The sequence below is a fragment of the Bowmanella denitrificans genome, assembly GCF_039522935.1.
Classification (GTDB): domain Bacteria; phylum Pseudomonadota; class Gammaproteobacteria; order Enterobacterales; family Alteromonadaceae; genus Bowmanella; species Bowmanella denitrificans.
The window spans coordinates 115,623-230,965 of record NZ_BAAAEI010000001.1; the positions used below are offsets into that span (position 1 = coordinate 115,623).

77 protein-coding genes and 1 pseudogene (2 of these 78 cut by a window edge) are annotated in these 115,343 nt (G+C 50.6%); 32 read left to right on the forward strand and 46 right to left on the reverse strand.

Annotated features, from left to right (window positions below; all coding sequences use genetic code 11):
- The 3 genes from ABD028_RS00485 to ABD028_RS00495 all read right to left on the reverse strand — a co-directional run.
- Positions 1-1,158, reverse strand: partial view of a discoidin domain-containing protein gene (locus ABD028_RS00485; protein ID WP_343840388.1) — the beginning only. It extends 1,731 nt beyond the left edge of the window; 1,158 of the gene's 2,889 nt are visible here — the first part of the coding sequence; the start codon lies at positions 1,156-1,158; its stop codon lies beyond the left edge, outside the window.
- A gap of 50 nt (positions 1,159-1,208) precedes the next feature.
- Positions 1,209-4,109: a TonB-dependent receptor gene (locus tag ABD028_RS00490; RefSeq protein WP_343840391.1), complete on the reverse strand. Its 2,901-nt coding sequence runs from the start codon at positions 4,107-4,109 to the stop codon at positions 1,209-1,211.
- Positions 4,110-4,450: 341 nt separating this feature from the next.
- Positions 4,451-5,458 carry a LacI family DNA-binding transcriptional regulator gene (locus ABD028_RS00495; protein WP_102796386.1) on the reverse strand — a complete coding sequence of 336 codons (1,008 nt, stop codon included), beginning with the start codon at positions 5,456-5,458 and terminating at the stop codon, positions 4,451-4,453.
- Between the two features lie 324 nt (positions 5,459-5,782).
- On the opposite strand from ABD028_RS00495, the gene ABD028_RS00500 reads away from it, so the two are divergent.
- The 7 genes from ABD028_RS00500 (at position 5,783) to ABD028_RS00530 (ending at position 17,036) form a co-directional block, all read left to right on the forward strand.
- Positions 5,783-8,116 carry a GH92 family glycosyl hydrolase gene (locus ABD028_RS00500; RefSeq protein ID WP_343840395.1) on the forward strand — a complete coding sequence of 778 codons (2,334 nt, stop codon included), beginning with the start codon at positions 5,783-5,785 and terminating at the stop codon, positions 8,114-8,116.
- Between the two features lie 39 nt (positions 8,117-8,155).
- The gene (locus ABD028_RS00505) at positions 8,156-9,400 is read left to right on the forward strand and encodes a sugar MFS transporter (RefSeq protein WP_172449329.1); all 1,245 of its coding nucleotides are present in this window, start codon (positions 8,156-8,158) and stop codon (positions 9,398-9,400) included.
- 2 nt (positions 9,401-9,402) lie between these two features.
- A complete protein-coding gene (locus ABD028_RS00510; RefSeq protein ID WP_343840398.1) occupies positions 9,403-10,416 on the forward strand; it encodes a carbohydrate kinase family protein in 1,014 nt (337 codons plus the stop codon).
- The gene (locus ABD028_RS00515) at positions 10,413-11,600 is read left to right on the forward strand and encodes an AGE family epimerase/isomerase (RefSeq protein ID WP_343840400.1); all 1,188 of its coding nucleotides are present in this window, start codon (positions 10,413-10,415) and stop codon (positions 11,598-11,600) included. Before ABD028_RS00510 ends, ABD028_RS00515 begins: the two co-directional genes overlap by 4 nt.
- Before the next feature lie 74 nt (positions 11,601-11,674).
- The gene (locus tag ABD028_RS00520) at positions 11,675-13,888 is read left to right on the forward strand and encodes a GH92 family glycosyl hydrolase (protein WP_343840402.1); all 2,214 of its coding nucleotides are present in this window, start codon (positions 11,675-11,677) and stop codon (positions 13,886-13,888) included.
- On the forward strand, positions 13,885-16,107 hold the full coding sequence (locus tag ABD028_RS00525; RefSeq protein ID WP_343840404.1) for a GH92 family glycosyl hydrolase: 2,223 nt from the start codon (positions 13,885-13,887) through the stop codon (positions 16,105-16,107). The genes ABD028_RS00520 and ABD028_RS00525 overlap by 4 nt, the downstream gene beginning before the upstream one ends.
- Before the next feature lie 98 nt (positions 16,108-16,205).
- The gene (locus ABD028_RS00530) at positions 16,206-17,036 is read left to right on the forward strand and encodes an endonuclease/exonuclease/phosphatase family protein (RefSeq protein WP_343840407.1); all 831 of its coding nucleotides are present in this window, start codon (positions 16,206-16,208) and stop codon (positions 17,034-17,036) included.
- 3 nt (positions 17,037-17,039) lie between these two features.
- On the opposite strand, the gene ABD028_RS00535 is transcribed toward ABD028_RS00530, so the two are convergent.
- The gene (locus ABD028_RS00535) at positions 17,040-17,783 is read right to left on the reverse strand and encodes a GntR family transcriptional regulator (protein WP_343840410.1); all 744 of its coding nucleotides are present in this window, start codon (positions 17,781-17,783) and stop codon (positions 17,040-17,042) included.
- 155 nt (positions 17,784-17,938) lie between these two features.
- Positions 17,939-20,662 (reverse strand): TonB-dependent receptor domain-containing protein, encoded by a 2,724-nt coding sequence (locus ABD028_RS00540; RefSeq protein ID WP_343840413.1) that lies wholly within the window; start codon positions 20,660-20,662, stop codon positions 17,939-17,941.
- A gap of 229 nt (positions 20,663-20,891) precedes the next feature.
- Between ABD028_RS00540 and ABD028_RS00545 the strand changes: the two genes are divergently transcribed.
- Positions 20,892-22,094: an anhydro-N-acetylmuramic acid kinase gene (locus tag ABD028_RS00545; protein WP_343840416.1), complete on the forward strand. Its 1,203-nt coding sequence runs from the start codon at positions 20,892-20,894 to the stop codon at positions 22,092-22,094.
- A 191-nt stretch (positions 22,095-22,285) separates the two neighbouring features.
- On the opposite strand, the gene ABD028_RS00550 is transcribed toward ABD028_RS00545, so the two are convergent.
- Complete coding sequence (locus ABD028_RS00550; RefSeq protein WP_343840419.1) at positions 22,286-24,181, reverse strand: hypothetical protein; 1,896 nt, start codon at positions 24,179-24,181, stop codon at positions 22,286-22,288.
- 438 nt (positions 24,182-24,619) lie between these two features.
- On the reverse strand, positions 24,620-24,961 hold the full coding sequence (locus ABD028_RS00555) for a hypothetical protein (RefSeq protein WP_343840421.1): 342 nt from the start codon (positions 24,959-24,961) through the stop codon (positions 24,620-24,622).
- Between the two features lie 159 nt (positions 24,962-25,120).
- Here ABD028_RS00555 and ABD028_RS00560 point away from each other — a divergent pair, with 159 nt between their 5' ends.
- The 3 genes from ABD028_RS00560 (at position 25,121) to ABD028_RS00570 (ending at position 27,704) form a co-directional block, all read left to right on the forward strand.
- Complete coding sequence (locus tag ABD028_RS00560; RefSeq protein ID WP_343840423.1) at positions 25,121-26,815, forward strand: Ig-like domain-containing protein; 1,695 nt, start codon at positions 25,121-25,123, stop codon at positions 26,813-26,815.
- A 32-nt stretch (positions 26,816-26,847) separates the two neighbouring features.
- Positions 26,848-27,186 carry a hypothetical protein gene (locus tag ABD028_RS00565; RefSeq protein ID WP_343840425.1) on the forward strand — a complete coding sequence of 113 codons (339 nt, stop codon included), beginning with the start codon at positions 26,848-26,850 and terminating at the stop codon, positions 27,184-27,186.
- 173 nt (positions 27,187-27,359) lie between these two features.
- A complete protein-coding gene (locus tag ABD028_RS00570; RefSeq protein ID WP_343840427.1) occupies positions 27,360-27,704 on the forward strand; it encodes a hypothetical protein in 345 nt (114 codons plus the stop codon).
- Between the two features lie 34 nt (positions 27,705-27,738).
- Here the strand turns inward: ABD028_RS00570 and ABD028_RS00575 are convergent.
- The 13 genes and pseudogenes from ABD028_RS00575 to ABD028_RS00635 form a co-directional block, all read right to left on the reverse strand.
- Positions 27,739-28,121: pseudogene (locus tag ABD028_RS00575) on the reverse strand (ISAs1 family transposase); the annotation flags it as partial.
- A gap of 46 nt (positions 28,122-28,167) precedes the next feature.
- Positions 28,168-28,497: a hypothetical protein gene (locus ABD028_RS00580; protein WP_343840430.1), complete on the reverse strand. Its 330-nt coding sequence runs from the start codon at positions 28,495-28,497 to the stop codon at positions 28,168-28,170.
- A gap of 27 nt (positions 28,498-28,524) precedes the next feature.
- On the reverse strand, positions 28,525-32,931 hold the full coding sequence (locus ABD028_RS00585) for an Ig-like domain-containing protein (RefSeq protein WP_343840432.1): 4,407 nt from the start codon (positions 32,929-32,931) through the stop codon (positions 28,525-28,527).
- 219 nt (positions 32,932-33,150) lie between these two features.
- Entirely contained in the window at positions 33,151-33,480 is a 330-nt protein-coding gene (locus ABD028_RS00590; protein ID WP_343840433.1) for a hypothetical protein, read from the reverse strand.
- 383 nt (positions 33,481-33,863) lie between these two features.
- A complete protein-coding gene (locus ABD028_RS00595) occupies positions 33,864-34,202 on the reverse strand; it encodes a hypothetical protein (protein WP_343840436.1) in 339 nt (112 codons plus the stop codon).
- A gap of 607 nt (positions 34,203-34,809) precedes the next feature.
- Entirely contained in the window at positions 34,810-35,157 is a 348-nt protein-coding gene (locus tag ABD028_RS00600; RefSeq protein WP_343840439.1) for a hypothetical protein, read from the reverse strand.
- A 28-nt stretch (positions 35,158-35,185) separates the two neighbouring features.
- Positions 35,186-35,647, reverse strand: a complete 462-nt coding sequence (locus tag ABD028_RS00605) for a hypothetical protein (protein WP_343840442.1) — start codon at positions 35,645-35,647, stop codon at positions 35,186-35,188.
- Positions 35,648-35,720: 73 nt separating this feature from the next.
- Positions 35,721-35,939, reverse strand: a complete 219-nt coding sequence (locus tag ABD028_RS00610; RefSeq protein WP_343840445.1) for a hypothetical protein — start codon at positions 35,937-35,939, stop codon at positions 35,721-35,723.
- Between the two features lie 4 nt (positions 35,940-35,943).
- Positions 35,944-42,747: an HYD1 signature containing ADP-ribosyltransferase family protein gene (locus tag ABD028_RS00615; RefSeq protein ID WP_343840448.1), complete on the reverse strand. Its 6,804-nt coding sequence runs from the start codon at positions 42,745-42,747 to the stop codon at positions 35,944-35,946.
- A 245-nt stretch (positions 42,748-42,992) separates the two neighbouring features.
- Complete coding sequence (locus ABD028_RS00620; protein WP_343840451.1) at positions 42,993-44,504, reverse strand: Fic family protein; 1,512 nt, start codon at positions 44,502-44,504, stop codon at positions 42,993-42,995.
- A 151-nt stretch (positions 44,505-44,655) separates the two neighbouring features.
- Complete coding sequence (locus tag ABD028_RS00625) at positions 44,656-44,997, reverse strand: hypothetical protein (RefSeq protein ID WP_343840454.1); 342 nt, start codon at positions 44,995-44,997, stop codon at positions 44,656-44,658.
- A gap of 125 nt (positions 44,998-45,122) precedes the next feature.
- Entirely contained in the window at positions 45,123-46,175 is a 1,053-nt protein-coding gene (locus tag ABD028_RS00630; protein WP_343840457.1) for a metallophosphoesterase, read from the reverse strand.
- 55 nt (positions 46,176-46,230) lie between these two features.
- Entirely contained in the window at positions 46,231-49,218 is a 2,988-nt protein-coding gene (locus ABD028_RS00635; RefSeq protein WP_343840460.1) for a TonB-dependent receptor domain-containing protein, read from the reverse strand.
- Between the two features lie 325 nt (positions 49,219-49,543).
- On the opposite strand from ABD028_RS00635, the gene ABD028_RS00640 reads away from it, so the two are divergent.
- Positions 49,544-51,637: a winged helix-turn-helix domain-containing protein gene (locus ABD028_RS00640; protein WP_343840463.1), complete on the forward strand. Its 2,094-nt coding sequence runs from the start codon at positions 49,544-49,546 to the stop codon at positions 51,635-51,637.
- A 344-nt stretch (positions 51,638-51,981) separates the two neighbouring features.
- On the opposite strand, the gene ABD028_RS00645 is transcribed toward ABD028_RS00640, so the two are convergent.
- On the reverse strand, positions 51,982-54,993 hold the full coding sequence (locus tag ABD028_RS00645; protein ID WP_343840466.1) for a TonB-dependent receptor domain-containing protein: 3,012 nt from the start codon (positions 54,991-54,993) through the stop codon (positions 51,982-51,984).
- Between the two features lie 310 nt (positions 54,994-55,303).
- Between ABD028_RS00645 and ABD028_RS00650 the strand changes: the two genes are divergently transcribed.
- Entirely contained in the window at positions 55,304-57,400 is a 2,097-nt protein-coding gene (locus ABD028_RS00650; RefSeq protein ID WP_343840469.1) for a winged helix-turn-helix domain-containing protein, read from the forward strand.
- On the opposite strand, the gene ABD028_RS00655 is transcribed toward ABD028_RS00650, so the two are convergent.
- The 11 genes from ABD028_RS00655 to ABD028_RS00705 form a co-directional block, all read right to left on the reverse strand.
- On the reverse strand, positions 57,378-60,113 hold the full coding sequence (locus ABD028_RS00655; RefSeq protein WP_343840473.1) for an insulinase family protein: 2,736 nt from the start codon (positions 60,111-60,113) through the stop codon (positions 57,378-57,380). The two genes, ABD028_RS00650 and ABD028_RS00655, sit on opposite strands and share 23 nt — an antisense overlap.
- A gap of 103 nt (positions 60,114-60,216) precedes the next feature.
- Complete coding sequence (locus ABD028_RS00660) at positions 60,217-60,549, reverse strand: DUF3325 domain-containing protein (RefSeq protein WP_343840476.1); 333 nt, start codon at positions 60,547-60,549, stop codon at positions 60,217-60,219.
- Positions 60,546-62,138: a PepSY-associated TM helix domain-containing protein gene (locus ABD028_RS00665; protein ID WP_343840479.1), complete on the reverse strand. Its 1,593-nt coding sequence runs from the start codon at positions 62,136-62,138 to the stop codon at positions 60,546-60,548. The genes ABD028_RS00660 and ABD028_RS00665 overlap by 4 nt, the downstream gene beginning before the upstream one ends.
- Complete coding sequence (locus tag ABD028_RS00670) at positions 62,135-62,434, reverse strand: hypothetical protein (RefSeq protein ID WP_343840482.1); 300 nt, start codon at positions 62,432-62,434, stop codon at positions 62,135-62,137. The genes ABD028_RS00665 and ABD028_RS00670 overlap by 4 nt, the downstream gene beginning before the upstream one ends.
- A gap of 182 nt (positions 62,435-62,616) precedes the next feature.
- Complete coding sequence (locus ABD028_RS00675) at positions 62,617-65,697, reverse strand: TonB-dependent receptor (RefSeq protein WP_343840484.1); 3,081 nt, start codon at positions 65,695-65,697, stop codon at positions 62,617-62,619.
- Between the two features lie 698 nt (positions 65,698-66,395).
- Positions 66,396-67,469 carry a collagen-binding domain-containing protein gene (locus tag ABD028_RS00680; protein ID WP_343840487.1) on the reverse strand — a complete coding sequence of 358 codons (1,074 nt, stop codon included), beginning with the start codon at positions 67,467-67,469 and terminating at the stop codon, positions 66,396-66,398.
- A gap of 76 nt (positions 67,470-67,545) precedes the next feature.
- Complete coding sequence (gene prsT / locus ABD028_RS00685) at positions 67,546-70,299, reverse strand: XrtA/PEP-CTERM system TPR-repeat protein PrsT (protein WP_343840489.1); 2,754 nt, start codon at positions 70,297-70,299, stop codon at positions 67,546-67,548.
- 84 nt (positions 70,300-70,383) lie between these two features.
- On the reverse strand, positions 70,384-71,049 hold the full coding sequence (locus tag ABD028_RS00690; protein ID WP_343840491.1) for a GntR family transcriptional regulator: 666 nt from the start codon (positions 71,047-71,049) through the stop codon (positions 70,384-70,386).
- Between the two features lie 338 nt (positions 71,050-71,387).
- Positions 71,388-72,884, reverse strand: a complete 1,497-nt coding sequence (locus ABD028_RS00695; RefSeq protein WP_343840494.1) for an aldehyde dehydrogenase (NADP(+)) — start codon at positions 72,882-72,884, stop codon at positions 71,388-71,390.
- A gap of 58 nt (positions 72,885-72,942) precedes the next feature.
- On the reverse strand, positions 72,943-73,944 hold the full coding sequence (locus ABD028_RS00700) for a 4-hydroxyproline epimerase (protein WP_102796440.1): 1,002 nt from the start codon (positions 73,942-73,944) through the stop codon (positions 72,943-72,945).
- A 3-nt stretch (positions 73,945-73,947) separates the two neighbouring features.
- Entirely contained in the window at positions 73,948-74,862 is a 915-nt protein-coding gene (locus ABD028_RS00705; RefSeq protein WP_343840498.1) for a dihydrodipicolinate synthase family protein, read from the reverse strand.
- A gap of 88 nt (positions 74,863-74,950) precedes the next feature.
- On the opposite strand from ABD028_RS00705, the gene ABD028_RS00710 reads away from it, so the two are divergent.
- The 4 genes from ABD028_RS00710 to ABD028_RS00725 all read left to right on the forward strand — a co-directional run bounded on the left by ABD028_RS00710 (position 74,951) and on the right by ABD028_RS00725 (position 78,737).
- Entirely contained in the window at positions 74,951-75,976 is a 1,026-nt protein-coding gene (locus ABD028_RS00710; protein ID WP_102796442.1) for a proline racemase family protein, read from the forward strand.
- A 4-nt stretch (positions 75,977-75,980) separates the two neighbouring features.
- Positions 75,981-77,222: an NAD(P)/FAD-dependent oxidoreductase gene (locus ABD028_RS00715; protein ID WP_343840502.1), complete on the forward strand. Its 1,242-nt coding sequence runs from the start codon at positions 75,981-75,983 to the stop codon at positions 77,220-77,222.
- A gap of 12 nt (positions 77,223-77,234) precedes the next feature.
- Entirely contained in the window at positions 77,235-78,458 is a 1,224-nt protein-coding gene (locus ABD028_RS00720) for a M24 family metallopeptidase (protein ID WP_343840505.1), read from the forward strand.
- A gap of 123 nt (positions 78,459-78,581) precedes the next feature.
- Positions 78,582-78,737 carry a hypothetical protein gene (locus ABD028_RS00725; protein WP_172449333.1) on the forward strand — a complete coding sequence of 52 codons (156 nt, stop codon included), beginning with the start codon at positions 78,582-78,584 and terminating at the stop codon, positions 78,735-78,737.
- 77 nt (positions 78,738-78,814) lie between these two features.
- On the opposite strand, the gene ABD028_RS00730 is transcribed toward ABD028_RS00725, so the two are convergent.
- From ABD028_RS00730 to ABD028_RS00740, 3 genes are read right to left on the reverse strand one after another with little or no spacing between them, the layout of a single operon-like run.
- On the reverse strand, positions 78,815-79,609 hold the full coding sequence (locus ABD028_RS00730; RefSeq protein WP_343840509.1) for a penicillin-binding transpeptidase domain-containing protein: 795 nt from the start codon (positions 79,607-79,609) through the stop codon (positions 78,815-78,817).
- Between the two features lie 38 nt (positions 79,610-79,647).
- Positions 79,648-80,484, reverse strand: coding sequence for an alpha/beta hydrolase (locus tag ABD028_RS00735; protein ID WP_343840512.1), 837 nt, complete (start codon positions 80,482-80,484; stop codon positions 79,648-79,650).
- 25 nt (positions 80,485-80,509) lie between these two features.
- Positions 80,510-81,460, reverse strand: a complete 951-nt coding sequence (locus ABD028_RS00740) for a LysR family transcriptional regulator (RefSeq protein ID WP_343840515.1) — start codon at positions 81,458-81,460, stop codon at positions 80,510-80,512.
- 104 nt (positions 81,461-81,564) lie between these two features.
- On the opposite strand from ABD028_RS00740, the gene ABD028_RS00745 reads away from it, so the two are divergent.
- Positions 81,565-82,716, forward strand: coding sequence for an FAD-dependent oxidoreductase (locus ABD028_RS00745; protein WP_343840518.1), 1,152 nt, complete (start codon positions 81,565-81,567; stop codon positions 82,714-82,716).
- Here the strand turns inward: ABD028_RS00745 and ABD028_RS00750 are convergent.
- The gene (locus tag ABD028_RS00750) at positions 82,682-84,700 is read right to left on the reverse strand and encodes a phosphocholine-specific phospholipase C (protein WP_343840520.1); all 2,019 of its coding nucleotides are present in this window, start codon (positions 84,698-84,700) and stop codon (positions 82,682-82,684) included. The two genes, ABD028_RS00745 and ABD028_RS00750, sit on opposite strands and share 35 nt — an antisense overlap.
- An 89-nt stretch (positions 84,701-84,789) precedes the next feature.
- Complete coding sequence (locus ABD028_RS00755) at positions 84,790-87,141, reverse strand: TonB-dependent receptor (RefSeq protein ID WP_343840522.1); 2,352 nt, start codon at positions 87,139-87,141, stop codon at positions 84,790-84,792.
- A 168-nt stretch (positions 87,142-87,309) separates the two neighbouring features.
- On the opposite strand from ABD028_RS00755, the gene ABD028_RS00760 reads away from it, so the two are divergent.
- The 3 genes from ABD028_RS00760 to ABD028_RS00770 all read left to right on the forward strand — a co-directional run bounded on the left by ABD028_RS00760 (position 87,310) and on the right by ABD028_RS00770 (position 93,061).
- Positions 87,310-88,071: a DeoR/GlpR family DNA-binding transcription regulator gene (locus ABD028_RS00760; RefSeq protein ID WP_343840524.1), complete on the forward strand. Its 762-nt coding sequence runs from the start codon at positions 87,310-87,312 to the stop codon at positions 88,069-88,071.
- Between the two features lie 172 nt (positions 88,072-88,243).
- Positions 88,244-89,599 (forward strand): DASH family cryptochrome, encoded by a 1,356-nt coding sequence (locus ABD028_RS00765; protein ID WP_343840527.1) that lies wholly within the window; start codon positions 88,244-88,246, stop codon positions 89,597-89,599.
- A 192-nt stretch (positions 89,600-89,791) separates the two neighbouring features.
- Positions 89,792-93,061 (forward strand): S41 family peptidase, encoded by a 3,270-nt coding sequence (locus ABD028_RS00770; protein WP_343840529.1) that lies wholly within the window; start codon positions 89,792-89,794, stop codon positions 93,059-93,061.
- Between the two features lie 428 nt (positions 93,062-93,489).
- On the opposite strand, the gene ABD028_RS00775 is transcribed toward ABD028_RS00770, so the two are convergent.
- The 4 genes from ABD028_RS00775 to ABD028_RS00790 form a co-directional block, all read right to left on the reverse strand.
- Entirely contained in the window at positions 93,490-93,903 is a 414-nt protein-coding gene (locus ABD028_RS00775; protein WP_343840532.1) for a GFA family protein, read from the reverse strand.
- A gap of 58 nt (positions 93,904-93,961) precedes the next feature.
- Positions 93,962-94,096, reverse strand: coding sequence for a hypothetical protein (locus ABD028_RS00780; protein WP_343840535.1), 135 nt, complete (start codon positions 94,094-94,096; stop codon positions 93,962-93,964).
- A 236-nt stretch (positions 94,097-94,332) separates the two neighbouring features.
- Positions 94,333-95,001 (reverse strand): DUF4386 domain-containing protein, encoded by a 669-nt coding sequence (locus tag ABD028_RS00785; RefSeq protein WP_343840538.1) that lies wholly within the window; start codon positions 94,999-95,001, stop codon positions 94,333-94,335.
- Complete coding sequence (locus ABD028_RS00790) at positions 94,998-95,702, reverse strand: DUF2306 domain-containing protein (RefSeq protein ID WP_343840541.1); 705 nt, start codon at positions 95,700-95,702, stop codon at positions 94,998-95,000. The genes ABD028_RS00785 and ABD028_RS00790 overlap by 4 nt, the downstream gene beginning before the upstream one ends.
- Positions 95,703-95,840: 138 nt before the next feature.
- Here ABD028_RS00790 and ABD028_RS00795 point away from each other — a divergent pair, with 138 nt between their 5' ends.
- From ABD028_RS00795 to ABD028_RS00810, 4 genes are all read left to right on the forward strand, one after another.
- Complete coding sequence (locus ABD028_RS00795) at positions 95,841-97,019, forward strand: helix-turn-helix domain-containing protein (protein WP_343840544.1); 1,179 nt, start codon at positions 95,841-95,843, stop codon at positions 97,017-97,019.
- 425 nt (positions 97,020-97,444) lie between these two features.
- A complete protein-coding gene (locus tag ABD028_RS00800) occupies positions 97,445-97,786 on the forward strand; it encodes a DUF4258 domain-containing protein (protein ID WP_102796465.1) in 342 nt (113 codons plus the stop codon).
- Positions 97,787-97,795: 9 nt separating this feature from the next.
- Positions 97,796-98,236 (forward strand): helix-turn-helix domain-containing protein, encoded by a 441-nt coding sequence (locus tag ABD028_RS00805; protein WP_343840550.1) that lies wholly within the window; start codon positions 97,796-97,798, stop codon positions 98,234-98,236.
- A 416-nt stretch (positions 98,237-98,652) separates the two neighbouring features.
- Complete coding sequence (locus ABD028_RS00810; protein ID WP_343840554.1) at positions 98,653-99,114, forward strand: hypothetical protein; 462 nt, start codon at positions 98,653-98,655, stop codon at positions 99,112-99,114.
- A 427-nt stretch (positions 99,115-99,541) separates the two neighbouring features.
- Here ABD028_RS00810 and ABD028_RS00820 read toward each other — a convergent pair whose 3' ends face one another.
- Together ABD028_RS00820 and ABD028_RS00825 are read right to left on the reverse strand one after the other, a co-directional pair.
- Positions 99,542-101,044: an ATP-dependent nuclease gene (locus ABD028_RS00820; RefSeq protein ID WP_343840557.1), complete on the reverse strand. Its 1,503-nt coding sequence runs from the start codon at positions 101,042-101,044 to the stop codon at positions 99,542-99,544.
- 93 nt (positions 101,045-101,137) lie between these two features.
- Complete coding sequence (locus ABD028_RS00825; RefSeq protein ID WP_343840560.1) at positions 101,138-101,692, reverse strand: hypothetical protein; 555 nt, start codon at positions 101,690-101,692, stop codon at positions 101,138-101,140.
- 1,130 nt (positions 101,693-102,822) lie between these two features.
- Between ABD028_RS00825 and ABD028_RS00830 the strand changes: the two genes are divergently transcribed.
- The 3 genes from ABD028_RS00830 (at position 102,823) to ABD028_RS00840 (ending at position 107,261) form a co-directional block, all read left to right on the forward strand.
- On the forward strand, positions 102,823-105,201 hold the full coding sequence (locus ABD028_RS00830; protein WP_343840563.1) for a TonB-dependent receptor: 2,379 nt from the start codon (positions 102,823-102,825) through the stop codon (positions 105,199-105,201).
- 25 nt (positions 105,202-105,226) lie between these two features.
- Positions 105,227-105,928, forward strand: coding sequence for a response regulator transcription factor (locus ABD028_RS00835; protein ID WP_343840566.1), 702 nt, complete (start codon positions 105,227-105,229; stop codon positions 105,926-105,928).
- Positions 105,929-106,004: 76 nt separating this feature from the next.
- Positions 106,005-107,261 (forward strand): sensor histidine kinase, encoded by a 1,257-nt coding sequence (locus ABD028_RS00840; RefSeq protein WP_343840568.1) that lies wholly within the window; start codon positions 106,005-106,007, stop codon positions 107,259-107,261.
- Positions 107,262-108,095: 834 nt separating this feature from the next.
- Here the strand turns inward: ABD028_RS00840 and ABD028_RS00845 are convergent.
- Positions 108,096-109,025: a response regulator gene (locus ABD028_RS00845; RefSeq protein WP_343840570.1), complete on the reverse strand. Its 930-nt coding sequence runs from the start codon at positions 109,023-109,025 to the stop codon at positions 108,096-108,098.
- A 122-nt stretch (positions 109,026-109,147) separates the two neighbouring features.
- On the opposite strand from ABD028_RS00845, the gene ABD028_RS00850 reads away from it, so the two are divergent.
- Positions 109,148-109,978 carry a hypothetical protein gene (locus tag ABD028_RS00850; protein ID WP_343840573.1) on the forward strand — a complete coding sequence of 277 codons (831 nt, stop codon included), beginning with the start codon at positions 109,148-109,150 and terminating at the stop codon, positions 109,976-109,978.
- 23 nt (positions 109,979-110,001) lie between these two features.
- Here the strand turns inward: ABD028_RS00850 and ABD028_RS00855 are convergent, their stop codons facing one another.
- Together ABD028_RS00855 and ABD028_RS00860 are read right to left on the reverse strand one after the other, a co-directional pair.
- Positions 110,002-110,208, reverse strand: coding sequence for a helix-turn-helix transcriptional regulator (locus ABD028_RS00855; protein ID WP_102796475.1), 207 nt, complete (start codon positions 110,206-110,208; stop codon positions 110,002-110,004).
- Positions 110,201-110,641 carry a hypothetical protein gene (locus tag ABD028_RS00860; protein WP_343840579.1) on the reverse strand — a complete coding sequence of 147 codons (441 nt, stop codon included), beginning with the start codon at positions 110,639-110,641 and terminating at the stop codon, positions 110,201-110,203. Before ABD028_RS00860 ends, ABD028_RS00855 begins: the two co-directional genes overlap by 8 nt.
- A gap of 185 nt (positions 110,642-110,826) precedes the next feature.
- Between ABD028_RS00860 and ABD028_RS00865 the strand changes: the two genes are divergently transcribed.
- The 3 genes from ABD028_RS00865 to ABD028_RS00875 form a co-directional block, all read left to right on the forward strand.
- Positions 110,827-112,746, forward strand: a complete 1,920-nt coding sequence (locus ABD028_RS00865) for a S9 family peptidase (protein ID WP_343840582.1) — start codon at positions 110,827-110,829, stop codon at positions 112,744-112,746.
- 83 nt (positions 112,747-112,829) lie between these two features.
- Positions 112,830-114,089: a DUF2254 domain-containing protein gene (locus tag ABD028_RS00870; RefSeq protein ID WP_343840585.1), complete on the forward strand. Its 1,260-nt coding sequence runs from the start codon at positions 112,830-112,832 to the stop codon at positions 114,087-114,089.
- A 91-nt stretch (positions 114,090-114,180) separates the two neighbouring features.
- Positions 114,181-115,343, forward strand: the 5' portion of a protein-coding gene (locus tag ABD028_RS00875) for an aldehyde dehydrogenase family protein (protein WP_343840588.1). Its footprint extends 211 nt past the window's final position; only the first 1,163 of its 1,374 coding nucleotides appear in the window; the start codon lies at positions 114,181-114,183; its stop codon lies off the right edge, out of view.

Sequence of the window (115,343 nt, forward strand, 5' to 3'; positions counted from 1 at the left end):
TTCGACATTGCCGTCAAACACCATGGCTTCGGCTTCGGCATCGCTGATACGATTGCGGCCAGTGATCACAGCTGAGGCCAGATTGGCCTCCGTAGTCACTTCCTGCACTGGACCTGAGCTGGTGTCGCTGTCCAAAAATGCCAGTGACAGATCAATCACGCTATCAGCGGTAAGTGATAACTTGTCTAAATAAGGTACCGCGCTGACAGACGCCAGCAGACGTTCACGAATAGGGGTTAGCGAACTCACGTCACCTTCAAGTGCCACGGCAACGGCATCGGTCACAGCCCCCATTAAGCCGCTGAAGCTTTCACCTTCACTCAGATGTGCAAAGGCCGCATTGGCCAGTGACAGCTTGATAATATCGCCGCTGACCAGGGTATCCACACAAACTTGCTCGGTAACAGGGTTACCTTCCGCGTCGGTGACAGGATTACCTTGGTCATCTACCTGCGCCACATCCTCACAACTTTCACCAGTAACAAAGTTGTCATAGGACTCAGCGCTTACCAGCTCAGTGCTGAAAACATTGGCTTTAGCACTGACACCCAACGCTTTAAGCAAAGTTTGAGAGTTGTCAGACAATGTCAGCTCGTATAACGGACGTACCGACACGTTGCGGCCGCCAGCCACCTGGTCGGCCACCAGCTTGGCAGCCATAGTTGTCAGCGCATTGGCCTGAAAACTGGCATCTGCCACACCATCAGAACCACTGGCATAGGGTACCTGCACATAGGTCAGGGTAGTAAACTTAGTTCCTTCCAGCGGTGCGCCGCTGAGTAAGTCACCCATGTCTACGCCGGCACAGCTAATGGCATCACACACCATACTGGCATTCGCATCAGCGGTAACATCCACTTTGAACATACCGTTGATGCCAAAACCTTGTTTGGCTTCAACGCTAAAACTAACCCGTCCGTCTGCACCGGTACGGCTTTCGGAACCCATATTGATTTCAGCGCCGTTCATTTGCGACACAGTCACCAAGGCATTGCTCAGGGTACCTTTCACCGCTGAACCGCTGATATCTGCCGAGGTATAGTCAATCTCAACGGGAATGTTGGTTGGTTCTGCTTCACCAGCGCCGCCACAGCCATACAGACCACTCATGGCCAGTGCTACCACTGCATATAACTTATTGTTGTTAAACTTTTTCATTGTTATTCCTCTGAATCTTTTACCGGTTGCCCGCCAGCGCGGGCAATCCCTTAAAACCTGTAAGTGGCACCCATATAGAAACGACGGCCGCTGTAAGCATTCTGAATAAAGCGGTTGTCCGTATCGTCACCGAGGTATCGGTAGGTGTCAGACTTGGTCAGGTTGATCACTGAGGCAGACAGCACCAGATTGTCAGTCAGGTTATAGCTGGCATTGATATCCACCTGGTCATACGCTGCCGTATAGAAGTTGGTTTCCCAGGACGCTGAATAGCTGCCAACACTGGGGCCACGCTTGTTATAGGACGCACGCACACTGAATAGGTCATCTTCATAGAAAGCCGACAGGTTCCATTGATATTTGGAGCTACCAATCAGCGGAGATTCGCCTACTTTTTCACCATCCAGCTCAACATTCGCCTGGTTAGTGTTGTTGCGGGTGTAGTTGGCATACAAGCCAAAGCCATTGTCGAAGAAATGCTGCCAGAACACCTCAGTACCTGTTGAACTGGCATTGGTGCCGTTGGCTACCGTACTGAAATCACGTACCAGTAAGTTTTCACCGCCAGCATTAACCACTTTGTCTCCGGCATTTGGCAGGGTGAATTGCACTTCTGGCAGACTGCGTGTCGTATCTATAATCAATGGCACAACAAAGTTGTCTACGTCCTTCTTGAAGAACGCAATACCAAAGCCAGAGCCCTCGCCATAGTAATATTCCAGTGAAGTATCAAACTGGGTGGACTCCAGAGGTTTCAGACTGGAGTTACCACCAGAGCCTGTCCAACCCTCTGCATCGCGGATGGTATCAAAGTCATCGGCTGCCGAGCGGTCTGCCGAGTATTCGTTAGAAGTGTAAGTCAGGGTCTGGAACTGACCAATTTCATCGTATCCAGGTCTGGCCATCACTTTAGAAGCGGCGACACGCCAAACCCAGTTGTCATCGATATCCCACACCAGGTTAAAGCTGGGCAGTAACTTGTTTTCGGTATTCTCTTTTTCAATGTAGACAAAATCTTCAACCCGCTGCTCATCTTCCGGCAACATATCGCCGTTGGCATCTTTCCAATCCAGACGATAAAGAATCTTGTCGGACGAACCCGATGTAGTGGTGGTACGCACAAAACGCAGACCCAGGTTGCCGCGCAAACTCTTATAGCGATAATCTGCCTGCATATAAGCGGCCGCGATTTCCTCTTCTACGCCGTATACATAGTTTGGCTCGATACGCGTATATTTAACGAAGTTGTCCACCAGGTGCTGCTGGTATTTGTGCCAATCTACTGCTGGGAACAAATTGGTGTTAATCACATCGGACAGATTGCCAAGAGACTCGGATTTCACCACTTTGGTAATATCAGGAATACCGCCATTACGGGAGTAATCGTCATCCAGATTGATACCGCCACTGGCTTCCGCTGCTGCAATATCAAAATCCGGGGCCAGATAGAAGGTATTGCGGGTATCGCGGTGAATCTTGCCATTGCGGTATTTACCGCCAAAGCGCAAGGTGTCGACTATGCCCCAATCAACGTAATAATCCACATCCAGACTGGCGTATTTTTCTTCCTGCGTGCCGGTAACAAAGCTTGAATCTGTGGCGCCCACATCCGCCTGACCACCAATACCTGCCACCAGATTATTGATCATATTAGGATCCATATAGGTGGTCATACGATGGCCAGACAGATCGTAGCCATAGTACAAAGAGGCTTCATTGGCATAGTAAGCCGCTCGGTACTTCTCTGACGGTCCGCCTTCGGCTTCTGTTTTACCAAAGGTGAGTCTGGCCTTGTAGTTATCCCCTTCATAGGTGGCGAAGAAATCAAAGGTATCGGAAGTTGCCTCTTCGACTATGTATTCACCGTTGATCCTGGGAATAGCGGAAAGCCGTTGGGAACCCGATGTGCCAACCGAGTAATCAATGCCAGTGACATACTCTGCATCGGCATCAACCCGTACATCGGTCCAGAAGTTGTCATTATTGTTCCACTCTGGGTATTCCAACTGATTAAGAATGGCGTCCTGGCCCAGTGTAAAACGGAAGTAGTTCATACCGAATTCAAGGCTGTCGGATACGCGCCACTGAGCGGTGAACTGATAGCCTTCACGTTCACGATTTTCTTCCCAAATCTCCTGTACCATACTCTGCGGGGCGTAACCTTTAGCACCGCCTTCCACTAGTTGGTTATCTTTACGTTCCTGATACAGGAAGTTTTTGTTAATGATATTTACTCTGGCACTTTGCGAGCCATTGGTGCGATCCTGGCGGGTATAACCAAACAACATACCGAAGTCTTCGTCGTCGTTTTTCCAGGAATAAATACCACTAAACTGCGGTTCATATTTGTCGGTAATATCGGAGTTGGTGTATTCGATATTCAGAACACCGGAATTCTTGTCCATATTCAGAGGCTTGCGGCTGTGCATCAGCACCGTACCACCAATACCCCCTTCATCCAGACGTGCTTCGGAGGATTTATATACTTCCACCCGTTCAATCATAGTGGAAGGTAGCAGCGCGTAGGAGAATGAGCGGGAAGGCTCGCCAGGAGAAGAGGCGATAAAGTTGCCGTTAAGCTGGGTAAAGGTCAGATCCGATGATAAACCACGAATGCTGACGGTTGCGCCCTCACCGCCGCTACGCTGAATCACCACGCCAGGTACGCGTTGCAGCGAGTCGGCTACGTTTTTATCCGGAAACTTACCGATGTCTTCGGCGGTAATGGCATCTACCACCGAATTAGATAAACGTTTTACCGCCAGGTTTTCAGACGCAGAAGCGCGGATACCGCGTATTTCAATAACTTCGGTTTCCTCGGCCTGTTGCTGATTGTTATTTTCCTGTGCCTGGGCCGAGGCTCCCATAGCACTCATTACCGAAAGACATAGCAGGGACTTGGCGAACCCTCTTGATACTGAGGATTTTTTTGTTGTGTTCCAGGTAGCCATTGGCTTCTCCACTTGCGTTAATGTAATCGTAAACACAAAATCAACAACAAGACTTAATAAGTCTTTAATTTCAGTGCTTTACACTTTTACTTCTGGTGATTCGATTGCAAATGGTCACAAAACCAAAATGTAATCGATTACAAATTGGTTTAAATACTAGACTTCTGACAACAAACTGTCAACGTTCCAAATTGTTGGGAATAACATTTATTTAACCAAAGCAACGGAGGCGGAGACCAGACTTGAGGATAACCTATTGTTTAATAGGAAATTTAATTTTAAACAAATTTAAAAACAGGCAGATAAATGATGTTTATAAATGTTACAAGCGCCAGCATGGCTCAGCTTTTCACTGGCCCGGTGCTGCCACGCTCCAGCAATTGGAAAGGCAAAATTTCGCGCGTGCGTTGCAATGGCTGGCGGTTAATTTGCTGGATCAACACCTCTACCGCTCTGCGCCCCATTTCATAGGCAGGCTGATCAACGGTAGTCAGTGGCGGGTCCATATAAGCAGAGACTTTTACATTATCGAAACCTGTGACAGAAATATCATCTGGAATGCGCAAGCCATGGCGCTTCAGTTCATACAGGGCACCAATCGCAATATCATCGTTAAAACAAAAAATCGCGGTAGGCCGTTGCTCGCGGCGCAGCAGTTCCTGCACACCTTCAATCCCCGTCTCGATACGGTAACTGCCACCCACCAGCATGCTTTGATCAAATTCAATGCCTTCTTCTTTAAACACGCTTTGAATGCCAGCCAGCCTGTCGTGGTGAATCTGACTGGTCAGCTGACCGGCAATAATACCGAAGCTGCGATGCCCATAACTGATAAGATGGTGAGTCAGCGCCCTGCCTGCCGCATAGTTATCTAACTCAATAAAAGGATAGCGCTTCTCACCTTCAATGCGTTCACAGACACTGACCATAGGCACAGTTTCTGCCAGTTCGGCGTCATTCTGTGAAAACGGAAAAGAGTGGTCCAGTTGTATCAAACCATCGGCCCTGTTAGTCAGAACCATACTGGCATATTCGTTTTCGCGGCTGGCCTTACCCTGGGTATCCCCCAGCAACACTGAATAGCCTTTTTCCTGGGCGGCCTGCTCAATGCCTTCAATAATTCGCATAAAGAAAGGGTTAACCAGGTTAGGAACCAGCACCACGATAGAATTAGACTTGCCGGTTTTGACACTGGTTGCCAGCCAGTTCGGCCGGTAACCGGCTTTCTGCACCGCCTTCATGACCTTTTCTCTGGTCTGTTCGGTAACCAGTTCTGGATTTTTTAACGCCCGCGAGACAGTAGCCGTGGAAACCCCAGCCAGCTCACTTACCTTCTTAATATTGGTCATAACGGTATGACAGTTCCTATTTTCTGATTCAGCCCCTTCCGTTGGGCGAGGCAAAGTCACAACTTCCCTACTCTTTATATGATTTCACCACCTCAGAGCAATAGCAAGTAAAGATGTAATCGATATCATGGATTTTCGAAATTGCCTTACATGCCGGTTTTCTTTGCTTCCTACACTACCGGATAAGGTTAAAATCCGGCATTTCAACCAAGAAGAGGATTTTACTCTGGACGCCACAAATGTAATCGATTACAGTTTTACGAATTATTAACCTGGCCCGGATTCAGTTTTACTAACGGGCCCAGCAGAAAAATGGAATGCATCATGACCCGTACTGCCTGCCTTGCCGCCGTTGCCAGTCTGTCACTACTGGCCTGCGCCAACCAGACTCAATCACCGCCCAAACAACAACAGGTTAACCTGGTAGAAACTGATTTGGTGCAATATGTTAACCCCTTGATGGGCACCGACTCCAAGTTCAGTCTGTCCAATGGCAATACTTATCCGGCTATCGCCACGCCCTGGGCCATGCATTTCTGGACCCCAATGACTGCACCGATGGGCGACGGCTGGACCTACAAATATGATGACGACACCCTGCGCGGTATTAAGCAGACCCATCAACCCAGCCCCTGGTTGAATGACTACGGTGCCTTTTCATTGATGGCAGTGACCGGCGAGCTGAAATTTAAGGAAGATGAGCGCGCCTCCTGGTTTTCCCACAAGGCCGAGCAAGCAGGGCCTGACCACTACTCGGTATACCTGGCCGACTATGATACGGTGATGGAAGTCACCCCCACTGAGCGGGCCGCACAGTTTCGTTTCACCTTCCCGCAAACCGACAATGCCTATATTTTGCTGGATGCCTTTAACAAAGGCTCCATGGTTAAAATTCTGCCCAAACAGCGCAAAATTGTCGGCTATGCACGCAACAACCACGGCGGTGTGCCGGACAACTTCCATAACTACTTTGTGATCGAGTTCGACAAGGACTTTGAACTAACCCACACCTGGCACGACGAATGGTCGCTGCAAATAAACAGTCAGCAAAGCGAAGGTGAGCATGTGGGCGCCATTATTGGCTTTAAGACCCAACGTGGCGAACAGGTGCATGCCAAAGTGGCCTCTTCGTTTATCAGCCTTGAACAGGCTGAGCTGAACCTGCGCCGTGAAATAGGCCATGATAGTTTTGCCCAGACCCGAGCCAAGGCCAGACAGCACTGGCAACAAGAGTTGTCACGTATCCGGGTGGAAGACCAGGACCTGGATCAGGTACGTACCTTTTACTCGGCCCTGTACCGGGTACTGCTGTTCCCGCGTAAGTTCTATGAATACGACGCCGACAACCAACTGATCCATTACAGCCCTTACAACGGCGAAGTTCTGCCTGGGTATATGTTTACTGATAACGGCTTCTGGGACACCTTCCGTGCGGTTTTCCCCTTCTTTACCCTGATGTACCCAGAGCTGGACGCGCAAATCATGCAAGGCCTGGCCAACACCTATAAGGAATCAGGCTGGCTGCCAGAATGGGCCAGCCCCGGTCACCGCAATGTGATGGTAGGCTCGAATTCCGCCATCAATATTGCTGATGCTTACTTAAAAGGTATTCGCGGTTTCGATATGGACACTCTGTACCAAGCGGTTAAAAAAAACGCCGAAGTGAACGAGGGTCGTCCAATGACATCGGTAGGCCGAGAAGGGGTGGATTACTACAACAAACTCGGTTATGTGCCTTACGATGTGGGCATTCATGAAAATGCCGCACGTACTCTGGAATATGCCTTTGCCGATTTTAATCTGTACAAACTGGCCAAAGCGCTGGGTAAAGAACAGGATGCAGCAGTGTTTAAGCAGCGCGCCCTGAACTATCGCAACCTGTTTGATCCACAAAGCGGCTGGATGCGTGGTAAAAACCAGGATGGCAGCTTCCAGGCGCCGTTTAATCCGCTCAAATGGGGTGACGCCTTTACTGAAGGTAATGCCCTGCACTACACCTGGTCGGTATTCCACGATATTGAGGGCCTCAAACAACTGATGGGCGGTCAGCAGGCCTTTATCAGCAAACTGGATCAGGTATTTGATATGCCGCCGCTGTTTGATGATTCTTACTATGGTTTCACTATTCACGAAATCCGCGAGATGCAGATCGTCAACATGGGTAACTACGCCCACGGTAACCAGCCTATTCAGCATATGATTTATCTGTACAACCACGCCGGCCAACCCTGGAAGGCCCAGTACAAAGTGCGTGACGTGATGAACAAACTGTATTCCGCCACCCCAGACGGCTATTGCGGTGACGAAGACAACGGTCAGACCTCGGCCTGGTACGTATTCAGCGCCTTGGGCTTTTATCCTGTTACGCCGGGTACCACGGAGTATGTGATAGGCAGCCCATTATTTGACAAGGTCACCCTGACCCTGGAAGACGGCAAGCAATTTGTGATTGAGTCCAGCAACAACCTGGACCAGCACCCCTACATTCAGGCCGCCAGCTTAAACGGCCAGGCCCTGCAGAAAAGCTGGCTTGACCATCATGTTATTCAGTCCGGTGGCAAGTTGCAGTTTGATATGGGTGGTCAGCCGAACAAAGCCTGGGCCAGTAGCAAAGAGGCTCAGCCTTATTCCATGTCGCTGGAAACCCAACCCCATTAACCACAGGGCGCACAGCGCCCTCTTCAACGAGAATAGAATATGGCTGTTATCCAATCAGGTCAGAAGGCAACAGGGCAAGGGCAAAGCAGCCACTTCGCCTTTGCCGCCATGACCACCCTGTTTTTTATCTGGGGCTTTATCACTGCCCTCAACGATATTTTGATCCCGCACCTCAAGGAAGTGTTTTCCCTTAACTACACCCAGGCCATGCTGGTGCAGTTTTGCTTTTTTGGCGCGTACTTCATTGTATCGCCCTTTGCCGGCATGCTGATCGAAAAAATCGGTTATCGCCGCGGTATTATCAGCGGTCTTTGCACTATTGCGGCGGGCTGTGCATTATTTTATCCGGCTGCTGAAGTCAAAGTGTACGGCGTCTTCCTGCTGGCGCTATTTGTGCTGGCCGCAGGTATTACGGTTTTGCAGGTTTCGGCCAACCCGTATGTGGCTATTCTGGGGCCGGAAAAAACCAGTGCCAGCCGCCTCAATCTGGCGCAAGCGGTGAATTCCCTTGGTCACACCCTGGGGCCGCTATTTGGTACAGTTTTGATTTTCGGTGCCGCCGCAGAAGCCATCAGTGCTGATGCGGTTAAGTTGCCTTATCTGATTCTTGCCGGGGCCACTGTGTTGGTGGCGTTATTATTTAAGGCCATCAAATTACCGGAAATCCACACCGACTTGCACGAACAGGCCAAACCAAGCTGGTCTGAAGTACTGGGCCATCGCCAGTTAATGTTCGGCGTATTAGCAATCTTCTTATATGTGGGCGCCGAAGTAGCGATAGGCAGCTTCCTGGTGAATTATTTTGCCGAAGCCCATATTGGCAACCTCAGTGCCAAACAAGCCGGTGCCATGGTCTCCTATTATTGGGGCGCGGCCATGATTGGCCGTTTTATCGGCGCTATCTTAACCCGCATTATCGCCCCGGTTTATGTATTGGCCGGTAACGCCATGCTGGCCATTGGCCTGATTGTTCTGTCCATCAATAGTGCCGGGGAACTGGCCATGTGGTCGATTCTGGCGGTTGGCTTCTTTAATTCCATTATGTTCCCCACCATCTTCTCGCTGGCCATAGGTGGCCTGGGTCGCCTGACATCCCGTGGTTCAGGCTTGCTGTGCATGGCCATCGTCGGCGGCGCTATTCTGCCCTTGCTGCAAGGCATTGTGGCGGACCAAAGCTCGGTACAGCTCAGCTTTATCGTACCTATGTGTGCTTATCTGTATATCGGCTGGTACGCCATCAGCGGCTCTAAACAGAACCAGCAACTGCAAGTGGCAAAGGCGTAATCATGAAGAAGATTCTTTGTTTTGGTGAGGCCCTGATTGATTTTCTGCATATTGGCGCAACGCGTCAGGGGCCGCTTACCCTGCCGGAATTCCGCCAGTATCCGGGCGGCGCACCAGCCAATGCCGCCGTGGCGGTGGCTCGCCTTGGTGGACAGGCTTTCTTTGCTGGCCAGGTGGGCCAGGATCCGTTTGGCGAGTTTCTGGCCGATGCACTGATACAGTACGGTGTCGACACCAGATTTTTGCTCAAGCACCCCCAGGCTAAAACCGCGCTGGCCTTTGTGATGCTGGATGAAAGTGGCGACCGCAGCTTTTCCTTTCATCGCCATGACACAGCAGATGTGATTCTGGAGAAACACCAGGTGCACAGCGACTGGTTTAGTGGTGACAGCATTTTGCATTTTTGCAGCAACACCCTGACTACCCGGCATATTGCCGAATGCACCAGCCACATTGTGGACTGCGCCCGTCGTGCCGGTAATCTGGTTAGCTTTGATGTCAACCTGCGCCATAACTTGTGGGCAAGTGGCGAAGCGGACCGCGTGCTGGTCAACAACCTGGTAACTAAGTCTGATCTGGTCAAGTTTTCCCGTGATGAACTGGAATATCTTGCAAACGGCAACTGTCAGGACTACATCGCCCACTGCCTGACCGAACAGTGCCAATTGCTACTGGTAACAGACGGCGCCAACCGCATTGATTATTTCACGGCAAACCAGCAGGGCAGTATTCAACCGCCTAAAGTCAAAGCGGTGGATACCACCGCCGGTGGCGATGCGTTTATCGGTGGTTTTTTATATGCACTGGGGTGTTTTGATCAGGTTACAGATGTATTCGCCAATGCCTCGGAACTTGAATCCTTGTTGCTGTTTGCCACGCACTGCGGCGCCTATGCCGTAACACAGCCCGGCGCCTTTCCGGCCTTGCCGGATCTGGCTTGTATACAAGCCCGGCTCGCCGAACATGGTCATCCTGCCAGTGCCTTTAATCCTCTGTTATTCCGGAGTCCGGTATGAATTTCTACTCGCAAGATTTTTTGCTTTACCATTGCCAGAGCATTCTGGATTTTTACACCGACAAAGTGGTGGATAACACCGGTGGCTATCACCAGAACTTTCTCGATAATGGTGAGTTATTTGACACCCACTTCAAACAGTTAGTCAGCAGCACCCGTATTATTGTTAACTACGCAACGGCCGGACTGGTATTTGACCGCCAGGACTATCTGGATATTGCCAAACACGGTCTGGATTACCTGCAAAATGTGCACTGGCAGGCCGACAGCCAGACCTGGGCCTGGACCCTCAACAACCACCAGCCACTGGATATGACCCAGCAGGCCTATGGCTATGCTTTTGTGCTGCTGGCCTATGCGGCAGCGCGCAAAGCCAGGTTGATCACAGACGATGCGCCGCTGCTAAAAGTGTATACCTTGCTTGAACAACGTTTCTGGCAGGAAGAATACGGTTTATACGCGGATGAAATCAGTCCCACAGGCGTATTAAGTGCCTATCGCGGCCAGAACGCCAATATGCATATGTGTGAAGCTATGCTGGCGGCTTTTGAAGCCACTGGCCTTAAACAGTTTCTGCAGCGGGCCAAATTGCTGGCACAGAACATTGCCGTACGTCAGGCCGATTTAACGGATGGGCTGGTATGGGAACATTACACCCCCAGCTTTCAACCCGATTGGGAATACAACAAAGACGATCCGAAGAACCTGTATCGCCCTTGGGGCTTCCAGCCTGGCCATCAGACCGAATGGACCAAGTTACTGCTGATTCTGCATCGCCATGCGCCGCAGCCATGGCAACTTGAACGCGCCAAATCCCTGTTTGACCGCGCCTATCAACAGGCCTGGGATGCACAGGACGGCGGCCTGGTGTATGGTTTCGACCCGCAGGGCAACTGGTGTGACGACGACAAATACTTCTGGGTGCAGGCCGAGAGCTTTGCCGCAGCCGCGATGCTGCACAAAGCCACGGGGCAGCAAGCATACCTTGAGCAGTATGCGGCGCTGTGGCAGTACAGCTGGCAGCATATGGTGGATCACCAATACGGTGCCTGGTTCAGGGTACTGAAAAAAGACAATACCAAGTATTCCAATCAGAAAAGTGCGGCGGGCGCCAAGTGCGATTATCACACTCTGGGCGCCTGTTTTGAGGTCCTGCGTGATATGGGCCACCCGGCACTTAACTAATCCCGTTCTGACCATCAGAACAAATTCAGGCCCGCTATGACGGGCCTTTGCCTGTCATATAGTATGAGGATGTGATGAAGAAGTTCTTTGCGCTGATGCTGACCACATTGCTGTCAGCCTGCAACCAACAATCCAATCCACCCGAGAGCCCGGTTGCCAATCAGTTTGATCCGCTGCCCTATGTGGATCCATTGATCGGTACCGACGGTAAAGGCAAAACCTTCCCTGGCGCTACCGTCCCTCATGGTATGGTGCAACTTAGCCCGGACAATGGTCGTACCGGCTGGGACTGGATAGCCGGCTATTTTTACCCGGACAATATTATCGCTGGCTTTAGCCATACGCATCTGTCCGGCACCGGCGCTGGCGACTTGTATGATATCTCTTTTATGCCCCTGACCCGGCCCTTCAACCTGCTGCCGACCGAGGGAGGGCCTAAGCAGGGCACCATAGTGTCGCACTTCAGTCATGACCAGGAACAGGCCAGCCCTGGCTATTATCAGGTAAGACTCACAGACTATGATATCAATGTAGAACTGACGGCTGGCGCCCGCAGTGGTTTGCAAAGATACACCTTCCCGGCCGATGCGCAGCAAGGTGTGGTGCGCCTGGATTTAGGTTACAGCCGCAACTGGGACAAAACCCTGGCCACCCATGTGCAAATACTGGATGCCTACAGCATTGGCGGCTACCGCAAATCCACCGGCTGGGCCAAAGACCAGCGGGTATATTTCTATACTCGCTTCTCGCAGCCCATTGCCAAACATGTGATTCAGGCCGATGCCCGCATCCTGACGCAAGCCGAGGCCTTTGCTGAAAACCTGGCACTGGAGCTGGATTTTAACCTTAGCAACAACAAGGAACTGTTGGTGCACACCGCGATCAGTTCAGTCAGCCTCGACAATGCTAAAGCCAATCTGCAAGCCGAACAGCATGTGCTGGATTTTCCACAGACACTGGCAGCGGCTCAGCAGGCTTGGCGCAAGGAACTGAGTAAAGTCAGAGTCAAGGCGTCGGAGGATAATCTGACGCAGTTTTACACCGCCATGTATCATGCCTCTTTGGCACCGCGGTTATTTTCCGACGTGGATGGCCGTTACAAGGGGCCGGATGGCAATATTCATCAGGCAAAAGGCCACCCACGTTATGAGTTTTTCTCCTTATGGGACACCTTCCGTGCCCTGCACCCCTGGAAAACCCTGATTGACCAAAGCCGCACCTGGGAAATGATGGACAGCATGATGGACCACTACCAGGTGGCCGGACGCTTACCGGTATGGATTTTCCAGGGCAATGAAACCGATATGATGATGGGCTACCACTCGGTACCGGTGTTGGTGGATGCTTATTTAAAGGGCCTGACCGATATCGACGGCGAACTGCTGCTTAAGGCTGCTCTGCAAAGCGCCGAACAACAGGCGTTTGGCCTGGCCAGTTATCAGAAACTCGGTTTTGTACCCTACCCAGAGCGTAAATGGAATGTGGCCCTGACCCTGGAATATGCCTATGACGATTGGGCCATTGCCCGTCTGGCCAAAGCCCTTGGCAAGCAGGATATTTATCAGCGTTTTGCCAGGCGCGCACAGAACTACCGCCATCATTTTGATGCGCAAAGCGGCTTTATGCGCGCCCTGGACGAGCAGGGACAGTTCCGCGAACCTTTTGATCCCAACGCCTATCACCCCGAGGATTATTGCGAGGCCAACGCCTGGCAATATAGTTTCTTTGTGCCCCATGATGTGGCCGGTATGGTGGAGATGATGGGCGGCAAGGCGCAGGTCAGCGCCAAACTGGATGCCATGTTCAATACAGTGCAAAACCTGGAAGAGTTCCCGGAGTGGATCTCCGGCTATATCGGCCAGTATGTGCACGGCAATGAGCCCAGTCATCATGTGCCTTATCTCTATCAGTATCTGGGCGAGGCGCATAAAACCCAGAAGCTGGTCAGACAAATTATGCATACGCTGTACACCACCCAGCCAGACGGCCTGGCCGGTAATGAAGATGCCGGGCAAATGTCGGCCTGGTATCTGTTCAGCGCATTGGGGTTTTACCCGGTTGACCCGGTATCCGGTCAATATGTGCTGGGCAGCCCCGAGGTGGACAGCGCTGAAATCTATCTGGAAAACGGTAACAGCTTTAAGATTCGCACCCTGAATCAGGGACCGGAACAGGTGTATGTTAAACAGGTCACCCTTAACGGTCAGCCCCTTGAAGGTTATTTGCTGAGTCATCAAGATATTCTGGCTGGCGGTGAGCTGGTCTTTACCCTGAGTGCCACACCATGAAAAAACTGATCCTGAGCCTGTTGCTGGTTAGCACAGGCCCCCTGGCCGGTAACAGCCAATATGTAAATCCCTTTATCGGCACGTCCAATTTTGGCGCCACCCACCCGGGCGCGCAGTATCCCAATGCGCTGGCCTCGGTGTCGCCCTTCAATGTGGCCTATGGTGGCGACTTAAATAAGTTTGAAAAGGACGACGCCTGGAATTCCCGGGTGTATATCCATGAAAACCGCTTTTTAACCGGCTTCAGTCATCTGAACTTAAGCGGTGTCGGCTGCCCGGAAGCCGGGGTAATGCTGCTGATGCCCACCACCGGCAAGCTGAATCTGGACGCGCGCGAATACGGCAGTACCTATTCCAGGGAGCAGGCCAGCCCTGGCTACTACAGTACATTGCTGGATAAGTATCAGGTTAAGGCTGAACTGACCAGCACCTTACGTACCGGTCTGAGCCGTTTTACCTTCCCCAAAGGAAAGTCGCATGTACTGTTGAATCTGGGTCTGGGCCTGACCAATGAAACCGGCGCCAGCCTCAAGATAGTGTCTGACCAGGAAATACAGGGCAGCCGCATGCTTGGCACCTTTTGCTACAACGCCGAAGATGTACGGCCGGTTTACTTTGTGGCCCGCTTCAGCAAACCCGCCATTGAGCTGGGCGCCTGGAAGAAAATGCCAGCCTATAAGAATGTCGAAGCAGACTGGATAAGCTACAACGACAGTATTAAACCCTATGCCGACTATCGCCAGCAACTAAGCGGCGATGATATTGGTGCCTGGTTCAGCTTTGACACTCAGGAAAACGAAGCGGTGGAAGTGCAACTGGGAATTTCCTTTGTCAGCATCGAAAATGCCCGTGCCAATCTGCAGGCAGAACAACCCGGCTTTGACTTTGCCAAGGTTCGCCGTCAGGCCGTCGCCGCCTGGGACAAGTTGCTGGACCGGGTGGAAGTACAAGGTGAACAGGAACAAAAGACCCTGTTTTATACCGCCTTGTACCACAGCCTGATTCACCCCAATATCCTGCAGGATGTTAACGGCGATTACCCTTTGATGGGCCAACAGGGCACTGGCAACAGCAAGCAAAACCGCTATACGGTGTATTCCCTGTGGGATACCAACCGCAATTTGCATCCCCTGCTGAGCCTGCTTTATCCGGAATTACAAAGCGATATGCTACGCTCTGCCGTGGCCATGGCCGGTGAGAGCGGCTGGCTACCCAAATGGGAGCTCTACGGTATGGAAACTCAGGTGATGGTGGGTGACCCGGCCACGCCGATGATTGCCGACAGCTACCTGCGCGGCATTCAGGATTTTGATGTTGCCGCAGCCTACCAGGCCATGGTGCGCGCCGCCGAGCAGCGAGACAACAATCTGCTGCGCCCGGAAAATGCCGATTACCTGGATTTGGGATATGTGCCAGTGGATGATGAAGGGCCGTATGACGGCAGTGTTTCCACCAGCTTAGAATATTACCTGGCCGACTTTACCCTGGCACAACTGGCCGGCGCTTTGGGTAAAACCGCTGACCAGCAAAAGTATCAACGCCGCGCACAACATTACCGCAAGTTGTTTGACCCCAGCACAGGTATGCTGCGGCCTAAAAATCGTCAGGGCCAGTGGCTGACCCCTTATGATCCAGAACTGGGCCGCAATTTTGAACCGGCTCCGGGGTATATTGAAGGCAATGCCTGGAATTACCGCTTCTACGTACCCCATGACACACCCGGGCTAATCGAGTTGCTGGGTGGCCAGCACAACTTTTTGCAGGCCCTGGACGCCACCTTCGATACCGGCAATTTTGATATGGCCAACGAGCCGGATATCACCTACCCGTTTTTGTATAACTACCTGGACGGGCAAAGCTGGCGCACCTCGGCGCGGGTACAACAGTTGATTGCTGAACATTATGGCAATCATCCTGCTGGTCTACCCGGCAACGATGACACCGGCACTATGTCGGCCTGGCTGGCTTTTGCCATGCTGGGTATTTACCCGGTCAGTCCTGGCCTGATGGACTATGCCTTGTTTACCCCCAGTTTCGATAAAGTCACCTTGCACCTGAACCCCGACTACTATTCTGGCAAAACCCTGGTAATAGAAAACCAGCAAAAGAATAGTAATTCTAATAAAGATGTCAGGATTAAATTCCAGCAGCAAGATATAGAACGACCATTCTTAACCCATCAGACGTTGGTCAGTGGCGGCCGCTTGGTATTCTATTAACGCCTGAGCAGGCTAAGATGGCAGGTCGGGCCAACGCCCGACTGCCGCTTGGATAATTATAGTGTCGCACTAAAGTGCGACCCACAGGGAGCCTGGACATGTTTAAACGCATCAGTATTCTGATATTGGTATTGAGCACGGCTTATTGCAGCCTGGCTCAGGCCAAGCCATTATTAGTAGAAAGCTTTAACCTGCGTTATGACAATCCCGCCGACGGCATTCATGCCTGGCCTAATCGCCAGGCACTGGTGATTGAACATATCCGGAATTTAAGCGCTGATGTAATAGGTATGCAGGAGGTATTGGCCCATCAGTGGCAAGGGCTGGGGGCGCAACTGCCGGAATACGGCCAATTGGGCGCAGGTCGTGACGATGGCAAGCAGGCCGGTGAGTTTGTTCCTATCTTGTATCGCAAAAGTCGCCTGCAACTAATAAAGAATGGATATTTCTGGTTATCAGAAACCCCTAATCAACCCGGCTCTATCGGCTGGGGCGCGCATTTACCCAGAATCACCAGTTGGGCCATTTTTACCGATAAACATAGCCAACGGGATTTTTGCTTTTTCAATACTCACTTCAGTCATGTCAGTGATGAGGCCCGCCAGCAGGCAGCCAAACTGTTATTGGCACAAATCCCGCTGCGCTGTGATGATCTACCTGTTATCGCCACCGGTGATTTTAACGCCCAGCCAGATGATGCGGCTTATCGGCAGCTAAGTAACAGTAAGCCGCTTTTTGATACTGCCTCAGGCCAGGCAGCAGAGCCGACCTACAATGGCTTTGGCAAAACGGAAAAGGCCGTGCGTATTGATTATATATTTGCTGATAAGCGCATAACTGCCGCAAAATATCAGACGCACTTTATAGTCAAAGACGGGGTGTATATATCCGACCATTTCCCCATCTCGGTATCGCTAGATATAAAATAGAGACTAGCCCCCAACATCCTGCAACTCAGACACAAACACGTATTTATCCCCGCGATAAACGGAACGGGTGTATTCCACCACGGAGCCGTCGTTCAGATAAGTCTGGCGCTCAATACGCAACACCTCGCTACCGTCTTTGATGGTAAGCAGCCCGGCTTCGATGGGTGATGCCAGGGAGGCGCGCAGTTTCTGTGTGCCCTTACTGGGGTGTTTGCCATACTCGCGTAGCGCCTGATACAAAGAATCCAGCACCACATCTGGCGATGGCAGGGTATTGCCGGGAATAACTGCGTGCTCTATGGCCAGAGGCTCACCGTCAGACAAACGCAAACGACTGAAGCGCATCACGGGTTCGCCCTCGTTTAAGCCTAAGTGCTTGGCTTCGTCTTCGGTAGCATTGGCCAGGCTTTTTACCAGCCATACTGAGCTTGGCGATTCGCCCCGGCTTTTCGCGTCAGCACTAAAACCGGTTAATCGCTGACCGGACTGCTCGCGACTTGGCGCAATAAAAGTACCAGCGCCCTGACGGCGCACCAGCAACCCTTCGTCAATCAACTGCTCAAGGGCTTTACGCACCGTGACACGAGACGTACCGGAAATTTCCATCAACTCACGCTCGGCAGGCAGCGCCTGACCGGATTTCACCACGCCGTCGACAATCAATTGGCGGATATGTGCAGCCAACTGACGATACAGGGGCGTGGCATCGTCCAGATTAGGTGGTAGTTGTTTAGGAAAAGTATGCATCACTGCGGACCTTGTCAGGATAATTGAGCATTAGGGCGGGCCCGAAGCAATTCACATTTCAGGCGTGAGTTTATAACAGAATATCGGATTTCTCTTATCAGTCTACCGTACAGACGAAAAAGGCAGTGACGACTGTCACTGCCCTTTAGGTCAGACTACTGACGATAACGGACCGACAGACCGAAGGAACGGCCAATCACGTCGTAATCGCTAACTGTGCCAAACAGGTTGGCGGCAGATTCCGGCTTAGGTGGCTCTTTGTCGAACAGGTTGTCGACGCCGAAGGTCAGTTGCAGTGCATCTGATACCTGCCAGGACGCGGCCAGATCGATGTAATTCTGTGCCGAGATGCTGTCGGTGGCATCCAGCGCATTCACTACATCACCAATCCGACGCCAGCTAAGCTGCACATTCACATCATCAAGGTACAGGTCAACGGCAGCACGATGGCGATAATCGGCTTGCAGGATGCTGGCAAAGTCACCGGTACAGGCGGTGCCAAAGGTGCCTTTACAATCACGGGCGGCCACGGTGGCATTGTCCTGACGTTCCTGTTTGGTCACCACATTGCCCTGATAGCTCAGTTGCAGTGTTTCACCAAAGCCCAGTACTGAGTCAAAACGATAACGCATGCCGATATCAACACCCGACTGCTGCAGGGTCGCCAGGTTCAGATCGTTAACCAGGGTCTGACTGATAAGACCGGTGTTAGGATCGCGCAGCACCGCACCACAGAGTGGGTTGTCGGCTACCGGGTTATCGATATAGCAGTTGGTCAGTGCAGCAATGGGCTGAATCTGACTAACTGCATCATTAATCTCGATATCGTAATAATCCAGGGTCAGATCAAAACCGTCGATATAGTCCGGGGTATACACCAGGCCCACCGTGTAGGTAATGGCTTCTTCAGGGCGAATATCGGGGTTGCCGCCAAAGGTATAAATGGCTTTGGAAGAATCAAACGCCGTGCCCGGGGCCGGTGCACCAAAGCGAGCGCATTGCTCGGCATTACCACGGCCATCCAGGCATGGGTCACCGTCGAAACGTCCACCCAGGCGTGGTACGAACTGTGCGCTGTTTTCGTCAAACAAGGCCAGTGACAGCGCCGTTTCAGGTCCGGCAAATTCACCCAGGTTTGGTGCACGAATGGCGGTCTGGCGGGTTGCGCGCAAACGCAGATCGTCGTTAATCGTCCAGCTCAGCCCCAGTTTATTGGTATTGGCCGAATCGGTATTGGAATAATCAGATGTGCGATAAGCACCTTCCAGGTTCAGTTCCTGAATAAAGGGCAGATCCACCAGCAAGGGCACCAGTAGTTCGGCATAGAATTCTTTGGAATCAAACTCCGCATCCATATCGAAAATGCCACCCAGGCCATAGGCGGTGCCGCTACGCAGCGCGCTGCCTGCGGTTTGAATACCATGCTCTTTACGGTATTCATAGCCCACCGCGTAGCTTAACGGGCCAGCCGGCATTTCAAACAGGCCAAGGGTATCGCCGGAGAAGGTCAGAGCGACAATACTTTGCTCACGCTGACGGTCGGAATGCAATACCGGATTGCTCAGGCTGCTGAAATCGGCGCCGGGGCCAAAAATATCGACACTGTTGGCCAGCGCAGCGAAACGGCTGTTACCGGCCGCATCCAGACGTACACCATTGTTGTACACCGTGGCTTTACCGTCGGTACGACCGTACTGACCATACAAATCCCAGGCAATATTGTCATTAATGTCACCACGCAGACCCAGTTGGAACTGCAAGGTATTGCGGGTGGTTTTGGTATGTTGCAAACCCAGGCCCAGATTACGCTCCACGTTAACCAGTGCTTCGCCATTGGCATCGAAGGTCAGCAGGTTACGGAATTCATCGGTAATAAAGGCATTATCGGCACTGATACGCACCTGTTCATTCACCGCTACCGGCGTCTGACCAGTGGAGCCTGCACCTGTCACCCGCACCTGAGTAAACATGGCGCGACCATATGCTTCTACGCTGTCGGCCAGATCATAGCCAAAGAATACCCCGGCGCTTAAACGCTTCATGGGCTGGATCAGATAGCGTTGTGAGGTCACATCCAGGGTTTGGCGGCTGTTCGCCAGTGAGCCGCTTTCGTCAAAGGCAAAGAAATTACCACTGGCCACATCGGTAAAATTACCGCCTGTACCGGCCACCAGGGTTTTAGTGTCAGAGGTGAAATCACGTTCACCGGCCAGCAATTCCTGACGCTCGGAATACCCCATATAACCGGTAACATGGCCGCGGCCGTCGTGAATATCGCCACCGAATATGGCATCCATATTGAACTGCTCAGCGCCGCCCTTAGGCATTTCATAGCTGCTGGACAGTTCCAGGCCTTCATATTGGTCATCAAGAATAAAGTTAACCACACCGGCTACCGCATCGGCACCATAAATTGCTGCAGCACCGCCGGTCAGCACATCAACACGTTTAATCAAACCGGCCGGAATGCTGTTGAGATCCACCGAGTTGCGGAAGCTGAACGGCGTGGCACGGGTACCGTTGATCAGCACCAGCGTACGGTTCTGGCCTAATCCACGCAAATCCAGGGTAGACGAGCCCAGTGAATCCCCCACAGTGGCGCCGGTGCTGTTGGCCCCTGCGGCAGCCTGAGGCAACTTGGCAGTGATGTCTTCCACATTAACGGCGCGATCCAGTTGCAACTGAGTCTTTTCAATGGTGGTGACCGGGCTGGTGGCCGCCAGTTCGCTGCGGGCGATACGCGAACCCGTTATCTGAATAATTTCAGCGGCTTTTTCAGCACTGTCCTGGGCCATTGCACTGCCCACCACACCGAATTGCGCCATCAGGGCCGTTGTCGCACTACAGGCCAACAACCTGGTTATCTTGTTCTTTTTCATCTCACTTCCTCTGCGTTATGCCAATGGTATTAAATTGGTATTAAAAAATTCTGATACATCAGATACCATTAGTCAAACCGAGTGGTCGGAAAAAGCGCCCTTTTTATCTCGGTCAAAAATAACACCAGGCAGCAACAGTAAGGTTTACAAAGGGTTAACCCTTTGCTTACAAACTGCGTTATGCTGTGCTGGCGGGCAGATAATACCAATTTCCAGCAGGAGAGCGTCAATGCACAGGCATATCGAGAAACTTCACGACATTTCAGCCAAATCTGAGCGACTGATTATCGGCCTGATGAGTGGTACATCCCTGGATGGATTGGATGTCGCCTTGTGCAAAATCAGCGGTGATGGTTTGCAAAGCCAGGTGGAATTGCTGCAATTCTGCACCGTTGAGTATGACGACATATACCGTAGTCGTATTCGGGATATCTTTTCCCGACGTGATGTGGACCTGCAGCAGGTCTGCCTGCTCAATCCCTGGATTGGTACCCTGCATGGTGACATGGTGCTGCAGTGCCTGGCCAAGTGGCACATCCGGCCAGAGGACGTTGATCTGGTGGCCAGCCATGGCCAGACCATCTTCCACGCCCCACGTTCACTGCACGGCATCAACGCCATGCCTAACGCCACCCTGCAAATTGGTGACGGCGACCACCTGGCGGTGAAAACCGGCATTATTACCTTAAGCGATTTTCGTCAGAAACATATTGCTGCGGGTGGCGAAGGCGCACCGCTGGCGGTGTACGGTGATTATCTGATCTTTGCCAGCGCTACCCAGAATCGCGTAATGCTGAATATGGGCGGTATCGCCAATTTTACCTTCCTGCCCGCCAGCCTGGACGCCCAGGCCGTATTCAGTACCGATGTAGGCACAGGTAACACCTTGATGGACGCCTATGTGCAAAAACATTTTGCGCCGCAAATCTATGACGCCGATGCGGCCATTGCCCGCGCCGGTGTGATTCACCCCACATTGCTCAGCGCCCTGAAAGACCATGCCTTCTTTGCCCAGGGCTTCCCCAAAACCACCGGACCAGAGCTGTTTAACCTGGCCTATCTGGCCCGCGCCCAGCAGCAAAGCAACACCGAAAGCCTCAGCCATGAAGATGTGATGGCCACCCTGAATCGCTTTTCTGCCGATATGATAGTGGATGCGCTGAACCGCTGCGCCGGGCAACTGGGGGAATACCACCTGTACGGCAGTGGTGGCGGCGTACACAACCCGCTGTTAATGGACAATATCCGCAGCCAGTTGCCCCAGGTTCAGGTGCATTCCACCAATGAGCTGGGCATCAACCCGGACGCCAAAGAAGCGGTGCTGTTTGCCCTGTTAGCCAACGAATGTGTGGCCGGCGGCAAGGCCCAGTTTGGCAATGCCCGTGAAGGCATTCCTACTGTCACTATGGGTAAGGTTAGCTTTGCTGATTGAGTAACTTGCTGAGCACAATGAGGTAAATTGGGCGAACATACTGTTCCCCCTGCCAGACAGAGGGGCATAGCCATACTGCGATTAACACTATGTTAAGCCCCCTATCGGGCGACGCCGAGCCTGCCGATGGCTCATCACATCAGGTTGCAGGCTGGCGACTTCACTAGATAGATCGAACGGTAGTCACCGATTTAAGGCGTACATCCTAGATTTGTCTGTAACCCATTCCATCCGCTGCCCATTCCGCTCATAGGCAATCGTTTAGCCAGGGCTTCAGCATGGCTGCCGGAAACAAACAACGGTGCATGGGCCAGTTGTGGCGTTCCTTCATACTGTGCAGGATTCCCCCCGGAAAACAGTGCCACAAACTGTCCATCAGGATGTGGGTTGTAAACCGGTCTTGCATAATTGTATTCACACAATCCGTTCAGATACCCCGGTGCCCCGGGTACTGCACTTGATGAAGGTGTTAATGCAACCAAGTTTGTATAGCCTGGACTGCCAGGCACAATCTGAACTGACACCATTTGCCCTCCGGCAAGAATGTTGTTCTTAGTGTCAGGCGTATGCGGATAAATCACGCGGATATCGTTGGAAGACCGAACATAGAAAGAGCCGGATGAATAGTTGTGATCAACAGAGTCTGAAATTCTGGCCATCTGCCATGCCGAGCCATTCCAATATGCCTGGGCCAGATAATGGTCATGATCTTTATGTGGCACATGAGTATCATTGCCAAGGTTTTTCGCCAGCACCCCAACATACAGGATTAATGGCTTACCATTCACCATCGTCACGTCCTTAACATAAACACCTCGTTCGGGCGTCGAAGGGTACTCTTTGACTGCCAGATTACTTAACCAAGGGTTTGACTGCGAAGACGTTGTATAGCTAATCGGCAAACTGGCAGGTACCGGGTTAGTGTTACCCACTTCCCATCTTTTCCAAACGCTACCGTCCAGCAACAAGGCATAAAGATTCGTTCTGTTGTCAATGCTGCCATCTGGGTGGTAATTGAACGCCACCACAATTTTATTACCAACCTTATTTGCCACAGCATAATGCGCATGGTGAGAAAGCACCCTGATGTTCTTCATCCTGGCCTTAGTTGCTGCACTCGCTCCGTTAACTTGCAATTCAGCTGTATACAGGTTTCTGCGACCACTCTTACCATAGACGGAATACACCAATCTAAAGTGATCATTCATCCAAAACATTTTTGGATAAGCAATGCCCCTGTATTGTGGAGAAGATCCACTTCCATCGCAGCCGTATGTGGAGGTATTTTGCACACCTGCAGGCAAATTAAGACAGCCGCTGTAGTCAACATTGTCGGGAGAAATATCGATAAAGGAGTCGAGCGCATTAGTTGAGCTTGCCAAATTCACACTCTTATATAAAAAAGAGCCTCTTTTAGCCGACCGCCCAGCAATTAATACATATAAATATCCGTTGCCATCAATACCGATAACCGCATTATCATGTGGGTCGTCTGTGTATTTGCTATGTATCAGAACCGGCTTTTCTACCACAATGTTGCCATTTGTCTGATGTTTGGCACGGCTGACAAAAATAGACAGGGCACTGGACTTTTTGGTGCCATCAAGGGTCCATTTAAACCTGTCTGTAGTAGTCACTTCGCCGACATTTCCCGAACCATGCGTAGACGCAACTGTAGTCGGCGCGCTGGATAAGGTTGCACTACCGGAATACACAAAATAGGTATAGTCGCCATGTCTGATGGCAACAGGAGCATGCTTAGCAGTATAGGTGGCTAAATTGCCAGAATACTTGGAAACATTAGGGGAGGTACCATCCAAATCCAAGCCGGTCTGACTGGCTGAATAGGTAGCCGGTAGACCATATGGAAAGCCAGAAAAGCCGTCCCTCGTTTCGTACTGTGTTAGTGAATGGTTTCCACCGCATCCATTGACATAGGTAACGCAATTCCCACTTTCGTCTTTTAAGTACTTGTAGACGTTGGCAGGGTCATCTTTTGGATTAACACCTATACCTATAGCGTTTCCAGATAACAACAGAAGTGCGGGTAAGATAACTTGTGCTTTCATAGCGCCGAAGTTCTTCATGGCAGGTCCCTACTTTTTTCATCATGAAAATTAAGTTGCAGCAAAGCCGTGGATGAAGAAACCCATTGGGGAGACTTTGCCCATTGCTCACTGCAGTCCATATTTGCCCAAACAACATTTGCAGGCAGATTGATACTACAGCAGGTATATGACATTGAGAATAGCTTGCTAACTTTCTGCACCAACTGAAGCTGACAAGGCCCGCCCACAACGTGCCTATTCAGCTTTGCCAGTGATGAGTTAAAGGTGCGGCTTTGGCTACCGCTGCATTGCCACTTGACCTGAGCCGCCGGATGGCAGGGAAGCGGCGGCATTGTTTGCCCCGCTGGCCAATGAATGTGTGGCCGGCGTCAGCGCCCGTGAAGGTATTCCTACTGTAACTATGGGTAAGGTTAGTTTTGTGGATTGATAACACTGCCGGAAAGTAGCAAAGATTGGCTACTTAACCGGCAATATTATCGCCACTATATTACAGGAGGTATCCAGGGCCACTTTCACGTTAGTACCGGCACTATAAGCAGATAACAGCATCGAAAACTCACGGTTCACATTGGCTCTGGCCGGGTTTAAGCACAGCATATTCCAGGATGGATTGCAGGTGCACTTACTGTAATCTATTTGTGGATTCTCGGCGGTTAGTTCGAACAATCGAAATGCAACTGAACTGCCATCATAACCGGAGGCCAGGTCGCCAACCTTACCTTCATACCAGCCGCTATTAGCCACCACCGAAAAGCTAAGAAAAAAACTAAGCATCAGAGAATATTTCAATTTCATCATTCACAAAAACTCAACTTCAAATAAAAATCATAAAAACGCAGTAAAGTAGTCAGTTCCAAGGATGCAAGCAACCAGTAAACAACAGTGACATCCCAGCATTGTACCGATAGAATGCGACTATAAAGAGTGTCTACATAGATTTCACTACAAGGACGTTGTATGCGTTTGCCTGCCCGCTTAGCTTTGCTTGCTGCACCATTGATTATTTTGTGTACAACATTGGCATACGCCAAAAACTATGTACCTATTATGGTCGGCGACATTGTGGTGTTTATTCCACAGGATACCCCGCCTGAGCCAAAAGCAGATATGCATACATTCAACTTTAGTGCTCAGGGTGGCCTGCACCAACTGTCTCACGAATCCAATACTTTGAATAATGACGAGGGTATTAGCGGGCTGGCAGAGGTCATTGTAGATATATTGCCTTATGCACCAATACCTGGCGTAGACTTAATTCGTTCTTCAGCCACCCAAATTCAATACGATATTCAACCAGGATATGTCGGCCAGTTCAGTTATAAGTATCGCCTGAAATATAAATTTCGCTCCACGGAATCTGAATACCATTATTCATCACCAACTGATGTCTTTGTAACATTCAGGCCTAGTTATATCCCGCCAGGCAATCGTGCTCCTACGGCTAACACCGATAGAGCATCCATAATACTGGATCAACAATTCTGCAATCTGGATGCGGCAAGATTACATCTATGTAAAATAAATATAGATTTACTTGGCAATGATAGTGACCCAGATAGTGATCACATACAGTTTGTCAAACTGATTGCCAACCCCTATTTAAGCGGACCTACTGAGTTAAATGGGAAACATTATGACAACAGCACATACAGAGGTTTGATTAACCTTCAGACCAATGGTGTGGTTACCTATATACCAGGAACGAAGTTTTTTGACCCAAATAACAATAGCCACTATGCAATTGGCCCCCAGGAAGACACCTTTGACTATGTAGTAGTTGATAGCTTTGGGCAAACAGGTCGGGGGTTAGTGCACATTACACTCAGTGGCTCAGTCCCTGAACCAGAACCTGAACCGTTTTTACAACCTGTGGTAAAAACGTTTAGATGGGAACCCGCCATTGTCGCCGTGGGGCAACCAACAACATTTCACTGGGACATAGAAAATGTAAAAGGCTGCTACGGAAACGGCAAGCCACGTGGTGCAAGTGGAACGTCAGGTCCGCACACCTACAGCAACCCAGAGGAATATACAACCGACTGGGTATGTACTACTTTAGATGATACAACTTTCAATCTAAAAGCAACGCGCAATGTTGTAAGCAGCAACGCTAATTTACCCGTGGTTAAGCAATTTGAATGGAAACCCGCCGTCGTAGCGGTAGGAGAAGGCTCTACTTTTCATTGGAACATAGAGAATATAAAGGGCTGTATCGGCAAGTCAGAGCCACGTTTAGCCTCCGGGACTTCAGGACCCTGGACACACCCCACTCCTGGAATACTAGAAACAAATTGGACATGTACAGCCTTGGACAATTCCACTTTCAACCTATCAGCCAATCGTGTAGTACGTGCGATAAATACTGGTGATAGTAATTTATTGGGCACATTAAAATGGGAGCCTAATGAATTAATTGTGGGCCACCCGGTCAGATTGTCGTGGAACTTCACCAATGCCAGCTCTTGTACGGTAACTGGTCCAGCTATAAATGGGACCGCACCTTTACATGGTAGCCAAACCTACACCCCATACAGCATCGGCGATATTGTCAGCAAATGGCAGTGCAAAAACAGTCAGGGTACCAGTCTTACTCCCAGAGAGGTCATATTAAAGGTTAAGCCTTTAGCCAGTTCTGTTTTACGCAAGAAGTAATTTGAGCTGTGCCAAAATAAAGGAATTAGAATATGAAAAAGGCCCTACTATTTTCTGCCGCGTTATTATTGTCGACAAGCGCCAATGCTATTTCCATTTTTGAAGGAAAGATTGAGGCTATATTAGCCGGGCCAAACTATGGTGCCATGATGTACATTAAGATAAACCGATCGACTGGCACGGTTCAAAACGAAGTGCAGAATTGTGACAATCCAAACCATGATTATATTGTTGATACATCAACGGAAAATGGCAAATTCTATGCTGGCCTGATAATGGCAGCGTTTATGGCTGACAGAACCGTAAATATTCAAGGTTATGATGAGTGTTCAGGTGATGTTGAAATATTACGGTCTATTTGGGTGAAGTAGCGTTTAGTAAAGTTTTCGGAAAACTTTTTTCTAGGTTAGCTTATATTTCGCAAAGACTAATGCTTTTGGACTCAACGCGGCGAGACATGAAATACCTTAATAGGGAAGTTTAAAATGAAAAATACTCTATTCTTTCAATTCACCTCTAACTATTCACTAAAGGAAGCTGCAATATGCAAAAAACTATAGCTTTATTATTCACCTTAGGATGCAGCATATTTCAAGCTCCGGCATCGGCTGAGCAGTGGTGTGATATAGAGCAGGGTTGGTCATTAGTGACCCATGGTAATATATCCGATGCGGTTTATATTTTTGGTAAGCTAAAACAGCAATCCAATTCAAGCTGGATCATTATTTCTGACGGCATTGCTGGCAAAAACAATGTTTCTATGGCGCTGGCTGCGGCCGTGGCTGGCAGGAACCTGCGCATTTACCTGGATGCCGAAGAAGATACTTGTGCAAACTTCCCCAGTTGGGCACCCATGGGACGAATCAGGCATATTAGCTTTTCAGACTGAAGTTCTATATGGGTCAGGGTAATCACATAATTACTCAACTTTCGAACATTTTTCTGAATCCTGCTTGTAATACTGCCTGCTGATAGTCAGCTTTTATCCAGGCTCGCTTTTGTTTAGATACAATACTGCCTTTCGATGGTTCAGCCTGGAGCATATTTAACGCCAGATGACGTAACATCGCCCAGTTTTCTGCTCCATGGTTCTGGTATATCTGGCATTAGTCTTCTCTCATGCTGACACCCAATGCAAGCTGTTCTCTATCCGCCAGTGAGCACCCGCACAGCCTCTGCCAACACTTGTTCGCTCAGTTCAGCAGAGCTTGAACCGATAGGTCAGCTTTGCTTCTTTGCCTTTTACCTGCCTGAACGTCATGCTCATACCAAGGGTGCGTAATTCTGGCCACTGAGGAAACATGTCGGTGACACTATCAACCTCTTTGACCTGGTGTATTTTTGAAAAACAATTACAACGCCACAATATGCGCCAAATCCTCCACACCACCATATAGCTGGCAGCTGTCTTTGCCCCCTATCCAGACATCTTGCTTGGCGGTATATGCCGCCAGCACCACACTCAGCGTTAGCTTGCCGGTGTCGGTGGCACCGTCGAAGACAAAGTCATAGATGTTACCAGTTTGGCATGCTGGCACGGCACTGGGTTTGGTACTGACGGTAATAAATACCTTAGTGCCATAATCCGGCCCCACCAGCACCTTAGTGATCTTGGTTGGGTTAACACTGCTGGCCATCGCCAGCGGCGCAAGCAACAGCGAAACCAATACAAGCTTTTTCACAGCCGATTCGTTCTTTACTCAGATCCGTTAATTTCTACGAAGCCCTTGTGGGGATGACAACTTGCTCACCTCTAACAGTGGCGTGCTATACACCATACCAGCACAGGAAAAGCTGAACTGATATTGCCCCGGTGTATAAAACACCCGGCTCTCACTGCCTTGATTACTGGTACTGTCGGTAAAATCTGACTGACATTCAGCCGCATCAGGGAAGTGCCACTGTAGGGTTATCGCCTGTCCCACTCTAATCTGAGTCACTTCGTCACCAGCACTCTGCCAATTTAATTGTGTGCTGCCGCTGCAATGAATATTGATACTCACACTGGCCGATACCGACGCAGCAACCTGATCCGACACCGAGTATTCAAAACTGTCAGCACCGCACACATCCTGATTAGGTGTATACAATAAACGCTGATCAGCCTGTTGCAGTAAGGTACCAAGTTGAGGTTGTGATAATAAGGTTAGCGTCAGCGCATCATTGTCGGCATCGGTATCATTTTGCAAAACCAGCAAGGTAACCGGCAGGTTTTGCCCGGTAGCATAGCTATCGTTTATCGCCACAGGTGCATCATTCACCGGTGTCACACTTATTGTCACAGTGGCAGGGGCAGAAAGCTGCTCGCCGTCACTGACCCGATAGGTAAAGTGGTCCTCTCCGAAGAAGTTGGGTTTGGGCTGATAGGTAATCTGTTTATCTGGGCCAATGCTAATCTGACCATGGGCGGGTGTGGATACCTCAACCAGTGTTAAGGCATCACCATCCGGGTCGCTGTCATTGGCCAGCACATTAATCACCAGCGGCGTGTCTTCCTGTCCTTCTGCGCTGTCATGTTGAGCAACCGGTGCTTCATTCACCGGCAGCACCAAAACATTGACCTTACCCCAACTGGTCTGGTTAACCGAATCGGCAATCATATAAATAAACACATCGGTATAGGGGTTGGCGGAGCGGTAATCTTTTGCCCCGAGGTACGTTACGCTATTGTCCGGGTTTAGCCTTAGTGCACCTTTGGCTGACTGCCCTTCCTCGACTTTAACACTCAGTATTTTAAGCGGTTGTTCTTCCGGGTCGGTGTCGTTGGCTAACAGATCCAACAGCAAATCTTGCTTAGCATTCACCTCAACATAGTCGTCATTAGCGGTCGGCTTGGCGTTACCGGCCCCGCAATTCACATAGACCACCACATTGGCTGTTTTTTTTTGCAAGCCCAGGCCGTCGTCGACGGTGTAAGAGAAGGTATCCCGGCCACAAAACGCACTATTCGGTGCGTACCTCAGCAGGCGCGCCTCAGGTAAATAAATCACCAGGCTGGCATTAGCTGAGGGCGTTACCGAACTTATCCGCCAGGAGGCGCCGCTGGGGGAAACATCGTTAGTTAACAGGTCCAGTGCCGAACTGTCGCCACTGGCAACGGTAAATTGATCGTCATTGGCAGATGGCGGCCCTTGCCTGGGAACAACATGAATACGCACAAAGGCCCAGCTGTTTTGCTTTAGGTCATCCTGGACAACGTAAGTAAATTCATCGGTGTAGGCATCTGTGCTGCTATCCGTTTTATCGGCGATATAGCTCAGTGAATTGTCGGCATTGATATGCAAACTGCCTTTTACTGTGCTATTAGACGGTACGTTGATTGCCATTACCCTAAGTGCTGCATTCTCAGGATCCGTGTCATTAGCAAGCACATTGACAGTGGCGTCCTGCCCTTGCAGCAGATAAATTTCGTCATTATTGGCTACTGGGCGTTTGTTACTTCCTGAGCAATCAACATTCACGGTCACCGTAGCGGTTTCAATGGCATTTTCACCATTAGCTAGGGTGTAGGTAAAGTAATCTTGGCCGCAAAAACCGTCAGCGGGTGTGTAACCTATTAAATTTTGGTTTAGATAGGCGTGTACATTGGCATTATCTGATGAATGAACAGAAATAATATGAAAACCGGCGCTGTCAAGGTCATTATCCATTACTGACAACCCCGAGAGTTCTCCTCCAGCAACACTGTAGTTATCATGCATGGCATACTGATTAACTGGCAGTACCGGGACAATATCGGCATGTTTCACCTCGGAAAACGCCATCGTAAAGTAAGTCACATTCGGCCCGTTCCAGCCGTTAATCTCAGCATTGCTACCCTGCAGGTGGCTGATAACTTGGCCGTTTTCTGTCAGCTCGGTCTGCCATTGCTGCGCTTCTCCGTTATTGTGGGTATTTTGCCAACCAGGGCTATTGGAGCTAAAGCCAATTTCCTTATCTGCCCCCAGGGCAAACAAATTAGCCCCCCAATGCTTCACACCATGTTTGGCTTTACGCACCAGTAAGTCACTGCGCCAGGGCAAATTCGCCAACGTCCCAGACGTTCCTTGCCCCTGATAGTCACCAAAAAACAGCCCGGCAGCAGGATTTTGGGCAAAAGCATAGGCGATATAATTCACTCCTTGCCCATTGTTGTATACAGAGTTGCCAACCCAGAAGCGGTTAGTAGCAGGTTTCTTGAAGTTAAAGATATCAACATTGGTTTCCCTGACTTCCATGCCACCAATACCCATCATGCCAAAGATGGTGCCCGGAATATCCCCTGGTATGCCATAACTGGCCCCCGACATACTGCCCGCACTATGCCAGGTCCAGGCAGAATTGGGATTATTAATGGGCTTTAAGATCAGCATGCCGACCTCGGCATCCAGGCGATGCGAAATCGCTGTAGAATTAATGTTGTTACCTGGGTAGGTGGTGATATCAAAGAAACCGGCTTCTTCCTTAAATACCAGTGCCACATACAACTCACCGGGCCTATTGATGTCAATCGCACTGCCATTGAGTTCAAAGCCACTACTGGTAAAGGCTGAAAAGCTTGGACTTGTACCTTCGTTTATACCATCACTGGTAAAAAATCGCCCTGGCCCCCTGGCCGTATCAAACCAATACCACTGATCAGACACATTGGGGTTAAGGTGCTTTATCATCACCAAACCACCCTGAGCCAGATTAAGACCTGCATTAATGTTGTTCACCCCGCCGTTACCAATGTAAGGCACAATGGCAAAATTAGAGGGGTTGGCGACCGGCAGTTTGATAAACGCCGTCGCTTTGGCCAGTACGTTGCCCTGATTGTCTTCTATGCGGTAGTCAAAAGAATCGGTAGCAATATCCGCTTGCGGTGGAGTGTAGTGAATCTGGTTGTTTTCTATACTCAGCGCAGCGCCAGCGGCTGACAAGGATGGCACCTTTAAATACAGGCCCGATTGTGTGGCTCCGCTATCATTGTGTAGGACATCCAGTAGCGTGGCGGCTTTGTTTGTTAAGGTAAATACATCCGGAGTAATGGCTAATGTGTTGGGGTCCGGCGGCAATGCTTCCGGCATATTTTTGATCGCCACATACAGGTATTGCTTACCACTTTCATTCCAGGTGATATTGTGGCCACTGGCCAGACTGGTCTTAACCAGTTCACCGGCCTCGTTAAGCAACATACTGCTGCCTGCTGAGGTGGGCAACCCGGCCCAGGCGAGGTCCAGCATGCCGTATCGCCGGTCACCAAAACGCGGGCTCCACAACGTCCAATTTGTTGCCAGTTGGGTATTAAGCGGCTTAAGAATAAAAGCATCAGGCTGCCAGGGCAGTTGTGCTAACACACCGTCGGTGCTGTTCCCCACATAATGGCCTACCACAATGCCATCATCCGGACTGTCGGCGAACACATAGGCTACATAGCGAGCGCCCGCCGTATTGGTAGCAACACTGTTGCCTACATATAGTGCAGACGCACTAGGTTGCTTATTGCCCCACCATGCACCAGCGGCGGCAGGGTTAGTGTCACCAAAACCAAACAGGTTTAACGACTTAAATTCATTGGTGCTGGATAACGAGCGATGCCAAACCGCCCCACCATTATTCATATCCAGCGCTTTAACAATTATCATGCCGACGTCGGTATTCAACTGGTGGGGAATTTCGCGCGACGCTGCACCATCACCGGTATAGGTAATAATATCCAGCACCCCAGGCTTTTTAACCAAAGCAATATAAGGGTATTCACTGCCCAGGCGATTCCAATGGGCGCTGGTCCCCTGCAGGACGAATCCCTGCTCAGTAAATTCAGCAAAACTGCTCTGCACCTGTTCGGCCATGGCAGCGGTGCTATTCAGCGACAACCCGGCCCCGCGTTCGGTATCCAGCCAATAGAAACCGGAATCGTTGACCGGAGATTTCACCATCACCAGCCCGCCGTCGCTGGCCAGATTGATACCGGCATTAACAGGGTTCAATATGTTATTGGCGTCGGTGGCAGCAGCATTGCCCTGATAAGTATCAACAACCAGGGTATTCAGGGTTTGTGCGGCACTCATCGCCGAGCTTAATAGACCTAGTGCATATAGCGCGGCAAAGGTAATTTTTCGCGCTATACGTCGTTCCTTAACCTTGTACTTCATTTCTTGGTTCCTAATAGGTCTGATCTCGCCGCTTCACCGCGAAATGCCGCAGGCTTGACAGTTAGCGCCCCTAAATATTGTATTGGAGCAACTCAAAACATTTAAAGGGGGAAGGCGAGCCGTCACCTTTATGTCATGTCCATCGGTCTTAGGACATTAGCCCCGGCACAATAGAGAACAAATGACCGAAATAACGACTCTGCCGCAGGTATTGCCGGTTCAGAAGGTTTCGCGTTCCAGAACCTGAATTTGCAGGGCTGCATTATTGTCATCATAGGTAAGACAATCATAACCATCGGCAAAACTTAATTGCACCGACTCGCCCTTTTGCTTGGCGTTCTGCGCAATCATCATTTTGGTTGGCGTTTGTTCATCATTGGCGAAACCCAATAACTGCCATCCCTGCCCCTCAATCTGAATAAAAGCTCTTTCTTCAGTTCGATAAAGCATATTAACTTTGCCAGCCGGGCACAGCACATCGGCCTGCACCTGGCCAACCAAACCCAAGGTGTATATACCTAAGACCAAAATAAATTTATTAACGCTCACTGCACCACCTATTCCTGCTGGCTGCTTACCTACCCATATTTTGCCATGACTTATCAGCAAACCCTATATTAAAAATCTCAGCTACCGCCATGCTGCTAATGCGGTAGAATGTACAATCTAGTCATTTGTCCAAAGCTCACAGGTTACGTCGGCATTGACAGGATTGTAGTTCGACAACTCTGCCCCCTTGACCCGCGAAAAGACCCGCGAAAATAACTAAAAAACCGAAATCCGAATAAACAGCGTACTTATATTTATCCCTGAACATTACTTCCTGCTCCATCTTATACTCTTAGTATTCTTGGTTCGATAACTCTGACCCCTTGATCACCTTGATCATGACCCCTTGATCAAAAATTAAAATAACGGATATTTGAACTCGCCTATCTAAGCCCAGCACCCTGACTAGCTGTTGATGATGCGTAACACATAGCGTCATTGTTTGGAAGGTCGACGACCACTCCCCATTCGCGACCAGACGTCAGAGCAGCTAATCCCATGGCGTAAGCCAACTTAGTTCTTTCCAACCCCATATGCGATACCTTAAAATACACCACACCATTAGTGCACTTGCTCTTGATGTCTTGATTTTCAAGATGAACCTGAAAACTTCCATCTGGTCCGCTGGTGATAAGAGTTGTAACCTTTCCCCAATACCAAGCATTTACCGCATGTGAAGACAATGAAAACAACATAAAAAATAAAACAAATACTCTATACATAACTCATTCCAAAATCTTGTTTCCGTAGCGACAAGGCAGACATCTAACTAATTAAAATCTTCCTCAGATTCAAATTAGAATCTTCCTCCAATGACAACTTATATTATCGTACATTTATCATCAGCGAGCCATAGAGACACTTTCTTTCCGCTCATTTGCGCTGCTAAAAGCCCAGAATACATTTTGTCCAACCCTGGTTGTTCAGGAAGAATTGAGGCATACATCTGACCGTATCCACTCTGTGATGTACAGCCTTGCAATTCTGGTTTTACCCTCACATTAACACCACCAGTCACAACAATTACCAGTCTATGTACCTCAACGTCATCTACCCAACCTCTTGATGGCTCTGATTATGCTTTAAATGACAAGGATAAAATAAGCAACACAAAAAACATTCCATAATTTAGTTCTCTCATATTCAAACGATCCTCTAAATCAACAGCTAAAAAAATAAATAACAATGAGATTTTATCTCACACAATAAGTGTCCATAGCTTATTTCGAAAAATATACATAACGTATTTTTTCATGAGCGCCGTAACACTCGCCGCCCCCGCCAATAGTCACCGACTTATCTGATAGCATTGCAGATTTAATACAAAACCTATTGATTCAGCATCACATAATAAGGTTGCGAACTGCGAGTGTAAGAAAGAAGCGTCTCGCAGGTTAATGCACCGTTCTGGTCGTCATACATCAAGGTAACCGTCTTATTGTTAGTCATAGCCGTAGTGACAAGCGAAACCCAAAGTGAACAGGTCACTGTATCAATACCTTCTGCACCGTCAGTACGACAAATACGGGTATATTCATTTCGCCAGCTGCCCTTAATCATGACATTTTTGGTGGAATCTATGTAAATATTACTTACTGTGCCGGTGCACCATATATTCGCAGCGAAACTACTGGTGGGGAATATCAATATCAAAAGAATCAAACTGAGCTTTTTCATAACATAAATTCCTTCTTATTTTTTGGATCTAATTTGGAGCCGCCAACCAAATTCTGTCAAACTTAAGATAACCACCTTCAGTGCCTATCATTTGAATAGATACAGGTCTGGAAGTCGCCTGTGCAGACAGCGCGGTTGAGTAAAATAGCCGGGCAAATTCTGGATTATTATCTATCTTAAAAGCTGCAGCCTGACCTTTACTGATATTCAATCCTATGCTGGCAGGTACTTCTAAGGGCACTGGAGTATCAAAGTAAATAAGTATCAAGTTACCATCGTTTACATATATTTTCTGGACCAGCCCCTTATACTCACAATATCCACCGTGATCACTGCTACAGGTTGGCTGCTCCGCATTGGTTATTGTTGACGCCAATAACAATGCCAATAAGGTTACCATCCGATTGAAGCGTCCGAAAATAACTAAAAAACCGAAATCCGAATAAACAGCGTACTTATATTTATCCCTGAACATTACTTCCTGCTCCATCTTATACTCTTAGTCTTCTTGGTTCGACAACTCTGACCCCTTGATCGTGCCTTCTGGATCGTGCCTTCTGAACTCACTGATCAGTGATTTCATCCTGAACCTTTTTAGGAAGCCAGCTCCACACCACGTCATAATAAACATCTCTAAGCTCTGGATAATTCTGCTTAATAAAATTTTCCAGCCTCTCAAAGTCCTGATATTTTTCAGGCTGATGAAAAAAATCATGAATCACTTCCAATAACTCGTACACTCTTTTTACTTCTTGTAAGTCGATTAAAACTTTATTTTCCATTAGCTTACCTATTCTTATAAAACGAAGCGTTTCTTCCTGTTAAATCAACATCACCCTCAAACACTCTCTCTGCTGCACCTGTTACAGGATTTTTGATAACTTGAATTTCGTTAGGGTTCGCATCAAACTCAACATAGTTGTTGCCTTTCCCGCGTTTAATACCTAATTGCTTTTCAATATCTCTGGCGCTGCCTACACGCCCCCTTGCTTTTACTGTAAACACACTATTCTGGTCGCTTGCTATTATCGAATTGCTCTCCCGAATCCCCTCAAGCCCTTTGTTATTAGTAAAGTGTCTTACTCTCTCCGTTAGCTCTTCAATACTATCATTGACTTTTTCACCAAGTTTCCCAACAGCTTTGACTTTTTTGCCCACAATTCCAACCATGGACTGGGCTGCCCCACTAAAATCTCCCTCATTTATAGCATCTATAGATGCCTTGATCTCAGGCATCGGGTTAATAAGATTTTCAAAAATCCAGTTCTGCAAATTGCCCAAAGGTGTCGGTGCAAATGGATCAAACGCATTTGACTGTGCGTTAGAGTTAGAGCTGGCAGCATTACTCCCCTGCTTAGCCACTTCCCCCTGCCCTAACTTATCAACAATAGCCTGATTATTGCTTGAGGGATTACCCTGATTCTGTGCACCATTTGCAGCCCCCCCAACGCCAGTGTAAGAAACACCTACCGCTGATCCACCAATGGTATTCGTTCCACCAACAGGCGCATCTCGCTTTATCTTACTCCCTGTCACCGTAACTTTCTGACGAAGCTTTTCTGGCTCTACTGCTGAATACCCAGACGGGTCCGTCCCAGCCAAAGGATTATTCATAATATACGAATAAGGGTTAATACTCTGGCTATTGCCGGGGCTTTGAATAATGGGGTCCACAGACAAAAACCGTCCGACCTTGTAATCATACACCCGCCCGTTCATATGAATCAGCTCAGCCTCATCCAGATGTTCATGGTCGGTAAAGCCACGGCGGCTTGGGCCTTCTGCCAGTCGGGGCAGGCTTAGCTGGCTCCAGTCGCCACCTCTGGGTGTGCCAAAGGCATCAAAATGCCGGTAGGCGGTAACCTGGCCATTGTGATCGGTAAAGGTGGTGGCGCTGCCAAGGCGGTCGCGGTGAGTAAAGGCGATACTGGTATCGCTGCCAAAGGTGAGTATGGCAATATCGGCAATATAGGCTTTTTGCTGGCTGCCGGAGCTGCTGGTTTCCACCTCATAATGTTTATCAACATAGTAAGTGGTGACTTCGCCGCTACCGGCACTTCTGACTTGTTTGACACGGGCTAAATCTGCCCCATACACAAAGCTGACACTGCCATTGCGGCTGATTTGCGTAGGCTTGTTAAATACATTGTAGGTGACTTCCCTGATGCCATTCCTATGGGTCAGGTTACCCTTATTGTCGTAGCCGTAGGTTTCGCTACCGCCGCCTTTCAGGTCCACCGATTCCAGCTTATTGCTGCTCTCTACATACTGATAGGCACTGTCGCCGGATACAGAGTAATCTGATTTATGGCGGATATTGCCAACCGCATCATAACCATAACTCACGCTGAAATTCACGCCATTACCGCTGGTACTGGCGGTTACCAGTCTTTGCAACTCGTCGTAAGCAAAGGTTTCTGTGCTATTAAAGGTCGGCAGTAAGTTTTGCTGCTCCAGTAAATTACCGTAACTGTCGTACTCAGCATAATTCAGACTATGCAACGCGGTGTTGCCATTTTTAACCACATTGAACAGCATTTGCCCGCTTATGGCGCTATAACCAATGCTGCTGGTCAGGGCTGCGTTTTCGTCACCGATTTGTGCAGTGGTAATGTTGCCGAAGGCATCTTGCGCCGTGACAGTACGATAGCTGTAGTCAGTTGCAGCATTATATTCACGTGTCAGATAGCCATAGCTGTTGTACTCATACCCCAGTATCAGGCCGTTAGGGTAAATCAGTGCCTTGGGCTTGCCACTGTTTTGGTCATACTGAGTTTCGGTGGTATAGCTAGTACCATCCACAGTCAATGTGCTTTGATAAGGCAGGGCCGCATAATTATATTTATAGGTTTTATTAACGCCGTTTTCGCTTTCACTGCACAGCATGCCGGTCTTACAAGTATCCCAGCCAAACAGAGCGGTTTTACCGTCGGCGATACGCGTGGTGACCCGACCCGCTTTGTCCATATCATAATAAATGGTTTTACTGTTGGCGTCGGTTTCAGTTTCAAGTTCGGCAAAGTCATTATAGACAAAACTGGTTTTGCCCTGGTTGGGATCATCCACCCATAGCTTACGGCCCAGCGCATCGTATTTGGCGGTAATCTGCACAGCGTTAGCATCCTGAATTAAAATCGGATTGCCACCGGCATCGTATAAATAGTCTGTGCTGCCCGCCTTGGCATCCACCGTATTTACCAACTGTTGCAGGCTGTTGTAACGTCTGGACATGCTCAGGTTATGGCCAATATCCGCGGTCGTACTAATGTTGGTGGTAAGCCCCTGGTAACTATATTGCGTGATTAGGTTGCCGTGACTGCCAGAAGTTAGTTTGCCAACCAGACGCCCTAACACATCGTAACCAGAATAAGTGGTAGTGCCTTTATCTGTGCCGGTATAGGGAGTGGTTTCACTTGCTTTGAAGCCCCTGGCCGTAAAGCTGATATCCTGGCTTATCCAGTTGCCATCAAAGCCCTGTGTACGGGTTTTCACGGTGCGGCCCAGGCTGTCTTGGTACTGCTCGGTAGTGGGGTTACCCGCTTGCTGCACCACCACTTTCATAACCGCATGCCCTTGATTTTCAACCTGCTGATAACTCAGATATTGCGTTGGCTGACCTGTTACATCCAGAGTTTTAGGCCGGTTAAAGGCATCGTAACCAGTGGTAGTAGTCACCCCGTTTATCGCAACCTGCGTCAGGGGCAGGCCATTGGTCGGGTCAGTCGCTATATTGGTCGCCAGCACTTTATTGCCGCCCAGCTTCTGATTTTGCTGGCTGACAAAGTAGCCGTCTGCGGCCACGCTCTGGCCATCGTTGCTATAGTAAAGCTCGGTAATACGGCTCTGTTCGGTCGCTGTGGCGCTGCTCCCTATCAACACATTGCCGGTTTGGGTAATGGTTTTGGGTAAACCGTAATCGTTGTACACATAGGTGCTGGTTAAGGTGCTAGTGTCACCGCTCACCTTAAGCACTTGCGGCTGGCGGAAGGTACTGTTCCAGGTCTCGACCTGGGTTTCAACCACTTGTGTTTCGTTCGTGCCGCTAGCGGCAGCCAGACCATTCAGGTGGTCGACCGATTTGGTCACCTTGCGGGATTCCCAGCGATTCGGCCAGCTACTGGTGGCCTGAGTATAATCGGTCTCGACCTTGGTGGTGTGCGACATGGTACTGTCTGTGACCAGTGTCACTTGTTCAGCCACATTACCGTATTGGTCAATACTATTAACCGACATCGTGGATGTGGTAACCGCTGACGTACTGGTGGTGGTAGCGACTGAACCCGGCCGGGTGCTTTGCACATCAAATTTGGTAACAGTGGCCTGCTGATTGTAGATATGCCAGCTATTGGTAAAAGCATAATTTGGGTTTTGTAGCCAATGATTGGTTTGGGTCTGAATCGGGTTTTGCTCCCCGACCTGGTACACAGACTGACTGGCCACCTGGCTGGTGAACGGGAATTTAATTAAAAAGTTGGTTTCGGTTTGTGTGCCATTGGCATCATCCACCTGAGTAATCTGGGTAAAGCCCCTGAATCCGCGCCCCCGGTGGTTGTATGTCGCCCCGCCATATTGGTAGCTTTGTTTATTGTTTGAGCCGACACCGTTGCTTTGTTGGAATTCCGCGACCACATACATACTGGAGGCAAAGTTAAAATGCCCTTCGTCAATAACGTCACTGATCTGCCGCTGATAAAACTCACCGTTGCCGCTGCTCAGTGGACGGTAGTGCCAACTGGCTTGATTGCCTGCACTGTCATTCGCCGCAACCATTAAGTCGATGGCACGATAATCCTGTTTACCCGGTTCGGCTTTATCGGTGGCACCGTAGTTACGGTTGATATACACACTGTTTTGTTGTGAAAGCAGATTGCTGCTGCCATTGAAGGAACAACCATCATCAGCATATTGCACACAGCCATAGCTGAACACCATATCGCTCAGGCCTTTACCAAACGCGTCGACGACCTTGGTATAATTCGCTGCCCCAACCAGACCGGAATCCCCAATGGTGGCGCTAAAGGTGCCATTGGTGTTTTCCACAAACTTCATCACGTTGTAGCGGTATATGCTGCGATCCCATTCGGGGAACATAGCCTGCTCGGGCCCTGTTTGACTGGTTTGATAGTTACCGTAAAGCTCATGACCACACTTGATCACATCAGTTTTGCGACCTTGAAGATGATCGAATACGCCGTAAATTTTGTGGCAACCTGCGACCAACACGTCTCCTGGTATCAGCAATTCAGAACGGCCATCGCCGTCTATATCTGCTATTTTTATTGCCTGCTCAAATTTGGCTGCTAATCCCCATTTGGCTTCTCCTGGTTTACTGGGCATAGGATAGTTACGTGTTTCCAGTACAGACGCTGCCCCTAAATCTACCGCCGCTGCAAAATTGCCATCCCCCTGGTTGAGCTTCAAGAATAGGTTGCCAGCACCGCCCATCCAGCCCAGCCAATCTTTTAAACCGTCGCCGTTTGCATCGACTAAGATGGCGTAGTCGCCCTCAATGCCTCCGTGCGTGAAGTTAATATTATGAGCAACTAGAGATACAGTTCCTTGCGTACTGACATGGGTAAGCAACAGACGATGAGGGACCGGTCTGGCTTGGTTAAGCCCTTGCCCATACTCAACCAAATCAGGTAAGCCATCGGCATTCATATCACCGACAAATTGTGCGTTTTGCGTCAGTCCAATATTAATTAAATGCTGTCCTGACTGGTATGGCCGCGCTAAGTTCTGACTATGCAAATATAAAGTCAGGCTGGCTGCGTTAGGGCTGATTTTGCGTTTAACAATCAGATCTGGCCAACCATCACCATTATAGTCGTTGGCGTCAACCAAGGTGTCCCCAGGCGAAGCCAGCGACACGTAGGGTTCAATGGTAATGTGCTGGTTATTGGTCGACCAGTCGACATAAATGCCACTCTGATTTTCCAGTACATAGCCAATCTTGAGCTGATCGTTTTCGATTTTCCATGTATCTGTACGCCCATCCAGATTAAAATCACCTTCTATACAGTAATCGCTGTAGTCAATGCTACTGCGCATACAGGTACTGATTGCAAAGTTTGAAGTACCCAGTAAGTCCCCTTCGGCGTTAAGAAACTGGTGTTGCCCAATATATTGGCCGCTGTTGTCAACAGAGTAAGTCTTCCAGTCTCGCACCCCATCACCATTAACATCACCGCTGGCATCAATAGAACTTATCGACTCAACCACCTCATCACCAAAACGGTCCACATGGCTGGGATATATTTCTGTGCCGTCACTGCTGGTGAATAGCTCTAACTGGAACTTCGGTGCATCGTCCTGCCAATCAAACGTGGTACTGCGGCACTGCGTTTCTGCACATTCAGACACGCTCTGCAATAGTGAACGACCTGAGGCTCGGGACACCTCATACCCTAACGTATAACTACGAACCAATGTATTGGCGTAGTAAGTTTTAACCGATTCTAAACGCTTAGTTTGACGGGTTTTGCCCCCGGCCAGGTAACTGGTGGAATATTTGCTACGATTCTCGTAATTAAACTCAACCTTACGATTACCTATAGTTGTACCTTGCCCGGTATAAAAAATGCTTTCCAGCAGGATTTCGCCAGCGCTCTGATCCTGGGAATAGACGTAATGAATGGCATTTTGCCCACTGACATCATGCTCGCTACCAATTTGCCAGCTAAGGGCTGCCGCTGCTCCCTGGGGTGTCACCGCAGCATCGTATTTTTGCATTCGGCCATCGGCATAGGTAACAGTAAAATAGGTACCACTACTGTTAATAGCACCTTGTTGCTTGACCGTCAGAAACTGGTCCAGCTCAGTGGCATAAGTTGCACCGGAGCCACCATAAACACCGCTACGAAGGACTAAACGTTGCCCGTTTAAGCACAATCTGTCGGTGTTACCGTTATAGCTGACACCTGCCGAAAAGCCGTCCTGGGCCAGCGTGGCCGGACACCGCGAAATACTGCCACCGGCAGATAGATCCCAGCCAACGCCTGCCAGGCCATTCCCAGCTCGGCTACTGTATGACAGGGCAACACTGGGTGCCATACCAGCACGGCCCGGCGGAATAGCAATGGGAATAGTATAACTGGCACTGCCACCAGATACGGCAGCCTTACCCGGCAGCGGCCCGAAATAGTTTGAGCTGCCAGGGCTGATATTGGGCAGTACCTGGTCGGCCACTTCACCGCCAAATGCCGCCCAGTTCAGAGTAGCGGGATCATCGTAATCAATGGTTAATGTTTGGCTATATTGTGCCACTTCATCGCACAGCGGTTGCGTTGGCCTGCTGGGGTCAACTAAACAACCAATCACCCGGTAGTCAAATTTGCCGGTCGACTTACTTAGAGTGTGGCTAAGCAATGAAGCGGGAGATATATGCGTCCAATTGCCACTGCTACCGTTCTGGCGTTCTTCCAAACGGTAATGCTCAGCACCATCTACCTGGTTCCAGGACAAGGTGACTGAATGTTCACTGGCTTGGCTTAGAAAGCCAACAGTGCCCATCAAAGCAACCATTGTTTTAACTTTACCAGGAGTGCTCAGCCAATTAGCCAAGCCTGACATTGGATTTGAAAACTGCATTACTTGTTCCATTAACCATCGAATACTGCATTGCCCCGGCAAGTTACTTAGTTTCCTTTGCCCTTTGCCAGGCCGACTATTTTTTTGGGTAGCGCACCTATAGTGGAAATATCGCCCATCCCCATAAGTTCGCGCGTTTATATCATATTCAAGCGTTACATCATAGGAGGTGTAGCGACATTACCGGCCCAAGACCTAACACTGACTTACAGATTCATTTCAATGGCCGGAGGCTAGAATAACTGTCACATGAGTGACGCTAAAAACTTTGCAAATGGCACAATGTCTTGTCTAACACTCGCTGCTTCCAAAGCTTGCATGTATTCATCCCGACGCTCGACTGGAACGACTGTCCAAGAGTAGCCGCCTGAGGCCATCATTAAATTCATAATAAACCGGCCCATTCTGCCGTTACCATCAAAGTAAGGATGGATGTAGACGAAAATGAAGTGCCCCAGTACCACTCTGACTGCTGCATTTTCCTCTTCAGCGAGTAAGTCTAATAATGTCGGCATCATATCGCGAAGCGCTTCCCTATTTGGGGGAGTATGCATAGATTGGCGAATATAGACAGGCCTTATTCGGTAACCGGCCAAGTCTGATTGTTTAACAATACCGGCGGCCACACTGGGGCCAAATAATGCTAAGTACCAGTCACTGTGCGCTTGTTCTAACACGTCGCCAGGATTTTTACCTTCTAGCACAGCCCTAACAGCTTTCTTTACTTCCTGAAAAGCATCCCAGTAGCCTTTGGCAGCCATAGCATCTAAGTGCCTTTTGCTCTTGTCGGAATCTTCTGCTTGCCAGCTACCAGAACGCACCAGTTCAATCAGTTCACGAGTTACGCGATAGCCTTCAATGGATAGTGAGTGGTAAGCGTCTGTTACGTATTTGTCTTCCACTTCGGCCATGTAGGTTTCGATGTCGATAGTTTGGTATAGTTGTTCTGGAAAGTGCGCAATAACATTTTCGCGCATTTGCGCCCACATTAACCGCATGCGATTCACATAGGGCGACACATCACGACGCCCAAAGCTTACCTGCACTTTCTCTGTAAAAAAGTCTTCTTCTTTCACTTTCAGATCGGCAGCTTGCATACCCTTTAAAATATTATCAGCAATCAAGTCTCGGCCTATATTTCTAAAAGCCCCCATTAACCGACCGGCAATCACACTGTGGCTACCCGCAAGTAAAACCGACAATACGTCAGATGCATCTGTCACCATTGATAAGGCGGTACGCATATGGATAGGCGCTTTTTGAAACTGGCTCGCCGAAGAATGGACAAGCGCTGATGCCAAACTGTACACATTAAGCCCTTCCAGGTTTTCAATATGTTCTGCGGCTGGCATGTTTAACCTGACATCAAAAATCGAGGTGTTGTGTAATAAGGCGGTGGGTTTATTATTGCCTTTGGGCGAGCGCACGAGCAATTGCTGAGGTACGGTTCTATCACCGATATGCAGACTAAGTGATTGTTCAGGTGAAAGACACCAGGATTTGACGAACCGTTCTGACAAATAGGCGCTGCAAAAGTCCCAGAAAGAGGTATACCAAGATGTACTGTCGCCAGGCTTTTCATCGGGTATCGCCGGTATATACCAGCCACGGATAACTTCGCGAATAAACCCATGCTTCAATAGCCGCTCTCGATGTACTCTGCTGAGTTGCTTTGATTGAATGGCTACAACGCCTGACTCCTGAAGCTGTTGTAATTGCTCAAGCGAATCAGCTAGTTTTTGTGATACATCATTCATGTTCGCTCCAACTATTACCTGCGATATTTACCAGTTATCACTTTCCATCTCCAGGTTATGGCGCCATACCATTTACAGGTTTTAATGTATCACGATCTATAGGTTTTAGCGCCACACATTTTATAGGTTTTAATTCGATCAAGGGGTCCGATCAAGGGCTCAGCGTTGTTGAAGCCTTAACCGCCCGAAATCGCGGCGACTTTCGATCACCACCGTGCTGTAGTTTGGGCAAGGCACATCCCAATTGCTGTTCTATTTGCTGCTTAAAGCGACTGTCGCCTAGCACCCAGGTCTTTTGCTGAGCCTCCCGGATTTGCTTTAGGGAATAATCCGGTATATGAGCTTTAAACAAGGCTTGGTAGGCGGCCTTTCGACTAGTAATGTCAGCGCCTAAGGCCAGATAGAGCGGATGTGCAGTCAGTAACTCAATATGCTTATCCAATGCATTATGCTGATAGCTTGACCAGGGATACTCGGCAGGATGAGCCACCATATTGTCCCCCTTAAGCCACATTTATTTAACAAAAAACAACGATGAACATCCAATAAAACCAAATAGGTTGTAAAAACAGCCCACCAAAGATGAAGGACAACAAATGAAATGATTCTGATAATTAGCTACAAGCTAACACGACCACCATCCAGCAAGCCACGGTAGAACTTCTGCCCTTCCACCAGCAGAATTTCGCCGCTTTCGCCGCCTTTGATACCGCTGTCGATGGCGATAACGTCACCGTTATACAGGGCGCGGATATGTTTCTGGGTGGTATGGCCGACTAAGATATGGGCAACACCGAAATGTTGTTTCAGTAAGTCGATATCCTGCTGCGAGGCCTGCGGATCTTTAAAATAGCCGCGATACCAGATAGGCCCGTTGGTTTTATGCAGATAGCGGGCAAAGCCCTGTCTTGGTTGGTCCTGGTCTTCCACCAGTTGGCCGGTAAACACCTGATTGATGTCGTCCAGCGTGCGCCCTTCCCTGGCCAGCTCAGGGTGCAGGCCACCATGCAAAAACAGCATATCGCCGATTTTAACCAGCACATTACGCGTGCGCAGCCATTGGCCCAATAAGGTGTCTTCGCCATAAAGCCTGGCAAAAGGCCGATTCAGTAAGTTAGCAACTTTTTCATACTTTTCATTCAGGTAACGCAGATCGCCGTTGAGCACCATGGTTTCATGGTTGCCGAGCAGAAAATGCACCTTACCACCAGCGGCCTGGGCCTGTTGTTGTAACTGATAAATCAGCCACAGTGCTTCGGTTTGCTTAGGGCCGCGGTCAAATACATCACCGCTGATCACCAGCCCCCCTTCGCCAAACAGCCAGTTACCCTGGGCATCCATAATCCGATGCGCAACTAGCAGGCGTTTAAACAGGTCAAACTGGCCGTGAATATCACTGATGACCGCCAGTTTTTCCGCCGCTGGATAGGTTACGTCGGGCCGCGATGCTGGCAATGGGCTAAGCTGGGCCGCCTGGCCGCATTTTTCAATGGACATGTCCTGCACCGGGGGCGGGAATCGGTAACTTTTTCGTTGCCCCTGGCACACCCATAGGGCTTCCCACTGGTTCACCTGCATTTGCACATAAGGGCCGTCCGTCAAGGTATCGTCACTGACCAGATCCGAACAACCAACCAACAGCAAAACAAGCAACAGCACTTTGCAATTCATACTGACTCCAATTGCAATGAATTCAGGGTCGGCAGTTTCCTGCCGACCGGCCAGATTAGAACTTCAGCTCAGCACCGGCATAAACAAAACGACCGATACCACCGCCATAGGCGCTGGCAAAGTTGCCGGTTCCGGACTCATATAGGTCGCCAGTATTGGCAACAAAGGGCCCCTGGTTATCGAACAAGTTCCTAACCCCGGCGTACAAACGCAGGTCGGCACTGTTGTCAAATTCCAGGTCGTAGGAAACCGAGATATCGTGGCGCACATAGCTGCCGTAATACAGATACATGGGCACCTCGGGATTGGCGATGGCGTCAGGATCGCCCGCATCTAACTTAGCCTGATTGTCGGCTTGCAGCGATTCCCAGGCGTCCACCCGCTCATGCGAATCGACAATGGCACTCTTGAACTTAGCGCTCCAACGCACCCGCCAGTCCTGCCAACGCCAGGTGATGGACCCTGTCGCTGCATCGTCAAAGATGCCGCTGTATAGCTCCCCCTTGTAATTCAGGGTTTCCAGCCCATCATTGCCTTCAAAGGTTTTGGAGTGCTCGATAACATGGGTCATATCGGCTTTAAACTTCAGACTGCCCCAGTCGCCGAGGTCATACTGGTAAGCAAGCGCCACGTCATAACCGCGGGTACGCACCTCAGAAAGGTTAAATACCCGTTGCATCACCTGCATCAACTGGCCTTCACTGTCACGACTGATATCACCGCAGAAGGTATTGTCCTGACCATAAGCCAGTGACGAGTTGTAGCATTGCTCCAGGATTTTCTGATTGTCGATTTCTTCAATGGCATCCTGGATCTCGATATCGTAGTAATCCACCGCCAATTGCAAGCCAGGTGCAAACGCAGGGGCCATGCTGATCCCGAAGGTGTAAGTGTCGGCCGTTTCTTCCTTCAGATTTTCATTGCCGGCATTGGGTGAATAGCCCGAGTTTTCATCTTCGAATTCACCGTATAGAGCAATGGCATTGGCAATGCCGGGGTCCAACCGACAGTTGTCATGACCTGCTTCGTTAGAGGTTGCGGTGGTGCCGTCACAAATATCGGCAAAGCTGTCATAGTCACCACGAGGGGGCGACAACAATTCGGTAATATTGGGAGCACGCTGGGCTCTGGCGTAGTTGGCACGCAACATATAGCCGTCCATGGGCTCCCACATCAGTCCGGCCCGGTAGCTGGCCATCAGGTCAATATTTTTGTGACTGTAGTCAGCCAGACGCAGAGACAAGTCGGCAGATAAGTGCTTGGCCAGTGGTGCATCCTTTAACAACGGAACATTCGCTTCGGCAAAGGCTTCCCACACATCAATGTCACCGGCAAAACTCGGTACCAGATTAAAGGTAATACCGCCGTATCTGTGTCCTTCGCTGGTATCCAGGTCCTGCTTATCTTTACGATATTCCACACCAAAGGCGGTGGATACCATACCGGCAGGCAGTTCGAACAAGTCACCACTCATATAGCCCAGCACATTAAACTGGCTGATATTGGTGGTAATAGTGGGGTTGGCACGAATATAGTCGGCGGCTTCGGGGCTAATACTGCCATAACCGAAGATGTTGACCGGCACACAACCTTCAGCCCTGGCATCCGCGTCGGCACATTGAATAGTGCTGCCGTCCTCGGCGTATTCGGCATCCAGCGCCTGACGCAGTTTCAGAATATTCAATTCATTGCGGCGTAGTTGTTGCTGCTTAAACTTGCCATAGCCTACCGACAGATCCCAGTCCCAGTTACCGTCAAACGCGGTGCCTTGCAGGCCCGCCCAGGTACGCAGGGTTTCCCGTTCGTTGTCGGTAATCACATTGCCCAATTCCACAAACAGCCGGTCCCAACTCACGCTGCTACCCGCAGTCGCGGCAATTTCGGCAGGCACAAAGGGGTTATCGGGAGAAATACTACCCGCTGCCTGTTCTGACGCTTCGCCGGTAATTGGGTCGATCACCAGTTCGGTGTCGTTGTAGTCCTGCCCTTCCGGGTCTTTAATGTTCAGCGACTGGTTATTGCTGTACTGCACCTGGAAATTGGCCCGCACATCGTCGGTCAGGTCGTAGTTCACTTTAAACGCGGCAGCCACTCGGTCACTGGGAACTTTCAGGCGTTCGTATACCGACAGATTGGCGCCGTCACGCTCTTCAACAAAGCCTTCGGTCAGGCCATTCTGCGGATGGTAAAACCAGTCGTCGCCTTCAAAGGTACCGCCAGCGGTATTGTCGCTGCGCTCCCGCCAATCATCCATACTAATGTCGCGCATGCACTGGTCACCATCAATAGTGTTGTTGGCGTTACACATTTTTTCGGTATCGTAATCGAAGCTGGATTCATATCTGGCCCGTTCACGATCCCCCCAGGCCAGACCAAATTGTCTGTCCCAGGTTGCGCCAACATACAGATAGCCGCGACCATCCTGAAAATCAGCGCCGTAGCCCGCATCCAGAGTGAATTCCTTGCCGCCCCCTTCCGGGGTATAACCACGACGGGCATCCAGTTCAAAGCCGGTTTTGTTATTGCGGGTAATAATATTCACCACCCCGGCAATGGCGTCAGATCCATAGATAGCGGATGCACCGCCGCTGATGATTTCAACCTTTTCCACCATGGCGCTGGGAATGGTGCTAAGGCTGACGTAGTTACCGCTGTAACTGTTCGAAACCACCCGTCTGCCATCGATAAGGGTTAAAGTGCGGTCGGTGCCAAGGTTGCGCAGATCAATGGTAGACAGGCCGGTGTTCTGCACACTGGATTGAGAATTGGTGTTACTGACACCTTCGGCAATGGCCGGTATTTCTTCCACCAGAATTTCTGACAGTTCACCCAGGCCGGTATCCATAATAGCGTCCTGGTCAAGACTGACGATGGGCGTGGCAAAAGAAAAGCTGTCGCGCTTGATACGCGAGCCGGTGACAGAGATACGCTCAGCGTCTCCGACCTGCGGCGCGCTCTGGGTTTCTTCCTGCTGCTGAGCCATTGCCGGTAAACTTCCCAGCAGTATGGTCTGAATAGCCAGGGTCAGGATGGTCTTATGCATTTTTCTGGTCCCATGATGTGTGAATGTGTTCAACTTGTTGCGTCAGGCAAAGGTGCTTAGCAATATCTCTTGCCTGACACCGTTTTAGTTGCCGATGGAATTTCGCACAATCTGGCCAGGCTCGTTTTTGCCTCTGCTATCTGGTTTTTACCTCTTTTTAATCTCTTTTATAAAGAAATACATATTTATCAAATAGTTAAACATACAACTCTAACTTTAGCTAACCACACTATGTATTGAGGATGATTGATGATCCCAGGCCCTTTGGTTAGAGTGGTGTTATTGCCATTCAACCCGTTACGCCAGAAAAACAGGCCTGATATCCATGCGAAATTCTTTCCAACTGGGCAACTGCCGGGTGGTGCCCAGCGAGTGTGCTGTGTATTTCAATAATGGAGAAAAACAAAACCTGCAGCCCAAACTGATTGAGGTGCTGATATACCTGGCCGACGCTTACCCGGCAGTGGTATCCAGGCAGGAGCTGATTGACAAAGTCTGGCAGGGTAATACCTATGTGGGGGAAAATGCCCTCAACAATGTGATCTGGAATCTGCGCCAAATCTTCAAAGAGGGTATGCAGGATGAGGTGATAGAAACCTTGCGCAAAACCGGCTATCGGCTGCTCATTGCGCCAGATAGTCTGTCATCACCGTCCTCATCGGCAGAGCACACCAGCAGACCATCTGCCCGCCGCTTATGGCCATGGCTGGCCGCCGCTGTGCTGGTTATTTTGTTTATTAGCAGCTTCGGGCTATTGAATCACAGCCAGCAAACATCCCAGCGCAGCATCCAGGCGCTGACCACGGAACCGGGACTGGAACTGTTCCCTTCCCCTTCGGCTGATGGTCGTTATCTGGTGTATAAATGGGTGAGCGCCGACGGCCAGGTGGACCTGTTTAAACGTGACCTGCTGCAACCCGGACTGGCCGCCGTGCGTTTAACTTATGATCAGGCTTCTGAAGGCCATTCGGTATGGAGCCATGATAGCCGCTTTTTGTATTTCAGCCGCAAGGACCGCAGCAAAGCCCAATGTGATATTGTGCGGATGGACATGCAGAACTACGAGGAAGTCTTTGTTACCCATTGCCCCATAGGCGGCGGCTACTATTACATTGATATCTCCCCTGACGATAAAATCCTGGCGTTCTACGGCTCCGACCCGGACGCAGAGCAATCTGGCGTGTATTTTCTGGATCTGCAGGATAAAAATGCCAGCCCCGTGCGTTTTTCCTGCGCCAGACACTGCGGATACAAAGATCGCGATATGGCGTTTTCGCCCGACGGTAAGCACCTGGTCCTGACCCGCAGAGTCAATGAATTTAACGAAAACATCTATCTGGTCACGCTGTCAGATCAGTCCACCCGGCAGTTAACCCAAGGTGAGGAAGATATTGTCGGGCTGACCTGGCACCCTGATGGCCAACGCCTGGTATACGCGGTACAGCGTGCCGATGTGCGCAGCGGCTTTATGCTGGATTTGCGCACGGGGCGCCAGTATCCGTTGGAAATAGAAGGCCTGAGTTATCCATCCTTTGCCCGCAACCAGCCCTGGCTGTTCTTTCAGCACCGCAGTGAACAATACCAGATAGCATCAGTGCAGGTTGACGCCCAAATCAGCAGTGCCCCCTACCCGGTTTTGCAGTCCGTATACAATCATAAGTATCCGGACTATTCAGCAACAACCAATCAGCTTGCCTTTATTTCCAACGAAACCGGCCATTATGAGGTTTGGGTGTCTGATGCGTTTGGTAACAACAGGCGGCAACTGACCCATTTGAAACGCAACAGCCGTTATCCCACCTGGTCACACAACGGCCAGCGCATTGCGTTTCTGGCCACAGACGATGATGGCAAAGGCGATCGCATTTACCAGGTGGATGTGGCAACTAAACGCATTTCGGCACTGGACAGCCCTTTTGAGGGCCACAATCGACCAACCTGGACCTTGGATGACCAAGGCATTGTTTCCGCCGTATTCAATCAGGACCACACCGATATCTATCTGTTCAGGCAGGATGGCAGTGTTCCGCAGCGTCTGACCTTTAACGGCGGCGAATACGGCATAATGCAGGACAATGACAAACTGATTTACAGCGTGCAGCGCAAAGGGTTATGGCAAACCGATATTCACAGCGGGCAAACCAGGCAATTGCTGGAAGAACAGCATTTCCGTAATCCCTATAGCTGGACCTTGTCTGAGCAAGGTGTGTATTTTATGCAGGCCAACAATCAGCATCAGCAACTCAGGCATTACGACTTGGCCAACGGACAAAACCTTGTGCTGCTGCAGATCCCAAGTGCCAGTGTCGAATCGGACAGCCCGCTGACCTATGATGCCAACCACGCCAGACTGCTGTTTACCGAGACGGAGTTTCCCCAATCCGACATCAAGATGCTTAAGGACCCGTTGTTTCAATAATTGACTGCATGGCTATTTCAGTCGCTGCCGGCTGCCAATACGAACTACCGGTAAAAACATAAGAGCCGTCTGATATGTCGGCCGCAGTTGCCAAGGGCCACAGCGTCACCATCAGCAATATTGGGCAGTTTTTCTGCCCGTCCATCCCTGGACATCGCCGACGAATGCTCCTGCTACGTCGGCATACGACCACCATGGACGGAGGAAGTGCAGAAAACGCAGGAGCAGTTTTTCTGCCCGTCCATCCCTGGACATCGCCGACGAGTGCTCCTGCTACGTCGGCATACCGTCCATCCCTGGACATAAAAAAGGGCGCAAACGCGCCCTATTATTAGATCAGGTTGTTAGAACCGAATTTCGGCCCCCAGGTAAGCGAAACGACCGACACCGCCGTCGTATTCACCTTCGTAGTTACCATCACCGGTTTCTACAATATCGCCGGTGTTAGGAACAAAGGCACTTTCTTTGTCAAACACGTTGCGCACGCCACCGTAAAGCTTCAGATCCATGCCACCGTCCAGTTCCAGATTGTAGGATACAGACAAGTCATGGGTGATGTAGGAGCCATAGAACAGGTACATGGGCGTTTCAGGATTGGCAATACCGCCTGTGCCCGCGTCCAGTTTGGCCTGATTTTCTGCTTTAAGTAGTTCCCAGTCCTCAACCCGGCCGTGATCATCTACCACTGACCCTTTGTACTTGGTTTTCCAGCGAATACGCAGGTCATCATAACGCCAGGTCACCGAGGCTGTAGCGCGGTCAGTAAACACACCACTGCTAAGCTCGCCGTTGTAGTTTAGGGTTTCCAGACCATCGTTACCCTCATAGGTTACCGAACGCTCAATCACATGGGTAAAGTTCAGGTTGAATGACAACGCCCCCAGATCGTCCAGGTCATATTTGTATGCCATGGAGATGTCGTAGCCCCTGGCAGTTTCTTCTGCGAGGTTAAATTGGCGCTGAATCAACTGGGTGATATTCCCTTCTGAGTCACGGGTAATTTCACCACAAAAAGCATTACCTTCACCAAAAGGCACGGAAGAGTCATAACACTCCTTAAGGATCTCTTCATTGCCGATGGAGGTAATGGCATCCTTAATGGTGATGTCGTAGTAATCCAGGGCAATATTGAAATTCTCAATAAAGCTCGGTGCGGCTGTAATCCCCAGGGTGTAAGTATCTGCGGTTTCTTCCTTCAGATTTTCGTTACCGGCATTGGGTGAATAGCCGGTGTTGCCATCGGTAAACTCGCCATACAGGTTAATGGCATTGGCAATACCCGGCTCCTGGCGACAAGCTTCGTGGCCGGCGTCTGTGGAAGTTGCGGTTACGCCGTCACAAATATCAGAGAAGCTGTTGTAATCGCCTCTTGGTGGCGATACCAGCTCAGTAATATTCGGCGCACGCTGGGCTCTGGCATAGTTGGCACGCAGTGCATAACCTTCGGCCGGCTCCCACATCAGACCGGCGCGATAGGATGACATAAGGTCAATGTTTTTCTGGCTGTAGTCAGCCAGGCGCAGGGACAGGTCTAAATCCAATCGCTTGGCGGCTGGTGCATCTTTAAGCAGCGGTACTGTTGCCTCACCAAACGCCTCCCACACTTTAACTTCACCAGAGAATGGCGGTACATCGTTAAAGGTGATGGCCTCGCCACGCAAGGCAACGTCGGTGTCCACTTTTTGTGTGTCGCGACGATATTCCACCCCAAAGGCGGCCGCGACCATACCGGCTGGCATTTCAAACAAATCACCGGCCATAAAAGCCTGTGCGTTAAACTGGGTAATGTCCGTATTAATATAAGGATTGGCACGAATATAGTCGGCCGCTTCCGGGGTAATGCTATTAATTCCAAAGATATTTACCGGTACACACCCCGCAGCACGAGCCTGTTCATCGGCACATTGAATAGTAGTGCCATCGGCGGCGTATTCCGCATCCAGGCCTAACGCCAGCTTGGTAATGCTGATTTCGTTAAAACGACGCTGTTCCTGCTTAAACTTGCCATAACCCACCGAAGCTTCCCAGTCCCACTGTCCATCGAACAACGTGCCTTGTAAACCGGCAGATGTGCGAATGGTGGTACGGGTATTCAGAGTAGTGACATTGCCTACTTCGGCAAAGTTTCTGTCCCATGTCACACTGCTGCCGGCCATCTCGGCAATTACCGCAGGGACAAACGGATTGTTGGGGCTGATAGTACCAGGGATAACCAATTCAGACTCACCGGTTACCGGGTTAATCCTTAGCTCATCGTCATTATAATCCTGTCCTTCCGGTGGATTGGTACGGCCTGATTCGTTCTTTGCATAATGTACCTGGAAGGTACCACGCAAATCATCGGTCAGGTCATAATTAACCTTCAGAGCGCTGGCCAACTTGTCGACGGGTATCTTAAGAATATCCCACTCATAGGTGTCGTAGCCGTCACGCTCTTCTCTGAAGCCTTGGTTCAGATTATTGTCGGCATCGTACCACCAACTGTTACCCTCGAAGCGGCCACCAGGAATATCGTTAGTGCGCTCACGCCAGTCATCCATGGTGATATCGCGCATGCACTGGTCACCATCAATAGTATTGTTGGCGTTACACATCAAATCCGTGTCGTACTCAAAGCTGGATTCATATTGCGATCTGTCGCGGTCCCAGGCAAGTAAGCCAAACTGACGGTCCCAGGTAACGGCTGCATACAGATAACCGCGGTCGTCGGCAAAACTGGCACCATAACCAGTATCGACAGTAAACTCACGGGCACCGCCTTCGGTACTTTCACCGCCGCGCACATCGATTTCAAACCCAGTCTTGTTGTTTTCGGTGATAATGTTGACCACCCCGGCAATCGCATCTGAACCATACACGGCAGAGGCACCACCGGTGATCACTTCGACACGGTCTACCATGGCGGCAGGAATAGTGGCCAAACTGATATAGTTACCGCTGTAGCTGTTAGACACTGCGCGGCGACCGTCAATCAGTGTCAGGGTGCGATCGGTACCCAGGTCACGCAAATCAATAGTGGATAAGCCGGTGTTCTGCACACTGCCTTGGGAGTTGGTATTGCTGGAACCGGCACTGATGGAGGGAATTTCATCCACCAGAATATCTGCCAGTTCACCAATGCCAGAATCTACCAGGTCATCCTTACCCATCATCATCATGGGCGTAGACATGGAAAAGCTGTCACGTTTAATCCGTGAGCCGGTCACGGAAATCTTCTCGACTTCCTTAACTTGCTGTTCTTCAACCTGGGCGGCATTGCTGCTCTGGGTGGGGGTAACATCAACTTGTTGCGCCATGACCGAAGCGCTGCTAAAAACAGCGGCCTGGATGGCAAGGGTCAGGAGTTTCTTTTTCATTGGTTTATGTCCCTAGACTATGTGTGCTTTACGGGTCTTTGTATTTCTGCGATTTGTTGGTCAGATTAAGCAGATGTTTCCTTTTATTTAACCCGGTTAACAAGCACAACACAGCCCGGCTCTATTCTTCCCCGCTTCTATCTCTATTTAATCTCTATTCTGAAGTTTTTACTTTAATATCAATATGTTGATAAGTTCACTCATGAGGAGTAACATTTACTCACGCTATTGTGTTTGCGGGCACGCCAGCAATCCGCTAGATTGCCATCTAACTGCCCGACCACTTGAATATGCCTAAGAAATCAGTCTGATGCTTCAATCTGCTCCCTTTACCATTGGTGAATTCAAGGTCGAACCCCTGGAATATGCCATTTATTTGCCAGATGGCGAGAAGCACAGCCTGCAGCCTAAATTTATCGAAGTATTGTGTTATCTGGCATCCCATTACCCCCGCGTGGTGCCCCGCCAGGAACTGATTGAACATGTGTGGCAGGGCAACGGTTATGTGGGCGAAAAAGCCCTGACTAATGCCATTTGGCATTTACGCCAGGCGCTGAAGCAACAGGATGGCAGTGAAAGTATTCAAACCATTCGCAAAAGTGGTTATCAGCTCCTGGTGCAACCTGAATTTGAGGCAGAGCCAGCCGTTGTACCTGCCGCCGCAGACATGACAGGAAAACCGCGGATACCGGTCTGGGGATGGTCGGGCTTAGGCATAATACTGCTTATTGTTGGCTTGTTCTGGTGGTGGCCGCAAGAGCAAATAGCCGCTATCCAACCCGATATCATTACCAAACAGCCAGGTATGGAGCTTTTCCCCGCCCCTTCACCCGATGGCTTATTTACCGCCTTTAAATGGCGTCGCTCAGACGGCAGTATGGATTTGTACCTGCAGGATGCCAGGCAGCCGAATTTACCCGCCAGGCAACTGACCTTTGATGAAGCCAATGAAGGACGGCCAGTTTGGGATATGACAGGCAAGTTTCTGTTTTTCAGACGTAAAAATGACGATCTGGAAACCTGCCAGGTGATCAGACTGGAGGTTGAAAGCCTGCAGGAAAAAGTGGTGGGCAAATGCCCGCTGGGCGGTGATTTACATTATCTGGATATCAGCCCGGATAACAGCGTGCTGGCCTACTGGGGCCTGGAAGGTGTGGCAGATACCCCGGCGGTTTATATTAAAAACCTCAACGACGAGAGTCAGTCTGCCCCCACCTGTCTGAATGAATGCAATATGCGTGACCGGGATTTAGCCTTTTCACCCGATGGCAGTCAACTGGCCATCAGCCGCCGAATCAGCCGGTTTGCCGAAAACATCTATCTGCGCAATCTGGCCACCGGCGAGGAAAGACAACTCACCGAAGGGGAATCAGACATTGTCGGGATTAGCTGGCATCCGGACGGCAAACATCTGGTGTATGGCGTACAACGGGCGGATGCCCGCTCGGGCTTTTTGCTGAATATTCACAGCGGTGAGTCTACGCCCATGAATATCGAGGGTTTTAGTTACCCGTCGTTTGCCAAGCAGGTACCCTGGCTGTATTTTCAGACCCGCAGCGAGTTTTATCAGATAGCCTACCTGCCTGTGGCCGAGGAACTGCCCTCCAGTCCCTTCCCCTTACTGCAATCGGACTACAACCATAAGTACCCTGATTATTCAGCGGCCACAGACCGGATTGCTTATCTTTCCAATGAATCCGGCCATTATGAAATATGGGTGGCTGATGCCGAGGGCAACCAGCGCCAGCAATTAACCCACTTAAAACGCTCGGTATTGTATCCGCGCTGGTCCCACGACGGCAGGCGCATTGCTTTTCTGGCCGCCAATGCTAACGGCAAAGGCGACTCACTGATGATTGTGGATGTGGATACTAAACGCCTGATCCAAGTGCCCAGTCCGTTCCCGACTCATCAGCGCCCCACCTGGACGGCAGATGATCAGGCACTGGTAGCATCGGTTTATGATGAAGAGCAGCGCCAGCTCTATCTGTTTCCGTTGGATAACAGGCCCGTCAGCCAGTTGACCGAAGATGGCGGTGTTTTCGGTATTATGCTGGCAGATGGTACGCTGATTTACTCCCGCTCTGAACCTGGCCTGTACAGTATGGCTGCCGGATCAAAGCAACCCAAACTGTTGATCGCGCCGGACCACTTCGGCACAAGATACACCTGGACCCTGGCCGACAGTGGCAACATTTACTTTGCCGACCCTGGTGCCCGCCATACTGATATCAAGCGATTTGACGCAGAAAATGGCACGGTGGCTGCCATAATGCGCCTGCCCCTGTCTGCCGTGGTGGCGTACAGTTCACTGAGCCTGGACAGCAAACGCCAGCGCCTGCTGTTTAACAACACCATTAAGGCCCAGTCGGATATCAAAAGAATCAAAGATCTGCCGCTAAATTAGCGCTTGTGCCCGCCTGAGTATGATTTTGTAGTAATACCCCACTTAACTGGCTGTTAAGCAATGTCGTTGCCATTTCCTGAAAGGCCGGTAACGGCATAGCTACAATGGCATGCAATAATTGCTGATGATGTTCTAAACCGCGCTGATAGCGAATATGGCTGCGCAAATCCGCTTCTATATCACCGCTGTTTATCTGCTGTTGTTGTAGGGCACTGACCAGATTCTGCTGCAACTTGCTAAATTCGGCTGGCTGCAAGGATGCAATTTGTGCGATAAATACCTGGTTAAAATGTGCAATGCGTTGCAGGAGCTGCTGCGCCGATGTTACCGGCGACTGCACATAGTAGCTGATATGGCGCTTGCCATAGCGCTCTGCGGCCAGCGCCGAGACCCGGTATCCCAATTGTTCCTGGGTACGCAATTGATGAAAAAAAGGTGCCTTAAGCATGCTGCCCAGCAGTTCCACCATGGCCTGTTGCTGCACATCCTGCCTCTTTGGCACTAGCATCAGTGTCACAGCACTGTCACTGCCAGCAACCGGATACTGTTGGTGTTCCCCGGGCCATGGCTTGCTGTCAATTAGCCTGTGAGAGGCCAGGTTGTTATGTTCAGCCAGCCCCTGCACGGTAGCGATAAGCTGTTGTGTCTGCTCAGCTTGTAAAGGGCCATAGGTGATCAGTGTCAGATAGGCATCTTGCAGGTAGGCAGCCGTAAAGCCACGGTAGTGGTCCTCACTTAGTTGTTGCAGGTGAGCCAGGTCGTCTTGCGCTAAACTGGCTCGACCCAACTGATAACTAAGCAATCTGTCAGCCTGGCTGCTGAGTCGCTCCTGGGCAAAGCCGGCCAGACTGTTAATTCGGCGCTTTAAGGTAAGACGCAGGGCCGTGTCATCCAATTCAGGTCGCTGCAAGCCTGCCAGCATATCTGCAAACAGTGCTGACCAGTTACCGCTTTGCCCTTTAACTTGTATGCGCATGCCGCTACTGGTCGCGGTTACCGATGCCTGAATCTTTGCTGCGCTGGCCCGTTCAATCACCTGCTGCAGTTGCAATTGCAGACGCTTCTCGAACAGCACATTCAGGGCAGAAAAGTCAGCGGCAGTGGTAGGTCGGTCAATATACAATGTGATGGCCGTGTAACTGTCTTTATCCCGCCTGGCGGGTAATTGCCAAATGGCCAGCCCTGGCTGATGCGTTACTTTTTGCTCGGTTACCGCCAACGCCTCAGTGCTGGCGGCAAAATAGTCAGACAAACCGGGCAGGCTGAAATCAAGCGACTGAGCCTGCCAGTCCGGTATGGCGGCATACTGGAACTCAGTCTGATAAATAGGTTCGACCATCTGGGTGTTAAGCTTACTGCCTTCACGGATAACCAGCATATTCTGCGCATTGAAATGCGACCAGAAATCCGTCAGCGCCCGGGGGTTAAAAGCCACCGGCAGGCTGTCCTGGCTAAGTAACTGTTGAACAGGTCGTTGCAACAAGGCTTTGGATAAAGCTCTTACCCTGTTGGCATCGGCATGCTCGGGGGTCTGATGAAATTGCGCCGCCGACAGGGATGAAAAAGTCTCAAATACCTTGCTATCCAACGCCTGTTGGCGAATCTGCTGCACATAGGCAAAGGTCGCCGCCATAATCGCGGCTTCTTCTTTCATTCCGGCACCGGTGAGATTAAAGCTCAGGTTGAATAGCGCATGGTGGCTATCCAACTCACTGTCACTGGCCGACAAGCTCTGGATCCAGCCCTTGTCACGCAGATAAGCTTCCAGTCCCTGGTCATTGTAACTGGCCAGCAGCCATTGGGTGTAAGGTATTGCCAGGGTATCGCGGCTGGCCTGATTAACCGGTAAAGGAAAACTCAGGGTCAGATACGAACGCTTGCGCAGCGTTTTAATCTCCACCTGGCGCGGCGCGTCTGCAAGCAAGGGCGCGGGTTGCTGATTGAGGGTCTTGCGGCAATTGTCCTGCACTGCACCGAATTTACTTTTTGCCTGCTCACCCAGTTGCTGCATAGATTGCGGCCCGGCCAGCACCAATGCCATGCGTGAGCTGCAATAATAGTCCTGGCCAAAATCTACCAGCGCCTGATGCAAGGTTGTATCTTCGCGGTCCTGTAAGGTATCCAGATTGCCGGTGGAAAACTTGCGGTAGCCATGCTCTGGATGAAACAGGGTACGCATCACCTCCCGTTTGCGCCGAAAGGCATCCTGGTATTTCAGGTTAAACTCGGCCTGTACCGCATTACGTTCCTTGTACACCATCTGTGCAGGCAGAAGCGGGCCAACAAACTGCCAGGCAAATCTGTCCAGTGCCGGAATAAAACCGTCACTGGCCGCCTCGAAATAGTAGTTGGTGACTAAGGCCGACGTGGCGGCGTTTGAGCGCCCGCCCTGCTCTGCCAGAAATTGCTTATATTCAGCCGGGTCGGGATATTTTTGCGAACCTTTGGACAGCATATGTTCATATAAATGCGCCAGTCCGGCCATGTCGGGCGGGTCTTGATAATAGCCAGCCTCAACACTCAGTGCCCCATATACTTTGCTAAGCTGTGCATCGCTGACCAGCAACACTTTTAAGCCGTTATCCAGCATCAGATATTGATAATCTGCCGGGTCCTGTTGACCTTTAAGCGGCGTATTGGCTATTTCAGGCTGGGTAATCTGACAGGCGCAAAGCAGTAGAGCAAGGCCGAGTGGCACTATCCGCTGAAGCATGGCTTTTCCTTTGGCAAAACAAAAGCCGCACCCTAACGTTCGGGCCCACGTTCACTCAATGCCCGCCAGCTCCTTTTTACCTCTATTTAATCTCTATCCGGCGTTACAGCAGGGCTATCAGGCTGAAAAGGCAGAGTAGCAACGCCACAACCCGAATACGCTGAAGCCAGGTGGAGCGTTGCTGCAATATTAGCAGCACAAACAGTGCCGCCGGGGTCAGCAGCCCAATCCAGATCAGACTGCCATGGGCAAAACCTTTCACCAGACAGGCAGCCAGCAAACCACCAAACAGAATGCCCCAGGCACTGAGCAACTGGCGTTGTCGCCTTATGCCTGTGAGTTTGACACCGTGCACAGCGCGAAAATGGCTGAATTGGCCGGTGGCAAAATAGCTCATGGATAAACACAACAAACTAAATACCAGTAAGTAGCTCATTGGGTTACCACCTTGTAACTGTCGGGCCGGGCATTTTGCTGGTGCGCAATACCTGGTTTGGACAGGCAATGCCTGGCTCCCCAAAGCGCGATTAATCCGCCTGCCAGTACGATAAGTTCCAGACCGGCCAATGCCCATTGGCCATTAATAAGGTAGGCCAGCAAATGGTAATCAGTAGTAAGCAGGTTCAGTAACGGCAACGCCAGCGCTATGCCGCCGGTCAGCATCCAGACAAAGGCCCAGCCCCGTCGCCCGGGCTGATAAAGAGCAAACAGAAAAACCAGCAGGTAGCAGATAAAAAAGCCATGCATTTCCCATTCACGCCGCCCGTCAAAGTCCGCCGCCAGTAACCTGTTGAGGTACAAAAACACCAGACTGGCCAGCGGCAATCCTGCCACAGTGGCAATATTCAGGGCTTGCACCAGACGCAGATTCCAGCCCATCGGCTGATTGGCTTTAAGGCGTTTTTCGGCAATACGTCTGGCCCACAGAACCCCGCCACTGGCCACCATAATGCAGCCCAGCACCCCGCCCAGCACAAACAGCCAGCGTAGCGGCCAGGGGGCAAACTTAGCCGTATGTAAGGCGATTAATGTATTGGCGGTTTTTTCTGGTGCATAAAACGCTGCTTCGCGGCTGCTACCTAGTGCATCACCCTGACTATTGTATAAGGTGGAACGGGCATAGTGGGCTATCTGGCCAGCTTCGCGGCCATATACTGTGACCGTGGTATTTTCATCGGCCGGATTGTTAATACTGATGCGGCTGACCGATTCCACCTGCTTTTCGGCCTTAAAGCGCTGAATAAAATCCTGTATCGGCAATGGCTCGCTACGCCGCTGGCCAGCGGCTTTAACAGATTGAAAGGTGGGATTTTGATCATCAAAAAACTGCGCACGACCGCCTGGATAGACTTTATCTACAGGTGCCGACATATATAAAAACATCAGGGTCAGCAAGCCGGTGTAAGTAATCATCAGATGATAAGGCAGCGCCAGCACCGAACTGACATTGTGCAGATCCAGCCAGGTTCTGGCGCCCTTGCCGTTTCGAAAGGTAAAGAAATCGGCGAAAATACGCCGGTGAATCACTATGCCGGTGACCAGTCCAACCAACATAATCATGGCGGCCGCTCCCACTATCCAGCGCGCAGTAATCGCCGACATATAGTGCAAATCGAAATGCAGACGGTAGAAGAAGTCGCCGCCTTTGGTATCCCGTAGATTGATGCCATCCTGTTGACTATCGCCAACTAAATAGCCGTCGACAAAACGGCCGCGCTTTTGACCCGGTTGCGGGGCTTCCCGGTAGCCATAGTAAGTCAGGGGATTGCGCTCATCCGCTAAGTTGATAAACCACAGCGGCGAATCCGGTGCTTTGCTCTGCAATACCGATATAACCTGTTGCACTGCCTGCTGCTGGTCCGGCTCAGCCACCACGCCATGGCTTTCGGGCTGCATCCACCAGCTTATTTCGTAACGGAAATAGCTTAACGTACCGCCAAAAAACACCACAAATAACAACCAACAGGCCAGCAAACCTCCCCAGGTATGCAGCCAGGTCATGGAGCGAAAAAAACTGCCTTTCATGCCAACGCTCCCAACAACAGGTAGTTACTCAATGCCGCTGCCAGGTATAGCCCACCGAGATCCGTCAGCGCCCGCCAGGCGCGGGGAACATGAAAACTCCACATAATCAATGCAGTAAACAACGGGAACGACAGTAGCATGGCTGTAAGTACTGACGACAAGGGCGCGGAAGGTAATAATGCGGCAATCAGTACGGCACATTCCGCGGTGGCCAGATAGCCTAATACCGCAGCACTGCCGATGCGCACCAGAATGCCGGTGGCTGGTGCAGAAAAAATACCTCTGATCCCTTGCATGGCCCCTCCAAAAATGCGAATTATTATCAAATACAATAAGAAACTCAAGCGAAGTTCGGCTATAGGAGGATATTCGGGGCAAACAAACAAAAAAAGCCGATAAAAAAGGGCCATGACAGGAGATTGAACATGGCCCTTGCGGGAAACGAACCGGGCAGCCCCGGTGTTTCAGTCAGGGAAAGTTAGAAGTCGTAACGCACCGACAAGCGCACTGAACGCGGAGCCTGCCAGTTGGACGGCGTGCGCCACAGGGCATTGTCATTGGCCGTCAAAGGTTGGCCGTCGGCCAGATCCTGAATTGACGAGGTTTCACCAATTTCACGTACATCTGTCACTCTGTCCCAGTCAAACGGGTTGAATACTGTCAGACTGAATTGTGTCTGACCACCAAACAGCTCCACAAAATAATTCAGCCCCAGATTCAAGGTCTGAATGTTTTCGGTGCGACCGGCAGTGCCACGGGGAACCGCTTGCTCATCCTTACGGAAGTATTCTGCATCCCAGCCCGGTAAATCTTCGTGGTAGCCAAAGTGGTTGATAGGCCGACCCGAATAGAAGTTGTAATTGAAAGACGCGGTTAAATCTTCACTCAGTTCGTACACCCCCCACAGCTTAAAATTGTGCGGTCTGTCATTGGGCAAACGACCATAACCGTCCTCTACAATTTGCGGTTCGTCAAAGGCGCGGGTCCAGCCAGGGTCCCGCTGACCGTTATCCGAACGCACCAAGCCTTCGGTATTACCCTCAGAGCGACTCCAGGTATAGGACCCGGCAATATGGAATTGCTCGGTCACTTCGCCGTCAAAGGTGAAAGTCAGGGCGTGGTATTTACGTTTTGCTTCCGGATAGCCCAGATATTCGGCAGGAATGGTTTCCTGGGTTAACGTGCCGTCGCCGTTGAAGTCTTCCCAGATGGTCAGGTCCTGACCGGGATTCAGCAAGCGAGCCGAACCACCGTTCCATACCTGCCCTGCCACGTCGGCAAAGCCACTGCAGTCCTTGTTATTATCGGCACACCATTGCAACACACCCCAGCCACCTTCACCCGCGAAGCCATCCACTTGTGAGTCTTCAATGGAACGCACCAAATCCCGATAGGTGTAGGTGACGCCAAGCAACCAGTTGTCATCCAGCACCACTTCATAGCCCAGGTTATAGCCATCCAGATACATAGGCTTAAGGTCAGCATCGGCAAAAATCTGACCGGGCCGGACATTGCCATCTCCCACAATCTGAACGCCCTGAATCGGCCCGGTGTTGAGTTGGCCGTTATCCAGGTTGGCGGTACGGAAAGTACGAATATCAAACTCCGGTGCCACGAAGCGTTCACTTACCCGCAATGCCACGGGCTGATAGTAGCGGCCATAGTTAAAGAAGACTTTCTGGTTGCCGTCGATATCATAGTTAAGCTCTAACCGGGGCGCCCATTGGTTGTCCATATCTATCCATTTATCACCATTATTGGTGGTATTGGAAAAGGCTTCGTTGCGCACACCAAAAGTTGCAACCAACTGGTCGGTCACCTGCCACTTATCCTGAACATAGTAAGCAGAGAATTTACCGTCTATATCGGCTTTCTTGGTAAATTCACGGGTATACAGATAGTCACCGGCTGGCATGGTAAATTCCCCATCCACACAGGCATTCCCCAGTGAGCACCAGCGGGTACGGTCGGTAGAAGCACGCCACACTTCCATGGTCGAGTAGTGCTTGGACAGACCAAATTCATCCAGGTCATCCGGGCCGTGGCCATGGTTGTCGATTTTGGCGTTGATATCATCCTGCTCATAGCCAAACGACAGGGTATGGTCATCGGTTATCACCCAGTCAAAGTCGACCCTGAAGGTATCCCGGGTGTCTTCTTCCAGCCTGGCATAGCTACCAAAGGTATTCGTCGCCAATGCACAACTACCGGTGCGACAGTCATACAAACTATTCTGATCGGAGGTACCCAAACGGCCATCATTGGTGGTTTTCATTCTGCCGTAGTTAGCGATTACTGACAGGTCGTCGGTTAAGTAACCTGTGTAGTTGATAATGGTCAGCTTGTTATCGATTTCAAAGGTGCGATCCAAGCCGTCAATATCCACCACCAGGTCGCCCCGGCCGGTTTGCGCCGACCATTGGTACTGATAGTCTGTGGTATCACGCTGGGCATCCAAATGCATCAGGGTCAGGCTGTGGTTTTCAGTTACCTGCCAGTCCAGGTTAACGAACAGCGAATCTTTGTCCACGTCACGAGAGGTAAAGGTGGTATCGCCTTCACCGGCATCGGCCCACTCATATTGGTTCCTGGCCGGGGCGTAGAGCACATAGAAAAATGCTTTATCCTGAATAATCGGGCCGCTGGCATACAGGCTGTACTCCATCAGATCGCTGCTGTCTTCTGAGTGGCGGGCATGGTTGTACCAACCTTCTCCGTTGCGGTCTGTATAGTTAAAATCTGGCTTGGTGCCCCCCATGCCACCGGGTTCCCAGTCCAGTTTCACGCCAAAACGGAATTCGTTATCACCGGTTTTCGACACCATATTGGTGACGCCGCCCACTGTGCGCCCATAGCGCGCGGGAATACCGCCATTGATCACCTGAATCTGGTCGACTATTTCCCAGGGAAACTCCGAGATAATCGCGTTATAACGAATATCGGTGATATTAAAGCCATTCAGGTAGTAACCGTTTTCAGCTACCGAGCCACCAGCCGAGCTAACCAGACGGCCGTCAGAGCCCCCAATCCCGGAGAAGATATCGCTATCGCCAATGGCATTGCCGGGTGCCAGGGTCGCCACATCCGTCAAATTCTCACCTATGGCCATAGTAGACAAATCTACCGCACTGAAACTGACCCCTTGTTGCGAGCCCTGAAAGTCAATCTTGGCCACAGCACTGCCTGAGATCTGAATCACTTCCATACTGCTGTCGGCCAGGTTGACCTCACCCAGATCGGCAGCATTGCCCAGGGTGATTTCCACTTTACTCACCGACGCGCTTTGGTAGCCGTCTTTACTGATAGTGACGGTATAGCTGCCAACGGGTAGGCCCTTAATACTGAATTCGCCATCTGCATTGGTGGTGGTTTTACGCACGATCCCTTTACTGTCGTGCACCAGGGTAATTTGTGCATTGGCCAGGTCTGTGCCCTTGGCCATCACTGCGCCGCGCATTTCACCATAGGTGTCGCTGGCGGCCTGCGCGAGTGGGGTACAAAGACAGCTCGCCACCGCGGCGGCCAGTAAGCTGCGTTGCCATCTTGTTTGCTTGTTCATCTGGGTTTCCCTTGTTGTTGTTTGTTAGCCGGTGAAACCGGCCCGACTGATGATAAAACGAACACGACAAGGAATTCAATATATTGTATACAATATATTTAACTATTTTTTTACACGCCATAAGCGGCAGTATCCAGACAGAAGTATCGGTATTGGTGCGAGAACCTGGGGCTGTTTATCTTTCAGGTATAGATTTTGTTCAAATTCAGCCTCCAGGCTAAGAGCGAACTTTGTCGGACTAAAGTCCGACCTACAGTGGGTTGGACTTTAGTCCAACAGCTTACGGGTAACCGGCTAAAGTATATGTCTGCCACGGACCGGGGAAATGCAGAAAACAAGAGACTACAGGGATAGAGGACGCAGGGCGACTGAGGTAAAGCGACTCAGGAGACAAAGCCGGGGAGCAATATAGCGCACGGAACGCTATAGAACAGCTTTAGCTGGCCTGCTTTGCAGGTAAGCTACAGGGATGTAGCTTATAATTTTTCGTCCCGTCCATCCTGAACATCGCCGCTCCTGTTCATCCATGAACCCACGGCATACGCCTGCCATGGATGGTAACAGTGCAGATTACGCAGGAGCAGTTATCTGCCCGTTCATCCATGGACATCGCCGACGAATGCTCCTGCAACGTCGGCATACAGTCCATCCATGGACATAAAAGCCGCTTCGGGAGCGGCTTTTTATCATCTTATTTTTCAGGCCAGTGCTGGCTGGCAGCTAACTGGCGTGCTGCGCCGCCATAACAGCAATCCTGCCAGTAAGGCAAACAGCATAGCCAATGACGGCTCGCTGATTGGATTCGGCGGCGGTGTGGAACCAACCGGCTCAAAAGGATCATAGTTAATCTGGCCGTTGCCTTCCCAGGATTTACCAATTACCTGGCCCCAAACCGGCGACCAGCCGGTTTTAATCGCCGCATCCGGTGCCAGAATGGAAGCAAATACATCGGTAGCGATATTGACCTTGCTGGCGCCAGCAAAGTTATACAGCACCTGGCTGGGCAATCTGCCATCCAGGTTATGCTCCTGGAAATAATTACTGGTAGCTTTGCCGTTAATATAGACTTTGTGCTGGCTAAGTTGTACACAGCCACTGTCCCCCGCCGGGCAGCCATTCCAGTCTCTGCCTGCTATGCCATTAGGATTGCTGATATTGAAGATAACCGTGGCATTCTCTGCTACACCATTTACAAACCAATCAGTCGTGGCATTGATTTGTTCCTGCGTCACATTAAACACGTAGACGTTATCGGACGGAGTTGTGACAGGATTGAAATTCAAAGCACTGTGTTCGCGTTCAGTTGCAGCCGAGGCAGTGCGATTGGCTAATTCCTGAGACAGCTGTTTCAAATGTGCGAAGGCACTGTCGAAATCCACCGGCAACTGACTCTTATCCACTTTCACCAGTGTCGCTTCAATATTGCTGCCACTCACCGTACCGGCATAGACTAACTTGCCGCTATGGGGTGACTGATGTACACCGTCTTCGTAAACATTCAAATGGCCACCGCCAGATTTACGGACATTGCCGCCCACCACCAGACTGGGACCTGAACCCATACCAAAGGCGTCTATCTTGAAACCGATATCGTAACCACCATTAACGATGACATCACCACCAACCGCAACCCGGCCCTGAGTATCCGAGGTGTTTACCTTAAAATTCTGCTTAACAAATACGTTGTAATCACTGGCCTGACCAAAGTCGATAGGACCAGCCAGCACGGGTAGGCTGAATAACAAAGTAACTGCGGCGCTTAACCACTTCATACGCTATCCTTTGTTAAATTTTGCGCAATTATACAGCAAGTTGTGAGCTTGACAACGCTGTCAGCTAAAACCACAGTCAGGGTTGATTGTCAGTCAGTATCGCCAGTACCTGTTTGGTTAAATCGGCTTCCTCGGCCAGTTGCTGCGCTTTCTTCAGCATACTTTCTGCTTGCTGTATTTCACCTAGCAAGGCCAGAGTGTAAGCCAGATGATACAGTATCTGTGCATTATCATTGTCACGTACCTGGGCTTCACGCAGCAATGGTAAGGCTTGCTGGGGCTGACCAGACTTAGCGTAGATCCAGCCCAGCGTATCATTAAACTGCGCCACCTGGGGTGCCAACTCATTGGCACGTTTTGCATAGGCCAGGGCCTGGTTGAGATCTGAGTCAATCAGGTAATAGGCCAGATTGTTCAAAAATACCGGCGAGTCCTGTAATTGCGGGTAGGTCTTAAGTGTATCAATGGCCAGTGCCTGATCACCGCTTTGCATGGCAAGATGACTCAACTGGGCTACTGCCCAACTGTCCTGAGGGTGTTCACGCAACCATTGCTTAAGCAAGGTTAACGCCTGATCAGTTTGATGATTCTCGGTGTACAGAGACGCCAGCGTTTGCATATGACCGCGTAAGGGCTGCTGCTGATAAAGCGTCTGGACAATGGCCTGCGCCTGAGCAAGATCACCAGTCGCCCGCAATGCATAAGCCTTTAATTCCAACCACCTGGCATTGTCGGGGCTGCTGGTCAACCCTTTATCTAAAATGCTGATGGCCTTATCGGCTTGCCCTTTGGCCATGGCCATACGTGCCTGCAAATAGATATCGACCTGTTCGCCCAGCAAAGTTTTAAGTCTGTTCAGGGTTTTCTCAGCACCGCCTAACTCTGCCAAATCGATCTGCTTATGTGCCACTGAGTGCAACTTAACCGGATCATCATAGGCCAGTCCATACAGCGCTTTAAGGGTGGAGATCGCCTTATCCTTCAACCCTTGCGCTTCTTCAAGTCTGGCTCGGGTGTACAGCAGCTTCTCGTCCAGATTGCGCTTTCTAATCATTTGTTCCAGCAAGGTATTGGCATCTGTCCAGCGCTGCTGCTGGATATAGAGTTCCAGCAGGACCTGATTGGCTTGTTCATCCTGTTGGTCTTTTATACTTTCCAGCAGGGTCATGGCCTTGTCTGCACGGCCAAGTTGAATGGCCAGGTCGGCATAGAGTTTTGCTGTGGTGGCATCCTGCGGATTGCGTTGCAGCAACTTGATGTAACTGCTCTCCACTTTATCCAGCTTACCCTGATTAAGGTAAATGCCAGCCAAGGCCAACTGGGCCGCATTAAACTCGGGAGCTAAGCGTAGAATTTCATTAAAAAAAGCTTCTGCCTGCTGGGTTTGTCCTTGCCTGAGCGACAGCTCCCCGGCTAATTGCAGAATTTCCACTTTACCGGGATAGTCATTCAGCAGTGCCTGAGTGGTGTGATGGGCATCTTCCAGCATGCCGTTTTGCAGTTGCAAGAATCCCAACAAGGTACGACTGCGGATATCCTCGCCCTGTTGTTGTTTGAGCAGTTCCAGCGCCCTGGCAAATTGTTTATCAGCAATCAGCACCTGCACGGTGGCATCCAGCAGTCCCTGATGGGCCGGAAAACGCTGCCGACCTTTATCTGCCATTTGTAAGGCTGCGGCCAGATCGCCGTCGGCCTGATTTATGGTCACTGCCAGCACAAACACATCAGGATCCTGACCAGACAAAGCCAGGGATTTGTCCACCTGTCGTTTGGCTTCTTTCAGATTGTGCTGCTGCAGCGCAATCATCGCCAGGTATCGATGAGCTGCGGCGGTCGCGCCATAGGTATGAATAAAATCATCGAACTTGATCAGGGCAGAATCCAGTTTACCGCTGGCATAATCCACCACCGCGGCAAGAAAGCTGACTTCACGGAGTTTACGGACCCGGTCATCAATAGCTGACAGCTGATGCTGAATGTCGGTTAATAAGTGTCTGGCTTCCCTGTCATCGCCTTGCTGCGCCACCAATGCTGAATGCATCAATTTGGCATAGGGATTATCCGGATGCTGTTCACGAAACTGCTGCACCAACTGTAACGCCGCTGCCAGTTGATTATCATCAACCAGCAAACTGGCCTTGCCCAGCATAGCCTGCTCATTAGCCGGTTTTGCCGCCATGGCGTGGTCATAGAGCGCTGCGGCCTGTTCCGTTTGCCCATGCATGCGGTATAGCTGAGCCCGCAACAACAGCGCCGGGAAATGCTCCGGCTGCTCTTTGAGCGCCTGTTCCAGCCAGGTTTCAGCGTCTTGCAGTGCATCCCTGGACAAGGCGATATTGGCCAGGGCGGTAAGACTTTCCACATGCCTTGAATCCAGCGCCAGGGCCTGATGAAAATCCTGCTCCGCGTTGTCCTTATGACCCTTTTCAAGGCCCAGCAAACCACGCAAATAGAAATATTCGGCGCTGTCCTGTAGCTGAGGATGGTCAGTTAACAGTGCTTGCGCCTCCGTATACTGACTTTGCAGCAACTTGGCACGTACCAAACTGAGTATAACGGTTCTGGGATCGGCCTGACGTGACAAGGCAAAACTAAGTTCCTTGTCTGCCGCCAGCGCTTTACCGCCCTCCAACAGCACTTTACCCAATAGCACCCGGGCCGGAAGAAATTCCGGGTCAAGCTGCAGACTGTTTTTGAGCTCTATTTCGGCTTTATCCAGATCACCAGCAAACTGATATTTAACCGCTGACTCGTAAAATGACGAAGCGTCCTGAGCCTGAACAGCCCAGACAAACAGAAATGAAAAAAAGCTAACAAAAATGCGCTTCATCTTGTTCCATGCATATCCGAGGAAATGCAGGCAAGATTATAGGTTAAAGGAACAGACCACAATATCGGGCAGAAAATGAATAAATCAGCCCTTCGCTTCCATCTTTAACAACAAGGTCTTAATGTCATCTTTAGCGCTGACGATATGTTTTTTCAGAAAACTGCAGGCTTTCTTGCTGTCACCGGCACGGCAAAGTTCCAACAGCTCTTTGTGCTCATCCGGCGCAGTATCAATACCGCCAGCCAGCATAATATGCATTCGTACATAGCGCTCAGAGTTCTTATTCAGCATGCTGACCAGCTCTTCGGTTTGTGGCCGGTCAGCACGACAATACAACTTGGCGTGAAAGCGGCTATTCAGGTTGCCGGTTGCCAGATAGCTGTCGCCGTTGGCCATGGCTGCCTGCAACTCGCTAAGTAATGCCTCAGCTTCGGCATAGTCTTGTTCCGTAAGTTTACCGATAGAATATTTAAGCAGCTCAGCTTCCAGCAGCGCACGCAGCTCAAAAATCTCATCCACCTGTGCTGCAGATAATTCGGTAGCCGTGGCACCTTTATGTGCCTCAAAGCTCACCAGACCTTCGGCCTCCAGTTGCAACAGGGCTTCTCTGACCGGAATACGGCTGACATTCAGCTCTTCTGCCAGCGCCGCTTGACGCAACGGCTCGCCAGCTTTAATGTCACCGTTAAGGATCTTTTCCCGTATGGCTTCCACCACAAGTTGGGTGCGAGTTTTATGTTCTATGGCCATGATGGCTCCCTGACTGCATATGGCATACATTATACCGATCATGGATCCAAGCGCCAGTGGTAGCGCTATCACTGATTGATTGGCTGCCATTCCCTGGCAGCATAGTTGAGCGACGAATGTTCAACTAAAGCAAGTTCGACAGGTCGTAAATCGTTGGACTCAAGTCCAACCCACAGTAGGTCGGACTTGAGTCCGACATCTCTCTATCGTCACTGCCAAGATGCCAGGTATCTGAATTCAATCTGCCAGGTATCTGCATTGTTGCTGTTCTATTCAGTGCAGTGCACCGGGCTTAATTTGGCTCAGACTGGCCTGCATCCGTACAGGCCATTTCCTGATTATTGAGATGGCTCGTTTTGTAGGCAAAGTGGGCGTAAAAAGCGCTGCATTGCCTGCAGCCCCACCGAAGTGGAGCGCACATCGGTTGAGGCCGGAAAAGGCCCCCCATGGTTCATGGCCGCACACACCTCGACGCCGGTTGGCATCTGATTATAAATAAGCCGCCCGACTTTATAGCTTAGCGCCTCCACTACTTCATCAGCCTGGGCAATATCCCCGGCGCTGCCATGCACACTGGCGGTGAGTTGCCCCTCCAGCGACTCAATCAGCGTTAACAGTTGTGTCTGGTCCTGATAACTGACCATCAGGGCACAAGGGCCAAACACCTCCTGCTGTAATTGCGGATTGGCCAGAAAATCTGCCGCGCTAACGGCAAATACCATGGCCTGAGCATGATATGACTGCTGCAAGGGCCCTAAGCCAAGCTGCTGCAAGCGGCTATTCATCGCCAACGACTGGGTCTGACTTTGATAAGTACGCAGAATACCTGGCGTCAGCAAGGTATCTGACGGCTGTTCTGCCAGAAACGCCTTAACCCGTGCGGCAAACGCTGCATTATCCTCTGGCACCAGCCACAGACCCGGACTGGTGCAGAACTGACCATTGCCCATTAATAGTGACTGGCAAAGCTGCTCAGCCAGAGCTTCGCCCCGCTCGGCCATCTGCTCTGGTAACAACACCTGCGGATTAACACTGCCAAGCTCAGCATATAAAGGAATGGGTTGTTCACGCTCGGCAATAGTGCGCTGTAAATGCCTGGCCACTGCCAAAGAGCCGGTGAATCCCACAGCCTGAATATGAGGGTCGGCCACCAGCTGATGAGCCAGGTCCACCTGATTGGTTTGTAGCAAGGAAAATACCCCAGATGGCATACCGCAGGTTTCAATGGCCCTGGCAATGGCAAGGGCCATTAATTCGCTGGTGCCGGGGTGAGCCGGATGACCTTTAACCACCACAGGACAACCGGCCGCCAGCGCTGCCGCCGTATCGCCGCCCAAGGTAGAAAAGGCATAAGGAAAGTTTGATGCACCAAATACCGCCACCGGCCCCAGGGGCAACTGGGTTAAGGTAAACGCCGGTTTGGGCAAAGGTTGGCGATTCGGCTCAGCCTGTTCTTGCAGCAATACAGCAGAGCTGTTTTGTAAATGGCTGGCAAATGCGCGCAGTTGCCCCATCGTGCGGCCACGCTCCCCCGTCAGTCTGGCCATAGGCAGATTGGTTTCTTCGTGGGTCAGGGTAAGCAGCGCGTCACCCAGTCCTGCAATTTCATCTGCAATGGCACATAAAAAGGCAGCGCGCTGGGCCGCTGACGTGCGCCGGTAGGCTAAAAACGCTTGCTGGGCGGCGCTGCAAGCCAATTTTGTTTGTTCAGCACTGGCATTAAAAAACACCTGTTGCATCGGTTCATTACGCGCAGGGCTAAAGGCATAAAATACCGTCTGGCTCTCTTCCCCCAACCATTTGCCTGCAATCAGACTCTTACCTGTTAAATTCATGTCGTTCTCCTCTGATTTGTTTCCTTCCTGAAACAGCCCGGATCCTTCTGATGGCACACTAAATAACTTGAAATCCCAGCGCATAAGGGTCGCTGTCATCCACATAGATACAGTTTTGTCCGGTGGCCCTGGCCCAGCCGCGAATGCTGGGTAGAATTGCCGGGTAATTGCCGACCTGACTCAGCCCTTCCACCCGCCCGACAAACTGGCTGCCGATATAGCTTTCATGCACAAAGTCTTCGCCCACCCGCAGTTGACCTTTGGCATACAGCTGCGCCATTCTGGCGCTGGTGCCGGTGCCGCAAGGCGACCGATCAATTGCCTTGTCGCCGTAAAACACCGCATTGGCAGCATGAGAGCCAGGGGTTTTCGGCTGCCCGGTCCACAGCAAATGCGAGGCACCGCATACCGTGACATCCTGCGGATGAATGCAGTCCAGTTGCTGATTAATTGCCTGCCTGACCAACGGGCTGAAGTGCAGGACTTGCGCCGCCGACCAGTGCTGAATGCCGGGGAAATTCGCCTGTGGTTCAACAATAATGTAAAAGTTACCACCGTAGGCGATATCCACTGTCAGCTCGCCCAGGCCAGGCACGTTCACCTGAATATCCTGGTAGGCCAGATAGGCCGGGACGTTATAAATCCGCACCCACTCCACCTTATCGCCCTGCTGCTGATACTCCACCCGGATCTGCCCGGCGGGTACATCCAGCAGCAGTTGCCCCGCCACTTTGGGTGTCAGCAACCCCTGCTCCAGGGCAAAGGTAACAGTACCGATGGTGCCGTGTCCGCACATAGGCAAACAGCCAGAGGTCTCAATAAACAGGATGGCGGCATCCGCATCTTCGCTCACCGGTGGATACAGAAACGAGCCGGACATCATGTCGTGGCCTCTGGGCTCAAACATCAGAGCCTGGCGGATCCAATCATAATGGGCCAGAAAGTCCTGGCGCTTGTCACTCATGGTCTGCCCTTTTAGATCCGGATGACCGCTGGTCACCAGTCTGACCGGATTACCGCAGGTGTGGCCGTCGATGCAGAAAAACGTCCCTTTACGCATACGTCAGTCCAGGTTGAATTTGCTAAGGTCGATACGGTTTTGCATCGCGCTATCGAACATGGCCTGGATGCGCTGTTTTTCGTCCTGTGGCAGTGGCAGTCTGGGCGCGCGCACATGCTCAACGCCGCGACCGGCCAGTTGCTCGGCAAATTTAATGCATTGCACCAGGGTGGGAATGGTATCCAGACGCAGCAGCGGCAGGAACCAGCGCCAGATCTCCAGCGCTTCGGCATAGCGACCGGCCTTGGCCAGTTTATAAATAGCCACAGATTCACGGGGGAACACATTGGTCAGACCTGAAATCCAGCCCACCGCGCCCAACATCAGGCTTTCCAGAGCGATATCGTCTACGCCGCTGAAAACGGTAAAACGATTTTCAAAGGCATTAAACAGCTCGGTGATACGACGTGTATCAGCGGTGGACTCCTTAACCGCCACAATATTCTGCTCTTCGGCCAGTATCGCCATGCCTTCAATACCAATATCCACCCCGTAAGTGACCGGGTTGTTGTAGATCATAATCGGCAGCGCGGTATTACGGGCAACCTGCTGATAGTGATGAATGGCTTCACGTTCGGTGGAGCGATACACCATGCCAGGCAGAACCATCACGCCATCGACCCCGATTTTCTCGGCATCCTGGCAAAACTCCATGGCAAAACGGGTGGTGGTTTCGGCCACACCGCTAATCAAGGGCACCCGGCCATTAATTACTTCTTTGGCGGCGCGCAGCACAGTGCGTTTTTCATCGGCGCGCAGTGAACAGTTTTCGCCGACGGTGCCACAGGCAATGATGCCGTTTACCCCGTCTTTAATCAGCTCATCCAACATACGTTGGGTACTGTCGATATTAATGGAGTCGTCGCTATTAAATTGTGTGGTGACGGCGGGATACACGCCCTGCCAGTTGATAGACATAGTGAATTACCTCTGCTGGTGAAAATTTCTTGCATCATATGCATTTTGTATACAATATTCAATATATCGATTTTCAGCAAGGAACTTTATGCAAGTCCGCCCCGAAAACCTGCGCGGCTATCCACAGTTGCATTGCCTGGACCTACATACCGCAGGTGAACCCTTGCGTATTGTGTTGTCAGGCTACCCAACGATCCCTGGCAATAGCATGCTGGCCAAACGTCGTTATCTGATGGCCAACCTGGATCATCTGCGCCAGCTATTGATGTATGAGCCGAGGGGCCATGCGGATATGTACGGGGCGCTGATAACCGAGCCGGTCAGCGTGGATGGCGATATGGGCGTGTTGTTTATGCACAATGAAGGCTATTCCAGCATGTGCGGCCATGGCATCCTGGCCCTGGTGACGGCACTGGCCGAAACCGGTGCAATCTCGCTGACCCACCCGGCCACAGTGCGCATTGATGCTCCGGCCGGGCGCATTCAGGCTTATGCTGAAATGCAACAGGATAAGCTTAATGCCAGCTTTGATTGCGTGCCCTCGTTTGTCGAAGCCACCCATCAGTATATTGAGCTGCCCGGCGTTGGCCGGGTGGACTACGATATCGCCTTTGGCGGTGCCTACTATGCTTACGTTGATGCCGATAAACTGGGGCTGGACTGCAGCGTGGCCAATGCCAGGCAGTTGATAGACATAGGCCGCCGCCTGAAGCAGGCTATTATGCCCAGGCATCAGCTAATACACCCTGAAGAAGCCGACTTAGGCTTTTTGTATGGGGTGATTTTCACCTCTGATAAGGTTGAACATTCAACCAGCCACTCGCGGCACGTTTGCATCTTTGCCGACGGTGAGTTGGATCGCTCCCCCACCGGTACCGGCGTCAGTGGCCGGGCCGCGCTGCTGAGGTACAAAACCGCCTGGAGCGGCAGCGCACCGATTCAGATTGAAAGCATTATTGGTAGCACCATGTCGGTGAGTATCAGCCATGAGCAGATCTTCGGGCCGTTTCAGGCCGTGATCCCCAGAGTGTCGGGCCAGGCTTATATCACCGGCGAGCACCGCTTTATGCTGCATGCGCAAGATCCCTTTCCACAAGGCTTTTTTATCAGGTAATCCCATGCAACAGCCGCAAAGAATCGCCGTTATCGGCGCTGGTGTTATCGGTATTTGCTGCGCCTTGTCGCTGCAAAAACAAGGATTCGCCGTGACCTTAATTGACCGCAAAGGTATTGCCAAAGAATGCTCTTACGGCAATGCCGGGCATTTTGCCACCGAACAGGTCTTCCCGCTGGCGGATAAACGGTTGCTGATGCAACTGCCGTCTATGTTACTCAACCCCACTGGCCCGTTACGAATTCGCTGGTCTTATCTGCTGCGCGCCATGCCCTGGTTTATGCGCTTTGCCTGGAATATGCGCAGCCAACGCTTTCGTCGCCATACTCAGGCGTTGAAAGCATTAAATCAGTTGGCCCTGCCCGCTTATGATGAGTTGCTGGCCGAAGCCGGTTTAATCCACCTGCTGGAAAAAAACGGCAGTCTGCTGACCTTTGAAGACACCAAGCCAGAGCAGATTAAACGTGAGTTCGAGGCATTTAAAGCCGAAGGCGTGAAACTGCAGTGGCTGGACCGCCAGCAAGCTCTGGCCCTGGAACCAGCATTGTCGGAGCGGGTGCAATCGGCCTTTTTATTTGAAGAGGTGGGGCACAGCCTCGACCCGGAACACTTATGCCTGAGCCTGGCCAAGCACTTTATCGCCCTAGGCGGTCAATTGTTGCAGCTGGACGTGCTGGCAATTGAACATCATCAACATGGCGTTAAAGTGCGCAGTCAGGCAGGTATTCAGGACTTTGACAAAGTGCTGCTCTGCGCTGGCGCCTGGTCGAAAAAATTACTGGCCCCCCTTCGCTATAGAGTACCGCTGGATACCGAACGCGGCTATCACCTGATGCTGCCGGTCGACAACCCTATCAGCAGGCCAGTGGCCTCGGCGGAGCGTAAATTTATTATGACTCCCATGAGCGGCGGTTTGCGTCTGGCCGGTACGGTAGAATTTGCCGGTTTGGAGCGGGAAATGGATAATCGGCGGGCCGATTGCCTGCTGCCGCACGCCAAGGCACTATTGAAGGATTTGCCTGAGACCCAGATGGCCAGCCGCTGGATGGGTATGCGTCCGTCGCTGCCGGACTCCTTGCCGGTGCTGGGTCAGGCGCCCAACCACCCGCATTTGTACCTGGCCTTTGGTCACCAGCATTTAGGACTAACCCAGGGTGCCGTGACGGCCAGGTTAATCACGCAACTGGTGGCAGGTCAACAGCCCGACATTAATATGCAGCCTTATTGCATCAGTCGTTTTAACTGACAGGAGAAAAACATGCTTAACACATCAGGTATCGGTGGCAAAACGCCGGAACAGGCGCTGGCCACCTTATCGGATATGACCACCGACCTGCAGCCTATCGGCATCCAGGAATTTCATGCTCGTATCGCCAAGGCTCAGGCTTATATGCAGGCCAATGGCATAGATGCCATTTATCTGAATGCCGGTACCAACCTGATGTATTTCACTGGCCTGCGCTGGTACGCCAGCGAACGCATGGTGGGCGCTATCCTGCCAGCCAAGGGCGAGCTGGAATTTATTGCCCCCCACTTTGAAATTGGCAGCCTGAATGACTTTATGCAGATACCCGGCAAGATTAACCCCTGGCATGAACATGAATCGCCTTATGCGCTGTTTCTGCAGGTATTGGAGAACATGGGTATTCAGGCCCCAGCTACCATCGGCATCGATGAAAGCGCGCAGTTTTTTATTTTTGATGGTATCAACCAGTTACAGCAGGGTCTGAGTTTAATCAACGCCAAAGCCGTTACCGCCCATTGCCGTATGCACAAATCCCCGGCCGAGATTGCCCTGATGCAACGTGCCATGGATATGACCCTGGAAGTGCATAAGGCCGCTGCCAGTATTCTGCGCGAAGGTATCAGTACCACCGAAGTCGAGCAGTTTATTCATCAGGCCCATAAGCAGGTTGGCGCGCCGGGCTCCTACTTCTGTATTGTGCTGTTTGGTGTGGCCACCTCCTTTCCCCATGGGGTAAAACATGCCCAGCATCTGAAACAAGGCGATATGGTGCTGATTGATACCGGTTGTAAGGTACATGACTACCTGTCGGATATCACCCGCACTTATGTATTTGGCGAGGCCAGTGCCCGTCAGCGCCAATTATGGAATGCCGAGCAACAGGCCCAGGCCGCCGCGTTTAACGCCGCCAAACTGGGCGTGGCTTGTGAAGAGGTAGACAAAGCAGCCAGACAGGCGCTGGCACAAAGTGGTCTGGGCCCGGACTACCAGTTGCCGGGTTTGCCCCATCGCACCGGCCATGGCATTGGCATGGATATTCATGAATGGCCTTATCTGGTCGGTGGTAACACCCTGCCGCTGGCACCAGGCATGTGCTTTTCCAATGAACCGATGATTGTCGCGCCCAATGAATTTGGAGTACGCCTGGAAGATCATTTCTACATGACAGAACAAGGCCCGCGCTGGTTTACAAAGCCCAGCCACAGCATTGACGATCCTTTTGGGCTCAATGCTTAATCAATAAAATGGCCAGAGATAAACACCTCTGCCGCTGAGACTGTTGAGGTATTAAGGTAGTAGACAGACTAAGGTATATAAGCTATCCCTAATACCTCGAATCAACAACGGAGTAATATCGATATGGAAAGTCAGGCTATGCTGGGCGCTTTTTCTTATATTGTTGTGGCCCTGTTTCAACTATTTACCCCCTTGCTACTGATCTACATTATTGTGCGACTGCGCAATATCTCTGATCAGCTCAGGACGCTGGAAGACAAGATAAAAAAACAGGGCTAGTCAGGCACGCTGAGCCTGTGCATGCAAACCTTGTTGTGGTCTGATTTGGCATGCAAAGCTCAGCATTGAGGTGAAATCTATTCAGGCACTGTTACTTTCAGGCTCTGCAAGCTGGCCAGCGCTTTTTTAATGCGGGTTTCTGCCAGGCTTTTAAAACTGTCGGCATCCATATTAAATGCAAAGTAATGCATGCCCTGCTGATTTTCTACCATACCCACATACCAACCACGGGCTTGTCCTTTAGCCAGCATACCACCGCCGGTTTTGGCAAACAGCCTGGCCTGTTCGTCCTGCCGCTGTAGAAAAATAGGTGAAAAATCCCGATAGGTTGAAGCTTTTAGTCCCAGTTGCTGGTGTTGGTATTTACGCAAAAACTCAACTTGCTGCACCGCACTGATTTGCAGACTGTCACCCAGCCAGAAGCCGTCCACCGGACCAGACACATCCTGATTACCGTAACTGAATTGCTGGATAAATTGTTCGTAAGCCGCCCGGCCCAAATCCGCCGACCACTGCCGGTAAAGGGGTAAGACCGAATAATTAAAAGCAGATTTAAGGTTTTGATCTGGTTCCCGCCAGGTTTTAAACCACCAATCCTGAGCCGGGTAGCGATTCAGGTCAATCTGATAGCGTGCCGTTGTATTCACCTGGCCACTTTCCAGCAAAATCAGGGTATTGGCTATTTTAAAGGTGGAATAAGGGGCAAATGCCTGTTTAGCCCGTTCGGGGTTAATAAATTGCCATTGCCCGGCAGTTTCACTGTATAGCGCCAGGGTACAGGCATCACCCTCTATACACGGACTTACTTCCTCAGCCTGTACAGACTGCTGCATAACCAGGCCAAGACTGACTACCAGGCTTAAATATTTCATGTTTTTCCTTTTCTGTGTGATTAGAGGGTGTTGACCTTTTATTCACGGGCATACACCAGTCGAAGCGCATTCAATGCGGCAGGATGATAAACGGACAAATGGGTTTCATCAGGAAACTCTGTGAAGGATGCGTCCAGACCCGGTGCTTGTTGCAATATACCAGCGAGCTGCCGGGTTGGCTCAACAATCCCCTGCTGGCTACTGGCCGCCAGGTGCACTCTCAGGCCCTGGTGGCCGCCATTTTTTAGCCTTTCCCCGGCCTGTTTAACCAGCGCCGCCTGGTTCCACCACAGGCTTGGATCCACCGCAATGTAATTGGAAAACAGGTCCGGCTCAAGCAACATGGTTTCCACCACAAACAAACCTGCCAAGGATTCACCGATAATGCCGCGCTCAGCGGTGGTTCGATAATGTTGCTCAATAGTGGGAATCAGCTCCTGACGCAGAAAGGTTCTGAATTCGGCAGACTTGCCCACCACAGAGGAGATTTTCTTGTCTTCTTCATCTTCTGTGGGGCCGGTCAGGTCGCGCTTTCTGTCGGTATTTTCAATTCCCACCAGAATAACCGGGCGGGTAGTCCAGTTTAGCGAACCAATTTGCACCAGGCCGGCAATATGCACAAAGTCTTCATGCACGCCGCCATCCGGCATATACAACACCGGCAGCGGTTGATCAGGTTGTTCGAAGTAGGCCTTGGGAAAATACAGATTTATCCGGCGTTCTTCCCCCAGCACAGTGGACGACAATAAAAAACTCTGGCCAATATTCAGAGGTGCTGAGTTAAGCGCTTGTGGAGCGGCTTGCAAACCGGCCGCACAGATGTAACACAGCATCAGCAGCAGCCCAAAAAGCCTAAAAGGGGTACGCTTATACATAAGATCTCATCTCCTTTTTGATTTTTTAATCCGCTCCAGACTGATGCTGGCCTTTGGACCAGGCAACCCAATCCGATTGGTTCGATCCGGTTGACTTCTGCATTAAGAAGTCCAGCAAGGCCGTGACCTTTCTGGGTGTTTTGTCCCGGCCGTTAAAGATGGCATAGAGCACTAAATCTTCTGGTACTTTTTCCAGTACAACCCGTTGCAACAAACCTTGCTGCAGCTCGGTTTGACAACTCAATTCAGGCAAAATGGCAAAACCCAGCCCCGCCAGCGCCGTCTCTTTGGCTAAATGGGCACTGTTGATCCGATACGTGGAATACACCGGCACAGTAACGGCCTGTGAGTCGTTTTGTTTAAACACCCAGGGAGTGCCATTCAGTGCACTCAAACTGGTAATACAAGGCAAAAATTTAAGCTGATTCAGACTAAGCTGCGCGCTGTAGCGCTGACAAAGCTGCGGTGCGCCAACCACAATACTCGGCCAGCGTGCAATTTCTTTTGCCACCCAGCCGCTACTTTGCAGCGGCCCCCGGCCATATTGCAATAACAGATCCACACCATCTTCCAACCCCTGTGCAGGGGCCAGGTTGGTATCGCAACTCAAGCTCAGCAGCGGGTACTGACAGCAAAATTCAGCCAGCCATTTACCCAACAATGGTAAATCCGGCATCAGCACTTTGAGATGTCCCGCCACCGTCCTGCCAGCCGTACTCATTTCAAGCAGTGCACTGTCCATACTCTCCAGAAGCGGCACCACTTGTTGGTATAATGTCTCACCGGCTTCGGTTGCGGCCATTCTGCGGGTAGTGCGTTCAAGCAGACGCAGACCAACAGCATCCTCCAGTTGGGCAACATGTCTGCTGACATTCGACGATGGCAGATTCAGGATACTTGCCGCCTGCTTAAAACTTTTTACCTCAAACACCTGACGAAAGCTTATCAGCCAGGCCAGTTCCACTTTTTCCAGCAATTGGCCCACCTAATGGGATTATCAAACCATTTAACCGCAATTTATCTCACCTGACGGCTGATTAATACTCCCACCTGTCTGTCAGTTACCAGGAACACAAAACAATGCGAGCTAAAAACAACATAGCCATTATCGGTGCTGGGGTCGCAGGCCTGGCTTTTGCGCTGTTGGCAGCACGCCAGGGCCATTCAGTACATATTTTTGAGCGCCGACAACTTGGCAAACAAATGGGCGCGGGTGTGACCTTATGGCCCAATGCCACTTTTGTGTTGGAAGCAATGGGCTTGTTAGCACAGATCCGCACAGCGGCCTGCCAGCCACACTGGCTGCGCAGATTCAGCCCGCAGGGCGATAACATTGGCCAATTGTCAGTAACAGAACTGGATAAGCTTATTGGCTATCCCAGCCTGACCATTCTGCGCCGGGACTTAATGGGTATATTAGTCGGGGCTCTGGCGAAAACCTCGGTGAAGATTACCGACAACCATGCAATAGATGCAGACAGATTAGCAGTATTGAGCCAGCAATATGATTTAGTTATTGGTGCAGACGGACGTATGCATTCGATGGCACGTCAGTATGTGGCCCCCACAGCCAGGGCAGTTTATCAGGGCTTCGTTAATGTGATTGGCATCAGCCAGTACCCGTCTGCAACCCTCAATCAGCCGGATATTGTGGATTTTTGCGGCAACGCTCAGCGATTTGGCATAGTGCCAGTGAGTAACAACCAGTGTTATTGGGCTGCAGCCTGGCCAACCCCATTAGATTGCCAGGACGCATTAAACATACAGCAATCCGGCTTAGCCAAACGCTTTGCACACTGGCCGCAAACAGTACGCTCGATATTGAACTTCGCCCAGCCAGACAGTATTAAGCCTATTTTTGTGCACGATATTGAGCCGCTCACGCTGTGGCATCGCGACAATGTGCTTTTACTTGGTGACGCCGCGCATGCCTCGCTGCCAACTTCAGGGCAAGGCGCCTGTCAGGCCCTGGAAGATGCATGGATTTTGGCGGAACTGCTGCAAAATAGCCCAGGCACTGCCACTTTGTTTAACAACTTTCAGTCCCGGCGACAGAGTAAAACCACAGAGATTCAGCGCATGGGCAGGCAACTGGCCCAAGCGCTGTTTTCCCCCGGCAGCAAGCCTGAGCAAAAGCCCGTTTCAGTTGCCCACTCCCCGGCCAGAATGGCAGCGTTCTACATGGCCGGGCTTGTCACTAACCCGGTAACCGCCCGGCAAACTGACGAATAAAATGCCCGTCGGTATCCTGTACGCTCAGATCATAGCGGCGGTCTGTATCCGGTTTTATGCTCAGAGCCTTATTCGCAGCCAGGGTTTTAAACTCGCCCTGCTGACCCAGCCGGTATTGCAGGGCCTCAGTGCTGCTGTTAAGCCGCAGCGTATGGCGCTCAGCGTGCAATTGCACCTGATACGGATGCGCAGTGTCCCCTTTGATGCGCCGATGAAACCCTTCCGGCCCCATCACCTGCAAATCGTACCTGCCGTGCAGCAGCGGCCAGTTGGCCTGTAAGCTGCCTTTGGCTGCCAGGGTATAGCGTCTGGGAATGGCATCCAGATCCAGCCGGTTATATACCTGAACCACCAGCGCGCGGGACCCGCTGTTTGTCAGCGTTAAGACCAGGCTGTCAGCCGCCAACTGCTCTGTTACCTCCGGCGCATAAACACAAGGGCGGTGTGGCTTATGACCAGGCTGCTGGGCGATGGCGGCTGTTTGCTCAGGAATAGGCGGTAAGGTGCGTTCCTTATACTGCGCTGCGCGCAGGGCATCCTGATAGGGGGCAGGCAAGGCAGGAAAACTGTCTTTATTGGGGTTAGCAAAGTCAAAGGCGCTCAGAAAATCACCACTTACCGCCCGCCGCCACGGCGTGATATTGGGCTCCATCACCCCAAAGCGGGCTTCCAGAAAGCGGATAACCGAGGTGTGATCCAACACTTCAGAACAGACATAACCGCCGCGACTCCAGGGCGATACCACATAGGCAGGTACCCTTGGCCCCAGCCCATAAGGCCGACCGCGCAGCGCTGAATGGTCCAGTTTGCCATTATGTTTATCGGCATGCTGATGGTATTCCCCCTGGGTGGAAATTTGCGAATAACCAGCATAGCCGTCCTTAGCGCTTGGATCCGGCGATGGCGGAGCCGGAGGCGGCACATGATCAAAAAAGCCGTCGTTTTCATCAAACATAATAAACAGCACGGTTTTAGCCCAGACCTCTGGGTTGGCCGTCAGGGCATCCAGCATATCCGCAGTATAGGCAGCGCCCTGTGCCGGACTGGACGGGCCGGGGTGCTCAGAACCTTCGGCCGTGGCAATCACATAGGACACCGCTGGCAGTTTGTCTGCCAGTACATCGGCTTTTAATCTGTCCAGAGCGCGGGTGGTCAGCGCCCGGTTCAGCAATTCAGGCTCTGCATCCGGCTGCCCGGCGTAGGCGTCACGATATGCCTTAAAGCCCACCAGCGGGTTGTCGGTAAAGTTATCCCCCATATCCTGATAAATGGTCCAGTCGATACCCGCTTGCTGCAAGCGCTCAGGGTAGGTCATCCAGGTATAGGACGCCGCAGGCCCGTCGTGTTCGGGCAGATTATCATGAGAGTTGCCCACCGCCGGGCCACCGCCACTGGCCACCCCGTCATTGCAACCGGTCCATAAAAACAAACGATTGGGGTTGGTACCGGCATGCATAGCGCAGTGATAGGCATCACACAAGGTAAAAGCATCCGCCAGGGCAAACTGAAAAGGAATATCCTCGCGTTCGAAGTATCCCATGGAATGTAAGTGCTTAGCGTCGGGCCATTTATCCATGCGCCCATGATCCCAGGCATGTTGCGCATCAGGCCAGGAATGCGGGGTTCCTTCCAGGCGCATATGGGCAAAGGTCTGGCGGGTATTCAGGGCAAAGGGGCCAAGCTGGGCGGGGCCTTTGTGTATGGAGTTGACCTGAGTAAACACATTGCGTTCACTTTGGCCTGGCAGGGGTTTGGCCGGTGCCGGATAAGGATCAGAAAAACCCCGTACGCCGGGCATAGTGCCAAAGTAATGATCAAATGAGCGGTTTTCCTGCATCAAAATCACCACGTGCTGCACGTCTTCGATTGTCCCGCTTTGTACTTTGGCAGGAATACTCAGCGCCCTGACGATTTGCGGATAGGTTGCTGCCAGCCCGGCCATTGCACTGCCGGCCAGAAACTGCCGGCGACTGATACCACTCATAATTCACTCCATTTGCCACGCTATCCGGCGTGAACGAAAAACCACACAGGGCTGGTGCGTCAGCAACGCAGCCCTGTTTGTTACCCTACTTAGAAGTCAGCAGTCAGTGACAGGGTCACGGTACGCGGTGCCGCCGGGAATACCGCACCACTGTATACACCACTGATAAATTCCTGATCAAACAGGTTGTTAACGTTTAATCTGGCCGACAATCCCTTAAAGTTGTCCGACAGGTTGGCCAGATCCACACCAACATACAGATCAGACACGGTATAGGACGGCGCAACTTCGGCATTGTCGTAATTGATGTATCGGTCACCAACGAAACGCAGCGACATACCGGCACTCATCATCTCGCCCATATAATCGGCGGCTAATACAAATTGCGACTTGGGTGAACCATGCACACGGTTACCTGGTACCACTTTCGCTTCCTTGTCCAGCGCCGCAGAGCCCGTGCCAACGAAGGTTGCTTTGTTGTAGGTGTAGGAGCCCGACAAACTGAAACCGTTACCCAGATTGTACGATGCCAACATTTCCAAACCATTACTGTCGATACCACCCAGGTTGTAGTAAACCCCATCCACCTGGCTCAGATAGTCAATGCCGGTGACCGCGCCATCTTCGATAAATACAATACGGTTCTCAAAAGCAATATCGTAATAGGTCATGGCAAACTGCAGGTCACGCCCTTCATAGCGCAGCCCCACTTCAATGTTCTCGGCTGTTTCGGCTTCAATCCGCGACAGCTCTTCGCTGGTAGACCCACCTACCCTGTCCTTGCTGATGGCTGAGAAGTTTTCTGAATAGCCGGCAAACACTTCCAGTCCAGGCAGCGGGGTTATGTAATTAAGGCCAAATGAAATCAGCGGATCAGAGCTGGAAGAATTGGAAACCGCAGGATCCTGGCCGATGGGCTGATGATAATCAGTATCCACCTTAAATTTCTTGACCCCCAAACGGGCAGTAACATCCCCTATTTCTGCCACTTCTTCCAGGTAATACATAAATTCGTCTATCTGGTACTCACTGATGTACTGCACCCAGTAAGGTTTGGCATCAAACGCCGGGCCAACCAGTACGTTGCTGATTTTGTGCCAGTCGCGGGTGCTGGATGACTCGCCATCTTCGAACCAGATACCGCCACGCACTGTATGGTGAATACTGCCGGTGCTGAAGTGATACGCCACGTCAGCGGTCAGGCCAAGGCGATCATTGGTATAGTGGGAATGGCGGTAAGACATAACCGGCAACACATTGTCGGCATAACAAGCCGGGTCGTAGTCTTTGCTGAAACCATGAGTAGGCACACAGTTCTCATCCGCAATGGCCGCACTGCCGTCGGGATTAACAAAGTAAAAGCGGTCAATCTGCTTACCACCGTATTGGGTTTCGCCGCCCAAAAACTCTGACTGCGGCGCCCCCTCACCGTCATCCTTGATGTTGACCAGATAAGGTGGCACCCAGTCGCCTCGTCCTTTCATACGGTGTTTGTATACCGATGTCTGGAAATCCCAGTCACCGAAATCTTTTTCCACTTTGGCATACGCAAAGGTGTTTTCACGCAGGGCGCGCCAACCATCCCGATAATATTCATTGACCGCAGGAATATCTGTCCAGGTCATGTGCAGCGCATCATTGCGGGGATTGTTGTTGTAATCCTGCAAAGAAATGGTTTCAAACTCGTGCTCATTGGCATCGTTGTAAGAGATAAAACCCGTTAGCTTAAAGCCATCAATTTCCGACGTGATCTTGGCCAGCCCATAATCACGGGTCACGGTAGAGGCATTGTTAATCCAGTCTTTCACCGAGGAAGAAGACGCACTGACAAAAGCATGGGTATTGGCCGCGATTTCCCCGGTGTCGTAGCGGAAATAGTATTTTCGCGCATCCTGATCACCAAAGGCCGTCACCAGACGCATAGCCTGCTCGTTAAGTGGGTCGCGGGTGATAAAGTTCAGGGTTCCGCCCAGGGCTTCATTGGAACGGGAACTGATGTCAGCCGTACCCTGCCCAACCTCCACGGTTTCCAGTTCCAGTACGTCGATATAGCGGTTGGCTTTACTGCCACCACCATAGCTGGAACCGCCGTTAGGCAAACCGTCGATGGTTGTACCTATCTGATTGGCACCACCACCAGTGTTAAAACCGCGCATAAAGATCGCCGTCAGCCAGTCCGACGCACCAAAGTAATCCCCCTGGGTCACCAGTACGCCGGGTAATTCATTCAGCACATCGTTTACCGACGCTACCGCAGCCTGGCGTTCAATCATGGTCTGGGAAACGTGAGAGGTGGCAAAAGTTTGTTTTTGCCCGACCACCACAATTTCATCAATGCTGGCGTTGTCCGCCGCGCTGGTGGCATCGTCATTAGCCAGGGCGGCCTGGCTTAACCCCATGGCCAGCGCCGACAAGGCAAAGTGAGCAAGTTTGTTGTGCATCTGTGTTCCTTAAGTGTTGTGTGAGATCACGGGGCAAGGTTTTACCAAGCAAAGATGACAAAAACATGATATTTTTATTGCTTTACGTTGTTTTATTTTGCTTTATGTTGTTTTGAGTTGTTTTTATATCGCGATATACTGGCCTGGAATACACCTAAGGAAAGCCCTGTGAACACCGCCGAACGCCTGATAGAAGTGATGAATATTCTGCGCCAGCAACAGTCCAGCTCAGTCAGTGAGCTGGCGTCACGTCTGAATGTCACAATGGAAACCATCCGCCGGGACATCCGCCACCTGGAAAAAAACGGCAATGTGGTAAAAATGCATGGCAGCGTGCGCCTGCCCGACGCGCTGCTGGAACCCAGCTATAAAAAACGCATCAATATGCATGCCCAGGTAAAGCAGCAGATTGGCCGCCAGGCCGCCGGGCTGGTGCAGAACGGCATGACGGTGTTTATCGATTGCGGCTCCACCAGCTTTTGGCTGGCCAGAGCATTGCATCAGCCCAAAGGCTTGCAGATAGTCACTAATTCCCTGGATATCACCAGCGAAGTGCTGGGCCGCAATGACTGGCGCTGCGTATTTGTTGGTGGGCAGATGGACACTGACTACCGCGCCGCCCTGGATCAGGAAGCCATCAGTCAGGCCCGTCGCTTTGCCCCGGACCTGCTGTTTCTGTCCATCAGTGCACTGGACGCGCAGCGGGGTTGTCTGGATTTAAATTTGCAGGAGGCCGACTTTAAGCGTTCACTGCTGAAGCTGGCCCGCAAAACCGTGATTCTGGCCGACAGCAGTAAATTTAATAAAGCCGGGGCCGTGCATATGGCAGATTTTGCCGACATTGATTTACTGGTCAGTGATCAGGCACCGGAAGGAGAGCTGGCCGTTGCCCTGGAAACAGCCGGGGTGGAAGTGCTGATCGCTGAGTAAGTTTCTAGTTGCAACGTGAAACCTGAGGGGCAGGGTCAATTTCATAGCCACTGTATAAGAAGATTTTTTTATCTGCGGGTAAATCCATTTTCACTGCCATCCATATGAAACGATCGTTTTGCGCTGTTGTGCGTATCAGTATTAGCAACAATAAATGGGAATACCAGTGCCAATGAAACATGGACTTTTCGTTTTTACCCGCGATCTTCGTGTGCAGGACAACCAGGCCCTTGCCGCCATTGCCCGTCAGGTGGACCGGCTGGACTGCCTGTATATCGCAGACCCTGCAGACCAGCAACCCGGTCGCTATACCTGCCGTGGGCAAGGCATACATGCCAGGCGATTTTTACAGCAAAGCCTGAGCCAGTTACAGCAGACACTGCAACTTTTTGGGCAGCATCTGCATATACAGGAAGAAGAGTCCCTGACAGCAGTCTGCCGTTTTGTGCAGGCAAGAAAAATCAACCTGGTGGGGCAAAGTGCGCCATTTGGTGTGTATGAACAAGCTCTGACCGCCCGCCTGGCGCAGAAGCTGGCAGCAATGGGGGTGGATTTTCAGACCAGCTGGCAACATACGCTATTTGACAGGTCACAACTGCCGTTTGACCTGACTGACCTGCCAAAGCATTTCACCCCATTTCGTCAGCTTGTGGAGCCACTGTTTTCTGCTGTGCCACCAGTGGAAAGGGTGATCTTATTGCCGCCGCCAGGTGCTGCGCCCGAGCAGAAAATGACGCTGAGCAATGCTGGCCAGCCCGGCAATACGTTGGCGTTTCAGGGCGGCTGTCAGGCTGGCGCTGCCCATCTGCATACTTATTTCAATACCGATGCACCGCTAACCTACAAAGACACCCGCAATGCCCTCGACTGTCCACAATCTTCCACCAGATTCAGTCCCTGGCTGGCGTTTGGTTGCTTATCTGTGCGTCAGATCTGGCAACGTCTGCGGCAATTTGAACAGGACAAGGGCGCTAACCAGTCTACCTACTGGATCAAATTCGAGCTTTTGTGGCGGGAATATTTCCACTGGTACCTGCAGCGTTACCAAAGCCAGGTATTCCGCTTTGCCGGTATCCATAGCCAGCCTCCGCTGACCAGTTTTCACGCCGGGCGCTTCGCAAAATGGTGTATGGGCAACACGCCCTACCCGCTGGTGAATGCCGTCATGCGTCAGCTCAACCAAACCGGCTATATCAGTAATCGCGCCAGGCAAATTGCCGCCAGTTGCTGGCTCAATGAATTGCAGGGCGACTGGCGCTACGGCGCCGCCTATTTTCAGCAACAGTTAATCGATTATGATGTGGCAGCAAACTGGGGTAACTGGCAGTATCTGGCGGGGGTGGGCGCCGATCCCCGTGGTGGGCGCTGGTTCGATTTACACAAACAACGCCGTTTGTATGACCCACAGGGGCAATTTACCCGTCGTTGGGGCGGCGAGGATTGTGATCCGCAACTGGATCATCAGGATGCTGCAGACTGGCCTTTACCTGACGCTGATGCCAACCAGCCCGGCAGGGAATCCGAATGACGGCAGCAAAACCATCCATCAATATTGTATGGCTGAAGCGCGACCTGAGATTGTCTGATGAGATTAACACCTTGTAACCCAATCAGGATGCCCTGGCTGTTGCAATTTGCTCGCCAAGCAAGTACTAATCGACTGATATAAAGTTACAAACCAGATGTATTCACAGCGCCTTGATCGGAAGGATATAACAATATGAAAAAGACTACCCTGGCCCTGTTGCTGGGCTCGCTGTCGCCCCTGATTGCCAGCACAGCATTGGCAGCATCCGGCAGCAAAATGCTGCAATCCCCCACCCTGAGTAAAGAGCATATCGCCTTTGTTTACGCCGGTGATATTTACCGTGCCGACCGAGACGGTCAGGGGGTGACCCGTTTGACATCCCACGCGGCAGACGAAGACCATCCGCATTTTTCCCCGGACGGTAAATGGCTGGCCTATACCGGCGCGTATGACAATAACCAGGACGTGTACATCATCCCCACCCAGGGCGGACAGCCACAGCGCCTGACCTGGCATGCCGGCAAAGACGACGTGGTGGGTTGGTCAGAGGACGGTAAATCTGTGCTGTTTACCTCTTACCGTGAAACCGCCAATGGTCGTACCGGGCAACTTTATCAGGTGAAAGTGTCGGGCGGTTTACCTGAGCAGGTCATGCGTGCCACAGTGGCCGATGCAGATCTATCTGAAGACGGCCGTTATCTGGCCTATAATCCCCATCAACCGGCCCATCGTGGCGGCAGTGGCTGGCGCAATCACCGCGGCGGCACCACACCACCGGTGTGGATTTACGATCTGAAAAGCCATAGCTACCAGGAAATTCCCCACGGCAATTTCAGTGACACTAACCCTCTATGGGTGGGTGACAAGGTGTATTTCCTGTCTGACCGCAATAAAAGCCGCCAGTTATTCGCTTTTGATAAAGGCAAGCTAAACCAGGTTACCGACAACCAGGACTGGGATATCACCAGCGCCGACGCCAGCGGCACCGACATTATCTATGCCATGGGCGGCGAGTTATATGTACTGGACGGCAAAAAAGGTCGCAGCCGTAAACTGGATATCCGTGTTAATGCGGATCTGGTGCAATGGCGCACACAGTGGCAAGACGCCATGCCGTCGATGACCCAGGCGGTATTATCTGCCACCGGCAAACGGGTACTGATCAGCGCCAGGGGCGAGATCTTCAGCGTGCCGGTGGAAGATGGCGCCACCAAAAACTTAACCAACAGCAGCCAGTATAACGAGCGGGACGGCCTGTGGTCAGCCACAGGTGATGAACTGGTGTATATCACCGACGAGGATGGCCGTTATCAGATTGTGGTGGCCGACCAATTCGGCAAGGAACGTCGTCGCTTTGCCGCCACCGACACACCGGCAGATGTCAGCTTGCGCCATATCAGTGGCGACGGTAAGCATCTGGTGTATTCCGATTCCCGCCAGAAGCTGTGGCTGATGGCCCTGGACAGCGGCAAGCGCACCGAAGTGATGGAAGATATCAGCATGCTGGGCTTTGACACGGCGGTGTCTAACGACGGTCGTCTGCTTGCCTACACCAAGCGTAATCCCAACTATTTTGCCGATCTGTATATATACGAAATTGCCACCGGCAAGCAGCATAAAGTAACCGACGGCATGAGCCATAACGCCCTGCCCGCTTTCAGCCCCGACGGTCAGTATCTGTACTTTGCATCATCCACCAATGCCGGCTCTACGGCCTTTTTCCTGGATATGAGCACCCAGGAAAAACCGCAGCGCTTTGGTTTATATGCGGTGGTACTGGACAAACAAGGCAAATCGCCGCTGTTGCCAAAGCTGGCGGATGAAGACGCCCGGGATCCCAGTGCCGACAAAGGTAAAGACGACAAGCCTGAAGATAAGCAGGATAAAAGCGCTGACAAGGCCGCCGATCTGGCCGGTGTGCAGCAACGTATCGTGGCCCTGCCGGTGGACCAGCGCTTTTATACCGGTCTGACAGCGGGTAACGATAACAACCTGTACTTTGTCGAGCACAGCCAGGCCGGTGCCGCCGTTGACAGTGACGGCAGCCCCCAGCGCGACGCCGAGTTAAAACGCTTTAATATGGACAAGCGCAAGGTTGAAGACGTTGAAAAGCAAGTCTTTGCTGTTAGCGCTTCGGCCGACGGCAAACACCTGCTGTTAACCGGCAGGGACAACAAATTGAGCATTGCCAAGGTGGCGGAGAAAATTAAGGCCGAGCCACTGAAAACCGCTGCGGTGAAGGCGCTGATCGACCCCAGACAGGAATGGGCACAGATATTTGCTGAAGCCTGGCGCAATGAACGGGACTATTTCTACGACCCCAATATGCATGGCCTGAACTGGCAGAAGGTCTATAACAAATACCTGCCACTGCTTAGCCATGTGGGTCGTCGCGAGGACCTGAACTGGCTGATCCGCGAGATGATCGCCGAAATGGAGGTGGGCCATAACGTGGTCTACGGTGGCGACGGTCATAAAGAGAAACCAATCAAGGTAGGCATGTTGGGCGCCGACTTCGCCATAGTCAATGGCCAGTATCAGTTCAGCAAAATCTATAGCGGTGAGCGCTGGAATCCGGATCTTCACGCCCCGCTGGCCGTGCCCGGCATTGATATTCAGGAGGGTGACACCCTGCATGCCATCGATGGTGAAAACCTATCTGCTGATGACAATATCTATCGCCTGCTGACCGGCAAGGCCGATACCCAGGTGCGTTTACTGGTGAGCCGCAATGGTAAAGCTGAGGATGCCAAAACCCTGGTGGTGGATACCATCAGTTCAGAGCGTAAACTGCGCCACTGGCACTGGGTTGAACAGAATCGCCAATATGTGTGGGATAAAACCGCAGGTAAGGCGGGTTATGTGTATCTGCCCAACACCGCTGGCGCAGGCTATACCAACTTTAATCGCATGTTCTACCCGCAGGCCGATAAGCGCGCCATGATTATTGATGAGCGCAGCAACGGCGGCGGTCAGGCAGCCAACTACATTACCGATGTGCTGTCCCGCCAGTATCTGGCCGGCTGGAAATACCGCTCGGGCAGCATGATTCTCAGCACCCCGGCCGGTGCCGTATACGGGCCTAAGGTGATGCTGATAGACCAGGATGCCGGCTCCGGCGGTGACTTCCTGCCCTACAGCTTTAAACGTATGGAGCTGGGTAAACTGATTGGCAAAACCACCTGGGGCGGCTTGATTGGCGTATCGGCTAACCGCAACTTTGTCGATGGTGGCCGTTTGAATGTACCGCACTTCCGTTTCTTTACCCCCGAACATGAATGGCGGGTAGAAAACGAAGGGGTGGCACCGGATATCGATGTGGAACTGGATCCTGTGGCCGTGAACCGCGGCGAAGACCCACAGTTGCAGCGTGCCATCGCCGAAGTGCTAAACGATCTGGAAAGCTTTAAGCCCGTTCGTCATGAGCAGGCACCGGCTATGCCTAAGGAATTGGGTAAGTAAGGGTTGGTTGGCCGATGACCGTGTTTGGGTCATCGGCATAGATACGTATTTAAAAAAGCTGCAACTTGGTTGCAGCTTTTTTATTGGTCTATTCGCTATATGTGCATTTTTAGCGAGCCCTTGTACGCCAGTCCCACTCGAGCGTCATGGCTGTTGCTCTTTGGACCAGCTCCAGCTGTTCAATCTGGTTCCTGGCCGCCCCAATAATGAAAATTAAATATGTTTCACCACGAAGGGCACGAAGTTCACGAAGTTCACGAAGTGACAATACCGGTTGTCTAGTCTTCGTGCTCTTCGAGTCCTTCGTGGTAGAAAAATAATTACTTGTGAAAAGCGGGGCAAAGCTTTGACTCAGTTGACCCAATACCAAGATCAATGAACCTGCTCCTACTAACCAGAATTTGATCCAAACCTATATGCTCAAAAGGTCAACACGCACCAGTCCTGCCTTCAAAATAAGTGGGTAACTCAGGCTGCAATTCACACCAATTGGCTTTATAGCCAGTATAAATTTGTGCATCGATTGTTACTGGAATATCAGTATCAAATGTCGCTATAGCCAGCTCAATATTGCCAACAGGCTCACCTTTAACTCTGAAACCGATACTTGAGCCACAGTTGATGCAAAATGTGCGGATTGTGCCATTTGATGCCACAAAATCTTTAAGGAGATCTTTTCCAGAAAGCCAGGCAAGACCTTGAACCCCAACCAATGTGCCAAAGGCAGCGCCGTGAAACTTACGGCACATAGAGCAATGACAGTTAGCGGCTTTGTCACTGAATCCATCTACGGAAAAACAGACATTTCCGCACAAGCACGAACCTTGATACTTTTGACTCATTCTGACTCTCCTTCGCTGTATAGTGCAGGCTTTTACAGCAGTAACAATGGGTAACCGATCAGTCCCAGCGCGGTAAGCGTGGTACCCGTCGGTATTGATAAAGGGTTTGGCATAACAGGAAACCACCAACCGATAACACCATCATACCCGGTTTAACACTAACGTAGCGCCCGGAGCGTATCACATCGGCCATCAGGTGCTCAGCATTAGCCAGGCTCTCAAGCACCGCCTGGCTTAGTGAAACCAGGGAAAAACGCTATTTTCCCCAACCGCCCCCACTGATGGAAATTTATATACTTCACCACGACGGACAATCATGCGATTTGTATCGAAATGCAGCTTAACATGGGGCGCGTTTGGGACGGCATCCATGCCTCCGATGGTTTCAAAATTCCCACTTGAACTACTCGTGTAACCCAACGCTCTATATTACTTTTGTGATTTCGCTCCCATAATAAGCAACCAAAGGCAGGCTGAAAACTCACCTAAAGTTCCGGGCAGAGAGAGCCAAATCGGTACATCCCCCGTTTCGAAGACAAACTTAAGCACAAAACCAGCGACATAATTCACTAGCCCCGAGACAATCAACAATACGCAGATAACTGTGGGTAGCATGCGAGTCCGATAGGCCAGCCATCCAAAAATTACCAACCAGATGCCAGTAATGACTTGAATTAGAGTAAACCCATTGCTGAATTGGCTGGCAAAGGCGAGGATCTGTGATGCAGTATGCTCGTTAACTTCAGGTTGGCCCATCATAATCGTTGCGACATTGATGTAGTTGAGCGTATTCGCTAGCAGAGCCGTGGCGCCCATAACGCCAAAGCTAAGCAGCAGAAGTGCGCCAAGATTGGAGCTATTGAAGAAGAGTTTGCTCAATAGCCCCGACAATACTGTAAAAGAAACGAAGCTTAGTAAACAGGCACTGATTCCGGCTCGAAATAGGGTGGATTTATCATGTAAGTTACTGACCGTTTGAATACTGTCAATCCAATCAAACATAACTCCGGGAACGTAAACCATCCCGAATAAACCACTTACGATTAATACCAGATAGCTCAGCCCGGATAATCGGGCGAAAAGGTTATTGTGATTCATGACTGTCTCCTAAACTGTTGTATGTGCTGTTTGAGGTAGAGGTTTAGCTTATTGATCTGCCGACTAAAGACCGTTGATATCAGCCAGAATAGGATTAGAAAGCCGATCAGTTGGACAGGTGCGGTCATCCAGAGTGTTCCAGCCAACTGTTCGGGAAACACCTTGGTACCAGGCCCATCCAACAGAGACCCGGCCGCGATATACAGAGAAAACCCCATCCGCCACAAATGTCTGGTTATCCTCCAGTGACGTTTTAGTCCTCCCTGGCATAGACTCAAAAAATCATCTACGGCTGCCATGGCTGCGATAGCTGCAAATCCAAAATAGACGGGGGGAGTAATGCCCAATTGCGGGCTAACTGAAGGTGCCTTAAGCCCAGAATAAACAAACGCTGCCACCAATAAAGTAGCGGATGTAAGGATGAACCGATCAATCGCGGTCGACCATTTACCGCGGGGTTTTACGGTAATCAAACCGCTGACTACCAGATAACATGTAAATAGGCCAACTAAGCCAGTCAGCGCTTCTGGGCGATCTATTGCTATTAGAGTTCCACCACCCGCCGTGTAGACCATTGCCCCGGCAAAAATAACGCCTGCATAACGGTGCAGGGCACTGCCTTTTTTTGCAAAGAAAGCTATTAGTCCAGCAATAACGGCAATAGCCCCGATAAACAAATGCGATGTAAGCAAGACAGTCATACTCTTAGTCTCAGTCATTAACTGTAGAAATCATTGCATTTGCTAAAAAGACGTGTGTCCGTGCCCACTGGGCTGGACAAAAAACAGCAAAAAAAGATGTAAGCTGTGTGCATTCTGGATATGAGGGCTGATTCTAAAATGAGTTTGGAATATGTGACTGTAACGATGATTGGTGCGATGAGTGGGATATGCCTGATAGCGATCTCCTTCATATTAACCAATCGGCCGCGACTGCCTAGTTATGGTCCACTGACTATTTTGTTGTTGTCTATCTTGATATTAGTGGCTCCATCCTGGCTCGCAGTGGTTCGACCTACGTATTTTGTTGTATCAGTGGGCCTTAGCTTGGTCGCATTTATGTCCCTGGGGCCGCTGCTATGGTTGTATGTTGATTCCCTGACATCGCGTATTGAGTGGCACTTTTCTCTTAAAAAGCTTACCCACTTTATTCCTGCGGCACTATCTTTGTTAGCCTTGCTAGGGGTATTCACTGCTCCCTATGAAGATGTAGAGAATATGGTGCTATTGTCACAGGTACCAGAAAACGGGCTACTGAAACCACTGGTCATTACTATTTGGCTGTTGCTGGTGCTTTGGGTGCCGCAATCAATTTACTATCTTGTTGTTACCGGAGTTCGACTTGTCAGGCATCACAAGCGCCTTAAAGGCTTTTTTTCCAATACAGAATGCAGAGAGCTGAATTGGCTGTCATGGCTGTTTGCGCTGGTCGCCGCTTTCTGGGGACTGTTAGTTGTAAACTTTTTTGTCGATACGGTTTTTAATGCTTCATTAGTAGTAAAAGAGCTATTGATTCTAATTGCACTGCTGTCTGTTTGGATTCTGACGCTGTGGGGATTACGTCAGAAGCCCGCGTTTGACGGTCAGTATTTGCACAATGCTCCAGCAACTGAAGAATCAGAAACCCAATCAAAAAAGTACAGTCGCTCTTCTCTGAGCAAAGATAGAGCTTCTGAAATAGTTGCTCTTATTAAAAAGGCGATTGTTTGCGAAGAGCTGTTTCTCGATTCAGATCTAACCCTGTCTGACCTTGCCGAATCCATCGACACCAGCAGCCACCTGGTGTCTCAGGTACTGAATCAGCACATGGGGACGACGTTTTTTGACTACGTGAATGAGAATCGAATTGAAGCGGCCAAGGTTTTGCTGGCTCAAACGACAAAGAGCGCACTGGATATTTGTTATGAGGTAGGCTTCAATGCTCGCTCATCGTTTTATAAAGCCTTTAAACAGATCACTAATACCACGCCAGCACAGTACAGAAAAATGAGACTGGCTGACGCGTTGGGGGATGAGTAGCAGAGAACAGGTGGGTAGAACCCTAACTGACCTCCATGTCTTTTATGACGCGTCTTCCACTCAATTTTCTCCCAGCAAATTGCCCACCTTTTAGCAGCGCCCTGAACCGACCGGGAATTTTTTAGCGGGGGAGCAAAGCGGCTTGGGCCGCTTAAGGGGGGCTTCTGGCTGATGTTTGTAGACTAATATCTAATTTATGCCAATAGCGGTCATTGACGGCAATAACCGTCTTGTCACCGCTCAATTGTCTCAAACTGTTTCAACAACTATGACACGGCTGATTAATGAGCGACCCTTTGATCCGGGGGAGTAGTGGGTTGTTTAGCTGACTAGTGTAAACAGATACTCCATCAAGGCTACATAACTAAATTGACATCGCCGCCACCACCTATCAAAATGATAGGTGTCAAGTTGATAGGTTCTTCATGCGAAAGAGTAACCCTCAAGGCGTCAACGAGTTTCCTCTCACGGAGGAGACTGCCAGAAAGATAATCAATGACCTGGCTGAAAATCATACCCACAGGATCAGGTGGAGTAAGCATGTAAAGGCGCGTATGAGAGACCGTGGGGTTACTACCGGTCAGATTATGACCCTCCTTAAAAGCAAGCATTCTGTTTTTAGGGAAGGCCCATACGCCGAGACCAATGGTGATTGGAAGTTTAACTTAAAAGGCACAGCAGCAGGTAAGGTCATAGAACTGACAGTTGCCCTTAAGAATCATCATGACAGCCCCAGTTCAGTACTGGTCACTGTGTGGATAGATTAGGAGGTTGGTATGTACCATTACACAGAAAGCGGTTTATCAAATGTATATCTCAAGAATGGTTTTACCGTTGAACAGATTGACGGTGAGGAATATACCAGTATTGATGATATGAACGGCCTGCATAAGGCGATTGCTCAGGTTATTGTGGACAGCAACCGACCTCTTTCGAATGAAGAGTTTAAGTTTCTGCGTATTGAACTGAATCTTTCCCAGAAAATGCTCGGGATGCGCTTCGGTGTTGATGAGCAGACAATTGCGCGCTATGAGAAAGGCCAGACAAAAATTCCCCGTACTACAGATGTAGCGCTACGGACTCTGTATATGGAAAGCCAGCAAAGGAATAACCCAGTCAGTTATTTCCTGGACTTATTAGCAGATACAGAAGCCCAAGAGGCAGCTAAAGAGATTCGGTTGGAAGAAGTGGAAAACCATTGGGGAGTTGCGGCTTAACAGTCTCCATTTATTAATCTTGAATGTTTTAAGCCGACTAACTGTCGGCTTTTTTGTAAGACGCAGCGGGACCGTATCTGCTATTAAGTTATATGCAGGCACGATACGATGATCCAGTCATTGGACGGTTTCGTGGTAATAAGTGCCGACGACTGGGAACGAGAGCAGGAAACCCTTCACGTACTCCAAAGCAAGAATCTTATGCTATAGATTGCTGAGTCTTTTGAGACCCACACCCTTGGACAAGGCTATAAAGCCACTGGCGAGCAGATGGATAAGATCACTGGTATTTGAGGGCAACACTTGGGCAGCATATGAGGCTATGCGTGAAAGGGACAAACCGCTGCACAAGACTTGAAGAAATAAGATTCTTAACTATATTGGTTGAAACTCACAAATAAGGAAGGAATCTTATCGTGACCTGTTACCAATCTGGCGATTTCAGCAAATACTTCAAAGAGAATATGACAGATTTGGGGCTACCAGTACCCAACACGCTTTTTGATACTTACAACGCAACGATAAGCACTGCCACAACGATTGTAGGTACTTTAGCAACCCTCGGAAAAAGTGCGACTATAGGGGAACTGATTGGTGCCACAGTTGGATTGGAGAAGCTGGCAGTAGCGGCATCCATTGGTGCAGTGGCCTATACCGGTGCGGTTATTGGTAGTGCAGCGGTTGCCACCGGAAGGTCTCTGGGGTGTGGCTCAACAATCTCTGATTTCTTTGTTTCAAATCCAAAATTAAAATTTGCCGGTGCTGAACTTTTGTTTGCCTATCATCCCGAAATTGTTCAACAACACCTCCCAAATCGTGCCACATTTGCCGTTAAGGCTAAACGTACCCCCGGCGTGTTTGAGTATGCAACATGTTAAAAAACATACTATTTATTCTTATCTGTGCCGCACTGGTTGGAGTAGCCTGGCTATCTTTCCAGTATCTGGGAAATTACGCATTTCCTATTATGCTAGTTATCGTTGTAGCCTTACTCGTTTCACGTTTAAAAACCCCGAAGTTTGGCCAGAAGAAATAGTGGGGCTGGCTTGTACCGACCGGGAATTTTTTAGCGGGAGCCAAAGGGGCCTTGGTCCCTTGGGATAAAGCTTTGGCTCAGTTGCCCACATCAATGAACCTGACTGATCCTACCAACGAGCAGCAGGATAGCTCCCAAAGTTGGCACTTATTGCCTGCCTAAGGAAGCTGATTGTCATGTTAAATACCATGCTAAAAAACGAGGAAAAATGGCGTGAAAATATAGCTTAATGTATTGACTTGGGACTACAGTCACTTGTTATACGCGTACTACCGCGTATTAAATACGCGCCCTAAAAGGTCCATAAGAGGACCAATGCCGCCAGAATATAGGTGATCTATATATTTGCGATATAGAACTCTGCGAATTGTGGTTTCATCAGTGCCACAAGAATTGCGAATGTATTCCACGATTGAGTCTAGTTTGCTTTTCGCCACCTTTCGTTGCGAATCTCCGGTAATGTTCTGATATCCAGGGAGCATGATATGGTTGTCTAGATTTACGGTTGTCCCATAAAATTCGACACGCAGTTCATTGACGTTCATGTTTGTATGAAAAGCCTCTAACATGTCTATAACGCCAATCTCTGGCGTGCATGGAAGGAACGAAACCGAGTTCATTACCCGATCATATAAATCTGTTATAGACCGGGTGTCATTTCTTCTGGCCGCTGGTATTGCCTCAGCTCGGACATCATCATCCAAGAAAACATGGCGCTTAACGTAGGTTGGAATAATTAACGCTGATCTTTCTAGCATCTGCATGACTTGATAGTAGCCGCCAACGGGCACAACTTTGTACATTGGCTTATGGGCATTTCTGTTTTCTTCAAACTTTCCGCAAAGTTGCTCAAGTAATAATTTTGCCTCTTCATCTTCGACAAAAAATATGAAATCGCTTTTGACCTCTTCGTCAAATGCGATTTCACCAAGAACTTGAGCCGGAAATACATTTGTTTTTGTTGTGTACGACCCTTGATCATCCCTAGAAATGAAAATAATGTTTCTTCTGTTGATATTTTTTATCAGAGTTGATGAGTGTGTAGAGAAAATAACTGTCAAGTTTTTGTTTGTGGCTATTTGAGTTATTTTATTTAGGAGCCTTACTTGCGCTTGAGGATGCAGGGCCATCTCGACTTCATCAATTAAGATTAATGAGTTGCTTTCAGCAATAGACATTTTCTTGGCGAGTTTAAGTACGCATAACTCGCCGAGACTAAAGTTTTTCTCTGAATAGTAGTGGGTTTCTCTTCCTGCTCTGTATGGTAATAGAAATGCTTGGTTTCCTGTCCCTCTTCTGGTGTTAACGAACTTTAAGCCATTCCACTTATTATCGTGAAGAACGGAAGATAAGAAGTCTGTAATATCATTATTTGCCTGATTAATTCGCCTTGGAATTATTTCTTCCGCGTACGGCTCAACTCTGCTTCTATCTGCTTGAATAAAATGAATGCTTGGATATGGATACTGGTGGAGAATATTTGCGTTACTCCTTGGTGTTGGTGGCCAGCGTTTCCCTCCATAGGAGTATGTAACTTCTTGTCCGTTAATTTTGTACCGTACTTTCGCATCCTTAAACGTATCCAATTTTTCTTGCATAGCGGTGGTTTTGTAGTGGTCTTGAAAGGCGCGGCCATGCCTTATTCGATATAAGGCGGCTAGCAGACTGGTTTTCCCCGAACCGTTTAGGCCGGTGAGAAGCCAGAGCCCAGCACCTGGAATATCAAATTTTAGATTGGAGATGCCTTTCAGATTTTCTAATTCAATTCTCATTTATTATCACTTCATGAATTACGTATACGCCCCAATAATGCGCTGAAAGGAGTGCAGCGTATAGATGTCGAATTAATTGGCTTGTTACATTTTCTACTTTAGCCCTATTGCAGTAACAACTGCGGCTATTGCAACACCAATTACTACTTTCCCCCAGCCAGTGTTGTGCCATGCAGGGTCGTCATTTGTTGCTTTACTTATTACAACATCTATACTTGCCGATTCACTTATAGTCTCAAGCCCAGCGTCCTTTCGCATTTCACGAAGAGCGATTTCTTTTTCTATTTCCGTTTTTAGCTCATAAAATTTTGCTCTTAATACTCGATGATCAGTAATAAATAATGCTGATAGAAAAAATACAACAATTGGAGGAATAAGAACTTTATAGAATGATAGAATATCTCTCCCTTCAAATGGTATAGCAGGTATCGCTTCCCAAAGATTACTTATAGGAAATATCCATGTTTTAGCAAACAACCACTTAATTCCAGAATTGATGTTCTGAGCTAAAGAAATGCCACTTCCATCAGTCCAAAAATAGAGCCCTTTTATAACTGTCATTAAAAAATAGGTGACAGCTATGAATGCAACTAAATAAGCAAACCTAGAACGCTTTTTAGATTTTTTTAGCTTATCTGTAAATTTCAATCAATTCTCCTTTTGTGAATAGAAATGTAACAGTTTAATAGATGGCGCTTCGCCGTACTTTCACATTGTAATTTTTTAGCACGCTTGTAACCCTTTGCCTAGCAAGAGTTTTTTAGGTAGCACCAACAAGGCCATCATCACAAAGTGCCACATGTGCAGAAATCCTCGCACTAGCGATAGTCAAAAATTCGTGGGTCGTTTGTAGCTCATCTAGCGATCAAGTAGACCGATGAACCCCTTAAGCGGCCCAAGCCGCTTTGACCCCCGCTTAAAATTCCCGGTCGGTTCAGGGCGCTGCTAAAAGGTGGGCAATTTGCTGGGAGAAAATTGAGTGGAAGACGCGTCGGGAACGTCGTTTTCACGACCGCCTTTTAGCAGTGCCCTGGACTGACGTCGTTGGGAATCCAGCGGGCGCGCTTTCTTTGCGTCTCGTTTCTTTACCGCGCAGTAAAGAAATGGGACTGGCGCTCCATGGATGGAGTGTCATATCCGGCAGGGAAAGCCAAGTCAGAAACTCGCTCAATCCAGCCATTCACAAAGTGGCATTAATTCCAAGATCCTCGCACCAACATTAGTCAAAAGTTGGTTGGCCGTTTATAGACCAATTGCCAGTAAAACAAGCTGATGCTCCCCCCAAGCGGCCCGAGCCGCTTTGACCCCCGCTTAAAAATTCCCGGCCGTTATTGGAATACCTCTCACAGTGACGCAGAGGCGCAGTGAAACACGCTGAGGTCTTCAATTGCTCTGAGTTCTTTGCGACTCAGCGAGAAAAGCTTCCTCGTGGTGAAACATATTTAATTCTCATTATTGGGGCGGTCAGGAACCAAATTGATCAGCTTTAGCGGCCCCAGCTCTGAACCGCCAAGAATAAGCTCCGCACCATTCCCAACACCCACAGCGCCACCGTGACAAACCTTATGGATTTAACGCCAACAGGCAGCGATTACAGCCTTTTTGTAAATAAAGCAGAAAGCTGATACTGCGTGATCCAGTTCGTTGTCACCAATATAGAAAAATCTCACCCTGCGGGTATAACCTTCACATCTTGGCGACATTTTAGTCACATTGGCTTTGCTAGCTTCCCGTTTGTTCCATCACATAAATAGGCTCAACACTTGGAAGGTAGCAATATGAACAGGCAATTAACGCAAATATCCTGGTTGACTCTGTGGGCACTGCTAATTGGCTTGCCACTTTTCAGCCAGGCCGCAGAAGCCCCCGGCGCGCTGACTGTTATCGTTAAAAATCAGCATACTGAGCGCCCCCTTGCAGACGTGCAAATCACGCTCAACGAGCGGGAAAGCTCGTCCACACAAACCTTTGCAACCGACGCACAGGGGCGCATCGTTATTGAACAGCTTAACCCCGGTCTGTACTCGGTGAGCCTGGCCAAAAACGGTTTCGCCTCGTTGTATGAACCAAGCGTACGGGTAGTGACACGAAAAAATATCAAGCTGGCATTCGAACTTAGAGAGCAAGCCATTGAGGTGGTAGAGGTTAGAGCGCAGCAAGCCGAGACCTTTGCCGCAGGCTCCAGCACTTATCTGGACCGCGAGGCACTGCGCAGCGCGGTGGGCGGTGGCGCCGATCCACTGCTGTCTTTGGACGGCTTACCAGGCCTGGCATCGGCCAGTGAATTTGCCAGCTTTAGCGTACGTGGCCGCGGGCCCAGAGATAATTTGATATTCGTTGATGACTTTCCCTTTGATAAAGCGGTGCACTTTGATGCCACCCTGGGTGAAGAGGAAGATATTGGCGGTGGTGGCCGTTTCTCGATTTTCGCCCCGAATGTGATCAGTAGCGCCGAGTTCTCCCCCGGTGGCTGGGGAGCGGCCTATGGTGGGCGGGCGGCATCGCTACTGAAACTGCAGGTTGCCGATGGCAACCCGAGCCCATCGGCTAGTTTCCGATATGACCTGGCTGGTTTTGAAGTGGGTTACGATGGCCCGGTTGGTGATGACGCAACAATGCTGTTTTCTGCCCGGCGCCTGGACTTTGGCCAGTTATTTGAAACCATTGAAGAGCTGGATATTGGCGAACCGGTGTTAAGAGATATCATCCTAAAGTCAGTAATACCGATTAACCAGCACCACAGCGTTGAAATTCTGCTGATGGATACGCAGGAAGACTATCGCCGCGACGTCACCCATGTGTTTGCCTCGCCCAACTTTGAAGATGCCGCGCTGCTGAACTTCAAACAAGACAGTGATTTATACGGCCTGACATTGCGCTCATTAGTGGGTGAAAGCGCGGTCTGGACCAATAAGCTGTATTACCGCAAAAGCGACAAGCTAAGCGCAGAAGGTGAAGCCTTTCCTGACCAGGTGCCAGAAGGCTCACCGGCCTCCAGTTTCCCGGTCAGGGAAAACATTATTAGCATCGCTGAAGACGAAACCGAGCTTGGCTGGCGCAGTGATTTTGAGACAACCAATCACTGGGGGCTGTTCAGTGCCGGGGTACGGCTGACACAAATTGAACTGGACTACAGCACGGTGCTGGATGGCGATTGGATCCGCTTTGTGTACGACGATGATGATTTCAGAGCTGACCCACAGCAGCGCTATATTGTGCTGACGCCTGAGCACATCAATTCAGCAATAAAACACAAAGAAACCAACTATGCCGGCTATGTCGAGCAGGTTTTTCAATTCGGTGATTGGGATGTTGGCACCGGCTTACGCCTTGAGCGCGATGGTTTTGCCGATGAAAGCCTGGTTGCGCCCAGGCTCAGCCTCAACTGGCAGCCGGGTAAAAAAGTCAGATATTTTGCCAGCGCCGGGCTGTTTCATCAGTCACCCAGATATTTAGAACTGGCCGCTAACGAGTCAAACGCACTTAAGAATGAAACAATCACCCATACCAGCATAGGTTTAAAATACTTCCCAAACAGCAACTGGTCGCTGTTAACCGAGGCCTATTATCAACGTCTCGACGACCTGGTGGTCGATCTTGACCGGGCCAGCGGCACTTTTGCCAATATGGGTGATGGCAGCTCCTATGGGGTCGACATTGTGGTTAACGGTACGCTGTTCGAAGGCCTGTACGCCAGCGCCACCTATTCTTACAACGATGCGGTAGTCGACCGCAAAGACGGGCGCGGTGAGGTGGCGGCGGAATTTAACCGCAAACATGTTGCCACCCTGGGCCTGACCTGGGAAATCAGCGACCGCTGGAAAGTTGCAGCACGCTACAAATACCTTTCCGGTCGCCCAGATGATAACTTTGTTATTCATGCAGACGTATTGGGGCCGGGGCAAATGCTGCGTTACTCAAAAGAGATCACTGAGCGTAATGTTGGTCGCAAAGACGGCGCCGGCTTATTAAACGTTCGGGTTGACTATCGGCGCGCCTTTGGCCCGATAGATGTCACTGCCTTTCTTGATGTGATTAACGTCACTGCGGCTTCATCAAGCGACGATACCGAGTTTGACTATCGCCGCGGAGTGCTGGTGCAAGACGATAGCGAAGCAGAGCCGTTGATTGGTCTGCGACTGGATTATGCTTGGTAAGGGGCCTGGTTAGGAGCAACAGCCTATGGTACATGCGCTTGGTGTAGCACCGGTTAGGGTGCTGATTGTCGAAGACAACCGCGACATATGCGAGAACATTGCCGGCTATCTTGAAAAGCATAGCTATGTGATGGATTTTGCCTATGACGGCATCAGCGCCATGTACCTGGCGTTAACCAATACCTTCGATGTGATAGTGCTGGATCTGATGCTGCCGGGCATGGATGGCCTGAGTTTCTGCCACAAGCTGCGTGCCGATGCCAAAATCGAAACACCGGTGCTGATGCTCACGGCACGAGACACCCTCGACGATAAACTAAAAGGCTTTGCGGCAGGCGCCGATGATTATCTGGTAAAACCTTTCGCCTTACAGGAGCTACATGCGCGCCTGCAGGCTCTGTACAAACGTAGCCACGGCAAAACCGACTGTCTGTTAATGGTGGCGGATCTAACGCTGAACAAATCGACACTACAGGTCTGTCGGGCAGGAAGGCAGGTTGATCTTAACCCTGCGGGCATGAAATTACTACAGCGCCTGATGGAGCAGGCACCGTCTGTGGTGGCACGCGATGAACTTGAAACCTTGTTGTGGGCAGACGAACGCCCCGACGGCGATGCGCTGCGCTCGCATATGTATAAGTTGCGTCAGGCTATCGACCGGCCATTTGAGCGCCCGCTTATTCATACCGTGCATCGTATTGGTTATCGCATTGCAGAGGACGAATAGAAGCCGTGTATCTTTTATATGCGCACTCTGCTGGCGGTCATTTTATTGCCCGGCAAGGCAACAGGAGTGAAGTTTAGTGGGCCTGAATAAACCACAGCCTCTCAAAATGTATCGCCACAGTTTACGCAAGCGTGTCGCCATTGCCTTTGCCATCTGCGTTGCGGTACTCAGTTTGGCCTGGGGATTCGCATTCTTCGCCGCCATCAGGTTGAGTGAAGATCGGGTGCTAACCCAGCAGTTGCAGGTTGCCGCCAACAGCTATCCCGTTATACCAGCGAATCTGCGCGGCTACGATACGGTTACCAGCCTGCCGACATCGCTGCAGGCATGGGCACAATCAAATCCGGCGGAAGGGTTATACGAATTCGAAGCCGAAGAGTTGCATGTGGCGGTCATCGCTGGCGACAATCAACAACGGGCCTTTGTGGTGTTCGACGTTGCCGGGATTGAGGCGGCATCGTCAGAGGACTGGTGGTTGCTGCTGGTGATCAGCGCTGTTGTGGGTACCCTTGGTGTGCTGGGTTTCGGGCTGGGTGTGCTGGTCATGCGCCAGGCAGTTGCCCCGGTGGCGCAGCTGGCCACCGAAGTGGCAGAAATCGACGTACAACACCTGTCGGCTGAAGACTACAAACGCATAGAATCCAGCCGCTTTGGCGATGATGAAGTTGGCGTACTGGCAGCAACCATTGAGAGAACGCTTGAACGTATCAGCGCTTTTGTAACCAGGGAACGCTACTTTACCAGTTCCGCCAGCCACGAGCTGCGCACGCCTATCACTGTTATTACCGGCGCACTTGAGCTGCTGGAACACAGCGAATTATCATCCAGCGACAGAAAAGCGCTGGATAGGGTGCGCCGAGCCACCCTTGATATGAAAACCACCATTGACATGTTTTTATGCCTGGCCCGCGAAACTGACGACGGCTTATATCACCAGCAGTTTTTCGTCACGCCGCTGGTGAGCAACGCCATAGACCAGCAGCGCCATCTGCTAAGTCGCAAGCAGATCGATGTTGACGTCGATCATCTGGCTAACCCAAGCATCAGCGGCCATCCGCAGGCTTTTGCTATCGCAGTGAATAATCTGGTACGTAATGCGTTCGAGCATACCCTCACCGGCCAGGGGCCCATCACGATTCGCATTAAAGAGCATGAGCTGTTAATCACCAACCAACTTGGCGGTGAGGCTGATGAGCAACATATGCCGACCGAGGCGTCACCGCAGGGCTATGGTCTGGGGCTGGGTATTGTACAACGATTGTGTGAGCGTAATGGCTGGTCGTTTTCACTGCACGCCGATGAAAAACGCGTGGTCGCCCGCCTTTCCTGGTAACAACGCATCAGTTAAAAAATACCAAAAAACACAGAGGCACAGAGAACACAGGGTGGTTGGGGGTTATGGCCACTCTGCGCGCTGTTCTTTGCGCCCTTAGCGTCTTTGCGAGAAGCCTTTGTTATTCACCGCCGAGACGCAGAGAACGCTGAGTTTTCAAGGGCATAGATTGAAAGATCTCCTGTTTTTCTCTGGGCCCTCCGCGGCTCTGCGGTGAAAATAAACTTGCTCAAAAGCATAAAAAACCACAGAGGCACGGAGAAACACAGAGTGGTTGAAGGTGGGTTACCGGCGGGCTTTTCTTTGCGGCCTTAGCGTCTTTGCGAGAAGCCTTTGTTATTCACCGCCGAGACGCAGAAGTATAAAAAACCACAGAGGCACGGAGAACACTGAGTGGTTGGGGGTTGTGGCCACTCTGCGCGCTGTTCTTTGCGCCCTTAGCGTCTTTGCGAGAAGCGTTAATTAATTCACCGCCGAGGTATGAAAAATACCTAGCTTTCAATAGCATAAAGTGAAGGTCTCCTGCTTTTCTCCGTGACCTCTGTGTCTCTGTGGTGAAAATAAATCTGCTCAAAAGCATAAAAAAACACAGAGGCACGGAGAACACTGAGTGGTTGGGGGTTATGGCCACTCTGCGCGCTGTTCTTTGCGTCTTAGCGTCTTTGCGAGAAGCCTTTGTTATTCACCGCCGAGGCGCAGAGAACGCTGAGTTTTCAAGGGCATAGATTAAAAGATCTCCTGCTCTTCTCCGTGACCTCTGTGTCTCTGTGGTGAAAATAAATTTGCTCAAAAGCATAAAAAACCACAGAGGTGCAAAGTTTCAGGTTAATAAGATCAGGATACCTGGCGTCTGGCCGGACGACCAACCTGGGTACTGACAATGCTCAGTCGCCCCTGCCCCAAGCCTTTAATATGCACTAAGCCGTCCATACGCAAGTGCTGAGGTTTGGCATAAATTTGTTCCATTTTGCTGAACGTTTTGGGCACAAAGCTCAGGTTTTTCAGCGTCAGGCTTTTACGGGTTTGCTTATCCAGCAGCGTCATGGCCACGCTGGACATAATTTCCTGGCATTGGTCCATCATGGCTTTATTAACGGTTTTATCCGCCAGCATGCCACTGATCTCTGCCAGTAATGACGGGCATTTTGCCGTTGCCAAGGTATAAGTACCGTGTAAATCAAGAATGCCCACCGCTCTTATTTTGCGGGTATCAGGGTCTTCAAATAAGGCCAGTAACAGTGGCAACAACTCTGGCGAGTAGGCTAAGGGTTCAACAGGGGTAAAGGTGACTTCAGCACTGAACATACCTTGCAGCACAGTCTGTAGCTGCCGGGCATTAGGTAGGGCAACCCCATGGTCAACACCGGTCTGATTGTTGAGCATGCTTTCCGATTCTTCGGCCCCTTGTACCAGCGGCAACAACGCTTTGTGCAGGGCGGCATCTTCAAACGGCTTATTCAGAATAAATTTGGCACCTTCGGCCATGGCCTGGCCAACCAGTTGCTGGTTATTCTCGGTGGTGACAAACCCCACCTTGATGGGCAGGCGACGGCGATTGATTTCCTGCAGCAGTTCCAGGCCAGACATCATCGGCATATGCCAGTCAGATAACAAAATATCAGGCTGCCATTTACCGATCATTTCGAAGGCTTCTTTAGCACCACTGGCCAGTTCAATCTGCAACGTACGATAACCGAATTTCTCCAGGCCCCGACGTACTATTGCCCGCATTGCCGCGCTGTCATCAACGATTAGGATCTTCAAAACAACATACACAAAATTAACTACTGGGCGACATTATATGCACTTTTTTTACCTTCCCATAAGCAAAAATAACGCTAATATCCATATTCTATCGTTTATCCCTATATTAAAAATGTAAACACATGTGGTCACTTGAAAACTTGTTTCGTTCCGATGTCTGGAAAATTCTCGCTATTGATTTGGGATTACTGACCATTGGCGGCTGGTTTGTGATTATCTGGATGATTATTCGCGAATGCCGGTTGTTGTTTGGTCAAACTCAGCGCCAGGATAATCAGGCGGTCAGTCAGGCCCTGGCTTTCTGTCAGACCGCCGTGGATAACGCCCTCGAGCGCTTTAACCGCCAGGCAGAATTGCTCAGCGAAGTACTGAAAGTACATGAGTCTCTGGAAAAACAAACGCGGGATATCCGCTTGGATAGCCAGGGTGACAGCCAAGCAAGCAATCCCGAGCAAGACCAGAAACTGGAAGAGTTGACGACCAATTTAAAAAAATCTCATGCCTTAATCCGTAAATTACGTACAGACTTGGATCAAAGCCAGAGTCGCCTCAAACAAACCAAACAAAAACTCTTTGAACAATTTAGCAAGCTGGATGAAGTGACCAGAGAGAATGCTCAGATACGCGCTAAAGTTGAAGAGTTACAACAAGATATGTCTGAAAGCATTACATACGAGGAGTTTGAGCAGGCCAATGAGCAATTCGCCATGGAACGCGAGCGCCTGCAAGAAATGGCCAACAAATATCGCGATGAAGTGGCCAGACTGAATCAACGCCTGATTCAGTCTGCACCAAATCAAACTGAACTGGGCAGGCTTAAGCAGCAATCGAAGGAAGCACAGGACAAACTATCGCAAAAAGAGCAGGAGCTATACCATATCAAGCGCGAGAAGGAATTCCTGGAAGGTAAATATCTCGAGCTGTTAAACCAGATTGAAGACCCACCTGCTTGAGAATTGCCTGATGGCGTAGCAGCCTACTCCATCAGGGTAAAAATACTCTCAACCGGCACATCAAAGAAACGGGCCATTTTTAAGGCAATGACCACCGAGGGTGTAAAGCGCCCGGTTTCCACTGTGCTGATGGTCTTGCGCGATACGCCAATGGCATCAGCCAGTTCCTGCTGCGACACCTTACGCTGGGTACGCAGCTTGTGAATATGGTTGTCCAGTTGCTCATTCATTCTCGGCCCTCAAGCCTTTCAGTACAGGCAGTGCATAGGCAATAAGCAACACCGCACCCAATGCTGCGCTGATACCTTGCCCGGAAACCAGTTTGTCGCCTGATGTAGCGCCAAAGGTCGCCCCCAGTGCTATCGAAATCATCAGAAAGGCATGCTTACAGGCACGTTGATGAAGGTGGTTGGCAAATTCATCCTGAAATTCGCCGTACCAGACGGCCGTTTTAATATTGCCAAAGCAATCACGTATGGTGACTAACATACAAACAAGCGCTGCCAGTACGGTGGCCGCATATAACCAGTTGGCGAATGCAATATCAAACCATTTATCCAGGCAGACAATAACCAGCACTGCAGCCATAACCAGGCTGCAGATGGCATTACGCTTAAGATACTGTTGCTCACGTTCATAGAGGGAAGTGGCTTTATTTGGCATATTCTGTTTCCTTTTCAATAATGTTGTTATTTGATACCCCTGGGTAACCTTTGATACCCAAGATAAACAAATGATACCCAAAGGTTACACTAAGGCAAGTTTTATTTTCAGACAGCAATAGCTTGACTAAGCCGGTCAGTATTTATACAAAACCTTGTGGAACTGCAAAAAATACAAGGATCACTATGAAACCCCGTCACTATTGGTCTGCCCTTTGCTTGAGTGCGGCCTTGCTGGTCGGCTGTCAGAGCACCAAAACACCAGCACCCCAACCCAATGCCGTACAAGTACAACCTGTGCAAATCCCTCAATACAGCGCGCAAAGCTTTTTTGATACGGTGACGCTGTATGGCTCATCCATCAACCACAGCAACAGCCAGGTGCTGGTCAGCAGTGATGCCAGTGGGGTATTTAATGTCTACAGTTACCCGCTGGATGGCAGTGCGCCTACTCAGTTAACCCATTCCAACACCAATGCCATCAGCGCTGTCAGTTGGTTCCCCGCGGATAACCGCGCACTCTATACCTCAGATCAGGGCGGTAACGAGCTGCATCATCTCTATGTGCTGGAAGAAGACGGCAGTAGCCGGGATATCACCCCAGGGGAAAAGCTCAAAGCGCAGTTTATGGGCTGGCATCAGGACGATATTCATTTTTATGTGGCCACCAATGAACGGGATGCCAAGGCTTTTGATCTGTACCGTTACGACAGCGAAGACTACGGTCGCACTATGGTGTTTGAAAACATTCAGGGCTGGGAGCTGGGCGACATCAGTAACAATGGAAACTGGCTGGCGTTGATGAAAGTGCATAGTAATGCCGATGACGATATTTATGTGGCTAACCTGCAACAGCCTGCCGCACCACCTCTGCATATCACCCCCCACCAGGGTAGAGTGAGTCACACCGTGTTTAGCTTTACCCCAGACAGCGATGAGTTAATTTACGGTAGCAACGCCCAGGGGGAATTTACCCAGGCCTGGTCCTATAACCTGTTGTCCGGCCACCGCCAGTTGCACTATGCCGATAACTGGGATGTATCCTTTGTGTACTTCTCAAAAAACGGTCGTTATCAGGTTGTCGGGGTTAATGCCGATGCCCAGACCAAGCTGTCTATTCTGGACACCCATAGTGGCAAACAATTACTGTTACCAACCCTGCCAGCAGGCGATCTACGCGGTGTGAACTTCAGCCGTGACGAACAGCACATGGTGTTTTACGTCAATTCGGATATTTCCCCATCTAACCTGTTTAGCTGGCAGCTTGGCAGCCCAGCGGCCAAACAGCTGAGTCAGTCGCTAAATCCACACATTGATGCTGCCAATCTGGTCAGCAGCGAGGTGGTGCGTTACCCGAGTTTCGATGGCCTGACTATCCCCGCCATTCAATTTAAACCGCAGCAGGCCAGCGCCAACCATAAAGTACCAGCCATACTCTTTATTCATGGTGGACCGGGCGGACAAACCCGCAAAGGATACAGCGCCTTGATTCAACACTTGGTCAATCATGGCTATGCAGTACTTGGGGTAAACAACCGCGGGTCATCGGGTTATGGTAAAACCTTCTTTCATCTGGATGACAAACGCCATGGCGAGGACGACTTACAGGACATAGTGTATGGCAAAAAGTATCTGCAAAGTCTGGATTGGGTGGATGGCGAACGCATCGCGGTGATGGGTGGTAGCTATGGCGGCTACCTGACCATGGCCGCCATGGCCTTTACCGATGAGTTTAAGCTGGGCATCAACATTTTCGGCGTAACGAACTGGGTACGTACATTGGAAAGCATTCCGCCCTGGTGGGAAAGTTTTCGCCAGGCTTTGTATGACGAACTGGGCGATCCGGCCACCGATAAGGAGCGATTAACCCGCATTTCTCCGTTGTTCCATGCAGATAAGATTAAACACCCGGTGTTGGTGGTGCAGGGCGCTAATGATCCCAGAGTATTGCAGGTAGAAAGCGACGAAATGGTGGAAGCCATACGCGCGAATAATGTGCCGGTGGAATATGTGTTGTTCGCCGACGAAGGCCATGGCTTTCGCAGCAAGGCCAACCGTATCACAGCGCAACAGGCCTATTTGCAGTTTTTGCAAACCCATCTGTAACCAGCAGTGTGCATGGCCCGCAATGGCGGGCCTTGTGTTTATGTTATGCTGCGACGCATATTCTCCAGCCATAAGGACGCACCATGGTCAGCCGTATGACATTCTGGGCCAACCGACTGTCTGAACGTTTGTGGGTGCGCCCACTGTTAATGTGTCTGCTGTCGGTGATTGCTGCATTTACCGCCCAGTGGCTGGGTAGCGGCGGCCTGGCGGTTTACCTGCCCACCATCAGTCGTGACAGCCTGGAAACCCTGTTGTCGATCATGTCATCCAGCATGCTGGTGATTGCAACCTTCTGTGTCGGTTCTATGGTGGCGGCTTATGCCAGTGCCGGCACCAGTGCCACCCCGCGTTCCTTTGCGTTAGTGATTGCCGATGATGTGTCGCAAAACGCGCTGGCCACCTTTATCGGCGCCTTTATCTTCAGCGTTGTGGCCATAGTGGCGGTAAAAAACAACTTTTATCAACAAGGCGGCCACTTTGTGTTGTTTTGCATGACGCTGTTGGTATTAGCCGCGGTGATTGTCACTTTTGTACACTGGGTTGACCGTATCGCCAGACTGGGCCGGGTTAATTCCACCATAGAAAAAATAGAGGCAGCCACCGCCAAAGCGTTGGCTCACCGCAAACAAGCGCCGCTGTTAGGCGGCATTGCCATAGGGGAATTATCCGGCCCGCTCGTAGACATTCATGCCAGCAGCCCTGGCTATATTCAGCGTATTGAAATGGCCAGCTTACAAAAGCAGGCTGAGCTGCAACAGGCCATCGTCAGATTACAGGTGGTACCGGGCAGTTTTGTTTTCCCAGGCCAGGTGCTTTTACAAGTGAGCGGCGCCAACTCATTAGATGAAAGCTGTGTCAGTGCCTTACAGAATGCCTTTGTACTGGGCAGGAGCCGGACCTTTATTGAGGACCCCAGGTTTGGTCTGGTGGTGCTGTCGCAGGTGGCATGTAAAGCCCTGTCCCCGGCAGTTAACGACCCTGGCACCGCCATTGACGTACTATCCAGTTTCGCCCGTTTGTTCAGCCAGTGGAGCGAACCACTGCCGATGGAAGCACTTGCACCCTGTAAATTTGATAAAATTCAGGTCCCGCAATTGGCCATAATGGAAATGTTCGACGACGCCTTTAATGCCATTGGCCGTGATGGTGCCGGCTGTATCGAAGTGGTGCTTAAACTGCAGAAAACCCTGGCATCGCTGGCTGACTGCCCTGTGCCCGGAATGCGTGAAGCGGCCCTTCATCATGCCAGTAAGGCGCTGACCCGCTCTGATGCATGCTTGACACTGCAAGAGGACAAACAGCAGGCTAAAGCCGCGGCGGCCTTTCTGTCAGACAAGTAATTGGACATAAGACCAATAACAGTTACCCGCCACTTGTTCCATTGCAGGGAATAGCATAATGTAAACACCTGTTTGAACTGCGGAGACAACTATGTCTGTGGAAATGGCGAACCTGGTAACCGGTCTGAGAAGTTTTTATCGCAGTGGCGCAACCAAGCCGCTGAACTGGCGCCGCCATCAGTTACAGCAATTACTGAGTATGACCCAGACCCACCAGCAGGACATCGTGCAGGCGCTGAAATTGGATCTGGGCAAAGCTGAACAGGAAAGCTGGCTGGCCGAAATCGGCTTTCTGGAAGACGACATTAACCACAGTCTCAAACATCTGCAAAAATGGACTAAACCACGCAAACTGTCCACCCCCATGGTGGCGCAACCCGGTAGCAGTTGGCTGCAACCCGAGCCCCTTGGCGTGGTGTTGATTATCGGTGCCTGGAACTACCCTTTTCAGTTACTGCTGGCGCCGTTGGTGGCCGCTATTGCTGCGGGCAACTGTGCCGTGGTGAAACCTTCAGAACTGGCCGTGCACACCAGCGCCCTGATTGCCTCGCTGCTGCCCCGCTATCTGGACCGACAGGCTTATGCGGTGGTGGAAGGCGGGGTGCAGGAAACCACTGATGTTCTGACACAACAGTTTGACCATATCCTGTATACGGGCGGGGAAACCGTCGGCAAAATTATTATGAAAGCCGCCGCTGAGCACCTGACCCCGGTAACCCTGGAACTGGGCGGTAAAAGCCCCTGTATCGTCGCCAGTGACTGCGATTTAGATGTAACTGCGGCACGTATTGTCTGGAGTAAATGGATGAATGCCGGGCAAACCTGTGTGGCCCCGGATTATGTGTTGGTGGAACACGCCTTTGCTGACAAATTAATCCAGGCCATTCAGAACAAAATCACCGTCTTCTACGGTCACAACCCGGCAGACAGTGACGACTACGGACGCATTATCAACCCACGTCACCTGGCGAGGCTGCAATCTTACCTGCAGGATCAGGACGTGATATTCGGCGGTCAGGTCGACGAGCAGCAACGCTATATGGCACCTACCCTGGTGCGCAATCCAGCCATCGACAGCCCACTGATGCGGGAAGAAATTTTTGGCCCCATCCTGCCAATTGTCAGCCTGGATAACATTGCCCAGGCCAGCGACTTTATAAACCAGCGCGCCAAGCCTCTGGCCCTGTATTTGTATAGCCGTTCAGAGTCATTGCAGCAGCAGATACTGACAAGTACCAGTGCCGGTAGCGTGTG

Coding starts and splice junctions, on each gene's coding strand:
- ABD028_RS00610 (WP_343840445.1), bottom strand. CDS start 35,939: ATGGAAAATAAAGTTTTAATCGACTTACAAGAAGTAAAAAGAGTGTAC.
- ABD028_RS00870 (WP_343840585.1), top strand. CDS start 112,830: ATGGTCAGCCGTATGACATTCTGGGCCAACCGACTGTCTGAACGTTTG.
- ABD028_RS00570 (WP_343840427.1), top strand. CDS start 27,360: ATGCAAAAAACTATAGCTTTATTATTCACCTTAGGATGCAGCATATTT.
- ABD028_RS00820 (WP_343840557.1), bottom strand. CDS start 101,044: ATGAGAATTGAATTAGAAAATCTGAAAGGCATCTCCAATCTAAAATTT.
- ABD028_RS00555 (WP_343840421.1), bottom strand. CDS start 24,961: ATGATGAAATTGAAATATTCTCTGATGCTTAGTTTTTTTCTTAGCTTT.
- ABD028_RS00695 (WP_343840494.1), bottom strand. CDS start 72,884: ATGAATTTAACAGGTAAGAGTCTGATTGCAGGCAAATGGTTGGGGGAA.
- ABD028_RS00835 (WP_343840566.1), top strand. CDS start 105,227: ATGGTACATGCGCTTGGTGTAGCACCGGTTAGGGTGCTGATTGTCGAA.
- ABD028_RS00750 (WP_343840520.1), bottom strand. CDS start 84,700: ATGAGTGGTATCAGTCGCCGGCAGTTTCTGGCCGGCAGTGCAATGGCC.
- ABD028_RS00655 (WP_343840473.1), bottom strand. CDS start 60,113: ATGCTTCAGCGGATAGTGCCACTCGGCCTTGCTCTACTGCTTTGCGCC.
- ABD028_RS00635 (WP_343840460.1), bottom strand. CDS start 49,218: ATGCATAAGACCATCCTGACCCTGGCTATTCAGACCATACTGCTGGGA.
- ABD028_RS00525 (WP_343840404.1), top strand. CDS start 13,885: ATGAAAAAACTGATCCTGAGCCTGTTGCTGGTTAGCACAGGCCCCCTG.
- ABD028_RS00565 (WP_343840425.1), top strand. CDS start 26,848: ATGAAAAAGGCCCTACTATTTTCTGCCGCGTTATTATTGTCGACAAGC.
- ABD028_RS00550 (WP_343840419.1), bottom strand. CDS start 24,181: ATGAAGAACTTCGGCGCTATGAAAGCACAAGTTATCTTACCCGCACTT.
- ABD028_RS00505 (WP_172449329.1), top strand. CDS start 8,156: ATGGCTGTTATCCAATCAGGTCAGAAGGCAACAGGGCAAGGGCAAAGC.
- ABD028_RS00795 (WP_343840544.1), top strand. CDS start 95,841: ATGAGTTTGGAATATGTGACTGTAACGATGATTGGTGCGATGAGTGGG.
- ABD028_RS00850 (WP_343840573.1), top strand. CDS start 109,148: ATGTGGTCACTTGAAAACTTGTTTCGTTCCGATGTCTGGAAAATTCTC.
- ABD028_RS00805 (WP_343840550.1), top strand. CDS start 97,796: ATGTACCATTACACAGAAAGCGGTTTATCAAATGTATATCTCAAGAAT.
- ABD028_RS00620 (WP_343840451.1), bottom strand. CDS start 44,504: ATGAATGATGTATCACAAAAACTAGCTGATTCGCTTGAGCAATTACAA.
- ABD028_RS00600 (WP_343840439.1), bottom strand. CDS start 35,157: ATGAAAAAGCTCAGTTTGATTCTTTTGATATTGATATTCCCCACCAGT.
- ABD028_RS00830 (WP_343840563.1), top strand. CDS start 102,823: ATGAACAGGCAATTAACGCAAATATCCTGGTTGACTCTGTGGGCACTG.
- ABD028_RS00520 (WP_343840402.1), top strand. CDS start 11,675: ATGAAGAAGTTCTTTGCGCTGATGCTGACCACATTGCTGTCAGCCTGC.
- ABD028_RS00605 (WP_343840442.1), bottom strand. CDS start 35,647: ATGGAGCAGGAAGTAATGTTCAGGGATAAATATAAGTACGCTGTTTAT.
- ABD028_RS00545 (WP_343840416.1), top strand. CDS start 20,892: ATGCACAGGCATATCGAGAAACTTCACGACATTTCAGCCAAATCTGAG.
- ABD028_RS00865 (WP_343840582.1), top strand. CDS start 110,827: ATGAAACCCCGTCACTATTGGTCTGCCCTTTGCTTGAGTGCGGCCTTG.
- ABD028_RS00745 (WP_343840518.1), top strand. CDS start 81,565: ATGCGAGCTAAAAACAACATAGCCATTATCGGTGCTGGGGTCGCAGGC.
- ABD028_RS00530 (WP_343840407.1), top strand. CDS start 16,206: ATGTTTAAACGCATCAGTATTCTGATATTGGTATTGAGCACGGCTTAT.
- ABD028_RS00500 (WP_343840395.1), top strand. CDS start 5,783: ATGACCCGTACTGCCTGCCTTGCCGCCGTTGCCAGTCTGTCACTACTG.
- ABD028_RS00765 (WP_343840527.1), top strand. CDS start 88,244: ATGAAACATGGACTTTTCGTTTTTACCCGCGATCTTCGTGTGCAGGAC.
- ABD028_RS00660 (WP_343840476.1), bottom strand. CDS start 60,549: ATGAGCTACTTACTGGTATTTAGTTTGTTGTGTTTATCCATGAGCTAT.
- ABD028_RS00730 (WP_343840509.1), bottom strand. CDS start 79,609: ATGAAATATTTAAGCCTGGTAGTCAGTCTTGGCCTGGTTATGCAGCAG.
- ABD028_RS00665 (WP_343840479.1), bottom strand. CDS start 62,138: ATGAAAGGCAGTTTTTTTCGCTCCATGACCTGGCTGCATACCTGGGGA.
- ABD028_RS00755 (WP_343840522.1), bottom strand. CDS start 87,141: ATGCACAACAAACTTGCTCACTTTGCCTTGTCGGCGCTGGCCATGGGG.
- ABD028_RS00650 (WP_343840469.1), top strand. CDS start 55,304: ATGCTTCAATCTGCTCCCTTTACCATTGGTGAATTCAAGGTCGAACCC.
- ABD028_RS00790 (WP_343840541.1), bottom strand. CDS start 95,702: ATGACTGTCTTGCTTACATCGCATTTGTTTATCGGGGCTATTGCCGTT.
- ABD028_RS00540 (WP_343840413.1), bottom strand. CDS start 20,662: ATGAAAAAGAACAAGATAACCAGGTTGTTGGCCTGTAGTGCGACAACG.
- ABD028_RS00690 (WP_343840491.1), bottom strand. CDS start 71,049: ATGGCCATAGAACATAAAACTCGCACCCAACTTGTGGTGGAAGCCATA.
- prsT (WP_343840489.1), bottom strand. CDS start 70,299: ATGAAGCGCATTTTTGTTAGCTTTTTTTCATTTCTGTTTGTCTGGGCT.
- ABD028_RS00720 (WP_343840505.1), top strand. CDS start 77,235: ATGCTTAACACATCAGGTATCGGTGGCAAAACGCCGGAACAGGCGCTG.
- ABD028_RS00680 (WP_343840487.1), bottom strand. CDS start 67,469: ATGAAGTGGTTAAGCGCCGCAGTTACTTTGTTATTCAGCCTACCCGTG.
- ABD028_RS00715 (WP_343840502.1), top strand. CDS start 75,981: ATGCAACAGCCGCAAAGAATCGCCGTTATCGGCGCTGGTGTTATCGGT.
- ABD028_RS00785 (WP_343840538.1), bottom strand. CDS start 95,001: ATGAATCACAATAACCTTTTCGCCCGATTATCCGGGCTGAGCTATCTG.
- ABD028_RS00515 (WP_343840400.1), top strand. CDS start 10,413: ATGAATTTCTACTCGCAAGATTTTTTGCTTTACCATTGCCAGAGCATT.
- ABD028_RS00640 (WP_343840463.1), top strand. CDS start 49,544: ATGCGAAATTCTTTCCAACTGGGCAACTGCCGGGTGGTGCCCAGCGAG.
- ABD028_RS00510 (WP_343840398.1), top strand. CDS start 9,403: ATGAAGAAGATTCTTTGTTTTGGTGAGGCCCTGATTGATTTTCTGCAT.
- ABD028_RS00775 (WP_343840532.1), bottom strand. CDS start 93,903: ATGAGTCAAAAGTATCAAGGTTCGTGCTTGTGCGGAAATGTCTGTTTT.
- ABD028_RS00645 (WP_343840466.1), bottom strand. CDS start 54,993: ATGAAAAAGAAACTCCTGACCCTTGCCATCCAGGCCGCTGTTTTTAGC.
- ABD028_RS00800 (WP_102796465.1), top strand. CDS start 97,445: ATGCGAAAGAGTAACCCTCAAGGCGTCAACGAGTTTCCTCTCACGGAG.
- ABD028_RS00770 (WP_343840529.1), top strand. CDS start 89,792: ATGAAAAAGACTACCCTGGCCCTGTTGCTGGGCTCGCTGTCGCCCCTG.
- ABD028_RS00705 (WP_343840498.1), bottom strand. CDS start 74,862: ATGTCTATCAACTGGCAGGGCGTGTATCCCGCCGTCACCACACAATTT.
- ABD028_RS00670 (WP_343840482.1), bottom strand. CDS start 62,434: ATGCAAGGGATCAGAGGTATTTTTTCTGCACCAGCCACCGGCATTCTG.
- ABD028_RS00735 (WP_343840512.1), bottom strand. CDS start 80,484: ATGTATAAGCGTACCCCTTTTAGGCTTTTTGGGCTGCTGCTGATGCTG.
- ABD028_RS00495 (WP_102796386.1), bottom strand. CDS start 5,458: ATGACCAATATTAAGAAGGTAAGTGAGCTGGCTGGGGTTTCCACGGCT.
- ABD028_RS00625 (WP_343840454.1), bottom strand. CDS start 44,997: ATGGTGGCTCATCCTGCCGAGTATCCCTGGTCAAGCTATCAGCATAAT.
- ABD028_RS00560 (WP_343840423.1), top strand. CDS start 25,121: ATGCGTTTGCCTGCCCGCTTAGCTTTGCTTGCTGCACCATTGATTATT.
- ABD028_RS00615 (WP_343840448.1), bottom strand. CDS start 42,747: ATGCAGTTTTCAAATCCAATGTCAGGCTTGGCTAATTGGCTGAGCACT.
- ABD028_RS00595 (WP_343840436.1), bottom strand. CDS start 34,202: ATGTATAGAGTATTTGTTTTATTTTTTATGTTGTTTTCATTGTCTTCA.
- ABD028_RS00535 (WP_343840410.1), bottom strand. CDS start 17,783: ATGCATACTTTTCCTAAACAACTACCACCTAATCTGGACGATGCCACG.
- ABD028_RS00860 (WP_343840579.1), bottom strand. CDS start 110,641: ATGCCAAATAAAGCCACTTCCCTCTATGAACGTGAGCAACAGTATCTT.
- ABD028_RS00725 (WP_172449333.1), top strand. CDS start 78,582: ATGGAAAGTCAGGCTATGCTGGGCGCTTTTTCTTATATTGTTGTGGCC.
- ABD028_RS00780 (WP_343840535.1), bottom strand. CDS start 94,096: ATGGCCGATGTGATACGCTCCGGGCGCTACGTTAGTGTTAAACCGGGT.
- ABD028_RS00855 (WP_102796475.1), bottom strand. CDS start 110,208: ATGAATGAGCAACTGGACAACCATATTCACAAGCTGCGTACCCAGCGT.
- ABD028_RS00675 (WP_343840484.1), bottom strand. CDS start 65,697: ATGAACAAGCAAACAAGATGGCAACGCAGCTTACTGGCCGCCGCGGTG.
- ABD028_RS00630 (WP_343840457.1), bottom strand. CDS start 46,175: ATGAATTGCAAAGTGCTGTTGCTTGTTTTGCTGTTGGTTGGTTGTTCG.
- ABD028_RS00585 (WP_343840432.1), bottom strand. CDS start 32,931: ATGAAGTACAAGGTTAAGGAACGACGTATAGCGCGAAAAATTACCTTT.
- ABD028_RS00710 (WP_102796442.1), top strand. CDS start 74,951: ATGCAAGTCCGCCCCGAAAACCTGCGCGGCTATCCACAGTTGCATTGC.
- ABD028_RS00700 (WP_102796440.1), bottom strand. CDS start 73,944: ATGCGTAAAGGGACGTTTTTCTGCATCGACGGCCACACCTGCGGTAAT.
- ABD028_RS00490 (WP_343840391.1), bottom strand. CDS start 4,109: ATGGCTACCTGGAACACAACAAAAAAATCCTCAGTATCAAGAGGGTTC.